The following is a 115,105-nucleotide window of genomic DNA, read 5'->3' as shown; positions in this document are numbered from 1 at the left end:
GCGGCAGAATACCGTGATAAAAAAGCCGTGACGCGCCCCCCCATACCACAACGTCACCATGCTCCAGCATGATACGTTGCAAAGGGTCTCCGCGCTGCAGGCCACCAAACTGAAATATGGCAGGCAAGCCAAGCGAAACCGAAACAATGGGCTGGCGCAAATTAGGCTCGTCTTTATCCTGATGAAGAGAGAGTTTGGTGCCTGCGGCAAAGCGGTTGATCAGGCAGGCATCGGGTTCAAAATCCAGATAACCCGCCGCGCGCGAGGCTCGGTGGCAAATGGACAGAAATACTTCCGGAATCAATGGCCAGCCCTGCCCGGTCAGAGGATCCTGTGGCGAATAGAGGTAACCATTCTGATTTGTGCTCCAGCCTAATGCGCCGCAGTTGGTCATAGCCACCGACATGGTGTAGCCGCCAGGCGTCACCATATGGCGGAAAGGCGACTGCTGAGAAACCTGCCCAACACCGGCCAGCAGCGCGGCGGCCTCTTCCCGGGCAAAGCGCCGCAGAATTGTCGCACCCTCGGCAAGCGGCTCTTCCCACGGAGATTCATCAGCAAACAAATCCAGCATTATTCTTTCTGCCTTCTCGTTTCGTTTTCCAGCAGCTGACGCTTGCGCTCCACGCCCCAGCGATAGCCGGACAAACCACCGTCGCTGCGGATCACCCTGTGGCAGGGAATGGCGACTGCAAGCGTATTAGCCGCGCAGGCTCCGGCCACCGCCCGCACGGCAGCAGGTTTACCGATACGTTCCGCCAGTTCGCTATAGCTAACGGTAGTTCCTGGCGGAACGGATCGTAACGCCTGCCATACCTGTTGCTGAAATGCCGTCCCGCGAATGTCCAGCGGCAGCGAAAACTCAGCCGTAGGCGATTCGATAAAACCAATGACCTGTGCCACGCGTGAAGCGAATGCCTCATCGCCCGGAGTAAGTTGTGACGAAGGAAATTCAGTTTCCAGCTCACCGATAAGCGTTTCGGCGTTCTCACCCAACAGGATTGCACAAATACCGCGCTCGCTTTCCGCCACCAGGAATTCCCCCAGTTGGCAGGTGCCAACTACAAATTGGACATGAGCACGGGCACCACCTTTACGATACTGGCTTGCCGTCATGCCCAACGCAGCATCCGCCTGATGGTAATACGCGCTCCCTGACTGAAAACCCGCATCAAAAATGGCGTTTGTCACCCCTTTCCCTTGTGCCAGGCCAGCACGTAAACGACGAGCGCGATGCGCTTTTTGCCATGCGTTTGGCGTCAGGCCCGTGACGCTTTTAAAGAGGCGGTGGAAATGAAAGCTGCTCATGGCGACCCGCCCGGCTAGCTCATCCAGGGTCAGCGGCACTTCGCTGGATTCAATAATCCGGCAAGCTTCTTCAATGCGCGCCACTCGCTGGCGCTCAGGGGCAAGCTTATCCGGCTGACAGCGCTTGCAGGCGCGAAACCCGGCCTCTAGCGCCGCTTCGGGTGTGGCGTAGAAAGCGGTATTTTCACGTAGCGGACGGCGAGCGCTGCAGGAAGGCCGGCAGAAAATACCGGTGGTTTTGACGGCAAAAACGAATTGCCCGTCGGCCTGCGTGTCGCGCTGTTCCACCGCCTGCCAGCGCTGCTGCTCTGTAATATACCCGTTTGTCTGCTTCATCATCGCGACCTCATGCTTAATTTAACGATACCATCATGGCAGCACAGGCCGGATGAAAAACTCGGGTTCTTGCTTTTTAATTTTTTTCGTCAAGCAAGAAGGTTTTGAACTGAGGCGACATCCAGCTCCGGAATCCGTCCCCTTCTTTGCTGATAAGGTAAACGGCCAGGCCTTCTTTCTCCGCAACCTGTTTGGCTTTTTCTTCCCCTAAGACCATCAACCCCGTGTCCCAGCCATCGGCTTCCATCGCCGTTGGTGCAATGACGGTAGCGGAAACTAATTTATGTTCAATAGGCCGCCCGGTCTGTGGGTTAATGATGTGGGAAATACGCTTACCGTCCAGCTCGTAATAGTTGCGGTAACTGCCTGAGGTACTGATCCCGTGGCCGTTGATATCCACCATTGCCTGCACGGCATTCTCCCGATCGGTCGGTTTCTGAATAGCCACCCGCCAGGCTTTTCCCGCCGGATTAGTGCCGCGGGTGGTGACCGCGCCTCCGACAGAAACAAGATAGCGGCTAATGCCATTTTGCTCCATCAGGCGGGCCAGATGGTCGGCGGCGTAACCCTCCCCGATGGTCGACAGATCGACATACAGGCCGGGAAGATCTTTTTGCAGCCATTGCTTACCGGCAGCATTCACCACCTTCAGATGCTGCAAACCGGTTAAGGCTTTGGCGGCATCGATTTGTGCCTGATTCGGCGTGTGCAGCGGCTGTTTATCGGGCCCGAAGCCCCACAGATTGACCAAAGGCCCGACTGTAATGTCCATCGCCCCATCGGTTTTCGCACCGATGCGCAGCGACATCGTGACAATATCACTCATCGCCTCACTCACCGGATACGGCTCAGTGCTGGCGGACTGGTTAAAAAGGGAAAGCGCCGAGTCTTTTTTCCAGGTCGACATCAGCCGATCGTCGGCATCCAGCTGATCCTGAATTTTTTTCTGCAGTGAGGCTTTCTGTGCATCATCAACGTCCGCCAGGCTCACGCGCCAGTAAGTTCCCATGGTTTTCCCCTCAAGTACCATGGCCTTTGTGGCGTCAGGCTGAGCGTTATCGCAGCCTGAGAGAGCAAAAAGAGCGACGGCAAGCCAGCCGTGACGAATAATGCGTAAATCCATGGTGTCAGTCTCCAGTTTCGGGAGCGTAAGGGTACTGCAAAAGCGGCCGGGAGAGGGAGCAAGCGGCGAGCCATTGAGGTTTGAGACATAAAAAAGGCGCCTTGCGGCGCCTTTATCTGCTTTAACAGAATTAGAACTGGTAAACCAGGCCTACACCCACAACGTCATCGGTACCGATGCCCGCATTCTGAGTGAAGGTATTTTTGTCCAACAGGTTGATTTTGTAGTCAACGTAGGTGGACATGTTTTTGTTGAAGTAGTAGGTCGCGCCCACATCAACATATTTCAGCAGGTCCTGGTCGCCGTAGCCGTTTTCCAGGTCTTTGCCTTTAGACTGCAGGTAAGCCACGGATGGACGCAGACCGAAGTCGAACTGGTACTGAGCAACCACTTCGAAGTTCTGTGCTTTGTTAGCAAAGCCCAGGCTGCCAGCGCGGGTTGCGTTGTAGGTCTGGGTGTACTGAGTAGCCAGGTAGATGTTGTTCGCGTCGTATTTCAGGCCACCGGTGTAGGTGGTTGCATCGTCACCGTGACCCAGTACGCCAGCAGCATTCTGAGCGGTAGTACGTTTAGAGCTGGAGATCGCTGAACCAACGCTGAAACCTTCACCCAGGGCGTAAGTTACAGAACCACCGAAGCCGTCACCATTCTGACGCTGGTAGTCACGACCGTTGTTGGTTTGACCTTCGCCGCTGGCGCTGCCGTTTTTACCCTGATACTGCAGAGCAAAGTTCAGGCCATCAACCAGACCGAAGAAGTCAGTGTTACGGTAGGTTGCCACGCCGTTAGCACGAGACTGCATGAAGTTATCAGAACCGTAGGTATCGCCACCGAATTCTGGCAGAACGTCGGTCCAGGAAGTGACATCGTAAACAACGCCGTAGTTACGACCGTAGTCGAAAGAACCTGCATCACCGAACTTCAGACCAGCAAAGCCCAGACGAGTCCAGGATTGGTTGCTGGAGTTTTCAGTGTTGTTCGCCTGAACGTTGTATTCCCACTGGCCGTAACCGGTCAGCTGGTCGTTGATCTGGGTTTCGCCCTTGAAGCCAAAGCGAACGTAGGTCTGGTCGCCATCAGCGGTTTTATCGTTGGAGAAATAGTGCAGACCATCAACTTTACCGTACAGGTCTAATTTATTGCCGTCTTTGTTGTAAATTTCGGCTGCATTTGCAGCGCCTGCTACCAGCAGAGCCGGTACCAGAAGGGACAGTGCTTTAACTTTCATCTTATTAACCCTCTGTTATATGCCTTATTTTATTTACCACTGCTTACTGATTAACCCTCTAATCAGTCGGCAAATTCATTGTCCAAAACAAATACTGAATAATCCAACGAGAATATGATACGAAAACTATATAGATGTTTCATTTATCAATATAGATGTATCTAAATGTAAATTAGAGGGAACTTTTTTTAGCACGAATAGCTAAAAATATAAGCATTAATAATCAAAAAATAATAACAAAACAATAAAATCAATGAGTTATATCTAAAATAAAAAAGTAGCACTCAATGATAATTTTTTTATTAACTTAGGCGATAGAATCATTATCGCTATCATCATTAACTTTATTTATTACCGTCATTCGAATCTGAATGTCCGTTTACCCCTATTAGTACCGGATGCTTGCATCCGGTTTTTTTTTACTCATCTTTACACAAATTTAATATCTGTGTGCTAGCTATGCAATTTGTAACGTCTGTTAATTAATCAGCCTGCTTTTTTTCTCCATATTTCATACAGAATGCGGATTTTTCTTAAACAATTCTATTTCCCACGCCCAACATACCCTCAGCGAATATTTGTACAAATCTCGCCTAGCTGTACAAATTACCAACAAGACTTAAGGTAAATTATTATTTAAGGATTTTTCCTAATAATCAGTCACCTGAAAAAAAACGGAGAACACCTTATACTGCGTCAGATTGCTGACGACACCGCCATATAAAGGTATTCTTAGCATCTGCAAGCGCTAAACCGCTAAGGCGAAACGGCTCACTCAAGCAGTTGGGCTACCTATCATCCAGGATTGGCGAGGCTTCGCCGGGTTGCATACATACAATGAGCCAGTCTGAAAATACGCCGCTAAATAAGTTTTCACTGTTCCCCGGCAACATTACCCGCTTCTTTTTGCTGCTGATCGTCGTTCTGCTCGTCTCGATGGGCGTCCTGGTGCAAAGCGCCGTTAATGCCTGGCTAAAGGACAAAAGCTACCAGATTGTCGATATCACCCATGCTCTGCATAAGCGTGTAGAAACCTACCGCTACGCCACATGGCAAATCTACGACAACATCGCGACGGCCCCGGCAGCCTCTGGCGAAAATCTCCAGGAAACCCGGCTGCGTCAGGACGTCTATTACCTCGATAAACCGCGAAGCAAAACCGAGGCGCTGATTTTTGGCTCCCATGACAGCTCCACGCTGGAAATGACGCAGCGAATATCCGGCTACCTGGACACGCTGTGGGGAGCGGAAAGCAGCCCCTGGTCGATGTACTACCTTAACGGCCAGGACAACAGCATGATTCTGGTCTCAACGCTGCCGCTCAAGGACCTGTCATCTGGTTTCAAAGACTCCGGCGTCGGCACCATCGTGGATTCACGCCGCGCGGAGATGCTGCAGCAGGCTAATGCCCTCGATGAGCGGGAAAGCTTCTCGCCTCTGCGCAAACTTAACTGGCAAAACGGCCATTATTTCACGCTGAGAACCACCTTTAACCAGCCTGGGCATCTGGCAACCGTGGTCGCATTCGATCTGCCGATTAACGATCTTATCCCGCCTACTATGTCCCTGGACAGCTTCCAGTTGGATCCTGACGAACGCCAGCGGACAGCCGCGACAACTTCAACGGATAAAGACGATCCGGACAGCGTCAGCATTAACTTTAATAGTGCACGAATTGAAATTACGGCTCCGGTAGCGACGACGCAGCTCCAGCTGGTGTGGCAAGTTCCGTTTGGGACGCTGATGATGGACACGCTGCAAAATATTCTTCTGCCGCTGTTGCTGAACATCGCGCTGCTCGGTCTGGCCGTTTTTGGCTTTGCAACCTTCCGCCAGCAGCCTCAGCGGCAGGCGGAAAGCAATTCGGGGAATGGCGAGCTGCAAATACTGCGTGCGCTAAATGAAGAGATCGTCGCGATCCTGCCCCTTGGCCTGCTGGTTCACGACCTCGACGCGAACCGTACCGTGATCAGCAATAAAATTGCCGATCACCTGCTCCCCCACCTGAATTTGCAAAATATTATTTCGATGGCGGACCAGCATCAGGGGGTCATTCAGGCCACGGTCAACAACGAGCTGTATGAGATTCGTCAGTTCCGTAGCCAGATAGCCCCGCGCACGCAGATTTTTGTGATCCGCGATCAGGATCGCGAAATTCTGGTGAACAAAAAACTCAAACAGGCCCAGCGTCTGTATGAGAAAAACCAGCAGGGCCGGGCCGCCTTCATGCAGCATATCGGCGAAGCCCTGCAGCTTCCGGTTAAGCAACTGGCGGAACATGCCGCAGAAATTAACGACAGCAAACATCTGCAGTTGGCAAATGATGCCCAGGTCATTGTCCGTCTGGTCGACGAGATCCAGCTCCTCAACATGCTGGAAGCCGACAGCTGGAAAACCAGCGTCAGCGAGTTTTCTATTCAGTCCCTGATTGATGAAGTTGCCCTGTCGATGCTGCCGATTATCAAGCGTAAAGGGCTGCAGCTACTCATCAACAATAACCTGCCGGCCGATGAAAAACGCCACGGCGACAAAGACGTGCTGCGCAAAATCCTTGAGCTGCTGCTGCACTATTCCGTGACCACTACGCAGATTGGCAAGATCACGCTTGATATTAGCGAGGAGGAAGCCGGGCCAGATCGCCTCTTGTTCCGCGTCCTGGATACCGGTAACGGTATCGGCGGCGGTGAAATTGATAACCTGCACTTCCCGTTCCTCAACGAAACCAGCGAAGACCGCTATGGGCAGGCCAACGGGCTGGCTTTCTACCTTTGCGATCGCCTTGCTCGTAAGCTCGGCGGGCATCTGAACATCAAAACGCGCCCGGACATCGGCACACGCTATAATTTACATATCAGGATGGCCGCAGAGTCACAGGCTGATTCTCGGGATGAGAGGCTGCTGGATGACGTTGTGGCGATGCTGGATATCACCTCCAACGAGGTCCGAACGATTGTGACCCGCATGCTGGAAAACTGGGGCGCGAACTGCATTTCCCCGGACGAAAGACTCGCGAGTCAAGACTTTGATATCTTCCTCACTGATAATCCGTCTAATCTTACTGCTTCGGGCTTGCTTTTAAGCGATGATGAAAACGGGATGCGGAAGATTGCACCTGGCCAGTTCCGGGTAAACTTTAATATCAGCAACGCGATGCAGGACGCCGTTCTGCAGCTGATTGAAAACCAACTGGCGGAGGAAGACACACCCGATTCGCCTCTGGGCGGCGACGAAAACGCTCAGCTGCACGCCAGCGGTTATTACGCGCTGTTTGTCGACACGGTACCGGAAGATGTCACCAGACTGTATACTGAATCTGCAGCGGGCGACTTTGCCGCTCTGGCGCAGACTGCGCACCGCCTGAAGGGCGTGTTTGCGATGCTGAATCTGGTGCCCGGCAAACAGTTATGTGAAACGTTGGAGCACCACATTCGTGAAAGTGATGCTTCAAACATACAAAAATATATCAGCGACATTGATGCTTACGTCAAAAGTCTGCTGTAGCAAGGTAGCCTATTACATGAACAACATGAACGTAATTATTGCTGACGACCATCCGATTGTTCTGTTCGGCATTCGCAAATCTCTTGAGCAGATCGAATGGGTGAATGTTGTCGGTGAATTCGAAGACTCCACGGCACTGATCAATAATTTACCAAAGCTTGAAGCCAACGTACTGATAACCGATCTGTCCATGCCAGGCGATAAATATGGCGATGGCATCACACTGATCAAATACATCAAGCGCCACTTCCCTAACCTGTCGATCATCGTGCTAACCATGAACAACAACCCGGCAATCCTCAGCGCGGTGTTGGATCTCGACATTGAGGGGATTGTGCTGAAACAGGGTGCGCCAACCGATCTGCCAAAAGCGCTCGCCGCGTTGCAGAAAGGCAAGAAATTCACCCCTGAGAGCGTTTCCCGCCTGCTGGAAAAAATCAGCGCAGGTGGCTATGGCGATAAGCGCCTGTCGCCGAAAGAAAGCGAAGTTCTGCGCCTGTTCGCCGAAGGTTTCCTGGTGACCGAGATAGCCCGTAAGCTGAACCGCAGCATCAAAACTATCAGTAGCCAAAAGAAATCAGCGATGATGAAGCTGGGCGTCGAGAACGACATTGCCCTGCTGAATTACCTTTCCTCAGTGAGCCTGACACCGGCGGACAAAGAGTAATCTCCGCCACGGCCACCAAGAAAAAGCCCCGCATTTTCATGCGGGGCTTTTTTATGAGCTTAGTTTACGAGGCATCGCGTGTACTTCGCACTCGGGCAGCATAAACCGCCAGCGTCTGTTTAATCACATCCAGCGTGACCGGTTTAGACAAGCAGCTGTCCATACCGGATTCCAGACAGCGCTGCTTCTCTTCCGCCAGCGCGTTTGCCGTCACGCCGATGACCGGCAGCGTCAGCCCCAGTTGGCGAATGCGCTGCGTCAGGCGATAGCCGTCCATGTTCGGCATGTTGACGTCACTGAGTACGATATCGATATGATTTTTGCTGAGCACGTTCAGCGCATCGATCCCGTCATTCGCCGTTTTGCACTGATAGCCGAGCGATCCGAGCTGATCGGCCAGCAAGCGACGGTTGATCGGATGGTCATCCACCACCAGGATCATCATGTCATCGTTTCGCTCGCTTATCTCACTGGCCGCCGTCAGCGCCGGAGAACTGCCAGGCACATCCACAGTAATGCTGTAAATCCGCCCCAGCAGCGGCAGCAACTCGTGCGGCGCTGCGACGCTGTGCACCCAACGGCCAGGTTCAAATTCAACGGGAATACCGATATGGCGGCGGCAGAAGACAATTGCCGCCCGGCCGCCCCACGGCGCCACCAGATTATCATCGGTAATCAGAATATCGTCGCTGCCCGGCGTTTCACCCGACCAGGACTGCGCCTGTAGCCCGTTTTTGATCAGCAAAGATTCCAGGTAGCTACTGAGATAATCATTGCGAATAGCCAGCCAGCAGCGCTTGTCCGCCAGCCCTTCAACATTATTCTTCGGCGCAAACTGCGCTTTATACAGCGGGATACGCACCGTAAACTGGCTGCCCATTCCCGACTCGGTATCCACCGAAATATCGCCATCCATCATGCTGATTAGCTTTTCGCAAATCGCCAGCCCCAGCCCGGTTCCCTGGAAATTACGCTGCACGCCGGTCCCCACCTGGAAGAACGGGTCAAAAAGCCGGGTCACTTCTTTGGTCGGGATCCCTACCCCGGTGTCGCGCACCCGGAAGCTCAGGTAATCGCCGTTGATAGAAACATGCAGGATAATACAGCCAATATCGGTGAACTTAATCGCATTACTCAGTAAGTTGGAGATAACCTGCTGCAAGCGCATAGGGTCACCCTGCAGCGTGAGCGGTACATCATCGTCGATAAAGCAGTACAGCCCCAGTTGCTTGCGAACCACCAGCGGCAGATAGTTGGCGGTAATGTGGCTCATCACCTCGCGCGGAGAAAACTCACGCGGCTCAATTTTCAACTGCTCTGACTCGATTTTCGAGAAGTCGAGAATGTCGCTGATGATTTTCAGCAGCAGGCTGGATGAGTTGTTCATCGCCGTGACCAGCCTGTCCACGCCCTTCGGCAGCTCTTTGGTCTGCAGGAGATCCAGGTTACCTATGATGCCGTACAGCGGCGTACGCAGTTCATGGCTGACAGTGGCGAGGAACATAGATTTAGACTGGCTCGCCTGCTCCGAGGCCTGAGCCATTTCCTGCAGGGACTCCTCCATCTTCACGCGGGCACTGACGTCAACCAACACGCAAATTGCCACGTTCTCATTGCGGTAGCGCGAATGCACAAAGCTGATCTGCAGATTGGTGTGGTTGCTGGTCATGACATCGACAAAGTTGACCTGCTGGCCACAAATAATCTGCGTCAGCCGCTGCCTGTCCTCGTGCGTCAGCATATTGAGGTAATTGTGCGCCAGTTCGTTACTCAGAATATTAGTGCCGTCCTGGGTGCGCAAAATACAGATACCCACGGGTGCAGACGCGACGATCTTCCGGTTGAACTGCTCGTGCTCCTCCAGCCGCTGGGCATCGCTCTCGGCCGGAATAAAGATCCGGCGCTCATACATTCGCGCCAGGGTAAACAGCACAATGCCTACCAGGACGTTGAGTAAAACCGCATTGAGGATAAGCATTCTGATGCTTTCCAGCACCAAATCGACAGGCACAGAGTAAATCACGCTCAGCGAGGACGGCGGCAGGTTTTTCTTTAGTACCAGCGCCTTAAAGCCAGAGGTATAGCCGAACCAGGAGCGATCCTGAATCCAGCGACTTTCCGGTTCAATGCGCGATTCCGGGCCGGTCAGCGATATCAGCGGGTGCCCGTTTTCATCCAGGATAGTGACGCCAATAGGCAGCGTGCCCGGCGTCAGGAAATTCTCCATACGCACCGTTTGCTCAATCCCCAGCAGCGCCTGGAGGCGGTTCGCCAGATAGACCGGCGTCAGCGTGTAGAAATAGCCAATGCCGGGGCGCGGCCCCTGCCCAATCCAGTAAATGCTGTTCGCCCGTTCATCCTGCGGCGCGGTACGATACTTCATGATGCGTTCATGCAGCGTTTTCAGCGCGTTTTCCCGTTCCAGCGGCATATCACGCAGCCCAAAATCTGCCATGCAGAGATTATCGCCGCCAATCAGGAACACCCGGTTGAGGTCGTACGCCGCGGAGAAGTTATCGCGCCAGTAGCGCAGGAACCAGGAGAGAGACTGCAGCGAGCTTCGCCAGGTCACGCTCACTGCCGAACAGTCAGAGTCCGGGAAAAGCGGCATAAACGTTGGCGCCTCGGTTTTATCCGCGCTTTGATCGAGCGGAGGAAGCACGCCATTGGGCGCCGTGAGACGGTTTTCAGCAATGTACTTCAGCTCTTTCACCACGTCCGAAGTGCGCTGGATGTAGCGCTGGGCCTGGTCAAAGCTGATGTTAAACTCCTGGCGAATCTCCGACTCTTTATCGTGCAGCGCGTTGACGATGTAAAACACGGAAAACAGCGCGATAAGCAGCCAGAGCAGAAGCGCCAGCGCCCTGAACAGGTAGCGCGAAATTTTAAGGGTGCTGCGAAAAGAGACGAAGTATTTCAAATTGGGCCTGAAAGTACGCGAGCGAGTGAACGGAGATGCGCTTAAGGTAGCCGCAAAACCTTTGTCCCGCAACGGCAAACAAAAAGGGCCGCCAAAGCGACCCTTTATTTACGACTATTCTGGATTATTCGTCCGCTTCATCGGCAACATCATCATCGGTATCCGCTTCAGGCGCGATATCATCGTCCCCTTCCGCCACGCTACCGTCGATGCTGTCCAGCTCTTCGTCATCCACAGGTTCGGCGACGCGCTGCAGGCCCACAACGCTTTCGTCTTCCGCAGTACGGATGAGAATAACGCCCTGGGTGTTACGCCCGACCACGCTGACTTCAGACACGCGGGTACGCACCAGCGTACCGGCATCGGTGATCATCATGATCTGGTCGGTATCTTCCACCTGCACCGCCCCAACGACGCTGCCGTTACGTTCGGTGACCTTGATAGAGATAACGCCCTGTGTTGCACGAGACTTGGTTGGATACTCGGCCGCCGCGGTGCGTTTACCGTAACCATTCTGGGTAACGGTCAGAATCGCGCCGTCACCGCGAGGAATGATCAGAGACACCACTTTGTCGTCACCGGCAAGCTTGATCCCGCGAACGCCCGTTGCGGTACGGCCCATGGTACGAACGGCGTCTTCTTTGAAGCGCACCACTTTACCTGCCGCCGAGAACAGCATGGCTTCGTCGCTACCGTTAGTTAAATCAACGCCAATCAGCTCGTCACCCTCGTTAAGGTTAACGGCGATGATGCCCGCTGAACGCGGACGGCTGAAGTCGGTCAGCGCAGTTTTCTTCACGGTACCGCTTGCGGTTGCCATGAACACGTTGATGCCTTCTGCGTACTCGCGCACCGGCAGAATCGCGGTAATACGCTCGTCCTGCTCAAGCGGCAGCAGGTTCACAATTGGACGGCCACGCGCGCCACGGCTCGCTTCCGGCAGCTGATAAACCTTCATCCAGTACAGGCGACCACGGCTGGAGAACAGCAGGATCGTGTCGTGGGTGTTGGCCACCAGCAGGCGGTCAATGAAGTCTTCTTCTTTAATACGGGCGGCCGACTTGCCTTTGCCACCGCGGCGCTGCGCTTCATAATCGGTCAGCGGCTGATACTTCACATAGCCCTGGTGAGACAGGGTGACCACCACATCTTCCTGGTTGATCAGATCTTCAATGTTGATATCTGCGGTGTTGGCGGTGATCTCGGTGCGACGGTTGTCGCCGAACTGATCGCGCATCGCTTCCAGCTCTTCGCGAATCACTTCCATCAGGCGCTCTGCGCTGCCCAGGATGTGCAGTAATTCAGCGATCTGCTCCAGCAGCTCTTTATACTCGTCGAGCAGTTTTTCGTGCTCAAGGCCGGTCAGTTTCTGCAGACGCAGATCCAGAATCGCCTGAGCCTGCTGCTCGGTGAGGAAATATTTACCGTCGCGGATGCCAAACTCTGGCTCCAGCCACTCAGGTCGCGCGGCATCGTCACCCGCACGCTCAAGCATTGCAGAAACGTTGCCCAGGTCCCAGGAACGGGCTACCAGGCTCGCTTTCGCTTCGGCAGCATTTGGCGAGTTACGGATAAGTTCAATGATCGGGTCGATATTCGCCAGGGCGATAGCCAACCCTTCAAGGATATGCGCGCGATCGCGGGCTTTGCGCAGTTCGAAGATGGTACGACGGGTCACCACTTCGCGGCGGTGGCGCACGAACGCAGACAGGATCTCTTTCAGGGTCATGATCTTCGGCTGACCATGGTGCAATGCCACCATGTTGATACCGAAGGAAACCTGCAGCTGAGTCTGGGAATACAGGTTATTGAGCACCACTTCGCCCACGGCGTCGCGTTTAATCTCAATAACAATACGCATACCGTCTTTATCAGACTCATCGCGCAGGGCGCTGATGCCTTCCACGCGTTTGTCTTTCACCAGCTCGGCGATTTTCTCGATCAGGCGAGCTTTGTTCACCTGATACGGAATTTCGTGAACGATGATGGTCTCGCGGCCGGTCTTCGCGTCCGCTTCTACTTCAGCACGGGCGCGAATATAAATTTTACCGCGGCCGGTGCGATACGCTTCTTCAATACCGCGGCGGCCGTTAATGATAGCGGCAGTCGGGAAATCCGGGCCTGGAATGTGTTCCATCAGCCCTTCAACGCTGATGTTCTCGTCTTCGATATAGGCGAGGCAGCCGTTGATCACTTCGGTAATGTTGTGCGGCGGAATGTTCGTCGCCATCCCGACTGCGATACCGGATGAACCGTTTACCAGCAGGTTAGGAATTTTGGTTGGCATGACGTCTGGAATTTTTTCGGTGCCGTCGTAGTTATCGACGAAATCAACCGTCTCTTTTTCCAGGTCTGCCATCAGCTCGTGGGCGATTTTCGACATACGGATTTCCGTATAACGCATCGCCGCGGCGGAGTCGCCGTCTACGGAACCGAAGTTACCCTGGCCGTCGACCAGCATGTAACGCAGGGAAAATGGCTGTGCCATACGGACGATGGTGTCATAAACCGCGGTATCACCATGAGGGTGATATTTACCGATAACGTCACCAACAACACGGGCGGATTTTTTGTATGCTTTGTTCCAGTCATTGCCCAATACGTTCATCGCGTAAAGCACGCGACGGTGTACCGGCTTAAGTCCATCGCGGACATCTGGCAGTGCGCGGCCGACAATAACCGACATCGCATAATCCAGATACGAGCTCTTTAGCTCTTCCTCAATGTTGACCGGCGTAATTTCTCTGGCAAGGTCGCTCATGTAACCGCTATCCCTCTACTGTTTTCCCGGATTCAAAGGTCGCAAATTATAACACATCCGGCCCTGTGTGGGGAAACCTCAACGCAATTGTCGGCGCTTTATTCACGCCGTTAGCCTGATATACTGCCAGCCTTAACATCTGCAAGGAGTCACCGCTGTAATGAATGCTGAAAACCAACCGGTTACGCAGAACGTCGACCACGAGGAAATCGCCAAATTTGAAGCTGTCGCTTCCCGCTGGTGGGATCTGGAAGGTGAATTTAAGCCGCTGCACCGCATCAACCCGCTGCGTTTAGGCTATATCAACCAGCGCGCCGGTGGGCTGTTCGGTAAAACCGTGCTCGACGTTGGCTGCGGCGGCGGCATTCTGGCGGAAAGCATGGCTCGTGAAGGCGCCAACGTCACCGGCCTGGATATGGGGTTTGAACCGCTGCAGGTGGCTCGCCTTCACGCACTGGAAAGCGGCGTTAAGGTGGACTATGTCCAGGAGACGGTCGAAGAACACGCGAGCAAACACGCCGGGCAGTACGACGTCGTAACCTGTATGGAAATGCTGGAGCACGTGCCTGACCCACAATCGGTGGTTCACGCCTGCGCGCGTTTAGTCAAACCCGGCGGCCACGTCTTCTTCTCTACCATTAACCGCAACGGCAAAGCCTGGCTGATGGCCGTCGTCGGCGCTGAGTATGTGATGCGCATGGTGCCGAAAGGCACGCACGATGTTAAAAAGTTTATCAAGCCCGCCGAACTCTTACGCTGGGTGGATGAAACCCCGCTGCGCGAGCGCCATATGACCGGATTACATTTCAACCCAATCACCAACGTATTCAAGCTGGGCCCAGGGGTAGATGTTAATTATATGCTGCATACTGAAGCATAAATCGGCATATCGTATAAGGATTGATTATCGATAATTGCGCCAGAACCGTTGCGCAATTATCGATGAAGTTTAAGAAATCAGCACCCGATCAAAATTTTCATTTTTTTTGCATCCCATTGACAATTCCCTCAAGCCTTATGTGACGTGGACTTACGAAAAAAGCGCTCCGCCGAACCTCATTTTATTGACGAAATCAATACTTGTACTGAACGGATTCCTTACTAGAATACTCACCATCTAGTGACCATTTTGTCACCCACCCCCTATATATAGTATTTATCCACAGAGTTAGTCACAGGCTGGCGGATGTGTATAAATCAGGGGAAAACTCATCTCACGGACAGGTAAAACTCACATGAATCAGAGTCTGCTGGTTACAAAACGCGATGGCAGCAAAGAGCGCATCAATCTGGATAAAATTCATCGGGTACTCGACTGGGCCGCTGAGGGTCTGAACAACGTCTCCGTTTCCCAGGTTGAACTGCGTTCCCATATCCAGTTTTACGACGGCATCAAGACCTCTGACATTCATGAAACCATCATCAAGGCCGCAGCTGACCTGATCTCCCGTGACGCACCGGATTATCAGTATCTCGCCGCTCGCCTGGCAATTTTCCACCTGCGTAAAAAAGCCTACGGTCAGTTTGAGCCGCCGAAGCTTTACGATCAGGTAGTGAAAATGGTTGAGATGGGTAAATACGATCGTCACCTGCTGGAAGACTACACGGAAGAAGAGTTCGAGCAGATGAACGATTTCATCGATCACTGGCGTGACATGAACTTCTCTTACGCGGCGGTGAAGCAGCTCGAAGGCAAATACCTCGTGCAGAATCGCGTTTCCGGTGAGATCTACGAAAGCGCGCAGTTCCTCTATATTCTGGTCGCCGCCTGCCTGTTCTCCGGCTACCCGCGTGAAACCCGCCTCAGCTACGTGAAACGTTTCTACGACGCGGTTTCCACCTTCAAGATTTCCCTGCCTACGCCAATCATGTCTGGCGTGCGCACCCCGACCCGTCAGTTCAGCTCCTGCGTACTGATCGAGTGCGGCGACAGCCTGGATTCCATCAACGCCACCTCCAGTGCGATCGTGAAATACGTTTCCCAGCGCGCAGGTATCGGCATCAACGCCGGCCGCATTCGTGCGCTGGGCAGCCCGATTCGCGGCGGTGAAGCGTTCCACACCGGCTGTATCCCGTTCTATAAGCACTTCCAGACGGCAGTGAAGTCCTGCTCCCAGGGCGGCGTGCGCGGCGGGGCTGCAACGCTGTTCTACCCGATGTGGCATCTGGAAGTGGAAAGCCTGCTGGTGCTAAAAAACAACCGTGGCGTGGAAGGTAACCGCGTGCGCCACATGGACTACGGCGTACAGATCAACAAGCTGATGTATACCCGCCTGCTGAAGGGCGAAGAGATCACCTTGTTCAGCCCGTCTGACGTGCCGGGGCTGTACGACGCTTTCTTCGCAGACCAGGACGAGTTTGAGCGCCTGTACACCAAATACGAGAAAGACGACAGCATCCGCAAACAGCGCGTCAAAGCGGTGGAACTGTTCTCCCTGATGATGCAGGAACGCGCCTCCACCGGCCGTATCTACATCCAGAACGTTGACCACTGCAACACCCACAGCCCGTTCGACCCGGCGATTGCCCCAGTGCGCCAGTCCAACCTGTGCCTGGAAATCGCCCTGCCGACCAAACCGCTGGACGACGTCAACGACGAGAACGGCGAAATCGCCCTGTGTACGCTGTCTGCGTTCAACCTTGGCGTGATTGAAAGCCTGGACGATCTGGAAGAGATGGCTGTGCTGGCTGTGCGCGCACTGGACGCTCTGCTCGACTACCAGGATTACCCAATTCTGGCGGCAAAACGCGGCGCGATGGGCCGTCGTACCCTCGGTATCGGCGTGATTAACTTTGCCTATTATCTGGCGAAGCACGGCGTGCGTTACTCCGACGGCAGCGCAAACAACCTGACGCACAAGACTTTTGAAGCCATTCAGTACTACCTGCTGAAAGCGTCAAACGAACTGGCGAAAGAGCAAGGTGCCTGCCCGTGGTTCAACGAAACCACCTACGCAAAAGGCATTCTGCCAATCGACACCTACAAGAAAGACCTGGATGCTATCAGCAACGAACCGCTGCATCTGGACTGGGAAGGTCTGCGTGAGTCCATCCAAACTCACGGCCTGCGCAACTCCACGCTTTCTGCCCTGATGCCGTCTGAGACCTCATCGCAGATCTCCAACGCCACCAACGGCATCGAGCCGCCGCGCGGCCACATCAGCATTAAAGCGTCGAAAGACGGGATCCTGCGTCAGGTTGTGCCGGATTATGAAGCGCTGAAAAACAACTACGAGCTGCTGTGGGAAATGCCGAGCAACGATGGCTATTTGCAGCTGGTTGGCCTGATGCAGAAGTTTATCGACCAGTCGATCTCTGCCAACACCAACTACGACCCAACGCGCTTCCCGTCAGGCAAAGTGCCGATGCAGCAGCTGCTGAAGGATCTGCTCACCGCCTATAAATTCGGCGTGAAGACCCTGTACTATCAAAACACCCGTGACGGCGCGGAAGACTCTCAGGATGACCTGGCGCCTTCCATCCAGGACGATGGCTGCGAAAGCGGCGCATGTAAGATTTAATGCTTAATCCCCTCTTACGAGGGGATTTTTCCGACGTATTACAGGATTTAACCTCATGGCTTACACTACTTTTTCACAGACGAAAAACGATCAGCTCGCCGAGCCTATGTTCTTTGGCCAGTCGGTTAACGTGGCGCGCTACGACCAGCAGAAATACGACATCTTCGAAAAGCTGATTGAAAAGCAGCTCTCCTTCTTCTGGCGCCCGGAAGAAGTGGACGTCTCCCGCGACCGCATCGACTTCCAGGCGCTGCCGGAGCATGAGAAACACATCTTCATCAGCAACCTGAAGTACCAGACGCTGCTGGACTCCATCCAGGGCCGCAGCCCGAACGTCGCGCTGTTGCCGCTGATCTCCATTCCTGAGCTGGAAACGTGGGTTGAAACCTGGGCGTTTAGCGAGACCATTCACTCTCGTTCTTACACCCACATCATCCGCAACATCGTGAACGATCCGGCGATCGTCTTTGACGACATCGTCACCAACCAGGAAATCCTCAAGCGCGCCAAAGACATCTCTGGCTACTATGACGACCTGATTGAGATGACCAGCTACTGGCACCTGTTGGGCGAAGGCACACACAACGTGAACGGCAAAACCGTCACCGTGAACCTGCGTGCGCTGAAGCGTCAGTTGTACCTCTGCCTGATGAGCGTTAACGCCCTGGAAGCGATTCGCTTCTATGTGAGCTTTGCCTGTTCCTTCGCCTTCGCCGAGCGCGAGCTGATGGAAGGTAACGCCAAAATCATCAAGCTGATCGCCCGTGACGAAGCCCTGCACCTGACCGGCACCCAGCATATGCTGAACCTGATGCGCAGCGGTGAAGACGATCCGGAAATGGCGGAAATCGCCGTTGAATGCCGCCAGGAATGCTACGACCTGTTCGTGCTGGCCGCCCAGCAGGAAAAAGAGTGGGCCGACTACCTGTTCCGCGACGGCTCGATGATTGGCCTGAACAAAGACATCCTTTGCCAGTATGTGGAGTACATCACCAACATCCGCATGCAGGCCGTGGGCCTTGACCTGCCGTTCCAGACTCGCTCCAACCCGATTCCATGGATCAACGCATGGCTGGTGTCCGACAACGTCCAGGTTGCGCCGCAGGAAGTGGAAGTCAGCTCCTACCTGGTGGGCCAGATTGACTCGGAAGTCGATACCGACGATCTGAGCAACTTCCAGCTGTAAACAATGGGCCGCATTACGCTCAGCATTACCGGCGCGCAGTTGATGAGCGAAGAAGAACACCCTTCGCTACTGGCGGCGCTGGAGTCACACAAAGTCTGCGTAGAGTATCAGTGCCGGGAAGGCTATTGCGGTTCATGCCGCACTAAGCTGCTGGCGGGGGAAGTTCAGTGGCTGACCGAGCCGCTGGCGTTTATCCAGCCCGGTGAAATTCTTCCCTGCTGCTGCAAAGCACGGGGAGATATCGAACTCGAGATGTAGTGATGTAAAAAAGGCCGCAAATGCGGCCTTTTTCATTAGCGATTACGGCTTATTAAGAAACCGTACGGCTTTGTCCGGGAAGTCGGTAAACAGCCCATCTACGCCCGCCTGGTTATACAGCACGTCGTACAGCTGATTCACATCGCTCACGTAGTCCGGCAACGCGTCCGCCCTCACCGTATAAGGATGCACGGTCAATTTGTTGGCGTGTGCTTCGGTCACCATATCGGTGAGCCTCACGTTCCCTTTGGTTGACGCCTTCTCCACCAGCATATGGTAGTCCGGGCCAATGCCGTCGGCATACTCAGCAATCTGCTTCATCGCGCCCGGCTTAAACATCCAGTCGTAACTGTAGTTCACCCACTTGCCGTCCGGCTGTTTTTCCTGAGTCTCATTCCAGTCGGTATAGGCGATAAGCTGCACCAGGTTAAGGTTCATGCCCATCTTCGGCTCAAGCTCGTTTTTAATGCGCTTCAGCTCGGCGGCGTCAAAGCACTGAAGATAGATCTTGTCCTGCTTGCCGGTGTAGCCGTACTGCTTCAGTACCTCAAGGGTTTTTGCCGCGATATCTTTGCCTTCCTGATGGTGGAACCACGGCGCTTTTATCTCAGGATAGATACCGATGTTTTTCCCGGTGGAATGATTCAGCCCCTGAACAAACTCGATCTCTTCTTCAAAGGTGTGCACCCGGAAGTCGGATTTGCCCATCGGAAAACGCCCCGGATAAGTTTGCACCTGCTTGCCGTTAACGATATCGAAGCCCTCGGTGAACTTCAGGGACTTAATTTCCGCCAGCGTAAAGTCGATGGCGTAGTAGCGCCCGTCTTTGCGCGCCCGATCCGGGAAACGCTTCGCGACGTCGGTCACCCTGTCCAGATAGTGGTCATGCAGCACCACCAGCCTGTCGTCTTTGGTCATCACCAGGTCTTGCTCAAGGTAATCCGCGCCCTGGGCATAGGCCATCGCTTTTGCCGGTAACGTATGCTCAGGCAGATAGCCGCTGGCGCCCCGGTGGGCAATCACGATTTTGTCCGTGGTCTGGGCGAAGACGCTGCTGGTCGCCACCAGCACCACGCCCGCCAGTAAAGATTTTGCCATCAGTTTCATGATGCTCTCCTTAGCCGTTTTTCAGCATTTTTTCATCGTGGTGTTTGCGCTCGCCAATCATCACCACAATCAGCAACAGCACGGCCAAAATACTGCCGCCAATCATCACGATAAAGCCGCCGTCCCAGCCGAAGAAGTCCACGGTGTAGCCGACAATCGCGCTGGCCGCGACCGAGCCGCCCAGGTAACCAAACAGGCCGGTAAAGCCCGCCGCCGTCCCTGCCGCTTTCTTAGGTGCAAGCTCAAGCGCATGCAGACCAATCAGCATTACCGGGCCGTAAATCAGGAAGCCGATAACAATCATACAGGCCATATCCACACCCGGATTACCCGGCGGGTTGAGCCAGTAAACCACGGTAGCAATCGTCACCAACACCATGAAGAACACGCCTGTCGCGCCGCGGTTACCTTTAAATACCTTGTCCGACATCCAGCCGCACAGCAGCGTGCCTGGAATACCCGCGTATTCATAAAGGAAGTAGGCCCACGAGGATTTATCCAGCGCGAAGTGTTTTACTTCTTTCAGGTAAGTTGGCGACCAGTCCAGGATGCCGTAACGCAGCAAATAGACAAACACGTTGGCAATGGCGATGTACCACAGCAGACGGTTGGGGAAGACGTACTTCATGAAGATCTGCTTAGCCGTCAGCTCTTCTTCCGCTTTCTCGCTGTAATCGTCCGGGTAGTCGTTTTTGTACTCTTCAATCGGCGGCAGGCCGCAGGATTGAGGCGTGTCGCGCATCAAGCCGAAGGCAATAATTGCCACAATAATGGCGGCGAAAGCGGGCATATACAGCGCCGCATGCCAGTCGTTAAACCACGCCATCCCCAGCAGGAACAGCAGCGGAGGAATACCACCGCCGACGTTATGGGCGCAGTTCCAGACGGAAACAATGCCTCCACGCTCCTTCTGCGACCACCAGTGCACCATGGTGCGCCCGCACGGCGGCCATCCCATGCCCTGGAACCAACCGCAGGCGAACAGCAGCACAAACATGACTGCGATGCTGGACGTTGCCCAGGGCACAAAGCCCATAAACAGCATCACGGCGGCGGCAAGAATCAGCCCGGCGGGTAGAAATACGCGCGGATTCGAGCGGTCAGAGACCGAGCCCATGATGAATTTCGAAAATCCGTAGGCGATCGAAATCCCTGAAAGCGCAAAACCGAGATCGCCTCGGGAGAAGCCCTGCTCCACCAGATACGGCATCGCAAGGGTAAAGTTTTTCCTTACCAGATAGTAAGCGGCATAACCGAAGAAGATACCCATGAAAATTTGCCAGCGCAGGCGGCGATAGGTCGGATCTATCTGCTCCTCTGGCAAACGCGTCTTATGCGCGGCGGGTTTGAAGATACTTAACATACGAGCCTCCGTGGCGTTGATGTTCAGCGGGAGCAAGCGGCTCCTGCCAAATGTTCTTTTGCGAGCGCATGGTAGTTATCCGGGCGCGTATTTACTGTGAAACATCGCACACAATGTTACATTTTTATTACAGAAAGGCGAAATGGTGCATATTTTCACTAATTATTTTCGTTTATTGCTCGAATTTGCTCGCAATCAAACATTCCACACTTTCTTTGTGGCTGAATAACGGTAAATAAAAAGGGGTAAAGGAGCACCATGTGAGCAGAGAAGCGGACGTGATTATCATCGGTGGAGGGGCAACCGGTGCCGGCATAGCGCGAGACTGCGCCCGCCGCGGGCTGAAAGTACTGCTGCTTGAGCGTCACGACATCGCAACCGGTGCCACAGGCCGCAATCACGGCCTGCTTCACAGCGGCTCACGCTATGCGGTCACCGACGGGGAATCCGCCAAAGAGTGCATCGAAGAAAACCGCATTCTGCGGCGTATTGCCCGCCACTGTATCGAGCCCACGGATGGCCTGTTTATCACCCTGCCGGAAGATGATCTGGCGTTTCAAAGCGGGTTTATCGCCGCCTGTCGCCAGGCCGGTATTCCTGCAGAAGCGTTGGATCCCCGAGAGGCATTACGGCTTGAGCCGTCCGCCAACCCATCGCTTCTCGGCGCGGTTCGTGTCCCGGATGGCACGGTCGACCCATTCCGCCTCACCGCCGCTAACATGCTTGATGCCAAAGAACACGGCGCAGAAGTGCTGACGGGCTGCGAGATCACCGGGCTGATTCGCGAAGGCTCACGCGTTTGCGGCGTGCGAGTCTTCAACCACCTTACCCGCCAGGCAGGCGAGTTTAGTGCACCAATGGTGGTAAACGCCGCAGGGATCTGGGGGCAGCACATCGCAGAATACGCCGATCTAAGCGTAAAAATGTTCCCGGCCAAAGGGGCGTTACTGATCCTCGGGCACCGCATCAACAACATGGTCATCAACCGCTGCCGTAAACCAGCAGACGCCGATATTCTGGTCCCCGGCGATACCATTTCGCTTATTGGCACCACCTCCACGCATATCGACTACGACCAAATCGACAATATGTGCGTCACACCGGATGAAGTGGACACGCTGATTCGTGAAGGGGAAAAGCTGGCTCCGGTGCTTGGCCGAACCCGTATTCTTCGGGCCTACGCTGGCGTCAGGCCTCTGGTTGCCAGCGACAACGATCCCACCGGGCGCAGCGTCAGCCGTGGAATTGTGCTGCTGGATCACGGGAAACGCGACGGCATGGACGGCTTCATCACCATTACCGGCGGCAAACTGATGACCTATCGTCTGATGGCGGAGTGGGCAACGGATCTGGTTTGCGAGCGTTTAGGGAATACCACCCCCTGCTCCACCGCCTCGGCGTCGCTGCCGGGCTCCGAACATACGGCAGAACAAACGCTGGGGAAAGTTATCTCCTTGCCACCGACAATTCGCGGTTCCGCCGTCTGGCGGCACGGCGACCGCGCAACGCGGCTGCTGAATAACAGCCGACTCAGCAGCAGCCTGGTGTGCGAATGCGAAGCCGTCACCACCGGCGAAGTGCGCTATGCCATTGATGCCCTCGGCGTAAAAAACCTGGGAGATTTGCGCCGCAGAACGCGCGTTGGCATGGGCACCTGTCAGGGCGAGCTGTGCGCCTGCCGGGCAGCCGGTCTCCTGCAACGCTTCCAGCTCACTACGCCTGCCCAATCGCTGGAGCAACTCTCTCACTTCCTCAACGAACGCTGGAAGGGCGTTCGCCCTGTCGCCTGGGGAAATGCATTGCGAGAAAGCGAATTTACCGCCTGGATTTATCAGGGACTATGCGGTCTGGACAACGGAGAACAGGGATGAAATTTGACACGATTATCATCGGCAGCGGCCTGGCCGGGCTGACAGCCGGCATAAAACTGGCGGAAAGCGGCCAGCGCTGCGCCATCGTCAGCCGCGGGCAAAGCGCGCTGCACTTCTCTTCTGGTTCGTTGGATTTGCTTTCAACGTTACCGGACGGCACTCCCGTTCACCAGCCAGAGACGGCGCTGGAAAACCTGGCGGAGCAAGCGCCTCAGCATCCTTACAGCCTGATGGGCAAAGAGCGCGTGCTGGCGCTCGCTGCAGAGAGTGAGCAACTGCTGGCCAGGGCTGGCATTCCGCTGGTGGGTCATCATCGCCAAAATCACCTCAGAATCACGCCGCTGGGCAAGCAAAGAGCCAGCTGGCTCAGCCCGCCGGAAGTGCCGCAGGCGCCGTTGCCCTGGCAAAAAGTGACGGTGATTAATATTGCTGGCTTCCTGGATTTTCAGGCAGAGCTGGTGGCGGGTTCACTGTCTGCCGCCGGCTGTAACGTGCACGTCGCCGAGCTCACCCTGCCCGTACTGGATGTCTTACGTAACAACCCAAGCGAGTTTCGCGCCGTGAACATCGCCCGGGTGCTGGATCTGCCGGAAAACCTTCCGGCGCTGGTGGATGAACTCAGGCTGCTGCTGGGCAGCGGCGAGGCTATGATTCTGCCCGCTTGCCTGAACCTGGAAGCACGAACGGTAGCCGCCGTTGAGCAAGCCCTCGGCGTGCCGGTAAAACTCCTGCCAACGCTACCGCCTTCGGTGCTTGGGATGAGGCTACACAATGCGCTCCGCCGCCGTTTTCAGACCCTGGGCGGGCTTATTATGCCCGGAGATACCGTAACCGGCGCTCAGCTTGAACAAGGGCGTATCAATGCCCTGTTCACCAAAAATCATCGTGAAGTGCCGCTGCGGACCCGGCATGTCATCCTGGCCAGCGGCAGCTTTTTCAGCGGCGGGCTGGAGGCTACCCGGCAACATGTCATCGAGCCCATTTTCGGGCTGGACGTGAACATCGAGGCCGAGCGAGCCGCCTGGAGCAAAACAGATTTCTTTACGCCGCAGCCCTGGCTGCAATTTGGGCTAACCGTGAATAACCACTTCCAGCCGTTCCATCACGGGGAATACACCAAAAATCTCTACGCTATTGGCTCGGTGCTGGGGGGTTTTGATCCTATTCATCAGGGATGCGGAGCCGGCGTATCGATGCTCACGGCGCTCTGTGTGGCCAATCAAATCCTTGTTGCCGCGGAGGCTTGCCATGAACCTGCTTGATGAAACCAGCTTTGAAAGCTGTATTAAATGCACGGTCTGCACCACGGCTTGCCCGGTAAGCCGCGTTCGCCCGGAATATCCGGGGCCAAAACAGGCCGGGCCCGACGGAGAAAGGTTGCGCCTGAAAGATCCCTCCCTGTACGACGACGCGCTGAAGTACTGCACCAACTGCAAGCGCTGCGAAGTCTCCTGCCCGTCCGAAGTCAACATTGGCGATATCATCCAGCGGGCGCGGGCCAGATATGGCGAACATAAACCTTCGCTGCGCGATGCTGTTCTCAGTCATACGGATTTACTCGGTACGCTCTCCACGCCTTTCGCCCCGCTGATCAACGCCACGACCGGTTTGAAGCCCGTGCGCAAGCTGCTGGATAAAACCCTCAAAATTGATTCCCACCGCGAGTTGCCCAAATATTCCTTCGGCACATTTCGCCAGTGGTATCGGCGCCAGGCCGCGCACCAGGCCAGCTTCCCGCAGCAGGTTGCTTTCTTCCACGGCTGCTTCGTGAACTACAACCATCCGCAGCTCGGCAAAGACATGGTCAAAGTGCTTAACGCGATGGGCATCGGCGTCCAGCTGTTGCAAAGAGAAAAATGCTGCGGCGTGCCGCTTATTGCCAACGGCTTTATCGAAAAGGCAAAGAAACAGGCAAGGGTAAACGCCAGCTCGCTGGAAGAGGCCGTCATACAGCGCGGGCTGCCGGTTATTGCGACCTCGTCAACCTGTACCTTCACGCTGCGCGATGAATATCCGCATATTCTTGGTATCGACACGGCCCCGGTTCGCGAGCAGATTGAACTCGCCACGCGTTATATCTGGAAACTGCTGGAAGAGGATGGCAGAACGCTGCCGTTAAAAAACACGCCGCTGCGTATCGCCTATCATACGCCTTGCCATATGGAGAAAATGGGCTGGACGCTCTATTCCATTGAGCTGTTGCGCCGCATTCCCAGCGTGGAACTGGTGATGCTGGACTCCCAGTGCTGCGGCATTGCCGGGACCTATGGGTTTAAAAAGGAAAATTACCCGACTTCCCAGCAAATTGGCGCCCCGCTGTTCCAGCAAATAGAAGAGAGTGGCGTAGACCTGGTGGTGACGGACTGCGAAACCTGTAAATGGCAGATAGAAATGTCGACCAGCAAACGCTGCGAGCACCCGATCACGCTACTTGCTCGGGCGCTCGCCTGAAGGTTAAAGGCTGACTGACTCTACGACCTTAATCCAGCCGTGTTCGCTTTCCAACGGCTGGCCGTTGAACCAGCGGCGCAGCACGTTCAGCGCCATCATGGCGCAAACTTCCTGGCGTATTGCCAGCGCGTGGCGGCTGGTGCCAAACTTCACGGCCAGGCCAAAAGTGCCGTCTGGCGTGGAGATCGCAAAATTTATCTGCTGATCTTCTTCGCCCGAAATCACCAGGGCCAGATCGCTCTGTTGATTCAGGCGCCATTCTGCGCTGGACGCTAATGCTTCAGCCAATGTTTCAGGTGCCTGCGGTAAAACGCGGCTCGCCCGGAGCACGGCCTGCGCCCGGTTTAACTGCAGCGTCAGCAGGCCTCCGGTGAACTGTTCGCTCACGGCCAGAGTCAGGGAGCGTTCGCCCAGGCGGCGCGCTATTTGTGCTGGAAGCCCTTCGGTGCCCTCAAAAATCAGACTCTCACCTGCCACGCGGCGGACTTCCGGCCAGACGGCCTCCATCGCTTCACGCTGGCTCGCCGGGCCGGTAAGTTTAAGCTCAATGATCGGCATCGATGAGCGATAGCCCATCACCACGCCCTTCGGCAGCGCCAGCGGATCAAGCGATTGCGCCAGCTCGCTCTCTGAGCGTCCAAAAGTCGTTAAACGCAGGCATATCGGCGGTTCAGGGAGGGTAAAACGTTCACGCAGCCGGGGCATGATTTGTTTGTCCACCATAGCCTTAAACTCTGACGGTACGCCGGGAGTGAAAAACATCAGGCAGCGGTCTAAGGTCAATGCAAAGCCGCAGGCGGTGCCGACGGGATTGTCGATCATTTCACTGTTAGCCGGGATTTGCGCCTGCTTGCGGTTACTCGGCGCCATCACACGCCCGCGCTCGGCAAAAAACTGCTCCATATAGGTTAACCATTCCGCGTGCTCGACCAGCTCAACGCCCGCCGCCGTCGCCGCCGCCAGCGCGCTTAAATCATCGCTGGTTGGTCCCAGGCCGCCGTTAACAATCAGCACATCCGCTTCGTGGCTGCGCTCTTTCAGCACGGCAACCAGGTCAGGCAGACTGTCGCCGACCGTATTGCGGCGCGACATGGGTAAACCCTGGTGAAAGAAATAGTCGGCAAGCCAGGCCGCATTGGTATCGGTAATTTGCCCGTACAGCACTTCGTCGCCGGTGGACAGCATTTCTACTTTTAACATCTTTTACTCCGCAGCAGGGGAACGCCCCACTATAGCGCAGGCACCAAAGAACGGCAGACATAAAAAACGCGGCTAAAAGCCGCGCTTAGACTACTGACCAACCTCTGGGCATAGAAAAAACGCCAAAGGATTCGTCAAAAAACGGAAAATCAATTCATTGATTTTCGGCTGATAACCGCAAAGAGGGAAAAACCACGCTTTTTTCCTCTTTGTCTGCAACATTAACGCGGCTAAAAGCCGCGTTAAGGGATTAGAAGCTGGCGCTCACGCCCACATACGGACCGTCGGCCACGGTGTCGGTACGATCGCCGTCTTTGCCGCCAAGGCTAATATAGCGGTAACCCACTTGCGCTGAAAACGGACGCATAAAGTTCCAGCTTGCACCGGCGCTGGCCTCTTTGTAGTCCTTCACGCTGCTGGACAGAGAGTCCGGGGAATAGTAGTAATCGCCAAAAATGGCAATGTCAGAAGTGATTGGCCATCTCAAACCGCCACCCGCCGCAAGCGCATAACCTTCTTTGCGATCTTTTGCGTGCAGGTAAACGCCACGACCGCCTACGGTTGCCATCATCGGCCCCAGAGGAATATTAAAACCGAGGCCAAGGCCTACGGTATCACCGTTGTCGTCGTTATGCGCATAGTTACCGGTTACCGCGATGCCGCTGCTTTCGGTGCCAAAACCCACGCCGAGGTTAGTGTATTCTTTGCCGACTTCAGCACTCACGCCAATTGCGCTGGCACCTGCGGAAACCAGCAGCAAACCCGCGCCGCCGGCTAAAAGTAATTTATTCATTCCTTGGTTCCTGAAAAAGAAAAAGGGCTGCCCTTAAAAATGCCATTGGATGGCGTGGCGCATTATCTTATTAACGCGCTGGAAAATGCCAATATTTCCTTGATTGTAAGAAAATGAAAAGACGCCTTTTTGTGTGACAAGATCAATGCAGCCGGGTAGCGCGAAATGACACATTGAGCAGGTGAATAATAAACACAGTAAAAAAGTGGATTTAAATAAACGCTTTTTTACTGTGAAACCTGGCTCCCAAGGAGGCATTAATGAGCAAGAAAGGACTAACAACCGGCGCAGGCGCTCCCGTTGTAAACAACAACAATGTTGCTACCGCAGGCCCGAGAGGCCCGATGCTACTTCAGGACGTCTGGTTCCTTGAAAAACTCGCCCACTTTGACCGCGAAGTAATCCCTGAGCGCCGCATGCACGCTAAAGGCTCCGGCGCGTTTGGTCATTTCACCGTGACGCATGACATCACCCGCTACACCCGGGCAAAATTATTCTCAGAAGTCGGCAAAAAAACTGAGCTGTTCCTGCGTTTTTCCACCGTGGCCGGTGAGCGCGGCGCGGCGGATGCCGAACGAGATATTCGCGGCTTTTCCATGAAATTCTATACCGAGGAGGGCAACTGGGACCTGGTGGGCAACAACACGCCGGTGTTCTATCTCCGTGACCCGCTGAAATTCCCCGACCTGAACCACGTCGTCAAACGCGATCCACGCACCAACCTGCGTAACCCTACGTATAAATGGGATTTCTTCTCGCACCTGCCGGAAGCCCTTCATCAGTTGACCATTGATTTCAGCGACCGTGGCTTACCGCGCTCTTATCGTCACATTCACGGTTTTGGCAGCCATACCTTCAGCTTTATCAATAGCGACAATCAGCGCTTCTGGGTGAAGTTCCACCTCAAATCCCAGCAGGGTATTGAGAACCTGATGGATGATGAAGCCAGCCGTCTGATTGCAGAGGACCGCGAAAGCTCCCAGCGCGATCTGTACGAATCCATTGAGGCCGGTGATTTCCCTCGCTGGACGTTGTTCGTGCAAATTATGCCGGAAGCCGAAGCGTCAAAAACGCCGTACAACCCGTTTGATCTGACCAAAGTCTGGCCACACGGCGACTATCCACTGATAGAAGTGGGCGTGCTGGAACTGAACCGCAATCCGGAAAACTACTTCTCTGACGTTGAACAGGTGGCGATGTCCCCGGCCAACGTCGTACCGGGCATTGGTTTCTCACCCGATCGCATGTTGCAGGGTCGCCTGTTCTCCTACGGTGACGCACACCGCTACCGCCTGGGCGTGAACCATCATCAAATTCCGGTGAACGCGCCAAAATGCCCGTTCCACAACTACCACCGCGACGGAGCCATGCGGGTGGACGGCAACAGCGGCAATGGCGCAACCTACGAGCCAAACAGCTTTAACGTTTTCCAGGAACAGCCAGATTTCAGCGAGCCGCCGTTGAGCCTGGAAGGCGCAGCCGACCACTGGAACCATCGCGAAGATAGCGACTACTTCAGCCAGCCGCGCGCGCTGTATAACCTGCTGAGCGATGAAGAGCATCAGCGTATGTTTGTGCGCATTGCGGGTGAGATGAAAGACGTCCCGGAAAGCATTCAGAACCGTCAGATTTGCCTGTTCAGCCAGGTACATCCTGAATACGGTGCCGGGGTAGCGAATGCACTTCAGGCACTGAAGAACAATAAGTAATACCTTGCAGGGGTTATGCCCCTGCAACCCACTCTATCAGCCTGCGGCGGGAGATTTTAATCCCGCCCTGTTTTAACTCCTGAGGCAGCGCCAGCCAGCGCACGGGCCGCTGAAAACGGGGCAGTTTTCCGTCAAGCCAGGCGGCAATATCGGTAAACTCACATCCTGCATTTATCTCAACCACGGCGACCGGTCGCTGGCCAAACTCAGCGTCGTCCACCGGTACAACAAACACCTGCTTAACTGAGGGATGCTCGGCGATAACCCGCTCAACCTCTTCCGGCTGGATGCCCTCCCCGCCGCTGAAAAACTGGTTATCAAGACGCCCGACAATCGTCAGGCGGCCCGAATGCAAAACGCCCCTATCGCGGGTAGCAAACCAGCCCTGTTCATTCACCAGAGGAATAAGTTGCCCGTCCCGCCAGTAGCCGCTGGCCAGGCTATTTGCCTGTATCCACACTTCTTCATCGACGATTTTTACCTTCCGGCCTGGCAATGGAGCCCCCACATCTGGCTGGCCGTCGGCGCGTTTGGCGCAAACCGTAGAGGCCAGCTCGGTGAGCCCATAACCACACCAGCAACGCACCCCACGCGCCTCCGCCTGCTGCGTCAGTTCAACGGGGATGGCTGCACCGCCAAGGAGCACTTCACGCAACGCCAGAGGTTCCTGTTTTTCCAGCAGCCGCCAAAGCTGCGTGGGCACTAATGAAGCGTGACTGCATCCACGCAACGCCTCGTTTACCGATTGCGCACTTGATATCGCCAACTGGCCGCCGGCATACAGCCAGCGCCAGAGGATCCCCTGCCCGGAAACGTGAAACAGCGGTAAAGATAAAAGCCAGCTATCGTCGGGGCCGTAATGCATCATAGCCAGGACACCCGCCGCGCTGGCAAGGTGGGCCGAGAATGTATGCACCGCTGCTTTGGGTAACCCGGTTGAACCAGAAGTCAGCGTCATGGAAGCCAGACGCATCGGCTGCCAGCTTTCGTGCCAGGCAAGTGCACTAGTCAGCGATAATGGAACCACATCCGGCAGAGGTTCGCTGTCGGTCAAAGTTAACCCGTAGCTCAGCGTCATCGACGGTAAAAGCTGCGCCAGCAAACTATCAGGCAACTGAGGATTTAACGGCAGAATGCGCGCCCCACACTGCCATAACGCCAGCCAGGCGAGCAGCGTTTGCGGGCCATTTTTCGCTTTAAGCGCAACGCCATCGCCTTCTTTTACTCCTTGCTGGCGAAAACCTCCCGCCAGCGTATCCACGCGCTGGCACAGCGTTTGCCAGGTTAATAGTTCATCGTCGAGACGGAGCGCAACACTTGTGCTCCTGGCATCGGCCCAGTGACGCCACGGCCAGTCGGGAAAGGTCATCGAATACGCTCGAGTCCGTCCACGGTAACACACGGCAGAGGACTGCCGGGCCAGCTGCGCTCAAGCTGAGACTGCATCAGGGATAAAGTATCCAGCCCAGGCAGGGTTCCCGGCGTGAGCCAGGCGGCGATGCGGGCCAGTTGAGTCAAACCGAGGCTGGACTCAATGGAGGAACTGATCACCGCTTTCAGCCCCAGACAATGTGCCGCCGCAACCTGCTCACGCACTTTGTTCAGGCTACCGGTAAGCGTCGGTTTGATCACCACTGCTGAAACGCCCGGCTCAGCGGTGAAAGTAAAATCAGACTCCCGCAGGCTTTCGTCCCAGGCAATTGCAATCCCCGTTTCGCGGCAGAACTCTCGGGACTGCTCGCGGGTTTTGCACGGTTCTTCGATAAAATCGATGCGCGAGCGGTGATCCGGGTTGACGTATTTAGCGAACTGCTGCGCTTTGAGCGGGGTCCAGCTGCGGTTAGCATCCAGACGCAGACGAAGTTCAGGCACGGCTTCAAGCAATAAATTAACCACCATGCCATCGCGAACGGCCTCGTACAGCCCCACTTTCACCTTCGCGATTTTTTCGCCCGACATTTCTGCCAGTGCCAGGATCAGCTCGTCGGGGTCGCCGGTGCACAGCGGGGCGGCGCGGTAGTCAGCGGCCTGTGGCAGCGTACCTTCAGCCTCAGCCAGCGCACAACTCAAGCCAAAAGCGACCGACGGCAACTCGGGTAACGGAGTCGATTCATCTGCCAGCCATTGTTCAAGCCAGCGGTCGACCTGCGCCTGAGCCTCCGCGAGTGTTTCCTGGCTAAATCCCGGCAGAGGGGAAATTTCGCCCCATCCGCTGCGTTCGCCCACTGTCAGGCGCACCAGAAGCCCATCTCTAAATTTGAGACGCTGGTCGCGAAGCACTACGCCAGCCTCCATCGGGATTTGAAAGCGCCACAGCGCCGCGCTGCGCATCACGGATTCCGTTTAAATTTGCTGAAGTCCGGCTGACGCTTCTGGTTAAACGCGTTGCGCCCTTCCTGGCCTTCTTCGGTCATGTAGAACAGCATCGTGGCGTTCCCGGCCAGTTCTTGCAGCCCCGCCTGACCGTCGCAGTCAGCATTCAGCGCCGCTTTCAGGCAACGCAGCGCCATCGGACTGTTCTGCAGCATTTCACGGCACCAGCGAACCGTCTCTTTTTCCAGATCGGCAATCGGTACAACGGTATTCACCAGGCCCATATCCAGCGCTTCTTTCGCATCGTACTGGCGGCACAGGAACCAAATTTCGCGAGCTTTTTTCTGGCCGACAATACGCGCCATGTAGGAAGCGCCCCAGCCGCCGTCGAAAGAACCAACTTTCGGGCCAGTCTGGCCAAATACGGCGTTTTCCGCCGCGATAGTCAGGTCACACATCATGTGCAGCACATGGCCGCCGCCGATGGAGAAACCCGCCACCATCGCCACAACTGGCTTAGGGCAGGTGCGAATTTGGCGCTGGAAGTCGAGCACGTTCAGGTGATGTACGCCGCTTGCGTCCTGGTAGCCGCCGTAGTCACCACGCACTTTTTGGTCACCGCCCGCACAGAAGGCTTTTTCTCCTTCGCCGGTCAGAATAATGGTGCCAATGTTGTCGTCATAGCGCGCATCGGCCAGGGCATTGATCATCTCTTTGACGGTCAGCGGACGAAACGCATTACGCACTTCCGGGCGGTTGATGGTGATTTTGGCGATACCGTCGCTGGATTTGTGGTAGCGAATATCGGTGTAACCTTCGGAGCAATCCAGCCATTCAATCGGGGCATAAAGCATTTGTTCATCAGGATAAATCATGAAAGATCCTTACAGGTCATATTGACGAAAGAGGGTTAACAGAGCGGAACTAAACGCGGCGGGGGCTTCACGGTGGGCGTTGTGTCCTGCCCCGGAAATAAGAGCCAGGGAACAGTTAAGCTCGGCGGCAACTGCGCGAAACTTTTCGTCTCGTTCACCGCAAATAAAATGAAACGGCACGGCTAGCTGGCCAAGTGGCTCACGTAAATCGGGCTGTCGGGAAAGCGACGTTGCCTCAAGCATCCGGGCTAGCGTCTCGGGATTGTTTTGCGCACGCAGGGCGACTAAGTCAGTGCGTTGCGCGCGGCTGAGGGAACGGAAAACAGGCTGCTGATACCAGTCGTTCAACACGGTCTGGATATCTTCGTGCATCAAACGCTGCGCCCAGCGGGCATCGTTCAGCGCTCTCGCCTCGCGATCTGCCCCACTTATCAGGCCAGGATGACTGCCTTCTACCACCAGGCCACGCAGCCCTTTCGACTCAGCCTGACTGGCGTGATACATCGCGATGCGCCCGCCCAGGGAGTAGCCCACGAGCCAATAGTGATTTATACCGTGATGCTTGAGGGTATTTCGTAACGCGTTATCAACCTCGGCAAAACTCTGCACGTGAAGATCGGTGGAACCACCGTGGCCGGGCAGGTCCACGCACAGCTGCGGCCAGTCGGAAAAGTGCGGCTTAATCGCCTGCCACTCATGATGGCTACCAAGAAAACCGTGCAGCCAGACTATGTGTGGCAGAGTTGAACGGTGGCCCGAATGCGGCGCGGCATGAAGGATCATGCCTGGCTAACCAGGGCCAGCAAATGCTGCAGCGTCTGAGCGCCGGCGGTTTCCGGCACGCTAATTTCAATCACCGTCGCGCCAGGGCGCAACCAGGCCCGACGAACGGCCTCTTCAAGCGCCTGCCAGTTTTCAGGGTTCTGATACCCCAACTCAAACATGGCGGCTGCGTGGGAGAAGTTCACGTTTTGCGGCATACAGTAAAAACGCTCACGCTCTTCGGCAGGCGTCGGCAAAAGTGAGAAGATCTGGCCACCGTTATTGTTGACCACCAGCAGCACAAACGGTGCCGAGGCGTGACGCAGCAGTGCAAGGGCATTAAGATCATAGAGCGCCGAAATGTCGCCGACTATCGCGAGCGTGGAGCGCGCCGTTGCCCGCTGAACGCCTGCGGCGGTTGACAGCAGGCCATCAATGCCGCTCGCCCCTCGATTGCTGTACACCGGATACCCCACGGGAAGCTGGGCAAAAGCATCTATCAAACGCACAATTAAACTGTTGCCAACAAACAGCTGACCGCCTTCCGGCAGCAGCTGTGACAGGCGCTGGGCAACCTGTGCCTCACCAAATTCTCGGGTTCCTTGCTCAACCTTTTCCAGCGTCTGCCAGGCCAGAGACGTTAGCGCTTCGGCCCAGGGCAGGCGTTTTTCTGCCGGATGTTTTTCCAGCCAGGCTTCAACGCTGGCAACCAGACGGCGGCCACGGTGGTTGGCAGGATCGAGACGCCCGGGCTGCTTGTCCACCAGCCAGTACTCTTCCGGCCTGCAGGCGGCCTGCCACTGAAGAACCCGTTTTCCGGTCAGACTGCCGCCAAACTGGATGACAATTTGCGCCTGTTCAAGACAAGTCACGGCCTGGCTATTGCTCAGCCACAGATCCGCACACGGCAGAGGCTGTCCGGTCTGTGAAAGCACATCGCCGATAAGCGGCCAGCCAAGCATTTGCGCCCAGGCCGCGACCTGCTCACCTTCGTTGGCAGAAAGCCGTCCGGCCACTACCACGCCGCGTTTTTGCCGCCAGAAGAACCAGTCTCTTTGCTTCGGCACGGCATTGTCGTGCACTTCACGCAGCCAGGGCGTGTTGCCTTCCCACCAGCCTTCAAGCTGGTTTTGCCAGTCGACGCCGGTATCGTCCGGCGCGCCATAAAGTGGCTCAGCAAAGGGGCAATTGATATGCAGTGCGCCCCCGTTGAGCTGGCCGACGGCGCTGTCAATGGCAGAGACCAGCCAGCTGGCGTGAATATCATGCGTTGGGCGAGGCAGATTGAGTGCAGCGGAAGGATGGGAGTTAAACAGTCCCGGCTGGCGAATCGCCTGGTTCGCACCACAGTCGATAAGTTCGGGCGGGCGATCTGCCGTCAGCAAAATCAGCTTTTCGCCGGTCAATCCGGCTTCTATCACGGCGGGATAAAGATTGGCCACGGCGGTGCCGGAGGTGACAATGATTGCCACCGGCTCGCCGCTGGCCTTTGCCAGCCCAAGCGCCAGATGGCCCAGGCCCCGTTCATCAAAGTGAGTATGGCAAATGAAACTGCGGTTTTCCGCCGCGCTGAGCGTCAGCGGCGTGGAGCGGGAGCCGGGCGCGATACACACATGCCGCACCCCATGTCGGGTTAATGCTTCGAGTATGACGCCCGCCCAGCGGCGGTTAAATGAGCTTATCGACATAATATTGTCCGCAGTCAATTTCGACTTTCGATTATAAATACTATGGCAAGGGTTAAATTGATTTGCGTCGTGAATAGCTTATTCAGTTACCACTGCCGATCAGTAACGTCTTCAAACCGGCCGCTTTGTTTTCAATTTCCTGCCACTCTTCTGCGGCAACCGAGCCGGCGACAATGCCCGCCCCGGCATAAAGGCGAACGCCGGTATGGCTCACTTTTGCCGAGCGCAGCGCCACACAAAACTCCGTTTGATGGCGGGACAGATAACCCGCCGAACCTGCGTACCATTCACGCGCAAAAGGCTCAGTCGCGGCAATAAATGCCCGAGCCAGCTCACGCGGTAACCCCGCCACGGCGGCGGTAGGCTGCAGCTGTTTAAGGCAAAGCGCATCGTCCTGACGCTTCAGCTGCGTCCAGATGCAGCGACGCAAATGCTGCACTTTGCGCAGCCGCATAACCTGCGGCGGCAACACATCCAGTGCACCAACCGCAGCCTGTAAGCGCTGGCAGATGTCTTCGACCACCAGCATATTTTCACGCTGGTTTTTGTCATCTTTCAGCAGCCACTGGCCTAGTGTAGCGGCCTGAGCATCGTCCGGGTGGTTAGCTACCGTTCCGGCCAGGGCCTCCGTTCGCAGCGCATCGTCGATTCTTCGCCACAGGCGTTCCGGGCTGGAGCCAAGAAAGGCATTTTTCGCATCAAACGCCATCAGGAAATGGTAGCAGTTCAGGTTCACCCGGCGGCTGGCGGCCATGAATCCTGCGGCAGAAACCGGGGAAGAAAACGCCAGATCGGTGGCCCGGGCGAGCACGACTTTATCCAGCGCTTTCTGGCTGATGGCGCTGACGGCCTGATCCACCAGGCGGTTCCATTCGGGCTGCTCCGGCAGATGGCTTTCACCCAGGCATTTGAGATTGAGCTGCGGGAGAAGTTTCGCCGGCAGAAGCTGCTCAATAAAAGCCGCAGCCGCCAACGCATCCTGCTTCAAGGAAGTTTCGCTGTACAGATGCAGCCAAAGAAACGCCTCCCCACCTACTCGCCGCCATTCCAGCCGCGAGAGAAAAAGAAAACCGTGAGACGGATCAAAGGCATTTAATCCCCAGACGCGCAGGAAAGGCTGTTCCGGGTGGGACTGCAGAAAAGCCTGGGCGTCTTCCAGCGCAGAAAAACTCAGCAATGCCCCCAGGGCAGCCACTTCTTCGTTACCGTTGCGCTGCTGCCAGTAAAATTGGGGATAACGTAACTGAGCCGTGAGCCAGGCGAGAGGATCGGAGGCGTCACTCAGCGTGACCGGCACGCACAGGCGCTGAAGGCCCGGCTTATCCGCAAATTCCCTTGCTAATTCCTGCTGCATTTGCTGCAGTGCGACGGCTACTGAATTCACGTTTACCTCACGCCCCGTAAAAACCCCTGATTATACGTGGTCGTTCCCACAAAAAAAAATCCTACCCAGGGGGTAAGATTTTTTATTTGCCATTTGCAGGCGCGGTCAAGATTATCGGCGGAGCAAAAGCCCAACCACCAACCCGACTGCAGCCCCGATGCCAATACCCTGCCAGGGCTTTTCATGCACGTAATCATCGGCGCGGTAGACTGCTTTTTTGGTGCGGTAATAGTAAGTGTCGGAAGCGTTGCTGATGCGTGCTTTGACGTCATTCAGCGCCTGCTCGGCCTTTTCCTTTAGCTCAATGTACTTCTGGTCAGCCGGGTCGCCGGAGGCGCGAAGCACTTCTTCAAGCGTGTCGCTTAAAAGTGCGAGGTCATCATCGAGACGAGATTCATACGGTTGCATCACTGTTCTCCGTGTTAAAAAATTCCTCGTCCGCTAACTATAGACAACCGGAGCTGATTTCGCCTGCGTTAGCCGTTGGCCATCCCGATATGCGGGATACCATCTTCGTCATACACTTCGGTGACCGGGTAGAAGCCGAACTGGGCATAAAACGCCTGTAAATGCGCCTGAGCGCCCAGGTAAATTACACGGTCAGGCCATTGGCGCTGGCAGGCGGCAAGCGCCTGAGTCATGAGCTGTTGCCCAAGCTTTTCGCCGCGCACCGACGCATCAACAATAACCCGGCCAATGACCACCGGCTCCAGCTCGTTGTCACTCTTTAGAATGCGGGCATAGGCAATCAGTTTGCCGTCCCGCCAGCCGAGGATATGGCGGTTCTCTCCCACCAAGTCTTCACCATCAACATCCAGATATGCACAACGCTGCTCAACAATAAAGACTTCGCAGCGCAGGGCCAAAAGGGCATAAAGGTCGGTGGCGCTCAGTTCAGAATGGTGTAAATCCTGCCAGTTAAGCATTGAAAAACTCCTTTTGATTCAGGCGCCACCTGACGGATTACTGGTGCCGCTCAAGCAACTGTTTTAGCACAGTTTCCAGAGGCGTGGCACCTTTCACCGTGTCGCCGGTGAAATCAATCCAGCCTTCGTTAAAGCCGTCCAGCATCTGCATGCGTGGGAGCGGGTTTTTCATGCCCTGAGCAAGGAAATCTGCCTCCCAGTTTTCCCGCGGCACGGCTTTTACCGTTACCGGCCGCCCCAAAACTTGAGAGAACGCTTCGGCTGCCAGCTGCGGGCTGTAGCGCTGCGGTCCTTCCAGTTCCACAATCCGGGTGCCTGATTCTGGCTGAGTCAATAATTCGGCGGCAAGCTGGCCGATATCGACTGTCGCAATCATTGGGATAACGCGCTCAAGCGGCTGCAGGTGGCTGTAGATAGTCCCGGTCTCTTTGGCACTTTCTACATCCCAGAGGAAGTTCTCCATAAACCAGCCCGCGCGGAGGAACGCGACGGAATCACAAACATCCGTCAGCTCTTTTTCCATCAGGCCCAGAGCATTCAGCAGGTTTGGCTGCGTTGCCTGCGCCCCGATGGTTGAAAGGCAGACCACGTGCTGCGGGCGCGCAGCCAGCAGTGCGTGCCTGATGGCCGAGATGTGGGATCTTGGTTCAGCCATATTCCCTGAAGGATCGAACACCGGCGGCAGCAGGATAAAGACCGCTTCGGCCCCGGTGAAGGCTTTTGCCAGCGCTTCGCCATCGTGCATTTCAGCCAGCGCAACCTCTGCGCCCTGCTGTGCCCATGGCTGTCCCTTAGCTTCAGAGCGGACGACGGCCCGAATCTCATGCCCTTGAGCAAGCAATGCTTCTGCCAGTGCACCGCCAACTTGTCCGGTAATACCTGTAATTGCGAACATAATGTTTCTCCAGTTTGAGATCCCCCGCAGGGTGTGGACGGCATTATGCGGATGCAGCTATGTTGTATCGATAGCACCTAAGACAATTCACTGATGACTGCGGAGCACTAATATGATTTTTAACGATCGGACCTTTGATGGTCTGTCCGTGTTTACCGCCGTAGTGGAAAGCGGCACATTTGCCGCCGCCGCGGAGGTGATCAATATGTCACCGCCGGGGGTCAGCCGGGCGATTGCCCGCCTGGAGAAACGCCTCGGCATCCGCCTTTTTGACCGCACCACCCGCGCAGTGGCATTGACCGTTGAAGGCAAAGCGTTTTATCGTCAGATCCTGCCGCTGCTGGCCGCGCTGGAGGACGTGACCAGCACCGCGTCGCTCTCCACTAAAGCCATTACCGGCAGACTTCGGGTCAACATCGATCCGTTCTTCTCTAGCCTGATCCTGGGGCCTCAACTGGAAACGTTTATGTCCCGCTATCCCGATCTTGAACTGGATCTGGTCACAAGCGATCGGCTGGGGGATATGATTGGTGATGGTTTCGATCTGGCTGTTCGTTTTGGCGTCCCTCGAAATAGCACGCTGGTGGCACGCAAGCTGCTGGAAACTCGCATCATGACGGTTGCTACCCCGGCCTATCTGGCGCGGCACGGCAGGCCTGAAACACCACAGGCGCTATTGGGGCATACCTGCATTCATTTCCGCGATCCGGAAACCGGCAGGCCGTTTGAATGGGAGTTTCATCGTAAAGGAGAAGTGATTAAAGTCCCGGTCAGCGGGCGCCTGACGCTGAACGACGCCCGCACTTTGCATGAGGCCTGCCTGAGCGGGCACGCGATTGCCCAGATGATGACGTTTGGCTCTGACGATCTTGTGAAACAGGGACTGTTGGTGGATTTATTTCCCGACTGGCCGGACGAGCGTTTTCCGCTTTATGCTTACTACCCTTCACGTATCAATCCCGCCGCACGCACCCGCTGTTTTCTGGATTTTATCCTCGAGCTAGCCAAAAACTAAGCCCATAAAAAAACCGCCAGCAAGTGGCGGTTTTGAACTGTCTTGTTAACCCGATTACATCAGCGGCTGCGCCAGCTGCACCAGGCTGATAAGCGGCTGCGGATAAATACCGAGCAACAGCACCAGCAGGGAGGAGATCAGCACCACCACGCCGCCCGCAGTCAACGCCCAGTTAGATGGGGTGTCGCGGTTAAGCTGCTGAGGTGCGCTCAGGTACAGACTCACGGTCACGCGCAGGTAGTAGTACAGGCCGATGGCGCTGCCCAGAACCACGGCGCCGGTCAGCCACCACAGGTGAGCCTGAACGCCCACGGCAATGATGTAGAACTTGCCGATGAAGCCCAGGGTCATTGGGATACCTGCCAGGGAAAGCATCATCACGGTCATCACCGCAGAAAGCACCGGCTTGTGCCAGAACAAACCGCGATAGGAGAACAGCGAGTCGGCATCCGGGCCACGGTACGGGCTGGACATCAGGCTAACCACGCCGAATGCACCCAGGCTGCTGAACAGGTAACCCGCCAGGTAAACGCCTACCGCTTCCATCGACATATTGCCGGTTTGCAGCGCAATCAGTGCCACTAACAGGTAACCAAGGTGCGCGATGGAAGAGTAGCCCAGCAGACGCTTAATGTTGGACTGGTTCAGCGCCATCAGGTTACCGAACAGGATTGACGCGAAGGCGATAATACCCAGCACGACGCGAACCGCTTCGCTGTTGCCCACTGGGGCGTACAGGAACAGACGCATCACCACGCCAAAGATGGCGATTTTGCTGGCGGTTGCCAGGAAGGTGGAAACCGGGGCAGGCGCGCCCTGGTATACGTCTGGGGTCCACAGGTGGAACGGCACCAAAGAAAGCTTGAAGCCAAGACCGACGATCATCAGACCCAGGCCCGCCAGCAGCAGAGGTTCGTGCAGCATGTTGTCCGCCAGGCTCTTGCCGAGGCTAACAAACGACAGGCTACCGGAATCAGCGTATACCAGCGCCATACCGAACAGCAGGAAGGACGATGCCGCCGCTGACAGAATGGTGTACTTGATGCTCGCTTCCAGAGAACGCTTCTGGCGGAAGGCGTAGCCAACCAGACCGAACAGCGGCAGAGAGATCAGCTCAATGCCGAGGAACAGCGCCGCGAGGTGGTTCGCATTAGCCAGCAGAATACCGCCCAGGGCAGCAATCAGGACCAGCAGATAGAACTCTTCGCGGTTGTCGGTGTAGCCCTGCAGCCACGGATAAGCAAAGGTACAGGTTGCCAGGCTCGCCAGCAGTACCAGCCCGGTGTAGAGCATGGCGTAGCCGTCAACGCGCATCAGCGGGGTGACATCCATCGCCCCTGCCTGACCGACAAACCACAGTGAAATCAGCGCGGCGTTAAGGCCGATAACCGACAGCGTAGCATTCAGAAAATGGTCGCGTCGCCACGCAATGGAGAGCATCACAACCACCACCGTCAATCCGACGATCAACAGCGGTAGCAGCGCGATCAAATGTTGAGGAGTTATTGTCATGGCGAATTACGGCCTTGTAGTAGAAAGTGAACTGGTAAACCACTGCTGAATATTGCTCATCGCAGAATGCGAGGTATCCAGAATCGGCTGCGGGAAGAAGCCCAGCAGAACTAACAGCACCACCAGCAACAGAATGATAAAGAACTCGCGCATGGACATGCCAGGCAGTTGTTTATCGCTGATTTCGCTCTTAGCTTTCCCGAAGTACGCGCGATGCAGCATCGCCAGAGAGTAAACAGAGGCAAAGACCAGACCGAAGGTTGAAATCACGGTGATAACCGGCACAACGTGGAAGCTGCCGAACAGGATCATGAATTCACCGACGAAGTTACCGGTCCCGGGCATACCCAGCGTGGCAACAGCGAAGAACATCGACAGACCCGGCAGCCATTTAATTTTGTTCCACAGGCCGCCCATCATGCGCATGTCACGCGTGTGCAGACGCTCGTAAAGCTGACCGCAGATGATGAACATACCCGCCGCGGACAGACCGTGAGCGATCATCTGAATTACCGCGCCCTGGTAAGCCAGCTGGTTGCCGGTGTAGATAGCAATCAGCACGAAGCCCATGTGGGAAACGGAGGTATAAGCTATCAGGCGTTTAATGTCGGTCTGGGCAAAGGCCATCCACGCGCCGTAGAAGATGCCGATGACACCCAGCCACATGGCGATTGGTGCAAATTCAGCAGACGCTTCAGGGAACAGCGGCAGAGAGAAACGCAGCAGGCCGTAAGCCGCAGTTTTGAGCAAGATACCTGCCAGGTCAACGGAACCCGCCGTGGGTGCCTGGGAGTGCGCATCCGGCAGCCAGCCGTGAAGAGGAACCACCGGCATTTTTACCGCAAAGGCGATAAAGAAGCCCAGCATCAGCAGCCACTGTACACCGTGGGACATCGGCGTTTTCAGCAGCAGCGCATAGTTAAAGGTCCACACGCCGGTCGCATTGTAGTGCACAAACACCAGACCCAGGATAGCAATCAGCATCACCAGGCCGCTCGCCTGGGTATAGATGAAGAACTTGGTCGCGGCGGTAATACGCGTCTTCCCGTCGGAGGCTTTGTGGCCCCACAGCGCAATCAGGAAGTACATCGGCACCAGCATCATTTCCCAGAAGAAGAAGAACAGGAACATGTCGATGGCAAGGAACACGCCGATAACGCCACCGAGGATCCACATCAGGTTTAGGTGGAAGAATCCCTGATATTTTTCGATTTCATTCCAGGAACAGAGCACTGCCAGCACGCCAAGCAGGCCGGTCAGCACCACCATCAGCAGCGACAGACCGTCGAGCGCCAGGTGAATATCAATGCCAAAACGTGGGATCCATTTCAGAATGTACTCTGACTGCCACTGCGGCAAACCCGCCGACTGCGTCAGAGAATAGCCACCCTGCAACCACAATTGCAGAGACAGTGCCAGTGTCAGCCCCATGGTGATCAGCGCAATCCAGCGAGGCACTTTCACGCCGAAGCGTTCGGTCTGCCAGCAGAAGAAGCCGCCGATAAAGGGGATTAGTATTAGCCAGGGTAATAGCATGGCGTTTGAGTCCCTAAGTCAAAATAATTCTTAAACATCGCTCACTTCCCAGCGCCAGAGGAGGTATTAAGCCCCACTCCGACCCTCTCTCAACAGAGAGAGGGGGATGGAAGAAATCCTGTTAACGCAGAACCAGCAGCAGGCCGAGAACTACAACGGCACCGATGCTCATGGACGCAACATACCAGCGCAGATAACCGTTCTCGCTCACCAGCAGGCCACGGCCAGCAAAGCGGGAGAGAACTGCCGGAATGTTCATCAAAGCATTCAGCGGGTCACGGCGCAGCAGCCACGCAATACCGAGGAATGGCTTGACGAAAATCATGTCGTATAGCCAGTCGAAGCCCCAGGCATTGAACCACCAGGTACCGAAGAAACGCCCCAGTGCGCTGTTCGCAAGCGACGTCACCAGAGTACGTTTACCCAGCCACAGGAAGGCGGCAATCAGGATACCGGCAATGGCGACGACGCCGGAGATGATCTCCAGGGTCAGCACGCTGCCGTGCGCAAGTTCAGTGGTTTCCGGCAGTACGCCGCGCAGCGGTGGCACAATCATTGCGCCAACGAAGGTGGACAGCACCAGCAGAACAACCAGCGGCAGGTGGTGGGTAATCCCCTTCCCTGCGTGAGCGTGAATTTTTTCTTCACCGTGGAACGTAATGAAAATCATGCGGAAGGTGTAGAGCGAGGTCATAAACGCCCCGACCAGGCCCGCAACCATCAGGTTGATGTGGCCATTCGCCATCGCACCGGCAAGAATTTCATCTTTACTGAAGAAGCCTGCGGTAATCAGCGGCAGAGCGGACAGCGCCGCGCCCCCAACCAGGAAGCAGACATACACCAGCGGAATAGACTTACGCAGACCCCCCATCTTGAAGATGTTTTGTTCGTGATGGCACGCCAGAATCACCGAACCGGATGACAGGAACAGCAACGCTTTAAAGAACGCGTGGGTCATCAGGTGGAAGATTGCCGCATCCCACGCCTGCACGCCCAGCGCCAGGAACATGTAGCCAATCTGGCTCATGGTGGAGTAAGCGAGTACGCGTTTGATGTCGGTCTGTACCAGCGCGGCAAAGCCTGCCAGCACCAGCGTGATCGCACCTACGATACCCACCAGATGCAGAATTTCCGGGGTCATCAGGAACAGGCCATGGGTACGGGCAATCAGGTAGACGCCCGCGGTAACCATGGTAGCCGCGTGAATCAGCGCAGAAACCGGGGTTGGGCCCGCCATCGCATCCGCAAGCCATGTTTGCAGCGGAAGCTGTGCAGACTTACCGACCGCACCGCCTAACAGCATAAGGGTTGCCCAGGTCAGCATTTGGTTGCCGGCAGCGAAGTGCTGCGGTGCCAGCTCAACCATTTCGCGGAAGTTCAGCGTGCCCAGCTCGTTGTAGAGGATGAACAGGCCGAAGGCCAGGAACACGTCCCCGACGCGAGTCACCACGAACGCTTTCATTGCCGCCGCGTTGTTCTTCGGATCGGTGTAGTAGAAACCGATCAGCAGGTAAGAACAGAGGCCCACGCCTTCCCAGCCGAGATACATCAGCAGCAGGTTGTCGGCAAGGACCAGAACCACCATGCTGGCGATGAACAGGTTGGTGTAGGCGAAGAATCGGGAATAACCCTCTTCACCGCGCATGTACCAGGAAGCGAACATGTGGATCAGGAAGCCGACACCGGTAACCACAGAAAGCATGGTCAGGGACAGGCCGTCCAGCACCAGGTTGAAGCCGATGTTAAAATCACCGACCGCCATCCAGGTCCACAGCGGCTGAGTGAACGCCTGCTGCCCGTTGTTAAAGAAATCAACCCCAGCAATGGCGGTGACTACCGCCGCCAGACCTACAGAGCCCATCCCGATGGTTGCGGACAGGTTTTCTGACCAGCGGCCGCGGGAAAATGCCAACAGTAAAAAGCCAATCAATGGCAGAACAATGGTTAACCAGAGAAGGTTCATCCACGCATCTCACTTACTGAATCGATATTCAGATTCTGGCGACGACGATGGAGCTGCAGTAACAGCGCGAGGCCAATACTGGCTTCGGCAGCAGCTAAGCTAATCGCGAGTATATACATCACCTGACCGTCAGCCTGGCCCCAGTAGCTGCCGGCAACCACGAAGGCCAGCGCGGCGGCGTTAATCATCACTTCCAGGCTGATCAGCATGAACAGCAGGTTGCGGCGGATGACCAGCCCGGTCAGTCCCAGCACGAACAGAATGGCGGCGAGGATCAGTCCATGTTGCAGCGGGATCATACGTTCTCCTCCGTTTTTCTTCTCACGGCCATGTCAGCAGGGCGATTGCTCAGCACCTCACCGGCACGGTCTTCACGACCCAGGTGGAACGCAACGACCAGACCCGCCAGCAGCAGCATGGAGGCCAGCTCCACCGCCAGTACGTAAGGCCCGAACAGCGCGATACCGACCTGCTTCGCATCGATGGACGTGCCATCAATACCCTGGTCGTTAACGGTGCGGATGGCGTAAATCAGAACCACCAGCAGGACTGCAGACAGGACGCCAGGCCCAATCCACAGCTGCGGTTTCAGCCACTCGCGTTCCTGCTGCTGAACCGCGTTACCGAGGTTAAGCATCATCACCACAAAGACGAACAGCACCATGATAGCCCCGGCGTACACGATGATCTCCAGCGCACCGGCGAAGTAAGCTCCGAGGGAGAAAAACACCCCGGAGATCGCCAGCAGCGAGATGATCAGGTACAGCAGCGCATGCACTGGATTGGTGTGAGTGATCGTCCGAAGGGTCGTCAGGACGGCCACAATGGCGCAGATATAAAAAGCGAATTCCATTCCTGACTCCTTAAGGTAACAGGCCTTTGACGTCGATAGGCTTAGCTTCATTTTCCGCTTCGCCCTTATCTTTGCCGTCGATTGCCATACCTGCCATCCGATAGAAGTTATATTCCGGGTATTTGCCCGGACCGGAGATCAGCAGATCCTCTTTCTCGTACACCAGATCCTGGCGCTTATACTCACCCAGCTCGAAGTCCGGGGTAAGCTGAATCGCGGTGGTTGGACAGGCTTCTTCGCACAGGCCACAGAAGATGCAGCGTGAGAAGTTGATGCGGAAGAACTCCGGATACCAACGACCGTCTTTCATCTCGGCTTTCTGCAGGGAAATACAGCCTACCGGGCAGGCTACCGCACACAGGTTACAGGCAACGCAGCGCTCTTCACCGTCCGGGTCGCGCGTCAGCACGATACGGCCACGGTAGCGCGGCGGCAGATACACTGGTTCTTCCGGATACATGCGGGTTTCGCGCTTGGCGAAAGCGTGCATGCCGATCATCCAGATACTGCGTACCTGGGTGCCGAAACCAACCACTAACTCTTTCAATGTCATGGTTTTTTCACCCCTTATGGTGCCTGGTAAAGAATGACCGCGGCGGTCACCAGCAAGTTGATTAGCGTCAGCGGCAGGCAAACTTTCCAGCCGAAGGACATCACCTGGTCATAACGTGGACGAGGCAGTGCGGCGCGAATCAAAATGAACATCATCATGAAGAACGCGGTTTTCAGCGCGAACCAGATGAACGGTGGTAACCACGGGCCATGCCAGCCACCAAAGAACAGCGTCACAATCAGCGCAGAAACGGTGACGATGCCGATGTATTCCCCGACGAAGAACAGACCGAACTTCATACCGGAATATTCGATGTGATAACCATCGGCCAGTTCCTGCTCGGCTTCCGGTTGGTCAAACGGGTGACGGTGGCAAACCGCAACGCCGGCAATCGCAAAGGTCACGAAGCCGAAGAACTGCGGGATGATGTTCCACAGATGTGCCTGGTTGTTGACGATGTCGGCCATATTAAAGGAACCGGCCTGCGCCACCACGCCCATCAGGGAAAGCCCCAGGAACACTTCATAACTCAGGGTCTGCGCGGAAGCACGCATCGCACCAAGCAGGGAGTATTTGTTGTTACTGGACCAGCCAGCGAACAGCACGGCGTACACCGCCAGGCCCGCCAGCATCAGGAAGAACAGGATCCCGATGTTCAAATCCGCCACCACCCAGCTTGGGCTGACCGGCACAATAGCAAAGGCCAGCAGCAGCGAGGTGAACGCGATCATGGGTGCAAGCGTAAAGATCACGCGGTCAGAAAACTTAGGGATCCAGTCCTCTTTAAAGAACATCTTGATCATGTCCGCAACCAGCTGGAGTGAACCACCCCAGCCTACGCGGTTCGGTCCGTAGCGGTTCTGGAACAGACCGAGCAGACGACGTTCGCCGAAACTCATGAATGCCCCACAGGTCACCACGACCAGTAGAATGACAACCGCTTTGAGGATGCTCAGCAGAATGTCGATAACTTCCGGTGTCAGCCAGCTCATTGCGCAGCCTCCTGCAGATTTTCAAGACGAGCACCGGCAAGCACTGGCGCAATCCCCGGCATCCCCATCGGCAAACCAACCTGCCCTGCAACCAGACCTTCGGACAGCTGCAGCGGCAGACTCAGCGTCTGGCCTTCGTAGCTGAAGGAGATCAGGCTTCCGGCGTTAACGCCAAGCTTCGCGGCATCGGCCGGGTTCAGCTTGATGTAAGGCTCAACCATACGCTTCTGGAACACAGGAGAACGCTGGGACAGCTCGTCGCTACCAAACAGGTGGTAGTACGGCGCGATTCGCCATTTGCCCTCTTCCGCGTGGAAGGTATCCGGCACGGAAGTGAAGTAGTCCAGGCCCGTTTCAGAGGCTTCGATCAGGCGCACGCCCGGATCGCCGTGGCGCAGATGACCGCCCACTTCGGCCTGGAATTTGTTCCATGCCTGCGGGGAGTTCCAGCCTGGAGCCCAGGCAAACGGAATCTGCTGACGGTCGGCCAGCGGGCTGTTGTTCCCTTCCATTGAGAAGGCAAACATCGTGTCTTTATCCTGCGGCTGACGCGGTTCGTGCACGCTGATATTGGCGCGCATAGCGGTGCGTCCGCTCGAACGGATAGGAGAACGGGACAGTTTCTGACCTTTGATACGGAAGGAAGCATCCGGCGCGGCATCTTTAATACCGGCTAACTGAGGCAATACCTTCACGCAGGCGTCAATCACATGGTCAAGCTGCGTCCAGTCAACGTCACGGCTCTGCACGGTGCTGTGCAGCGAGTGCAGCCAGCGCCAGCTTTCGAACATCGTCACGCTGGTGTCGTAGTAAGCCGGGTCATAAACCTGGAAGAAACGCTGGGCGCGACCTTCGTTGTTGATCACCGTCCCGTCGCTTTCTGCAAAGCTCGCCGCGGAAAGTACCAGGTGTGCTTTGTCCATGATGGCCGTACGCTGATGGTCAATAACCATTACCAGAGGGGCTTTACTCAGCGCCGCATCTACACGGGCAGCGGAAGCATGGCGATGGAGGTCGTTTTCCAGCACCACTACCGCATCGGCAGCGCCGCTTTCCAGCTCGCTCAGGGCCTCTTCCAAAGAGCCACCGCCGATCATGCCGAGGCCAACGCTGTTAACCGCGCGAGCAATCATGGTGACGCCGACGTCTGCACCGCGGCCCTTCAGCGCTTTAGCCACGTTGGCTGCCGCCTGAATCACCGCTTCGCTACCGGCGTTCGTCCCGGAAACAATCAAGGGCTTCTTCGCACCGGCCAACGCCTGCACGATAACGTCCACTTTGTTTTTCAGGTCACGATCCAGTTCAACCGCCGGAGAGTTGCTGTCCAGCGCATTGGCAATCGCAAAACCAAGGCGAGCCTGATCTTCAACCGGCGCACGGTAAGTCCATGCGGCGATATCATCCAGGCGAGTGCTATCCACGTTGGTGACAAACAGCGGATGCTTAGCGTTCTGACCGATGTTCAGGATTGCGGCGATCTGCCAGTCAGCCACTTTCTGAGCCGCTGCCATTTCACGCGCCTTACCTTTGACCGCCTGACGGATAGCCAGGGCAGCACGAGCGCCGGTCTGGGTAACGTCTTCGCCCAGGATCAGCACCGCATCGTATGATTCGATTTCACGCAGCGCGGGGGTGTGAATACCGCTGTCACGCAGCACTTTCAGCATCAGCTGCAGGCGAGCCTGCTCACCTGCCGCAATACCGGTGTAGAAGTTTTCAGCGCCAACCAGCTCGCGCAGAGCAAAGTTGCTTTCCACGCTTGCGCGCGGAGAACCGATGCCGATCACTTTCTTCGACTGACGCAGGATATCCGCCGCACCCTGCATTGCCTGTTCGGCGTTCAGGGTAATGAGGTCATCACCACGGCGCTGAATTGGCTGACGCGGACGGTCTTTCAGGTTCACATAGCCATAACCGAAACGGCCGCGGTCGCACAGGAAGTAGTGGTTCACGGTGCCGTTGTAGCGGTTTTCGATACGACGAAGTTCGCCGTAACGTTCACCCGGGCTGGTGTTACAGCCCAGCGAGCACTGCTGGCAGATGCTCGGTGCGAACTGCATATCCCACTTACGGTTGTAGCGTTCGGAATGCGTTTTGTCGGTGAATACGCCGGTCGGGCAAATTTCTACCAGGTTACCGGAGAACTCGCTTTCCAGTGTGCCGTCTTCCGGACGACCGAAGTAGACGTTGTCGTGCGCGCCGTAAACGCCCAGGTCTTTACCGTCTGCGTAGTCTTTGTAGTAACGCACGCAGCGGTAGCAGGCGATACAGCGGTTCATTTCATGAGAGATGAACGGACCGAGATCCTGATTGCGGTGAGTACGCTTGGTAAAGCGGTAGCGACGGAAGCTATGACCGGTCATCACGGTCATATCCTGCAGGTGGCAGTTGCCGCCCTCTTCACAGACCGGACAGTCGTGCGGGTGGTTAGTCATCAACCATTCCACAACGCTTTCACGGAACTGTTTCGCTTCGCCATCATCAATAGAGATGAAGGTCCCGTCGGAGGCCGGTGTCATACAGGACATCACCAGGCGACCGCGAGTGTCTTCCGCGTTCTGATATTGCTTCACCGCACACTGGCGGCAAGCACCGACGCTGCCCAGCGCCGGATGCCAGCAAAAATAAGGAATATCAAGACCGAGGGAGAGACAAGCTTCCAGCAAGTTGTCTGCTCCGTTGACCTCGTATTCTTTGCCGTCTACATGAATCGTAGCCATAGTCAGCATGCTTCCAGTTGGCCTGAATAACTTCAGGCGTTAATCAAAAATTCTTGTGCGAACCACCTTCGCCCTCACCCCGGCCCTCTCCCCCAGGAGAGGGAGAAAATCACCGGTCTATCCCCTCTCCCTCAGGGAGAGGGTTAGGGTGAGGGTGAAAAGCTGTCTATCACCAGCGCGTTTTTAACAGGTTCGGCTGAATACCATTAATGGCACGCAGATTTCCGTAATCCTGTTTGGCAATGCCTGCTTCGAATTCGTCGCGGAAATATTTAATCGCACTCTGCAATGGCTCAACGGCACCCGGCGCGTGGGCACAGAAGGTTTTACCTGGACCCAGATGGCGGCAAAGCTGCTCCAGGGTTTCGATATCCCCCGGCTGTCCTTCGCCGCGCTCAAGCGCGCGCAGGATTTTTACGCTCCACGGCAAACCATCACGGCACGGTGTACACCAGCCGCAGGATTCACGGGCAAAGAACTCTTCCAGGTTACGCACCAGCGGCACCATACCAATTTCATGGTCAACCGCCATTGCCAGCGCCGTACCGAGACGGCTGCCTGCTTTACCAATACTTTCAAATTCCATCGGCAGGTCGAGATGAGCTTCCGTCAGGAAGTCGGTCCCCGCCCCACCCGGCTGCCAGGCTTTAAACTTCAGGCCATCACGCATGCCGCCGGCGTATTCTTCCAGGATTTCGCGAGCGGTTGTGCCGAACGGCAATTCCCAGACGCCAGGGTTTTTCACGCGGCCAGAGAAGCCCATCAGCTTGGTGCCGGCATCTTTACTCATGCCGCCGCCAATGCCCTGATACCACTCCACGCCGTTAGCCAGAATAGCCGGGACGTTACACAGGGTTTCGACGTTGTTTACACAGGTCGGTTTACCCCAAACGCCGCTTGATGCCGGGAACGGTGGCTTAGAACGTGGGTTCGCACGACGGCCTTCCAGGGAGTTAATCAGCGCGGTTTCTTCCCCGCAGATATAACGCCCGGCTCCGGTGTGTACGAACAGTTCGAAATCGAAACCGGAACCCAGGATGTTCTTACCCAGCAGGCCCGCTTCGGTGGCTTCGGCAATCGCGCGACGCAGGTGGTCTGCCGCCTCGATGTACTCACCACGCAGGAAGATGTATCCACGGTATGCTTTCAGCGCAAAAGCGGAAATCAGCATGCCTTCCACCAGCAGGTGCGGCAGTTGCTCCATCAGCAGGCGGTCTTTATAGGTGCCTGGCTCCATTTCATCGGCGTTACACAGCAGGTAACGGATGTTCATGGACTCGTCTTTCGGCATCAGGCTCCACTTCAAACCGGTCGAAAAGCCCGCGCCGCCGCGCCCTTTCAGGCCAGCGTCTTTTACCGCAGTCACGATTTCATCTGGCGCCATGCCGGTCAGCGCTTTACGCGCGCCTTCATAGCCGTTTTTGCTACGGTATTCGTCAAGCCAGACCGGCTGTTTGTCATCGCGCAGACGCCAGGTCAGCGGATGGGTTTCGGCAGTACGAATAATCGTCTTCATTTATACTGCTCCAGCAAGTCAGGGATGGCTTCCGGCGTCAGATGGCTGTGAGTGTCCTCATCAATCATCATGGTCGGCCCCTTGTCGCAGTTCCCCAGGCAGCAGGTTGGCAACAGGGTAAAGCGGCCGTCAAACGTAGTCTGGCCCGGCTTGATGTTCAGTTTGGCTTCGATAGCCGACTGAATACCCTGGTAACCGGTGATATGGCAAACCACGCTGTCGCAGTAGCGAATCACGTGGCGGCCAACCGGCTGGCGGAATATTTGGCTATAGAAAGTGGCCACACCTTCTACATCGCTCGCCGGGATACCCAGCACGTCAGCAATCGCGTAGATGGCACCATCTGGCACCCAACCGCGATGTTTCTGAACGATTTTCAGCGCTTCGATAGAGGCCGCACGGGCATCTTCGTAATGGTGTTTCTCGTGCTCAATCGCCTCACGCTCTGCCGCACTCAGCTCAAAAGCTTCAGCCTGGTTTTGTTGGTTATCGTGCATAGTTAGCGATCCACATCAGACATTACAAAATCGATACTACCCAGATAGACAATCAGGTCAGAAACCAGGCTGCCGCGGATCGCCGCCGGAATTTGCTGCAGGTGCGCAAAGCTCGGGGTACGGATACGGGTACGATAGCTCATGGTGCTAGCGTCGCTGGTCAGGTAGTAACTGTTAATCCCTTTCGTTGCCTCAATCATCTGGAAGGATTCGTTGGCCGGCATGACCGGGCCCCAGGAAACCTGCAGGAAGTGAGTGATCAGGGTTTCGATATGCTGCAGCGTGCGCTCTTTCGGCGGCGGCGTAGTCAGCGGGTGATCCGCTTTGAACGGGCCGGCTGGCATATTTTTCAGACACTGCTCAAGGATGCGCAGACTCTGGCGCAGCTCTTCAACTTTCAGCATAACGCGGGTGTAGCAGTCGCTGATGCCACCGCCAACCGGGACTTCGAAATCGAAGTTCTGGTAGCCGGAGTAAGGACGAGCCTTACGCACGTCGAAGTCGATACCGGTGGCGCGCAGGCCAGCACCGGTGGTGCCCCACTCCAGCGCTTCTTTCGCGGTATAGGCTGCAACGCCCTGGGAACGGCCTTTCAGAATGGTGTTGCGCAGCGCGGCTTTCTCATAAGAATCCAGGCGCTTCGGCATCCACTCCAGGAACTCTTTCAGCAGGCGTTCCCAGCCCTTCGGCAGGTCGTGTGCAACGCCGCCAATACGGAACCAGGCCGGGTGCATACGGAAACCGGTAATCGCTTCCACCAGATCGTAGATTTTCTGACGATCGGTAAACGCGAAGAAGACCGGCGTCATGGCGCCCACGTCCTGAATAAAGGTGGAGATGTACAGTAGGTGGCTGTTGATACGGAACAGCTCAGAGAGCATAACGCGGATAACTTCAACGCGTTCCGGCACGACGATGCCAGCCAGCTTTTCAACCGCCAGCACGTAAGGCATTTCATTGACGCAACCGCCGAGGTACTCAATACGGTCGGTATACGGAATGTAGCTGTGCCAGGACTGACGCTCACCCATCTTCTCAGCACCACGATGGTGGTAGCCGATATCCGGCACGCAGTCGACGATCTCTTCGCCGTCCAGCTGCAGGATGATACGGAAAGCACCGTGCGCGGAGGGGTGGTTCGGCCCCAGGTTCAGGAACATGAAGTCTTCATGTTCGCTGCTGCGCTTCATGCCCCACTCTTCAGGCTTGAAGGTCAGCGCTTCCATTTCCAGATCTTCTTTCTGTTTAGTCAGGATAAACGGATCGAATTCGGTGGCGCGCGCCGGGTAGTCTTTACGCAGCGGGTGGCCTTCCCAGGTCGGCGGCATCATGATGCGCGTCAGGTGCGGGTGACCATTAAAGGTGATGCCAAACATCTCCCAGGTTTCACGCTCATACCAGTTGGCGTTCGGGAAGAGTTTGGTCAGCGTCGGCAGGTTGAGATCGTTTTCAGACAACGCCACCTTGAGCATGATATCGCGATTGCGTTCAATGGAAATCAGGTGGTAGAAAACGGAAAAATCCGCAGCCGGTAAACCGTTGCGGTGTGTGCGTAGACGCTCATCCATGCCATGCAGGTCGAACAGCATAACGTAGGGTTTTGGTGATTTCTTAAGGAAATCGACCACTTCCAGTAACTGTTCACGCTTAACCCAAACGACGGGCACCCCGGTGCGGGTTGGCTGAACGGTAAAGGCATCCGGCCCAAAACGGTTACGCAATTCGCCAATGACCGGATCATCCAGGTGATCCCTTGTCTGCCAGGCTGGCATAGCGGCGTCTTGCGCGGTTAAATCGGTCATAGTTCTCACCATTGCAAATGGTTCTGTGGTGACTGCGTTCAGTGTCTTTGTTTTTATATTATTGATATACAAAGACGCTCACTGACCGCAGGCGCTAATTAAATCTCGTCCGGCGTCCGCAGGTTGGTGACCGCGATGCGCTCGCCGCGCTTACGCTCACGCTCGGACTGCATGTTGGCGCGGTAAACGCCCTGATCGCCAACGACCCACGACAGCGGGCGGCGCTCTTTACCGATAGACTCCTGCAACAGCATCAACGCCTGCATGTAAGCCTCCGGACGCGGCGGGCAACCTGGGATGTACACATCAACCGGGATAAATTTATCGACACCTTGCACAACGGAATAAATGTCGTACATGCCGCCAGAGTTAGCGCAGGCGCCCATGGAAATGACCCATTTCGGCTCCAGCATCTGATCGTAAAGGCGCTGAATTACCGGAGCCATTTTGGTGAAGCAGGTACCGGCCACCACCATCAGGTCAGCCTGACGAGGAGAAGCACGTAAAACTTCTGCACCGAAACGCGCCACGTCATGTACAGCGGTAAACGAGGTCACCATCTCTACATAGCAGCAGGAAAGGCCAAAGTTGTATGGCCAGATTGAGTTTTTGCGACCCCAGTTCACCACATCGTGCATAGCATGCTCGAGCTTGCCCATGTAAACGCTGCGGTTAATCTCTTGTTCGAGGGGATCGGTTACGATCTCCTGCTTTTGCAGGGGGTAACGGTCATTCTCACCGTTGGGGTCTATGCGGGTGAGCGTATAGTCCATCTTATTGCCTCGCTATTACTGCGTATGACGGTTAGTGAGACTGTCTGTTTCCGGGTTGATTTTCTCACGACGCGAACGCGCAGGAGTCCAATCCAGAGCGCCAACGCGCACCAGATAAACCAGACCAGCCAGTAGCACTAAAATGAAAATTGCGGCCTCGACGAAGCCAATCCAGCCGCTTTCACGGATAGAAGTTGACCACGCGTAGAGATACAAGGCTTCCACGTCAAAAATAACGAAGAACATGGCGACCAGGTAAAACTTGGCGGAGAGACGTAGACGCGCCGTACCAACGGAGTCGATGCCCGACTCGAAGGGGGTGTTTTTGTGCCGTGCCTTAGCTCGTCCGCCAAGGAACCAGCCCCCGACAAGCATCAAACAACACAGGCCAACGGCGACAATAAGAAAGACAGCGAACGCCCAGTGATGAGCGATAACTTCAGTGGATGTTGACATACTCATTGCTTACTCATCAAAAGTGGCGCCAAAGTCTCTGCTCTTGTTGGCAGATGAACGCCACATCGATTCATGGGGAGGAACAATCAACCGTACAATAACTACCGGAAATAATACGTAGGCAGCCAATTGATGGGGTTTTTTACTCCTTTCTATAACCTTTTGTCAACTTTAACAAAAGTATCCACACATTAATTTACACCGACAGCAATTCATTAACATTTAATGCGTTAAAACTCATCAACACTCGCGTAAAGACCAGATTTAGATGAGGGTGAATCGTGTCCGTTCCGTGTGAAAAAATAAACAGCCCCTATATTTTGGCAGGAAATTACAACTATTCCTCCCCCCAAGAGGGAGTATTTTCTTGATCTGAGACACGCTTTTGTTAATCCACTTCAAAAAGAAGCAACATTGTTATGCGTTTTTTAACATTACCTGGCCTTTGCATGAAGTTTTTGCGCATAAAACGAGCGAAAATAAACATGCAACCAATATATTGAATTTGTTAGAAAAGATGAGCACCCATGTGATTTAATGAAAATCAGGTATAAAAAATGGGCCGTTGGCGTAAAAAAAACCACCAACGACCCATTTTGTATCTTTAATATTTTGTTACTAACTAGTCGACCTGCAGCTACTCAAAATCCCCTTCAACCAGCAGCGTGTCGTCCCCTTCACTTCCCACGGTGTTATAACGGTATGGGTTTTCCGGCGTCGCCAGCGCACTGAAGATCGCTTGCGCCAGCTCATTACCACTTTCGGGGTTTTTACACAGCAGATATTGGGTTTCAGGTAAAATAGGCAGTCCTTCTGACGCCCCCAGCACACGAAGTTCCGGACTCATCATTTCAACCGGCCTGGCCGTTACGCCTAATCCCGCTTTTACGGCGGCCCTGACCGCGGCAAGCGTAGAGGCGACATAAGAAATACGCCATGGCGTCTGGCTGGCATCAAGATGTTCCAGCATCATATCGCGGTACGGGCTTGGATCGTCCAGCATCACCAGCGGCAGCGCTTCCCCACTTTGAAAAACATAATCAGCGGCGCAGTACCACAGCGTAGGCGAGGTTCGCAGGACAATGGCATCAAAGTTAGAAGGGTTTGATGTCGTCACCACCAAATCGACCTCATGCTGATTAAGCATTTCGATCATAAAGGGGTTGCGTTTGACCCTGACATCCAGCGCAAGCTTGGGGTAAACCGAACTGATGCGGTTTAACAGGAACGGCAGGATGGTGTCCGCCGTTTCATCGGAGGCGCCAAGGGTAAGCGACCCTTGCAGGTTGTTAAACATCAGCGAAGAGCACGCTTCATCATTAAAGCGTAGGATTTTACGCGCATAGCCCAGCAGTTGAATGCCGTGCTCGGTGAGCAGTTTATTGCGGCCATGTCGGGCAAAAAGCTCTTTTCCAACTAATTGCTCGAGGCGCTGCATCTGTTGGCTTACAGCGGATTGAGTACGGCACACTGCCGCCGCCGCTGCCGCAAAGGTATTGAGATCGGCGACCGCAACGAATGTCCTCAGCAGATCGAGGTCGAGGTTCAGTATCGGACGATTTGCGTTAATCATAATTTATTCACTAATAGGTTGCTCTTTCGAGTCTGCCCTGGTTGTATTGCTATGATTTATCAAAGAGATAAAGCAATTCCTTTTACCGAATGTCTCCGGTAGTCTTGGCCGCATACGTTAGCGACGGTTCTGTTTGTTATTTTTGTATTCCCCGGCATGTCCCAATAATCTAAAACACACCCAAACGGGATATTAAGCAGGTCAGGATAAGAAAAAAACCACTAACTCATCGTACCAGTCGACTATTTTAAAACTGCGTTAGAAAGGTAAGTCAGCTTCAAAAAACGACTTTTAATAAGCTTTTATATGATTATTTAACGGGCTGGAGTGCAGCGGCAGGCTTAAACCGGCCAAAACACACAACCAGCTGAATAATAATGGAAATATTTTAATTTTCCGGCAAAGCCATGTCGTTGGCACAGCTACTGGCATCCAAAACCTACCATTTTTCGTAGTGTATCTTACAGTAAAACATGATGTTTTATAACACTTATTGCGAATTATCTGATCTTATTCTCTTTTTGTGGTTTCCACTCTGTTGATTATTTACAACGTTTTTTGAAGTCAGCCACACACTATAATAAAAGACACTTAATTATTGCCGAGGTATTTATCTATTACATTGACCAATCTTTTGATATACATCTCTTTAACTACCTTTTCATTAATCCCTTAATGTTTCAGGCATGAATATTAATTTTTACTTATGTTTAGCGACAACGCATTTACGTCGGCAGCACCTCTCCCTCCGCAGTGATCAAGAAGCAGTGAATACCATTGCATCACGGCGATATAATTAGCCAATAAAACCACAATAACTAAAATTCATGGTTTTTTTAACCATCAGTATTTTTAAATCGCGTTCCGTGCTTATACATTGTGCTGTAAAGATAAATTGCATTTCTTCAAGCCCCATCCTTCAAATCTCGCTTAAGCAGGAGTACATTGTGGCGGTGCGCTTCCACGGCAGGACGCGAAATTAACAACAAAGGTCGAAGCTTCATGTCCCCCATCGAAAAATCCAGCAAACTTGATAATGTCTGTTATGACATCCGTGGCCCGGTACTCAAAGAGGCAAAACGCCTTGAAGAAGAAGGCAACAAAGTGCTTAAGCTCAACATCGGCAACCCCGCGCCGTTCGGTTTCGAAGCGCCGGATGAAATCCTTGTTGATGTGATCCGTAATCTTCCAACCGCCCAGGGATATTGCGACTCCAAAGGGCTTTTCTCTGCCCGTAAAGCCATCATGCAGCATTATCAGGCTCGTGGGATGCGGGATGTCACTACGGAAGATATTTATATCGGGAACGGCGTTTCCGAACTGATCGTCCAGTCGATGCAGGCGCTGCTAAACAGCGGTGACGAAATGCTGGTTCCCGCGCCGGACTACCCGCTTTGGACAGCTGCCGTTTCTTTGTCCAGCGGCAAAGCCGTGCATTATCTGTGTGATGAGAGTTCTGACTGGTTCCCGGACCTCGACGATATCCGCGCTAAAATCACCCCACGCACGCGCGGCATTGTGATTATTAACCCAAACAACCCTACCGGCGCCGTTTACTCCAAAGAGTTGCTGTTAGAGATTGTCGAGATTGCACGCCAGCACAATCTGATCATCTTTGCCGATGAGATTTACGACAAAATCCTTTATGACGATGCCGAGCATCACTCGATCGCAGCCCTGGCACCGGATCTGTTAACCATTACCTTCAACGGCCTGTCAAAAACCTATCGCGTGGCCGGTTTCCGTCAGGGTTGGATGGTGCTCAACGGGCCGAAGAAACACGCTAAAGGCTATATTGAAGGTCTGGAGATGTTAGCCTCTATGCGCCTGTGCGCCAACGTCCCTGCCCAGCATGCTATCCAGACAGCGCTGGGAGGATACCAAAGCATTAGCGAGTTTATCGTGCCTGGTGGCCGCCTGTACGAACAGCGTAACCGTGCCTGGGAATTGATCAACGAGATCCCCGGCGTCTCCTGTGTTAAGCCTCGTGGGGCGCTGTACATGTTCCCGAAAATTGACGCAAAACGCTTCAATATTCATGACGACCAGAAAATGGTGCTGGACTTCCTGCTGCAGGAAAAGGTTCTGCTGGTTCAGGGTTCGGCATTTAACTGGCCGTGGCCGGATCACGTGCGTATTGTCACTCTGCCGCGCATTGATGATCTGGAAATGTCGATAGCTAAGCTGGGACGTTTCCTCGGACACTACCATCAGTAAGCCGTTCGGGGGCATTTGCAATGCCCCCTTTCTCCCCTCACAATGACGTCACCAAGTTGTTACCGCGAGAACGTCATGAGTCAGAGCCATTTCTTTGCCCACCTCTCCCGCCTGAAACTGATTAGCCGCTGGCCACTAATGCGGAATGTCCGCACCGAGAACGTGTCTGAACACAGCCTGCAGGTCGCCATGGTTGCCCACGCCCTTGCCGCTATCAAAAATCGCAAGTTTAACGGCAACGTAAATGCCGAACGTATTGCGCTGCTGGCGATGTATCACGACGCCAGCGAGGTGCTGACCGGGGATCTCCCCACGCCGGTAAAATACTTCAACTCGCAAATCGCACACGAATACAAAGCCATTGAAAAGATTGCGCAGCAGAAGCTGATCGAAATGGTGCCGGAAGAGCTTCGTGATATCTGGGCGCCGTTGATTGATGAGCACAGCTACAGTGAAGAAGAGAAAGCGCTGGTGAAGCAGGCCGATGCGCTATGCGCTTATCTGAAATGCCTGGAGGAGCTGTCGGCCGGGAACAACGAGTTTCTGCTGGCGAAAAGTCGCCTGGAAAAAACGCTGGCCGACCGCCACAGCCCGGAAATGGATTATTTTATGCGGGTATTTGTGCCAAGCTTCCAGCTTTCGCTGGATGAAATCAGCCAGGATTCGCCGCTTTAAACACGTCCATCTGCCGAAGCGAAATCAGGATAATGTTTTCCCCTTCTCCCTTACAGGGAGGAGGCCGGGATGAGGATAAATATCAGAACGGGAATAACATCGGTACCATCACCACGCTCACGATCATCACAATGACGGTAAACGGCACGCCGAGCTTCACGAAGTCGCTGAACTTATAGTTTCCTGGCCCCAGCACCAGCGTGTTCACTGGCGAAGAGACTGGCGTCATAAACGCCGCAGAAGCCGCCATCGCCACAATCATCGCAAACGGATACGGCGACACCCCCATTGATTTAGCCGCAGCCAACGCAATAGGCGCCATCAATACTGCCGTGGCGGTATTAGAAATAAATAACCCGATAGCCGCACACATCACAAACAGGCACACCAGCATGATATATGGGCCGTAGCCACCACCAAACTCCATCAGCCCATGAACGATCAGATCCACCCCGCCGGTTTTCTGCAGCGCTAAAGCGAAAGGCATCATCCCGACAATCAGAATAATGCTCGGCCAGTGAATCGCCTTATAGGCACTTTCCATATCAATACAGCGGAATTTGCCCATCAACAAACAGGCGATAATCGCGGCGATTGGATTGGGTATTTCGTCGGTCAGCATCAGCGCCACCATCAGCGCCAGGCAGAAAATCGCATGAGGTGCCTGGCTGTGGGCCGGGGAGGCATCCTGCTCTTCCACAGGCAGACTCAGCACCAGGAAATCACGATTCTGCTGTGAAAGCTGGTTGATCAGCTTCCAGTCACCAACCACCAGCATAATGTCGCCCAACTGGATAGGTTCATCCACCAGCAATCCTGCCATGGCTTCACCCGCCCGCCGCAGGCCAACAACGTTAAGGCCGTAGCGGGTTCGGAAAGCCATTTCTCGCAAAGTCTGCCCGGTAAGCCCTGACTCTGGCAGCAGAGAAACTTCTGCCATCCCCACATCCAGCGCCTGATCGGAAAAATACTCTCCCCGCAGGATCATTGGCTCCAGCATTTGCTCCCCGCAAAACTCTCGCAAATCAACCTCTGAGGCCGACATGTCAATCAGCAGTACATCGCGGGCGCGGAATTCCGTACCGCCGGTCACGTTGACAATAACGCGCCGAAAGCGGCGCCAGCGCTCCAGACCAATCACGTTCGCGCCGTAGCGTTCACGCAGCTTTAAATCGTCCAGACGATGGCCAACCATCGGTGAGCCAGGGCGAATAGCCAACCGGCGAGCCCGCCCGGTCAGGCGATATTCTTTTATCAGATCGCGAAATGAACGGCGCTTCCAGCTCTCTTTGCCTGCCTCTTCGCCCAGGCCTTTGAGCGCAAAACGCGCCACCAGCATATAAAGGATGCCCAGCACCAGCACCGCCAGGCCAATCGGCGTCACGCTAAAGAACTGGAACCCCTCCAGCCCTTCACGAAGCAGTTCGCTGTTGATCACCAGGTTAGGCGGCGTCGCAACCAGCGTCATCATGCCGCTTATCAGCCCGGCAAAACTGAGCGGCATCATCAGCCGGGAAGGTGAGATTTTCATGCGCATAGAAACGCTGAGCACCACCGGAATAAAAATCGCCACCACGCCGGTGGAGCTCATAAATGCCCCCAACCCGGCCACCGTCACCATCAGCAGGACCAGCATTTTGGTTTCGCTGCTGCCCGCCACGTCCACCAGCCAGCTTCCCATCTTGGTGGCTACACCGGTGCGCACCAGCCCGTCGCCAATAATGAACAGCGCGGCAATCAGAATCACGTTGGGATCGCTAAAGCCGGAAAATGCTTCGCTGAGGCTTAATGTTCCGCTGAGCACAAAAGCGACAATCACCAATAACGCCACCGCGTCCATACGCATTTTTCCTGTGGCGAACAGCAGAACGGCAACCGCCAGTAACGACAACACCCAAATGAGTTCCGAATTCAAAACGAGTCCCTGAATGGCTGAATATTGGTGAATTGAATGTAGACGAGAATGCCATAAAAAAACCCCGCAAATGCGGGGTTAAATCATGGGATTAGTGTTTTCTTAACACTTCGACGACTCCGTCCGGGGATTTCTGGACGAGCAGTTCGGTGAGGGACGTCAGAACGTAATCCACGTGCTCAAGCCGGGGTGTATCCGCCGGGGCATTAACGGCTATCACGTGGCAACCGGCAGCCAGCCCTGAAAGCACGCCTGCTGGCGCGTCTTCAACGACCACGCACTCTTCCGGCTCCAGGCCAAGCAGCTGCGCTCCCAGCAAATAGGCATCCGGCTCAGGCTTACCGCGTGCGACGCGTTCCGCCGTCACAAACACGTCCGGCTCTGGCAGCCCACCGGCCAGGCGACGAGCGGATGCCACCGGCACGGAACCTGAGGTGACTATGGCCCACGGAATACCCGCTTCGTTAAGATGAGCCAGCAGCTCCGCAGCTCCCGGCAGCGCGACAATGCCGTCGGTATCTTCAGACTCAAGCTTCTCCAGACGCAGGAACTCTTGCTGAATCTCTTCCTCAGAAGCACCGGCCATAAAGTGGCGCAGTGAAGTAATCGCCTGCTTGCCGTGGATGAAGCCTAATACTTCTTCCGGGGAAATATTAAAACGCTTTGCCCAGTTTACCCACGCGCGTTCAACGGCGGGAAGGGAGTCAACCAGCGTACCATCCAAATCAAACAAGAAACCTTTACACTTCACTCCGCGTCTCTCCTCAGGCGTTAATGATCTGCGCAATCTCGTTGGCGCTTAAGTGATACTGACGTGGGCAGGCGTGCCACACTTTCAGCATTCGTTGGTATTTGTCCCACATTGGGGTTTGGGCGTTGAAACCGTGGGTGCCGGCATCAAAATGGGTATAGCGGCCTTCAATATTCACCATAAAGCGAACATAGCCGAGGAAGCGGGCTTCGGTGGCGGCATCAAAGCCCATAAAGGTGACGCGGCGTTCATCGATTTCTTTGCCGTCTTTCAGGTTTGTCCAGGAGACATGCATCGCGTGATACATTTCCATGATGTCGATAACGATGCGGCATGTTTCTTCTTTTAGCTCGCCAAACTCGCGATCCAGCTCGCGCATTTGCAGGCCATAGCCGCGTTCGATGATGGTCTGCAGACGACGATAGCGTTCGGCGTTATCCGGGTCCATCATCGTCATCATCTTATACTGGTTAGATAAAATCAGACGTTGCGCGTGGGTCATTTCCATTTCCTGGCTCCTTTGGTACATGGAAAAATGCAGGTTACGACGAGGATAACCTGTAAGAAAGTGTGCCTTCCTTTATATGCGCAACCGTAGGGTAATTACAAATCATCCAGGAAAGTTTTATCCAACTGCTTAAACGCGCGCTTCAGCACGTCCGCCAGCGCCTGATAGTCTGGCTTACCTTCCACCGGTGCCAGCGCCTGCCCGGCTTCCTGAAGCTTCATGCGAACGTCATAAAACCACTGTAACGTCGACGGCGGTAATGGCGTGACCGAGCGCTTACCCAGCCACCACAGCCCCTGCATCGGCAGGCTACAGGCAAAGAGTGCCGTCGCCACCGCCGGGCCAAGCTGGCCACCCAACGCGATTTGCCACGTCAGGGTAAATACCGCCAGCGGCGGCATAAAGCGGATGGCATAGCGGGTGGCGCGTATCACGCGGTTTTCGATAAATACCGGCGCCAGACGCTTATCCAGCGGCCAGGTCTTCGAGTAGTGTTGCCCACGTCCGAACAGGCTAAACCAGCTTACATGGCTATTCTGGGGTGTCGACATGGCTCATACCTCAACTCTACGTATAAAAAATAAAATAATACTGTAACTCAACAACTCTAAATGACATCGTTCAAAAAATTTTGTCTTTCCGAGCCGCTATCTGCTACCCTGTGCCGGCCTTTGATGGCCATAGTTGGGAAACCACAAGCTGTCAAACATTCTTTTACATCGCCGTGACCTGCAGCTTCAGGAATATGGCGTAAACTCTGAGTAATTTTATTCGCCATGCCGAAAAACGCTTCCGGCATGACGTTAATCATAAATGTCCGCGTCATCATGCGCTACGCTGATAGACTCACTGACGTTTTTTTAGCCACGTATCAAAAATAGGTACTTCCATGTCGAGTAAGCTAGTACTGGTTCTGAACTGCGGTAGCTCATCCCTGAAATTCGCAATTATCGATGCTGTAAACGGTGAAGAGTACCTTTCTGGTTTAGCAGAGTGTTTCCACCTTCCTGAAGCCCGTATCAAGTGGAAGCTGGACGGCGCTAAACAAGAAGCGGCTCTGGGTGCAGGTGCCGCTCACAGCGAAGCTCTTAACTTCATCGTTAATAAAATTCTGGCAGAAAAACCAGAATTGTCCGCTCAGCTGACCGCAATTGGTCACCGTATCGTACACGGCGGTGAAAAATACACCAGTTCCGTAGTTATCGATGATTCCGTGATTCAGGGTATCAAAGATTCAGCCTCTTTTGCACCGCTGCATAACCCGGCTCACCTGATCGGTATCGCTGAAGCCCTGAAATCCTTCCCTAACCTGGCTGATAAAAACGTTGCCGTGTTCGACACCGCGTTCCATCAGACCATGCCGGAAGAATCTTTCCTCTACGCTCTGCCGTACAAACTGTACAAAGAGCACGGCGTTCGTCGCTACGGCGCACACGGCACCAGCCACTTCTACGTGACTCAGGAAGCCGCAAAAATGCTGAACAAGCCGGTTGATGAACTGAACATCATCACCTGCCACCTGGGCAACGGCGGTTCCGTTTCTGCAATCCGTAACGGCAAATGCGTTGATACCTCCATGGGTCTGACCCCGCTGGAAGGTCTGGTGATGGGTACCCGCTCCGGCGACATCGACCCGGCTATCATCTTCCACCTGCACGATGCCCTGGGCATGAGCGTAGAAGACATCAACAAAATGCTGACCAAAGAGTCTGGCCTGCTGGGTCTGACCGAAGTGACCAGCGACTGCCGCTACGTTGAAGACAACTACGCAACTAAAGAAGACGCTAAACGCGCAATGGACGTTTACTGCCACCGTCTGGCGAAATACATCGGTTCCTACACCGCGCTGATGGACGGTCGTCTGGACGCCGTTGTCTTCACCGGCGGTATCGGTGAAAACGCCGCGATGGTGCGCGAACTGTCCCTGGGCAAACTGGGCGTACTGGGCTTCGATGTTGATCACGAGCGCAACCTGGCTGCACGTTTCGGCAAGTCTGGCTTCATCAACAAGGAAGGCACCCGCCCTGCGGTGGTTATCACCACCAACGAAGAGCTGGTCATCGCTCAGGATGCATCCCGCCTGACCGCCTGATTCCCTCACCGCCAGCCTTAGCTGGCGGTGTTGTTTTCTGAGTCGAGTGAGCATATCTGCTCGCGAAAACGAAAGAGGTTATACCGTGTCCCGTACTATTATGCTGATCCCTACCGGAACCAGCGTCGGCCTTACCAGCGTAAGCCTTGGCGTTATCCGTGCTATGGAACAAAAAGGCGTTCGCCTGAGCGTGTTCAAACCTATCGCCCAGCCGCGTACCGGTGGCGATACGCCGGACCAGACCACCAGCATCATCCGTGCTAACTCCACCATCCCGGCCGCTGAGCCGCTGCACATGAGCCACGTTGAGTCTCTGCTGTCCAGCAACCAGCAGGACGTGCTGATGGAAGAGATCATCGCCAACTACCACAACAGCAGCAAAGATGCTGAAGTTGTACTGGTTGAAGGCCTGGTCCCAACCCGCAAACACCAGTTTGCGCAGGCGCTGAACTATGAAATCGCCAAAACCCTGAACGCAGAAATCGTCTTCGTGATGTCTCTGGGCAATGATTCTCCGGAGCAGTTGAAAGAGCGTATCGAACTGACCCGCAGCAGCTTCGGCGGCAGCAAGAACACCAACATCACCGGCGTCATCATCAACAAGCTGAACGCCCCGGTTGATGAGCAAGGCCGCACCCGTCCCGACCTGTCTGAAATTTTCGACGACTCCAGCAAAGCAAGCATCGCTAACATCGATCCTAAGCTGCTGTTTGCCGACAGCCCACTGCCGGTTCTGGGCTGCGTGCCGTGGAGCTTCGAGCTGATTGCCACCCGCGCAATCGACATGGCTCGCCACCTGAACGCAACCATCGTTAACCAAGGCGACATCAACACCCGCCGCGTGAAGTCCGTTACCTTCTGTGCGCGCAGCATTCCGCACATGCTGGAACACTTCCGCCCTGGCTCTCTGCTGGTTACCTCCGCAGATCGCCCGGACGTGCTGGTTGCTGCCTGCCTGGCCGCCATGAATGGCGTGGAAATCGGCGCTATCCTGCTGACCGGTGGTTACGAAATGGACCCACGCATCAGCAAGCTGTGCGAACGTGCTTTTGCTACCGGCCTGCCGCTGTTCATGGTTGAAACCAACACCTGGCAGACCTCTCTGAGCCTGCAGAGCTTCAACCTGGAAGTCCCAACCGACGACCATCAGCGTATCGAAAAAGTGCAGGAATATGTGGCCAGCCACATCGATGCTAACTGGATCGAATCCCTGACCGCGACCTCCGAGCGCAGCCGTCGTCTGTCTCCTCCAGCTTTCCGTTACCAGCTGACCGAACTGGCTCGCAAAGCCGGTAAACGCGTCGTGCTGCCGGAAGGCGACGAACCGCGTACCGTTAAAGCGGCAGCCATCTGTGCTGAGCGCGGTATCGCTACCTGTGTTCTGTTGGGTAACCCGGATGAAATCACCCGTGTTGCTGCGGCGCAGGGCGTTGAGCTGGGTGCAGGCATCGAAATCGTTGATCCAGAAGTGGTTCGCGAAAGCTACGTTGCCCGCCTGGTTGAGCTGCGTAAGAGCAAAGGCATGACCGAAGCCGTTGCCCGCGAACAGCTGGAAGACAACGTTGTGCTGGGCACCCTGATGCTCGAGCAGGACGAAGTTGACGGCCTGGTTTCCGGCGCGGTTCACACCACCGCCAACACCATCCGTCCACCGCTGCAGCTGATCAAAACCGCACCGGGCAGTTCTCTGGTCTCTTCCGTGTTCTTCATGCTGCTGCCTGAACAGGTTTACGTTTACGGCGACTGCGCGATCAACCCGGATCCAACCGCAGAACAGCTGGCAGAAATCGCGATTCAGTCCGCTGACTCCGCAGCCGCCTTCGGTATCGACCCACGCGTCGCAATGCTCTCCTACTCCACCGGTAACTCCGGCGCGGGTAGCGACGTTGAGAAAGTGCGTGAAGCCACCCGTATCGCTCAGGAAAAACGCCCTGATCTGGTCATCGACGGTCCACTGCAGTACGACGCTGCGGTTATGGCTGACGTGGCTAAGTCTAAGGCACCAAACTCTCCTGTTGCGGGCCGTGCGACCGTGTTCATCTTCCCTGACCTGAACACCGGGAACACCACCTACAAAGCGGTACAGCGTTCTGCAGACCTGATCTCCATCGGGCCAATGCTGCAGGGTATGCGCAAGCCGGTTAACGATCTGTCCCGTGGCGCGCTGGTGGACGATATCGTCTACACCATCGCGCTGACCGCGATTCAGTCCGCTCAGCAAGCGTAAGATCACTGAGACGCAAAAAAGGCAGCCATCTGGCTGCCTTTTCTTTTTCTGTCACCTTTAACCGCTACAGCAGCTCTTTCGCCGCCTGCACGATATCTGCCGCCGTCAGGCCATACTCCTGCTGCAGGAAGTCCTGAGTCCCGACCTGGCCGTAACGCTCCTTCACGCCCACTCTGCGCATCGGCACCGGGCAGGTTTCCACCAGCACTTCCGCCACCGCTGAGCCCAGCCCGTTGTGAATACTGTGGTTTTCACAGGTCACAATTCGGCCGGTTTTTTCGGCGTAGTTCTTCACCAGCATGCGGTCGATAGGCTTGAGGGTAAACATATCGATGACCGCCGCGCTAACCCCTTCCTGCTCCAGCTGCTGAGCCGCTTTCAGCGCTTCCGCAACCATAATTCCGTTGGCAATTAGCGTGATATCCGTTCCCTCACGCAGCACATTACCTTTGCCGATGGTGAAGGTTGAACCTGCCTCATAAACCGTCGCCGCCTGCTTGCGAATAGTCCGCACCCAGTAGAAGCCTTCCAGCTCGATCAACTGACGCAGAATGTCTTTAAACATCACCGCATCAGTCACTTCCAGCACAACAGAATACGCCAGCCCGCGAACAATGCCCATATCTTCAAACGACATATGGGTTCCACCGTTATGGCAGGCCGTTACCCCGGCGTCGGAAGCAATGACCTTGACGTTATTCCGCTGGTAATCCAGCGACATAAACAGCTGGTCAAAGCAGCGGCGGCTGGCGAAGGCGGTAAAGGTGTGGACGAACGGTTTGCGGCCGGTCAGCGACAGCCCGGCCGCAACGCCAATCACGTTGGCTTCCATGATGCCGCAGTTAATCACATGCTGCGGGTTATCTCGCTGCACGCCATCCATCGCCATCGAACTCATCAGGTCAGCTTCCAGCGCGATAATCCCGCTGTCTTCGCCAATCTGCTGCTGAACAAACCCGGCGTAGACTTTACGCATTTCAACGGCGTCCTGGCCGCCGCTCTGACTTACCTTAATCATGTGCCGCCTCCAGTTGCGCGATGGCCTGCTCCAGCGCCTGTTTTGACTGCTCCGTCAGGCGGAGATGGTGGGAGTTCCCCAGTTGCTCAAGGTACGGCACCCCCTGCCCTTTAATGCTGTCGAGGATCACCAGCAAAGGGCGCTGTTCGCCGCTGCGAACGGGTTTCACCGCCGCCAGCAAACCGGGAATGTCATCGCCTTTCACCTGCACCACGTCAAACCCGAAGGCGCTAAACTTCTCTGCCAGATCGAAAGCACAGATGATTTCGTCCAGCTCGCCGTCCAGCTGCTGTTTGTTCCAGTCCACAAACACCGTCAGATTGTTAAGACGGTGATGAGCAATAAACTGGAAAGCCTCCCAGCACTGCCCCTCGTTCAACTCGCCGTCGCCGACAATGCTGAAGACCCGGTTGCGACGCTGCGCCAGTTTATGGGAAAGCGCCATGCCGGCAGCAATCGAAATCCCTTGCCCTAACGAACCTGTGGTCGCATCCACACCGCGCGTTTTCAGCCGATCGGGGTGGCTGGGCAGGCTGGTACCGTTATGGTTTAGCGTGGCCAACTGCTCCACAGGAAAATACCCTTTCAGCGCCAGCGTGCTGTACAGCGCCGGGCCAGCATGCCCCTTCGACAGCACAAAGTAGTCGCGTTCAGCCCAGTCAGGGTCGCCCGGATCGATATTCATCACGTCGCCGTACAGCACCGCCAGCGTCTCGACCACCGACATGCTGCCGCCGTAATGGCCAAACCCCAGTTGGGTGAGCGCTTTCAGCGTCTCTACCCGGATGTCGCGCGCAAACCGCGTGACGTCAGCCAGTTCATTCATTATTTAGCCCCCGTCTTGTCTTCAGTATGTACGGCAGGAGTGCCTTTTCCTTTGCCCAGATAGTTGAACCCGACCAGTACCGCAAACACGGCGACCACTACTGCGGTAATCGCCGCAGGTGACAGGAAGCGTGCAAGGTTGCCGAGGATAATCCCCACCACGCCAAAATCGGCGTCGGAGAAGGTTGTGTTGGCGAAGCCCAGCGCGCCCAGAACAGGCAGCAGCAAGACCGGCAGGAAGGTGATCAGCAGCCCGTTGGCAAAAGCCCCCACCATCGCGCCGCGACGGCCGCCGGTAGCGTTACCAAACACGCCCGCTGTCGCCCCGGTAAAGAAGTGAGGCACCACGCCCGGCAAAATCAGCACCAGCTTCATCTGCCCTAAAAGGAACAAGCCCACCAGCCCGCCGAGGAAGCTGAACAGAAAGCCCACCAGCACGGCATTCGGCGCATAAGGGTAAACCACCGGGCAGTCCAGCGCCGGACGTGCATTAGGTACCAGCTTCTCAGAGAAACCGGTAAACGCCGGGACGATTTCCGCCAGAATCAAGCGCACGCCCTGCAGGATGATGAACACCCCGGCCGCAAAGGTAATCGCCTGAATAATGGAGTAAACCAGGAAGTTCTGGCCGCCGCTGAGTTTCTCTTCTACATAAGCCTGGCCTGCACAAATCGCGAGGATCATGTAGATGACAATCATGGTCAGGGAGATGGAGATTGAACTGTCACGCAGGAAGCTGAGGTTCTTCGGCAGGTTCATCTCTTCCGTTGAGCGCGAACCTTTCCCGCACTTGCTGCCGATCCAGCCGGACAGGACGTAACCCAGCGTACCGAAGTGGCCAAAGCCGATATCATCGGTGCCGGTGATGCGGCGCATATAGCGCTGCGCAATGGCCGGGAAGAACGCCATTATCAGCCCGAGGATCAGCGACCCGGTGAACACCAGCGCCACGCCTTCAAAGCCCGCCACGGTCAGGATGACGCTTATCATGCACGCCATGTAGAATGTGTGGTGCCCGGTCAGGAAGATGTACTTCAGGCGGGTAAAGCGAGCCACAATGATGTTCGCCACCATCCCGAAGGCCATGATCAGCGCCGTGGATGCCCCGTATTTCTCCAGTGCGATAGAAACAATCGCTTCATTATTCGGAATAATACCCTGGATATTAAAGGCGTGCTCAAACATACCGCCCAGTGGATTCAAAGACCCCACTAATACGGTGGCACCGCCGCCCAAAACAATAAAACCTAATACGGTTTTAATTGAGCCTTTCACCACATCAGAAAATGACTTCTTTTGCGCTACCAGACCAATTAAGGCTATCAGCCCGACGAGAATGGCCGGGACCTTCAGAATATCAACAATAAAATTCAGCGTGCCAAGGATAAACATATCCGCCTCCGCTTATTATTATGATTAACGACCGGCGAAATAAGCGCTCAGCTTATTTTCCAGCTCATTGATATCGATGATGTTGTTGATCACCACCAGTTGGCTATCCGGCAGGCGCGCGCTGGCGGCAATATCTTTCGCCATCACAAACACATCCGCCGCGTCCGGCGTGGCGGAAGATAAATCCGAGTGTTCAACCTCTGCCTCAATATTGAGTTTTTTAAGCACCTTTTTAATATTCATCTCGACCATAAAACTACTGCCGAGGCCGGAACCGCAGATTGCCATTATCTTCATTTTGTGTACCTTATATTTTTAGTAGAGTAAGAGCGCATCGCATTTTTCAATGCAACGTAAAAACCTATGGTGTTAAATTAAAAAATTAGAATCGATTAATGATTTTTTGTATTTCCTCCAGGTTATTGGCCTGATGCAGTAACGCCATGTCCTCGTCGCTGGAAAATAGCTCAGCGAGCGCAGAAATCATTTCAATATGGCTATGGCTGTCCGGGGCCGCCAGCATAATAATGACGTCCACCGGGTCGTTCCCCTCAGAATGAAAGCTCACGCCCCGCTTCAGCTTCAGCAGCGACAGGCCAAGCCCGGTCGCGCCCTCTTCCGGACGCGCATGCGGCATCGCCAGGCCCGGTGCCAGCACATAGTACGGCCCAAGCTTTTGGTGCTGCTGCATAATGGCCGTCAGGTAATGGGGCGCAATAATCCCCGCGTCCAGCAGCGGCCGGGCGCTAATCTCCAGCGCCTGCTGCCAGTTTGCGACCTCGTCCTGAAGCTGAATAGTCTGCGGATGCAGCCATTGGTTGAGCACGATAACCTCTCGAAATCGACATTGATGATGGGCAAACTTTATTCAACGGCCCTGGGTTTAACTGTGATTGATATCACAAAGATAGCGCTACCAATAACTATCACTCGATTTTGTGATAGCGCTATCAAATTGCAATCATTGTGTTAAATCGCATTTAGGCGCACGATTTCAGGCGTATACTTGAGCGATATTTCCCCTTCGTTTTCAGGGGCCAACGTCAGCCTGGCGTTTTTCAGGTCGAGAATCAGGAATCACAATGTCCATAACCCGAAAGCGGCGAAGTACCGGTAAGGTGACGCTTGCAGATGTGGCTCAGCTCGCCGGAGTCGGTACTATGACCGTTTCGCGAGCGCTAAGAACCCCGGAGCAGGTTTCCGACAAATTACGCGAAAAAATCGAAGCGGCGGTTTCCGAGCTGGGTTATATGCCCAACCTTGCGGCAAGCGCGCTGGCCTCCGCCTCCTCGTACACCATTGCAATGGTGGTCCCAAGCCTGGCAGAATCCGGCTGCAGTGAAATGTTTGCCGGCCTGCAGCAGGTGCTGCAGCCTGCGGGGTATCAGATAGTCCTGGCAGAATCCCAGCACCGGCTGGAGCAGGAAGAGAAGCTGCTGGAAACCCTACTGGCGTCCAATATCGCCGCGGCGATCCTACTGAGCGTGGAACACAGCGACACGGTGCGAGGCTGGCTGAAACACGCCAGCATTCCTGTGCTCGAAATCGGTGCCACCCGCGCCGATCCGCTGGACATGAACATCGGCATTGATAACGTCGCCGCCATGTTTGAACTGACGGAAATGCTCATCCACCGAGGCTATCAGAATATCGGGCTACTGTGCGCGAACCAGGAACAGTGGATTTTCCAGCAGCACCTTCAAGGCTGGTACAAAGCGATGCTGCGCCACCATATGTCGCCCAACAGGGTGATCAACGCTGCCGCGCCGCCGAATTTCTCCACCGGGGCCGCACAGCTACCCGAGTTTTTGCTGGCCTGGCCGGAGCTGGATGCGCTGGTTTGCGTGTCGGATGAGCTGGCCTGCGGCGCGCTGTACGAATGCCAGCGCAGGCGCATCAAAGTGCCTGACGACTTAGCCATCGTCGGGTTTGGCGACAGCGACGTGAGCCGCGTGTGCCAGCCAGCGCTGACCACCATTGCGGTACCGCATCGTAAGATTGGGATTGAAGCCGGGCGAGCGCTGTTGGCAAGAATTAACGAAGAAGAATGGGACAGAAGCCCGACTATCGCGTCATCGCTGTGTATGCGGGAGAGCTGCTGATTTTCCCTCACCCAGGTCCCCTTCTTGCTGGAAAAGGATCGGGGTGAGGGCCAACAATTACTCGCTTTCTTCGCTTTGTGACTCGTTTTTGGCGTTGCGGGTCATCCACAGCGCCAGCGCCTTCAGCGAATCAGGGGTAAATTCGTCACAGCGCGCGGTGATCTCTTCCGGGGACATCCAGCTCACTTCGCTGACTTCTTCTTCCTGCAGCGCGAAAGGCCCGTGGGACACGCAGCTAAAAAGCCCGCCCCAAACGCGGCAGCTATCGTCTTCGAAGTAGAACTGCCCGTGTTCCGCGAACGGCACGCCGGCAATACCCAGCTCTTCTTCCGCCTCGCGGCGAGCTGACTCGAGCATTTGTTCATCCGCCTGTACTACGCCGCCTGCGGTAGCATCCAGCATGCCCGGCATGAAGTCTTTAATTTCGGTGCGACGCTGCACCAGAATTTTGCCCATGCCATCGTGAACAACAATATAGGTCGCGCGATGACGCAGCCGCTGCGCACGCATTTGCTCGCGGCTTGCCTGCGCGATGACCTCATTGTCCTCATTAACAATATCTACCCATTCCGTGCCGACAAAATGACTCTGTTCCACCATCAGGGAAACCTTATTCAGGGGCGCTCTTACGGCGCGTTATTGGATTAACCTGTCAACGTTACGGGGTAATACGCACCTGTGCAATAACCCCATCACTCTCCAGCGTGCGAACGGTCAGAACACCATCATCCAGCATCCCGTAACTGGCCTCAAAACCGCCCTTCGGTATGCTGACAGAGCCTGGATTAAACAAATAGATCTGTTCGTGCTTTTCTGCAACCGGAAGATGCGTATGGCCGAAAATCAGAACATCGCCAGCGGACAGCGGCGGCAAATGCCCAGGATGATAAAGATGCCCGTGGGTCAGAAAAAGCCGCTGCTCCGCCAGCAAAACCTGCTGCCAGGGCGCGGTAATCGGAAACTGGAGCAGCATCTGGTCCACTTCGCTGTCGCAGTTTCCGCGCACCGCGATAATCTTATCGGCAACGCTATTCAGGCACTGCGCCACCGCCGAAGGATTATAGCCTTCGGGCAACGCGTTCCGAGGACCGTGATTCAGTAAGTCGCCCAGAATAACCAGCCATTTCGCGCCGCTGTGTGCAAAACGTTCCAGGACTTTTTTCGTAGCGGGTAGCGAACCGTGAAGGTCCGAAGCAAACATCAGTTTCATTTATCCCTGGCTCCAGTAATGACAATCCGCCAATGATAACGAATTCCCCGCCCGCTATCAGCCTGCGTTTTTGGCCGACTGTGCCAGCCAAAGCTGCACCGACGCGCGCTGCCACTGAAAGCTCGCATACTCTTTCAGCCGCTCAGGCACTTCATCCCCATTCAGGATCAGACGGTTGAGCATCAGCGCCAGGTCGGTGTCGGCGATAGACCATTCACCAAACAAATTCTGCTGCCCTTGCGGGAGCAAATGCTCTGCGGTAGCGATTAACTTCTCTGCAGCCTGTTGGCCCGCCGGGCTTAGCGCCGGTTTTTTCTCACCGGCAAAGACCACGGCCGTGGAGCGCTCTTCCCGAATGGGCATTAAGTCGCTGCGCAGCCACGCCTGCACCTGCCGCGCCCGGGCGCGTTTTTCAATGTCATGAGGATAAATGCGTTCCCACGTCGGCGGCGCAAAACGCTCTTCCAGATATTCATCAATGGCGGAGGATTCGCTGAGCACAAAATCGCCAACCGCCAGCACCGGCACGCGGCGAGTCAGATCAAACCCCTTCCAGCCAGGCTTTAAATTCTGGCCACTGGCGAGGTCGATGGTTTGCAGCGCAAAGGCGAGTCCTTTCTCTTTCAGCGCAACAAAAACGGAAAGCACATAGGGGCTGAAACACTGGCTATCGGTCCACAACGTAATGGCAGGCTGGCTCATCATATCCTCACTTATTCGCGCGACAGGTTATTGAACATAGAGCGAAAAAAGCGTTTTGTCATCCGCTTAAAACGCACCATTGCGGTGCAGAAATAGCAATAACTTCTATACTCGAAACATTTGCCAAAATGGACTAACCCCTGGAGTGACCATGATCGAACTTTATTATGCGCCTACCCCAAACGGCCATAAAATTACCCTGTTTCTGGAAGAGGCCGGCCTGGAGTACAAAATCCACCGGGTCGATATCGGCAAAGGCGAACAGTTTCGCCCGGATTTTTTGGCTATCTCGCCGAATAACAAAATTCCTGCCATCGTGGATAACAAACCGGCCGACGGCGGCGAGCCTTTAAGTCTCTTTGAGTCCGGCGAAATTTTGCTTTATCTGGCGGATAAAACCGGGTTACTCCTCAGCAAAGAACTGCGCGCCCGCCATGCCACGCTGCAGTGGCTTTTCTGGCAGGTCGGCGGCTTCGGCCCGATGCTGGGCCAGAATCACCATTTCAACCACTTTGCTCCGCAGCCCGTCCCTTATGCTATCGAGCGCTACCAGGTTGAAACCCAGCGTCTTTACGGCGTACTCAATAAACAGCTGGAGAAAGCCCCGTGGCTTGGCGGCCACGATTACAGCATTGCGGACATCGCGACTTATCCCTGGGTGGTGTCCCATGAGCGCCAGCGCGTTGACCTCGCCAATTTCCCGGCGGTAAGGAACTGGTTTGAGCGGATCCGCACCCGGCCTGCCACCGTGAAGGCTTATCAGCGGGCAGATAAGGGATAATCCCCGGTTCAGGTTTTTTCCCGCGCTGGTGTATCCTGTGGCGGGAAAAGACTAATAAGGAACCTGCAATGTCATCCATGCAACCAGACGCCATTATTCGCATTAAAAACCTGCGCCTGCGGACTTTTATTGGTATCAAAGAAGAAGAGATCGCCAACCGGCAGGATGTCGTGATTAACGTCGCTCTCCACTACCCAGCGGGCAAAGCCAGGGAGAGTGAAGACATCAACGACGCGCTGAACTACCGCACCGTGACCAAAGACATCATCCAGTTGGTTGAGAATAACCGCTTCTCCCTGCTGGAAAAATTAACTCAGGATGTGCTGAACATCGCATGCGCCCACCCGTGGGTGACATATGCTGAAGTAGAGATCGATAAACTTCACGCGCTCCGCTACGCCGACTCGGTATCCATGACCCTGAGCTGGCGGCGATAAGCGCGTCCAGGTGGGAGGAAAGTATGGAGATCCTGATTACCGGCGGCAGCGGGCTGATTGGCCGCCACCTGACAGCTCGCCTGCTCGAGCTGGGCCATACTGTTTCGGTCGTCACACGTGAGCCGGAAAAGGCCCGCAAGCGGCTGAATAATCGCGTCGTACTGCTCAAAGGGCTCGACGGCTTACAGAATCTCGACGCCTTTGACGCGGTCATCAACCTGGCCGGGGAGCCGATCGCCGATAAGCGCTGGAGCGAGGAGCAAAAGCAGCGCCTGTGCCAGAGCCGCTGGCAAATCACCGAGCGGCTGGTCGAGCTGTTTAAAGCCAGCCAGCAGCCGCCCAAAGTCTTCATTTCCGGGTCAGCCACCGGCTATTACGGCGACCTTGGCGAAGTGGTCGTTACCGAAGACGAACCTCCCCACAACGAATTTACCCACAAGCTTTGCGCCCGCTGGGAGCAAATCGCCTGTGGTGCGCAAAGTGAAAAGACGCGAGTTTGCCTGTTACGTACCGGCGTTGTTTTAGCCCCCAAAGGCGGAATTCTGGCCAAAATGCTGCCGCTGTTCCGGCTGGGGCTCGGTGGCCCCATCGGCAATGGCAGGCAGTATCTGGCGTGGATCCACGTCGACGATATGGTAAACGGCATTCTCTGGCTGCTGGATAACGACCTGCGCGGGCCGTTTAATCTGGTTTCCCCTTACCCGGTTCGTAACGAACAGTTTTCCCATGCTCTCGGCCATGCCCTCAAGCGCCCGGCGATACTTCGCGCCCCGGCCACGGCCATTCGTCTTCTGATGGGGGAATCTTCGGTGTTAGTGCTCGGCGGGCAGCGGGCGCTGCCTAAACGCCTTGAGGAATCCGGCTTTGGCTTCCGCTGGTTTGATTTAGATGAAGCTCTGGCGGATGTGATTCGCTAACGGCAAAAAGCCGGGTTTATCCCCGGCTTTTTCATTTTACTGCTCTACAGGGCTCATTTTCCCCGCGTCAGCTTTATCCTTCACCCTTTTCGGCTGCGGAACTTTGATGATAAACGTCAGCACGCCCGCGAACAGATACAGCCCGGTGTACGCCCAAACTACGCCCACAATGTCAAAAAACGGCAGGATCAGTGACGCAATAGCCGGTGCCACAAAGTTGCTCATCCCCGCCGACAGATTATAGATGGAAATGGCCGCCCCGCGATGATGCGGCTCCAGGGTTGGAAACACCGCCGTCATCGGCACAAACGCCGCGACAAAAGTGCCGAGCATGACCGCCGGGATCAGCGCCACCCAGAAGTTATGCCCCACCCACACCGGCAGGTAATAAAACGTCAGGCTGGAGATCGCCATACCTAAACAGCCGAACCAGCGAACCTGGCGGATCCAGCCGATGTACTCCCCCATGATTCCCCAAAAGATATTGGTGAAAATGGTGACGAAGAAGAACACCGCCCAGATTTGCAGCCATTCTGAAATCGTAAAACCGAGACGGTCAACAAACAACAGCGGCATCACTATCGCAAAGCCAAACAGCGACAGCGTGTTAATAATGCGGATAAGACAGGCGTAAAACACGTCACGGTTGCTGAACAGAATGGTCACGGCCCGCGACATCTCCGTCATTTTCTCTTTCAGCGGCAAATTAACCCGCGAACGGTCAACCGGCACATTACGCAGGCTGAAGAAGGCGATAAGCCCCCCGCCCGTGACCCAGGCAATAGCCATCCACAGCGTCCCCGTTTCGCCAAATGCCGGGATAGTCAGGCTGGGCAGATAGCTCCCTACCACGCCGATGCCGATAGAGTACATCGCCCAGAACCAGCCCGTTGCCGCCGCCAGCCTCTCACGCGGTACCACCTGCACCAACATCAGCATGAAGGAGTAGATAAACAGCGGATAAGCCAGGCCGCGAATGCCGTAGAACAGAAGCATCAGCGGGTAGTTACGCATCCCGAGGCCAAGCGTCATAAACAATGCATGCATCACGACCCAGGTCACAAAACCAATCAGCATTGCTTTTTGCGGGGTGATAAGCTCAGCGACTACGCCGGAAGCCCAGGCCGCCAGACCTGCCACAAGGCCATACAGAGTAAACACCATCGCCGATTCCGCGGGCGTAAAGCCCATGTCGGTAATGTGTTTAGACAAAAACGCCATCTCGAAACCATCGCCGCTCATAAAAATAGCAATGGCGACAAATCCCCACAGCAGATGTTTAGGTAAACCAAACCAGTAGTGTTTAGATTGCATCACACTCTTCCTCGTTCACGGGTACAGGGGTTTCCGGCGGCAGAGAGGCCGCCGGAAGGGCCGTCAGGGCAGCAGCTTACGAGCGGCTTTTTGTTGTTGGTAAAGCAGATGGAACACGGACAACCGCTGCTGCAGCACACTTTGCAGTTTTTTACGCGGCGTGAAGCGCTGTTGAACAGGAGGCTTGCGGCAAACAACTTCTTCTACGCCGCCGTCGGCCAACCAGCCAAGGCGAGCAGCACCGAGCGCTCCGGAGGAACTCGCCGGATGGGTCACAATCGGCACATCCAGCACGTCGGCAATCAGCTGCGCCCAGATAGCGCTACGCGCCCCTCCGCCGGTCAGGCTGCATTGGGTAATCTGGCTGCGGGACGTCTCCAGCACCGCCATGCCGTCCGCCAGGCCAAAAGTCACGCCCTCAATCACCGAATACCCCAGTAAGGCACGGCTGGTTTCATGGTTGAGTGCGAAGAAACTCCCCATGGCGTGAGCATCGTTATGCGGCGTGCGCTCCCCAGACAGATAAGGCAGGAAAACTGGCGCATGCTTTTTCTGCTCGTCGCTCAGATCTGCCATTTCCTCCATAAGCTGGCTTTCGGTGACCGACAGCAGATTGCACACCCAGCGCAGGCAACTGGCGGCGCTGAGCATTACGCTCATCTGGTGCCAGCGCTGAGGTAGAGCGTGGCAAAAAGCATGCACGCCGGATTCAGGGCGGGTTTGCAGCTCGTCGTTTACCACGAAGATAACGCCAGACGTGCCGAGCGAAATAAACGCATCGCCGCTGTTCACCGCGCCAACGCCCACTGCAGAGGTAGCATTATCGCCACCGCCACCGGCGATGTTGACGCCGGAGCTAAGCCCCCACTCGGTCGCCAGGGCGGAACGTAAAACGGCGCTGACTTCGCTGCCCTCTACCAGGCGCGGCATCTGGCTGCGGGTTAGTCCGGTCGCCGCCAGCAGTTTGTCTGACCAGTCACGTTTTGCCACGTCCAGCCACAGCGTTCCGGCGGCGTCCGACGGGTCAGAAACGAACGCGCCGCTCAGCCGCCAGCGCAGGTAGTCTTTCGGCAACAGCACCTTATCCACGCGGGAAAAGATTTCCGGCTCGTGCTCCGCCACCCAGCGTAGCTTCGGGGCGGTAAAACCGGGCATCACCAGGTTGCCGCTGATGGTCAGAAATTCAGGGTGTTCTGCCGTGAGCCGAGCGCATTGTTCGGCGCTGCGCGTGTCGTTCCACAGAATGCAGGGACGCAGCACTTTTCCCTGGTCGTCCAGCAGCACCGCGCCGTGCATCTGCCCGGACAAGCCAATAGCGCGAATTTTCGCCCAGGCATCAGGTATTTGCTGGCGCAGCGTAGAGACCACCTGCTGCGTCGCCTGCCACCAGGCCTCAGGATCCTGCTCCGCCCAGTGCGGATGCGGGCGCTGAACGGTTAATGCCGCGTGAGCAGAGCCTAAAATTTCACCCTGCCCGTCAATCAGCAAAGCCTTTAGTTCAGAGGTGCCGATATCGATACCAAGATACATAGCGCCTCCTTAAGCTGCTGCCAAAGGCGATTGAGGAGACTTGATCCACGCCTCAAGGCGAGTGACCGTCCGCGCCATCAGCTCATGGAAAGCGGAGGAATGCGCGAGTTCAGCAAACAAAGTTTCGTCGCTGACAAAGGCTTTGAGCGGCTCAGGAGCGGCGAACAAGGCCCGAATCGCGTCGTCCTGCATGACGCCATCCTGGTACTCATAAGGCAGTTGACCTTGCACCCAGCGCTGCAGGAAGAGGAAGAACAGTGCGGGCAGAACCGCCGTGGCCGCAGGCTCCTCACCTCGCTGATAGCACTCCATCAGCGTCGGGGTAATAAAGCCAGGGATCTTGGACAGGCCGTCGGCCGCTACGCGCTGGTTGGTGTCTTTGATATAGGGATTACTAAAGCGGGCCAGCACCACATCCCGATACTCAGCCAGATCCAACGGGCTTGGCGACAGTGAAGGAATAACATCCTCCGTGACGTAGTCCCATGCCATCTGCCTAATCGGCTGCTGCACGGTACTTTCATCAATGTAGTTCAGCCCGGTCAGCGTCCCCGCCCAGGCTATGCAGCTGTGGCTGGCGTTCAGAATGCGAATTTTTGCCTCTTCATACGGCAGCACTGATTTCACCATTTCGACGCCAACGTTCTCAAGCGGCGGGCGACCGTTGATAAAGTCGTCCTCGATAACCCACTGAATAAAAGACTCCCCCATCACCGGCACCTTATCGTCGAACCCCGTCGCCGCTTTCACCCGTGGAGCAATGTCTGCCGTAGGGCGAGGGGTAATACGGTCAACCATGGTGTTAGGCGACACGGTGTGGGTGCTCACCCAGTCAAACAGCGCGTGGTCACCCTTCGCCTTCAGGAACGACAGAAAGCCGTGGCGGAAGCGTTCGCCGTTGTGGCGCAGGTTATCGCAGTTGAGCAGCGTTACCGGCTCACCGCCGTTGCTCATACGCCGATGCAGAATGCGGCTGAGCGCGCCGTAAAGCGTGGTCATGCCCCCGGCAAGATCGGCTTTGACATCCGGCTGATGAACGTCCAGCTCGTGCTGCGGCGTGAGATAATACCCGGCTTCGGTGACGGTGAAGGCGATCACGCGGGTCGACGCTCTGGCCCCCTCTTCAACCAGGGCTGTAATCTCTTTATCCCACGGCAGCACTTTTCGGATAGAGGCAATCTTTTCGTAGGCTCGGACACCTTCCGGCGTAACAGTTTCCAGCACGTATTCGCCGTGCTGCGCCGCCAGTTGACTCAGCAACTCGCCGGCATCATCGCGGATGTTGCCCAGCGAAATACTCCAGCCGTCATCGCCCTGCTCGCGCAGCTGATTGAGATACCACGCCTGATGGGCACGGTGGAAAGAACCTGCGCCAATATGCATCCATACCGATTTCGTCGTCATGATTCACCTCAGAATTAAGCATTTGTCATTTTAATGGGCATTTGCCCGATTGTTATAGTCTAGTTGCGGCAGGTGCCGTCTTTCTGAGATCAAACTCACACAGACAACATTTGCCCATAAAAATGACTTTTGCCCAATTACCAACGAAACGCGCGCGGAGTAGAATGTGTTTCAAAGAGTCATAAGGTGTCGCCATGAGCAGAGAAGAGAAAAAACAAGAGCAAGCCGCACGCGTTGCCTGGATGTATTACGTGGCAGGTATGACGCAGCAGGATATTGCCCGCGAACTGGGCATTTCCCGTCAGGTCGCTCAGCGGCTGGTTTCTTCCGCACGCGAGCAGGGTATGGTAACGGTGAAAATTGCCCATCCGGTCGCCCGCTGCCTGAAGCTGGCGCAGCAAGTCCAGGCGCGTTTCGGCCTGGAAATCTGCCGCGTGGTGCCTTCGGAAGGGCTGGATGACGAAGCTATCCAGCAGATGCTGGCGGTGGAAGGTGCCGAAGTGATGTCACAGTTTATCGCTGACGAGCAGCCGCAGGTTTTCGGCATCGGCTCCGGGAAAACGCTGCGCTCAATCATCGACGTGCTGCCGTGGATCGAACGCCCGCAGCACCACTGCGTCTCAATGATTGGGGCGATTGCGCGCGATGACTCGGGTACGCGCTATGACATGCCGCTAAAAATGGCGGAAAAAATGCAGGGCAAATATTATTTCATCCCCGCCCCTCTGTACGCCGACAGCGAAGAAGACAGAGACATGTGGTGCCGGCATAAAGTGTACCAGCGAGTAACAGACCGGGCGCTGGCGGCCAATGTCGCGTTCCTCGGTGTTGGCGAGGTGGACATCGGCTGCCCGCTGAACGCCGAGGGTTTTATTACCGACGAGCAGGTCAACATGCTGCACCGCCAGGGCGTTGCCGGTGAAATGCTGGGGCATTTCTTTGACCACGGTGGCCAGCGCGTTTACAGCGAGCTGGATGCTCTGCTGACCAGCGTGCCGCTGCAAAGCGATAACCCACGTAAGATCATCGCTTTTTCCGGTGGAGCGCGAAAATTTGCCGCCATCAAAGCAGCATTGACCGGTCGCTGGATGTCAGGCCTGGTAACGGATGAGAGTACGGCGGTAAGGTTGTTGGCTGAGAGGTGAGGCGTTATTCACCCTCACCCCGGCCCTCTCCCAAAGGGAGAGGGGGAAAATAATGAATACCCACTCCGATTGGGAAGGGAGAAAACCATAAGTCCCCTCTCCCTTTGGGAGAGGGTGAGGGATTACTTCAACGAACCAGAAAGGAACTGCTGCAGGCGAGCGCTCTTAGGGCTGCCAAACAGCTCGGCTGGCGGGCCTTCTTCTTCAATGCGCCCTTGATGCAGGAAGATAACGTGGCTGGAAACATGCCGGGCAAAGTCCATCTCGTGGGTGACCACGACCATGGTTTTCCCCTCCTCCGCCAGCTTCTGCATAATGCGCAGGACTTCGCCCACCAGCTCCGGGTCAAGCGCCGAAGTAGGCTCGTCAAACAGCAGCACTTCCGGCTCCATCGCCAGCGCACGGGCAATGGAAACGCGCTGCTGCTGGCCACCGGACAGATGCACCGGGTATTTAACGTACTGACGCTCGTCGATGCCGACTTTGGCCAGGTACTTAATCGCCCGTTCTTTTGATTCCTGCTTGCTCAGCCCAAGCACCTGAATAGGCGCTTCCATCACGTTTTCCAGCACCGTCATGTGGCTCCACAGGTTGAAGTGCTGGAACACCATCGTCAGGCGAGTGCGCAGCAGGCGCAGCTGGTTTTTGTCGGCGACTTTGAGCTGACCGTCTTTATCCCGCACCAGATTGATGTTCTGGTTGCTGACCACAATCGTGCCTTCACTTGGTTTTTCAAGGAAATTAATGCAGCGCAAAAAGGTACTTTTGCCCGAGCCAGACGAACCGATGATGCTGATCACGTCCCCGGCGTTAGCCTTCAGAGACACTCCTTTGAGCACTTCATGTTCGCCGTAGCGTTTGTGCAGATCCGTTACGTTTAATTTAATTTCAGCCATCAGAAGTCACTCAGTGCGAAGCGGGTTTAACGTGCTGCAGCCAGCGTTTTTCCGCTTTGCGGAACAGGCTTATCAGCACATAAGAGATAATCAAATACAGCACGGCCGCGATGCCAAACGCGGTAAACGGCTGGTAGGTTGCGGAGTTGATATCACGGGCAATCTTGAGCAGATCCGGCACCGTGGCGGTAAACGCCAGCGCCGTAGAGTGCAGCATCAGGATCACTTCGTTGCTGTAGGCCGGCAGCGCAATACGCAGCGCGGAAGGCAGAATAATACAGCGGTACATTTTCACTTTTGAGAAGCCGTAAGCGCGCGCCGCTTCAATATCACCGTGCGGAACCGAGCGAATAGCACCGGCGAAAATCTCCGTGGTGTAGGCGCAGGTGTTGAGCGTCAGCGCCAGTACGGTACAGTTCAGGCCGCTGCGGAAGAACGCGTTCAGCAGCTCCGTCCCTTTGACTATCTCCAGCGTGTACATCCCGGAATAGAACACCAGCAACTGCACGTAGAGCGGCGTGCCGCGAAATACGTAGGTAAAGAGCCAGATGGGGAACGAAATAAATTTGTTGCTGGACACGCGCCCAATGGCGAGGAACAGCGCCAGAATCCCGCCCATCACCACCGACGTAATCAACAGCCACAGCGTAATGGCGACGCCCGTAAAGCGGTAACCGTCCGTCCACAGCAGCGACTGCCAGTAATCGTGAATAATATCGATCATAGCTCGGCCCTCTTGACGCCAACGGAATAGCGGCGTTCAAGCCAGAGCAGCACTCCGTTTGAAACCGTGGTAAAGACCAGGTAGATAATCCCGGCGACAATCGCAAAGTAGAACGGCTGCCAGGTGCTTTTCCCGGCGAGCTGCGTGGCTTTCACCACGTCTTCCAGGCCAAGCAGAGAAACCAGCGCGGTGGCTTTGAGGATCACCTGCCAGTTGTTACCTATCCCCGGCAGCGCGTAGCGCATCATGGCCGGGAACAGAATACGGCGGAAAGTTTGTGACCCGGTAAAGCCAAAGGCGGTGGCCGCCTCAATATGGCCCTTCGGCACGGCAAGATAGGCCCCACGGAAGGTTTCGGTGAAATAAGCCCCGTAGATAAAACCGAGCGTGATGATCCCGGCGATCATTGGGTCGATATCAAACTGCGCCATTCCCAGCGCATCTGTAATGCTGTTGAGCAGCATCTGCAGCCCGTAGAAAATTAACAGCATCAGCACCAGATCAGGCACGCCGCGAATCAGCGTGGTGTAGCCTTCAAATAGCAAAGCGAGTGGGCGATTTTTGGACAGTTTTGCACCAGCACCGGCAAGCCCAATCAGCACGGAAAGGACAACCGAGGCGAGCGCCAGCTCAAGCGTAACCAGAGCCCCTTTGAAAATTACTTCGGAAAAGCCATACAACATGGTGCGTATCCTGTCGTCAGTGTTTGCTGCTTATTGGGCCCCGTCTGACGCGGGGCCTTTGTCACCGGTAAGGCTTATTCACCATACACATTAAAATCAAAGTACGGCTTCGCTAACTTGTCGTAAGTGCCGTCTTTACGCATCTCCGCGAACGCCTTGTTCAGCGCCTCACGCAGTTCGTTATCTTCTTTACGCAGGCCCATGCCGGTGCCTACGCCAAACAGCTTGTCGTCTTTGATGGACGGGCCACCGAACTGATAGTTTTTGCCCACCGGCTGCTTCAGGAAGCCTTCGCTGGCGGCGACTTCATCCTGGAAGGCGGCGTCAATACGTCCGGCAGCCAGGTCGGCGTAAATGGAATCTTGTCCCTGATAGGAGACAATTTCGATGCCTTTTGGCGCCCAGTGTTCATTGCCGTAGGTTTCCTGCGTGGTGCCCTGCAGCACGCCGACGCGCTTGCCTTTCAGCGACTCAAGGGTCGGCTGAATCGGGGAACCTTTGGCCACCACCAGACGAGAATCTGCCGCGTACAGCTTGTCGGTAAAGGCGATTTCCTGCTGGCGTTTTTCGGTGATGGACAACGAAGACATGATGGCGTCGATCTTCTTCGCTTTCAGCGACGGGATCAGCGCATCCAATGGGTTTTCAACGAAGGTACATTGGGTGTTAATGCGCTTGCAGAGTTCTTTCGCCAAATCGATATCAAAGCCGATCAGCTGGCCCTGAGCATTTTTGGATTCAAATGGCGCATAGGTTGGGTCCGTGCCAATCCGCAGGGTTTTCGGAATGGCAGCGAATGCTGTGGTCACGCTGGAAAACGCCAGCACCAGAGAAAGAGACAAAACCAGCTTTTTCATAATTATCCTCAATAGACTGTCCGTTACTTAAGGCTCACACCCACTACAAACAGGGAAAACTTACGCAACACGTTGCGAACAAACCGTTTTCGCACCATAACGGTGCAGCCGGAACGGGACTGCACCACTGCATAGTTATCCTGCCCGGTTAAGAATATATTCAAAACCGGGCTACAGACTAAGGGATAAACTTATTCGCCGTAAACATTAAAGTCGAAGTACTTTTTCGCCAGTTTGTCGTAAGTCCCGTCTTTACGCATTTCAGCCAGCGCTTTGTCGAACGCGGCCTTCAGCTCGGTGTCATCTTTACGCAGGCCGATCCCGGTGCCATCGCCGAAGTATTTTTTGTCCTTCACGGACGGACCGGCAAAGGCATAGTCTTTCCCGGCAGGCTGTTTCAGGAAGCCTTCGCTCCCGGCAACTTCGTCCTGGAATGCCGCATCCAGGCGCCCTGCAGCGAGGTCAGAGTAAATCAAATCCTGGTTGGCGTAGGCCACCACATCAACGCCTTTCGGGCGCCATTCAGCGTTGCCGTAGGTCTCCTGAATGGAGCCCTGCAGCACCCCAACGTGCTTGCCTTTCAGCGATTCGAGCGTCGGCTGAATCGGGGAACCTTTGGCCGCGATCAGGCGGGAATCCGCCGCGTACAGTTTGTTGGAGAAAAGGATCTCCTGCTGGCGTTTTTCGGTGATCGACAGAGACGAGATAATGGCGTCAATTTTCTTCGCTTTCAGCGACGGGATCAGGGAATCAAAGTCGCTGCCAACCCAGGTACATTTGGTCTGAATGCGCTTGCAAAGTTCGTTACCCAGATCGATATCAAACCCAACAAAATCGCCTTTCGCGTCTTTCGAAGAGAATGGCGCGTAGGTCGCGTCGGTACCAATGCGGACGTTTTGCGGAATCGCTGCAAACACGCTGGCTGCGCTGGACAGGCCGAGCAGTAAAGACAGTGCAAGAACCGACTTCTTCATACGATACCCTCAAGTTTGGCTTTCTTATTTGTGATGTCTTGTTGTGTGGTAATGCCTTTGCATACGGAGAGTTGCAGTTCTCATGCCACTTTTCCCTGCGTGGAAAAAAGCCGCTGATTTATGTTAATAAAACGTTGCAACTTCGCGCTAGTTTGAAAGATAGCAGGTCTGGGAAGCGGGACTAGAGGGGAAGGCGGTTTTCGAGGATTAAATCTTCTAAAAGCGATCGGCGTTGCAGAATTGCCCCATAATGAGGCAATCATTTTGTGATGCACCGCAGCAGTGCATTACTTGTGTTCACCCCAGCGAACGAACAGATCTTCGGGCAGCTCAAGGTCAAACTGATCCAGCACCCGGTTGACCGTCTGGTCGACAATATCCTGCAGCGTTTGCGGGCGATGATAAAAAGCCGGCACTGGCGGCATGATCACCGCGCCCAGCTCGGACGCCTGGGTCATCAGGCGCAGGTGCCCGAGGTGCAACGGCGTTTCGCGAATGCAAAGCACCAGCGGGCGACGCTCTTTCAGCACTACGTCCGCCGCACGGGTCAGCAGCCCATCCGTATAGCTGTGCACGATGCCGGACAGCGTTTTAATCGAGCACGGCAGCACCGCCATTCCCATGGTCTTAAACGAACCAGAGGAGATACTGGCGGCGATATCCCGTGAGTCGTGCACAACATCCGCCAGGACCTGCACATCACGCAGCGAGTAATCGGTTTCCAGCGCCAGCGTCTGGCGCGCCGCATTGCTCATCACCAGGTGGCTTTCCACCTCCGGCAGCTGCTGGAGGATCTGCAGTAAACGCACCCCGTAAATGGCGCCGCTTGCGCCGGAAATACCGACAATCAGTCGTTTCATTCATCACCTTTTCTCACCCTTTCAGGATGACCATTTCGACTCAACTCGCAACCCGGCCGCCTGCCAGCCAGGAAAACCATCATCCACGCGCTGCACCATAAAGTCTTTCTGGCGCAGAAACGCCACTGCCTGTCTGGAAAGTACGCAGAAACGCCCACCGCAGTAGGCCAGAATATCCCTGTCGCGAGGTAAATCAGACAGGTGCTGCTCCAGCTTCTCCAGCGGAATATTCAGCGCACCGGGAATATGGCCGGCGGAATAATCTTCCGCGGAGCGAACATCCAGCAACAACGCGCCCTGCTCCAGCCTGGCCAGCAGCGCTTCAATGGAAACCCCCTCCAGCCGCTGCGGGTTGTAGAGACTCTCCGTCGCAACGCGCTGCATTTCGCTGTGCTGCCAGGTATTAAAATTGTGCAGAGCAGAAAGCACGTTTGCCACCGGCCCTTCGCCTTCGCGGTAAAAAACCTGCTTCCCGACGCGCCGCGACTGTACGAACCCGGCCCGCCTGAGCTGCTGTAAATGCTGGGAGGTATTGGTCACGGAAAGGCCGGTTGTCTCTGCCAGTTGCTCAACTGAACTTTCGTGCTGAAAAACGGCCTCCAGCAAGGCAAGACGATGGGGATGCGCCATCGCGCGAGCAAGACCTGCCAGTATTTCTAGTTGGCCCTGCGGGCTCCCCATCACTTTTTTCATCCACGCTGCCCGTTATCCGCTAAACGCCGCCGATGTTAGCATTGCCGCCCCTAAAGTGACAGATATCACCTGGCCTGCCGACTCAGACGTATTGCTAAAAGCGTCGCACCGGCCGGCGCCAAAGCGAAGGCGCCAAACAACGCCATACTGGCCGCGCTGGCCCCTTCAACCCCTCCGGGTGAGGTGATGCCGGCCCCGTTAGTAATAACCCCGGCCAGGGCGGCGGCGAGCGCCGTCGCGTAAAGCTGCACGGTGGTAATGGAGGCCGACGCCAGCGTTTCTTCCCCGGGCGATGCCGCCTGAAATACCTTCGTTAAAAGATGAGGCCAGGCAAGACCAATCCCGAACCCAACGCCCGCCAGCGCCGTACCGCAGGCAACCACGCCCGCCGGGCCGTTAAAAGGTGTCGGCATAATAATGGACAGCGTGACCAACGACACAAGCACCACCAGCGGCCCGACGCAGATTATCCGCTGCGACATTTTTGAACTGACTGAAGCGCTACAAAGCGCCGCCAGCGTCCAGCCACCGGCCATCATTGCCGTCAAATAACCGGCAGACAACGGGCTGAATAGATGGATGAGCTGCAGAAAGTATGGCACGTAAATTTCCGTCGTCAGGCCAATGACCAGCAGCGCCATCATCGCATAAAGCAGGCCAATACCGCGCGTCGGGGAATAAGCGCCGCGAGGCAGCAATTTTGCCGCGTCCGGCCTGCTGTCCAGGCGAGCGATGAGCCACCCTAGCCCCAGACCAACAGCTATTCCGGAGATATTCAGGGCCAAAGAACCGCCCAGCCCGGCGAGGGAAATGGCTAGCACAGACAGGACCAACAGCGAGATGGTGAGTACGGGCAATCGTGCCTCACCGGCTTCAGGCTTCGACATGCTTCTAAATTGCACCATCACAATCAGGGCAAGCACGGCGGCTATCGGCAGCAACGCCCAAAACGCAAGGCGCCATTCGCCGATCTCCGCGAAAACACCGCCGATCGCCGGGCCGCATAGGGTTGCGATGCCCCACATGCCGGAAACCAGCGCCATAGCCCGGGACCATAGCGGAGCCTCAAAGGCGACGCGGATCAGCGCGTAGCTCAGCGCAAACAACACACCACCTCCGAGTCCCTGCACCACTCTCCCCAGGAGCATGACCGGCATGGAGGGTGCCAGCGCGCAGATTACCGCCCCGCAGGAAAACAGCAGCAGGGCCGACAGGTAGGCCATCGCCGCGCCCTGCCGCGCAATCAGCTTCGCAGAGATGGCGGAGCCTACAATCGACGCGGCGACAAAGAGCGTGGTGTTCCACGCATACCAGGCCAGGCCGCCAATCTCCTGAATGACGGTCGGCAAAATCGTGGTGACGATATAAATATTAATGGCATGCAGCGCCACACCGCCGGCGAGGGCCAGGGATCGCAGCCCGTTATGGCCGCTAAGCAGCGTGGCCCAGGAGGCATTTTGACTCGTAATGTCTGACATTCACTCTTCCATCTATCATTCCATAAAGTAATGGAATGATAGAATGAAAAACCAACCACAATTTGTCTCTCTGTGCATCGGGCATAAAAAAGCCCACGGGGTAAACCGTGGGCCTGTAAACGAGGGCGGCTTAGCTTAGCCTTCGTTGTGCATCTCTAAGTTTTCCACTTCGTTCTGACGCGCCAGCGCTTTGGAGTCGTCGTTACGCAAGGATTCGAGATACTGCAGGTATTTGTGGTCAACGTCTTTCGTCACGTAGATGCCGTTAAAGACGGAGCATTCGAACTGGGTGATGTCCGGGTTTTCCACGCGTACCGCCTCGATCAGATCGTCCAGATCCTGGAAAATCAGGCCGTCGGCGCCGATGATCTGGCGAATTTCATCCACTTCGCGGCCGTGAGCAATCAGCTCGTTGGCGCTCGGCATATCAATGCCGTACACGTTAGGGAAGCGAATTTCCGGCGCAGCGGATGCCAGGTAAACCTTTTTGGCACCGGCTTCACGTGCCATCTCGATAATCTGCTCAGAGGTGGTGCCACGCACGATGGAGTCATCCACCAGCAGCACGTTCTTGTCGCGGAATTCAGCGCGGTTGGCGTTCAGCTTACGGCGCACGGATTTACGGCGCAGCTGCTGGCCTGGCATGATAAACGTGCGGCCCACGTAGCGGTTTTTCACAAACCCCTGGCGGTACGGCTTCTCAAGAATGCGGGCGATTTCCAGCGCGATGTCGCAGGAGGTTTCTGGAATCGGAATGACCACGTCGATATCCAGGTCTTCCCATTCACGGGCAATTTTTTCGCCAAGCTTTTTCCCCATCTCAACGCGCGCGCTGTAGACGGAAATCTTGTCGATGAAGGAGTCCGGGCGAGCAAAGTACACGTACTCGAACAGGCAAGGATTGCTGACCGGGTTGTCGGCGCACTGGCGGGTGAACAGCTGGCCTTTCTCAGTAATGTAAACTGCTTCGCCCGGCGCGATATCACGCAGGAATTCAAAGCCCAGAGTGTCCAGCGCCACGCTCTCGGAGGCCACCATGTATTCGGTGCGGCCATCGCCCAGATCGCGTTTGCCGATCACCAGCGGGCGGATGCCGTTCGGGTCGCGGAAGGCAACCATGCCGTGGCCGATAATCATCGCCACGCAGGCGTAAGCGCCGCGAATCTGGCGGTTAGTGGCGGCGATAGCAGCAAAAATGTTGTCTGCTTCCAGCGGATAATGGCGGAAGTTATCCAGCTCGCTGGCAAAGATATTGAGCAGGATTTCAGAATCAGAAGTGGTGTTAATGTGGCGGCGCTTTTCTTCGAACAGTTTTTTGCGCAGCTCGTGGGCATTGGTCAGATTACCGTTATGCGCCAGCGTAATCCCGTAAGGCGAGTTGACGTAGAAAGGCTGAGCTTCAGAAGCGCTGGAACTGCCGGCTGTGGGGTAACGCACGTGGCCAATACCCATATTCCCCTGCAGACGCTGCATGTGACGGGCTTCAAACACATCGCTCACCAGGCCATTCGCTTTACGCAGACGGAAGCAATTTAACGCGTCGATGGTGACGATGCCTGCGGCATCCTGGCCACGGTGCTGAAGCACCGTTAACGCATCATAAATCGACTGGTTTACCGGCATGAAACCGGCGATACCGACAATACCGCACATGTTGTCTTTTCCTCATTAAGCCACATCCCCACTACGATTAGCGGGGCAAGAAACTTGACGAGCTTTGCAGATAGTCAAAGAACCATCTGATGATGAAACTGAATTGTGGGATAAGCTGCGACTTTTGCCAGTCATCGCTTTTCGAAAAACCGGTAAAGGTATCCAGGAAGAACAGAATGGCGGAGACGATCAGTACGCCACGCAAGGCGCCAAAACAGATCCCCAACACCCTGTCTGTACCCGACAGGCCGGTTTTTTGCACCAGCGCGCTAATCACATAATTGACTATCGCACCAACAATCAGCGTCGCGATAAACAGCACCGCGATAGCTATCCCATTACGTACCAGTTCGTCTTCAAAGCCAGTGAACCAGACTGACAGATAAGTGTAGTAATGACTGGCGACAAAGAAAGCACATCCCCAGGTCACAAGCGATAACGCTTCCTTCACAAACCCACGTATTACGCTTACCAGACAAGAAAAACCGATAACCGCAATGATGGCGTAATCTATCCAGATCATGAAAAAATCTCGTGATAAATTGCCCTGACGTCCAGTTCGGGGCGAATTCTAACAGAAAAAGAAAACGTTTGCGTAGGGATTTCCTTCCCCCGCGTAAATAAATAATGGCGTTGAAAAAAGCATCAACGCCATTAAAAAAGTGCCTGTTTTGCCTTCACTCCGTTGGGGGGAAGCGACGATGTACCGTCGTTTTTCCCCTCACCCTAACCCTCTCCCCAAAGGGGCGAGGGAACAGTATGGTGCGATATTTTTCCCCCTCTCCCTTCCAGGGAGAGGGCCGGGGTGAGGGTCACCGGCGACTACCTTGGCGAATAATTCATCACCACGCCGTTCAGACCAGAAAGCGAATTCAGTTCGCCCAGCGAAGACTTCAGCTTATCTTTCGAGGCATCCGGCCCGACCAGAATACGGGTAATTTTCCCCTGCACAGGCGTGGTCGGCGAGGTGTAAACCTTGAACCCGGCCCCGCGCAGTTTACCAACAATTTCATTCACTTTGTCCGCATTTTTCAATGCGCCAAGCTGCACCACATAGGCTTGCCCGGTCGGGGCTTCGTCGGCAGTTTTTTCCGCCTTCGACGGCTGTTCGGAGGCCATCGCAAGCTGCTGACCAGTGTTATCATCAGCGGCAGGTTTAGGCTGCGGTTTTTCCACCGGCTTAGGCTTTGGTTTTTCCTGCACGGGCTGCGGCTTAGGCTGTTCGCGCGCGACAGGCACTTCGTCAACGCCCGCAGAGCCTTCGTTCGGGATAGCCCCGCTGTTCAGCCCCGGCGGTACGGAAGCGCCCGCCCTTACCTCTTCCGCCGCGCCTTCCGGCGGCTGCGCTGGCAAAGCCTGAGTAGCCGCCGGCAGCATATCGGGCTCGTCGCTGTCTCCAGGTTTTGGCACCAAAGGAATGGCCGCGAACTCATCCTGATAATGTTTTTTCTGCCCGTCCAGCAGACCCGGCAGCACAATCACGCCCAGTGCGACCAGAATAATGGTTCCGACTAATCGGTTTTGAAACTTACTCGCCACCTGCTCTCCCCGCGTCCAGTACTTCCATTACATGGGCCACCGTGTGGAACGAACCACACACCAGCACGGTATCTTCGGCCGTTGCTTCCGCCATGGCGGCATGCCATGCGTCCGCCACGGTTGCAAATGCTTTGCCGTGACCAAGATGGGCCATAAGCTGCTCTGCGCTTGCGCCTCGTGGCCCCTCCAGCGGAGCACAATACCAGCTATCGACCTGAGGCGACAAACAGGCAAGCGTTCCGGCTATGTCTTTATCGTGTAGCATGCCAATCACCGCCAGCACACGACCCTGTTTTGGTAGCGCCGCCAGGCGACCCGCAAGGTAAGCCGCCGCGTGAGGGTTATGGGCAACATCAAGAATCACGCGCGGTGCCTGAGACACAATCTGGAAACGCCCCGGCAGCGTGGCATGTTCGATGCCATAGCGTATCGCGTTTTCACTCACGTTCAGTTTGCTGGCACGTAAAGCGGCCAGCGCCGTGGCGGCATTGGGCTGTGGAACCAGCGGCAGCGGCAGATCTTTAAGCTCGCCGTTAGCGTCCCGGAACGTCCAGCCTGTGCCTTTAACTTCATAATCCCAGTCAACGCCGCGGCGCAGTAATTGCGCGCCCTTCTCCTGCGCCACATCGGCAATCGTCTGCGGCATATCTGGCTCGCCCACAACCGCAGGGTTATCTCTGCGGAAGACGCCGGCTTTTTCACGGCCAATGCTCTCACGGTCCGGGCCAAGCCAGTCGGTGTGATCGAGCGCAATGCTGGTGACCACAGCCACATCGGAATCCACAATATTGGTGGCATCCAGACGCCCGCCAAGGCCAACCTCAAGAATCACCACGTCTACCGCCTGCTGCTTAAACAATAGCAAGGCCGAGAGCGTTCCGTATTCAAAATAGGTTAAGGAAATATCTCCGCGAGCGGCCTCAATTTCGGCAAACGAGGCGGTATGCAGGGCTTCAGGCAACTCTTCACCCTGAATGCGCACGCGCTCGGTGTAACGCACCAGATGCGGAGAGCTATAAACCCCTACTCGATAGCCGTCGGCCATCAGCGCGGTTTCAAGCGTACGGCAGGTGGTGCCTTTCCCGTTCGTGCCGGCCACGGTAAAAACCGTTGGCGCAGGTTTCAGCACATCGAGCTTGCGCGCAACGTTGCTGATGCGCTCAAGGCCCATATCGATAGTGGTGGAATGAAGGTTTTCAAGATAGCAAAGCCACGTGGCCAGGGGCGACGTGGCTTGAGGAATAAGGTCTTTGTCCATGATGCCCACTTAACATGCACATAAAGAAAAGGGCAGAACCTGCTGGCCTGCCCTTAGTTGCGAATCAGGCCTCTTGACCCTGTTCCGGTGCTGGCGGAACCACGATGGGCTCACGCGGGGCTTCCGGGTTTGGCGCTGGCAGATTCATGAACTTCGCCAGGATGCTCGCCAGTTTCAGGCGCATTTCCGGACGACGAACGATCATGTCGATAGCGCCTTTTTCGATCAGGAACTCACTGCGCTGGAAGCCCGGCGGCAGTTTTTCACGAACGGTCTGCTCGATAACGCGTGGACCGGCAAAGCCAATCAGCGCTTTCGGCTCGGCAATGTTCAGGTCACCCAGCATCGCGAAGCTTGCGGAAACGCCGCCCATGGTTGGGTCAGTCAGCACGGAGATGTACGGCAGACCGCGTTCCTGCATTTTTGCCAGCGCAGCGCTGGTTTTCGCCATCTGCATCAGCGACATCAGCGCTTCCTGCATACGCGCCCCGCCGGAAGCGGAGAAGCACACCATTGGGCAGTTGTCTTCCAGCGCCTGCTCAACGGCACGAACAAAACGCGCGCCAACTACGGAGCCCATTGAGCCGCCCATAAAGGCGAACTCGAAGGCCGCAGCCACAACAGGCATACCGTGCAGGGTGCCTTTCATGACAACCAGCGCGTCTTTCTCGCCGGTCTCTTTCTGCGCGCTAACCAGACGATCTTTGTACTTCTTGGAGTCACGGAACTTCAGCAAATCTTTTGGCTCAAGCTCGCTCCCCAATTCCACCATTGTGCCTTCATCTAACAGGCTATGCAGGCGATCGCGGGCCGACATACGCATGTGGTGATCGCACTTAGGGCAGACACCAAGATTGCGTTCCAGCTCGGCGCGGTACAGGACCTGGCCGCAGCTGTCGCACTTGGTCCACACCCCTTCAGGGATGCTCGCCTTGCGGGTGGGAGTAATATTGCTCTTATTGAGAATTCGTTCAATCCAGCTCATTGATGACCTTTCTGCTTGAACCTGGTCGATACCAGCTTTTCTGCGGCAGTTTTCCCTGCCCCAGACCATAAATGGTGCTCATTAAAACACAACGGCCCGCTACTTTGGATAAAAAAGTGGTCGAACCGCTGCCACGTATTATTTTGACTGCCGCGACGCCGCGCGTTTGTGGCGAATAACTTCCACCACGCCAGGCAAAATCGACACCACGATAATTGCCACAATCAGCAGCTTCAGGTTTTCCTGTACCACCGGCAGGTTACCGAACAGGTAGCCCGCGTAGGTGAACAGCAAGACCCACAGCAGTGCGCCGACGACGTTATAGAACGCAAAATGGCGATAGGACATGTGCCCCATCCCGGCGACAAACGGTGCGAAGGTTCGCACAATCGGCACGAAGCGCGCGAGGATAATCGTTTTTCCGCCGTGACGCTCGTAAAAAGCGTGAGTTTTATCGAGATAACTGCGGCGGAAGATTTTTGAATTCGGATTACTGAACAACTTCTCACCAAACAGCCGCCCGATAGTGTAGTTCACCGCATCGCCGATGATGGCGGCAATCACCATCAAAATGACCATGTAATGCACGTTCAGGTCGTTGGTTTCCAGCGACGCCAGCGCGCCCGCCACAAACAGCAGTGAATCACCCGGTAAAAACGGCGTAACTACCAGCCCGGTTTCGCAGAACAAAATCAGGAACAGAATAGCGTAAACCCAGACACCGTATTGTGCCACTAGCTCGGCCAGATGCACGTCGATATGCAAAATGAAGTCGATGATAAAACGGATGAAATCCATCAAAGTATCCTTTCTTAAGCAGCAATCAATCGGCTAAAAAAAGCGGCCCCATCGGCAGACGCGGCAGCGCAAAGTGGTCGGGGTAATCCACCGACACCAGGTACAGCCCTTCCGCCTTCGCGGTGGCAGCGGCCTTAGTGCGGTCCTTCATTGCCAGCAGATCGGCCATCCAGGTTTCAGCCTGGTTGCCGCAGCCGACTTCCATCAGGCTACCGACGATGTTGCGCACCATGTGGTGCACAAAAGCGTTGGCCTTAATGTCCACCACGATGTAAGCGCCGTAGCGGTTTACCGTAATGTGCATCATATTGCGCCATGGGGTGCGGGACTGGCACTGCACCGCACGGAACGAGGTAAAGTCATTTTCCCCCAGCAGGCTCTGCGCGGCGCGGTGCATTTTATCCGCATCCAGAGGCAGATGAAAATGGGTTACGCCCTGCTGCAGAATGGCCGGACGCAGGCGGTGATTATAAATCACGTAGCGATAGCGGCGAGCCGTGGCGCTAAAGCGGGCATGGAACTCAGACGGCACATCTTTTACCCAGCGCACGGCGATGTCACCAGGCAAATTCGTATTGACGCCCATCGTCCAGGCCGCATCTTTGCGCACCGCGCTGGTTTCAAAATGCACTACCTGGCCCGTGGCGTGAACGCCCGCATCGGTACGCCCTGCGCAAAACACGTTAATCGGCTCATTGGCCACCTGAGACAGCGCTTTTTCCAGTTTTTCCTGCACGCTGCGCACTTCGTTTTGGCGCTGCCAGCCGTAATATTTACTGCCGTCGTACTCAATGCCGAGCGCGATTTTATGAAGCGGAATTTCGCTTAGCACTTCGGACATCAGTACATATACTCCTGCACCAGTTTCTCAGCGGTTTTTATCGCCATCAGCGCGCCGCCAAAGCGAACGTTATCGGCGACTGACCAGAACTGGATTTGCTCCGGCATACCGTAATCGTTGTGTACGCAGCCAATAGAAAGATGGCCGCTACCGGACGCATCCGCCACCTGAGTCGGGAATTCTCCCTCTTCAGACAGCTCAATATCTTCTGCCTGAGCAAACGCATCGCGGGCTTCTTCTGCCGCCAGCGGGCGCAGCGCTTCAAAGTTGACGATTTGGGCATGGCCATAGAACACCGGCGACTGCACAAGGCTGGCGGAGATCATTAAGCCATCGTCCTGCAGCACTTTACGCACTTCATTCACCAGGCGACGCTCTTCCCGCACGCTGCCTTCGGCGTCCGGCACCAGCGGCAGCATGTTGAACGCCAGCTGGCGGCCAAACAGGTCTTCTTCATCAATAGGAATGCCGTTCAGCAGACGGGCGCTTTGCCCGGCCAGCGCGTCTACGGCCACTTTGCCGCGCGCAGAAGCAGACAGCAGACTGGTCACCTGAATACGTGACAGGCCACCCTGCTCAATCAACGGTTTCAAAGCGCTCAGCAGTTGGCTGGTCAGGCTGTCCGCCACGGCCACCAGATTACGGTTACGGTAATCACTCAGCACGAACGGGTTCACATCCGGCACAACCAGCGGCACGTCCGGCTCCAACGAGAAAAGACCGCTTGAGTCAATCACCAGACAGCCCGCGTTGGTCGCTTCTTCCACATAGCGAGCGGAGGCTTCAACGCCCGCGACGAAGAACGCCAGCTGAGCCTGCGTCCAGTCAAACTCTGCCGCGTCCTGCACCAGGATAGTTTTGCCTTCATAACGCAGATTTTCACCGGCGCTCTCGCCGCGCGCCAGGGCATACAATTCACCAACCGGGAACTGACGTTCAGCAAGCAGTTCAAGCAAAGCTGAGCCTACGGCACCGGTGGCGCCTAAAATGGCAATATTCCAGCCTTCGGACATGTTGGTTTACTCCAGAAAATAGAACAGATGCTCCCCGGGACGTCGCCCCAGGGAGCCAGAAGATATTGCTTAGCGAAGCGGGTGATGTGCCGCGCTAAAGCCAAGTTTTTGCAGCATGCCTGCCGCGTCGGCATCGTCACACTGCACATACAGCGATGACCACTCGCGGCGCTCCAGGTAGTTCTTACGCAGCTTGTCGAATTCACCAGGCTGACCGGCTACCTTTCGCAGCGGCGCGTTGTCGCGGCGCACATCATACACCAGATGCACCAGTCTTTTGAGCGTGGGCTGATCGAGCGGGCCTGCCAGCGTGATGCGGCCAAACTCCGGCGGAGGCAGAAGTGAATCCAGCGCCACTTTTTGAGAATGGCCGATAAAATCGCTAAAGGCTTCAAAGACCTGAGTAGTACCGCGAGCCTTACCTTCAAGCGTATAGCCCGCAATGTGCGCCGTGCCAATATCGACCTTGTCGAGCAACTCGACGTTGAGATCCGGCTCCGGCTCCCAGACGTCCAGCACAACGCTGAGATTCTGCCCTGCTTTTAAGCATTTCAGCAATGCGTTGTTGTCCACTACCGGGCCACGACAGGCATTAATCAGAATAGCGCCAGGCTTCAGGCGGCTAATCAGCGCCTCGTCCGCCAGATGCAGCGTTTTATACTCGCCGGATTTAAACAGTGGCGTATGGAAGGTGATGACGTCGGCTTCCTGCACCAGCGTTTCCAGCGAAACGAAATCGCCTTCATCACCGCGATTGGCTCGCGGCGGGTCGCACAGTAAGGTACGCACGCCCCAGGCTTCCAGACGCGCCTGAAGACGGGCACCAACGTTACCCACGCCGACGATGCCGACTGTCCGGTTTTTCAGCTCAAAACCATCACGTTCGGCCAGCATCAATAAGGAGGAGAACACATACTCAACCACGGCAATCGCGTTGCATCCAGGAGCGGCAGAGAAAGCCACCCCGGCACTTTGCAAATACGCTTCATCAACGTGATCGGTTCCGGCCGTGGCCGTCCCGACAAATTTGATCCCTTTACCGTCCAGCAGTTCGGCATTCACTTTGGTGACCGAACGAACCATCAACGCGTCAGCATCCGTTAACGCATCCACCGGAATCGGACGTCCCGGCACGGCAGTCACCTCGCCCAGGCGGCTGAAAAGTTCGCGGGCATAGGGCATATTTTCATCAACGAGGATTTTCACCTGAGTACCTGTCTGTTAATCGTCGAGATAAGGCCGGATAGTGTGCCATAATCTGACGTCCGGGCATAACGAACTACTTGCGAATGTTTTGTCGCACTTAAGGATCATTTAATAATGCAACCCATTCAGGGCGCCACGCCGCGTCCTCCGGGGGAACCTCCCTCCGCACCGTCTGCCGCCGGCGAACAGCCGCTTTCCACCCAGCAACGTACCGTGCTGGAGCGCCTGATCACCCGGATCATTGCGCTTAGCCAACAGCAGAGCGCTGAAGTGTGGGCGGGCCTTAAGCACGATCTGGGACTCAAAAGCGAGACGCCGCTGCTGTCTCGGCATTTCCCCGCCGCTGAGCAGAACCTGAATCAGCGCCTGACCAGTGCGCAAACCACGCTGGCAACGCGTCAGATCATTCAGCAACTGAGCGATTTGCTGCCCCAGGGCAATAACCGCCAGGCGGTGAGCGACTTTATCCGCCAGCAGTTTGGCCAGACGGCGCTGAGCCAGCTCACGCCGGACCAGCTCAAAACCGTGCTGACGCTGCTGCAAAACAACCAGCTCGCCATCCCTCAGCCGCAGCAGCGCCCGGCCACCGACCGCCCGCTGCTCCCCGCCGAGCACAACAGCCTGAACCAGCTTGTCACCAAACTCGCCGCGGCAACGGGCGAGTCCGGGAAACAAATCTGGCAGTCAATGCTGGAGCTGTCCGGCGTGAAAACCGGTGAACTCATTCCGGCTAAGCACTTTGCTTTGTTGACAACCTGGCTCCAGGCAAGGCAAACGCTGAGCCAGCAGTCTGCGCCTACTTTGCACAGCGTGCAGGCGGCCCTAAAGCAGCCGCTTGAGCCGCAGGAGTGGAAAGAGATGGTGGATTACAGCCAGCAGCGCTTCCAGGCCACGCCGCAAACGATACTGACGACCGCGCAGGTACAGGACATTCTCAATCAGGTGTTTTTAAAACGCGCCGAGCGACAGCCAGCTACGATTGAAGTGCGTGATATTCAGCCGATCTACAACCCGATGTTTAGCGCAATTATCGAGCCGATAAAGGCGCTGAGCGCGAGGCCTGGTCTGGCGTTGATCGCGCTGGTCGTGGTGGTGATTTTGCTCTGGCTGGTGATCTAGTTCCTCACCCCAACCCTCTCCCAAAAGGAGAGGGAAAAAACGGGCAACAAGCAAACCTACTTCCTGAACGCCACCAGCGTCACGGCAATCCCCAGCACCGCAGAAACGGCCCCGGCCATAAACACCGACGAATAGCCCATAGACGTTGCCAGAATTCCGGTCAGCGGCCCGGTGACACCGTATGAAATATCCTGGAAAGCAGCATAGCCGCCCAGCGCCGTGCCGCGCACCTGAGGCGGAACACGCTTAACCACTTCAACGCCAAGCGCGGGGAATATAAGGGAACAACCGGAGCCGGTCAGCGCCGCACCCAGCAGCGCGGTCCAGGCTCCAGGCGCGTGCCAGAGCAGCAGCAAGCCCACGGTTTCAACCGCAAGGGAAAACAGCGCCACGCGCACGCCGCCGTAGCGATCGGGCATCCAGCCAAACAGCACGCGCACCAGTACGAAAGCGCCGCCAAAAGCCGTCAACGTGAAGCCTGCATGGGCCCAGCCGTTTGCGGCAAAATAGAGCGAAACAAAGGTGCCGATAACCGCAAAGCCGACGCCCTGCAGCGCGAGACCCAGCCCCGGCTGCCAGATAAGTCCGATCACAGTCAATAACGAAGGCCGCTCGCCTTTATGGGCCGGGACAGGTTTCACGGTGCCGTTAAACAGCAGCCCAATCAGCGGCAAAGCAATGGTTGTCACGCCCAGCGCCACAAAACCCCACTGGCTGTTAAGCATCAACCCCAGCGGTGCACCGGCAGCCAGCGCGCCATAAATCGCCATCCCATTCCAGGACATCACCTTACCCGAACGCCCAGGGCCAACCAGCCCCAGTCCCCAGGTCAGGTTGCCGGTCAGCAGCTGGCTTTCGCCGAAGCCAAGAATCAACCGCCCAACGATCAGCAAGGCAAACTTCACCGCTGGCTCTACCGGCAATAGCGCGGCGAGCAGGTAGGCAGCGCCCGCCAGTCCGCAGGCAAACATCCCTTGCAGGACGGAGCGTTTAGCGCCCATCTGGTCGGCGAGTCGCCCCGCGTAACCCCGGGTCAATACGGTGGCGAGAAACTGAATGCCCACCGCCACGCCAACCATCATGTTGCCGTAGCCCAACTGCTGGTGAACAAAAAGCGGGATAACGGGCAGCGGCAGGCCCACCGTCATATAGGTCAGAAAGACCGCAAAGGTAATTCTGAAAAGCGACGTATTTGCCGATTTCGACGTTTTAAGAGTGGAATCAGGTACTGCAGACATACTGCTTACTCCATAAATTCAGAGCAAGGCGCAAGTTACCCCGCGCCCTTTCCTCTGAGTGTTCAGATGACAGGGTGCGTTGGTTAACGTTAAACGCTTACGCATTATCAATAATGATAATGGAGGGGAATGCATAGTGCCTTTCGGTTAACCGACTGTCAATGCTGAACAATGGGCAAAAAAATGGGGCCCCCGCAGGTGCCCCATTCCGAATGATTATGGCGATTAAGCGTTCAGCTTACGCATCACCAGCGTGGCGTTAGTGCCGCCGAAGCCGAAGCTGTTGGACATCACGGTGGTCAGCGCTGCATCCGTCGCTTTAGTGACGATGTTCAGGCCAGCAGCCTGTTCGTCCAGCTCTTCCACGTTAATGCTTGGCGCGATGAAGCCGTGTTCAAGCATCAGCAGAGAATAGATGGCTTCCTGTACGCCCGCGGCGCCCAGAGAGTGGCCGGTCATGGCTTTGGTCGCAGAGATCGCCGGGCTGCGATCGGCGAACACTTCACGAATCGCACCCAGCTCTTTCACGTCGCCTACCGGAGTAGAAGTACCGTGGGAGTTCAGGTAGTCGATTGGGGTATCAACGCCGTGCATCGCCATCTTCATGCAGCGCACCGCGCCTTCACCGGATGGGGCAACCATGTCCGCGCCGTCAGACGTTGCGCCGTAGCCAACGATTTCAGCGTAGATGTGTGCGCCACGAGCCAGCGCGTGCTCCAGTTCTTCAACCACAACCATACCGCCGCCGCCTGCAATGACGAAGCCGTCGCGGTGCGCGTCATAGGTACGGGAAGCTTTTTCTGGCGTTTCGTTGTACTTGGTGGACAGCGCGCCCATCGCATCAAACTCACACGCCATTTCCCAGCCCAGCTCTTCGCCGCCGCCGGCAAAGACGATGTCTTGTTTACCGAGCTGAATCTGCTCTACCGCGTTACCGATACAGTGGGCGGAAGTTGCACAGGCGGAGCTGATGGAGTAGTTCACCCCATGAATTTTGAACGGCGTTGCCAGGCAAGCGGAAACCGCAGAGCCCATGGCTTTGGTCACCACGTAAGGACCCACGGCTTTCAGGCCACGCGGGCTACGCATGGCGTCAGCACCAAAGACCTGCGCTTTAGAAGAGCCGCCGGAACCGGCAATCAGACCAACGCGTGGGTTGTTCTGGTAAACCTCTTCGCTCAGGCCTGCATCGGCAATCGCTTCACGCATGGAGAGATAGGCATAGATAGAGGCATCGTTCATGAAACGAACCACTTTACGGTCAATCAAACCAGTGGTATCCAGCTTGACGTTACCCCAGATGTGGCTACGCATTCCCGCGTCTTTAAACTCTTCCGAGAAAGTGATCCCTGAGCGTCCTTCTCGCAGAGATGCCAGGACTTCCTGCTGGTTATTACCAATGCTGGAAACAATGCCCAGGCCAGTAATCACTGCACGTTTCATTCAAATACCTCGTTCACTGCACTATGTAGGATTTCGTGTCGCACAATAGCGTACAGTTGTAAGCCGAACAAGTCCGATCAGCCAAATTGTGCGGAAATTTGCGCCGCTCCGCTCACGCCGTTATGATCGTGCCACTGCCTGTCAGACGAGCAACTTACGTGAAACATTCCCCTATACAATCCGCCAACCTCGGTTTTAACGAAGAAGGTACACCTGTATCCCGAGATTTTGACGACGTTTACTTCTCTAACGATAACGGACTGGAAGAGACGCGATACGTCTTCCTCGGCGGAAACCATCTCCCTGAACGCTTTGCAACCCACGAAAGACCGCTTTTTGTGGTCGCAGAAAGTGGGTTTGGTACCGGCCTTAACTTTTTGACTTTATGGCAGGCGTTCGATGAATTTTGTGTGAAACGTGAAGATGCCTGCTTAAAACGGCTGCATTTTATCAGTTTTGAAAAATTTCCCCTGACCGCCGCCGATCTGGCGCTGGCCCATCAGCACTGGCCAGAGCTCAGTCGCTTCGCCACCGAGCTTCAGCAACAATGGCCGCTGCCGATTCCCGGCTGCCACCGCCTGCTGCTGGACAATGGCCGCATCACGCTTGACCTGTGGTTTGGCGATATTAACGAGCTGATATCTCAGTTAGATGACACCCTTAATCAGCAGGTCGATGCCTGGTTCCTGGATGGCTTCGCGCCCTCCAAAAACCCGGATATGTGGACGCAGCAGCTCTTCCAGGCCATGGTTCGCATGGCTCGCCCTGGGGGCACGCTGGCGACCTTTACTTCCGCAGGCTTTGTACGCCGTGGCTTAATTGAAGCGGGCTTCACCGTGACACGCAGCAAAGGGTTTGGCCGCAAACGCGAAATGCTAGTTGGATCTCTACAACAGCCCGTGGATACTTCTGCCCGCACCCCCTGGTACGCTCGCCCTGGCACAAGTGAACGTGAAACCGCGATTATTGGCGGCGGCATTGCCAGCGCCCTGCTCGCCCTGGCGCTGCTGCGTCGAGGCTGGAAGGTCACCCTGTATTGCGAGGATGAAGCCCCAGCCCAGGGCGCATCCGGCAACCGTCAGGGCGCACTTTACCCGCTGCTAACCGCGCATGATGCGGCGCTAACCACCTTTTTCCCGGCGGCCTTCACCTTCGCGCGCCGACTGTACGATGCCCTTCCGGTAACTTTTGATCATGCCTGGTGCGGCGTAACCCAGCTCGCCTGGGATGAAAAAAGCGCCCATAAAATCGAACAGATGCTCGGCCTGAACCTGCCAGACTTACTGGCGAAGGCGGTGGATGCTGAAACGGTGGCGGAAACCTGTGGCGTTGACACGCAGTGCGGTGGCATCAGCTATCCGCTGGGCGGCTGGCTCTACCCGGCACAGCTTACCGCCGGCGCTCTTGCACTAGCCGAACAGCAAGGATTAAAGATTCATTATGGATACCGGGTGACCGACTTAACGGCCGCGAATGGCGGCTGGAAGATAGATTTTGCTCAGCAGGAGACCGCCCAGCATGCCGCCGTCGTGCTGGCCAACGGACATCAAATAAGTCAGTTTTCTCAAACTCAGAACCTGCCTGTTTACTCGGTCGGCGGCCAGGTTAGCCATATTCCTACCACGCCGGGATTAAGCCAGCTCCGCCAGGTGCTGTGCTACGACGGCTATCTGACGCCGGTCAACCCGCACAACCAGCAGCATTGTATTGGCGCCAGCTATCACCGTGGCCAGGATGAAATGACCTGGAATGCAGAAGATCAGCAGCATAATCGCCAGCGCCTGCTCGACTGTCTGCCGAATGCAGAATGGGCAAAAGAAGTGGACGTTTCAGCCAACGAAGCCCGCTGCGGCGTGCGCTGCGCTTCACGCGACCACCTTCCAATGGTGGGCAGTGTGCCAGATTATGACGCCACGCTTGAGCAATATATCGGGCTGGCCGAGGATCGTGCAAACGCAGAGCCTGCACCGGTTTACGGCAATCTTTATATGCTGGGTGCATTGGGCTCACGCGGGCTGTGTAGCGCGCCGCTGGCTTCTGAGATTCTGGCAGCGCAGATGAGTGAAGAACCTATTCCGCTGGATGCAGTCACGCTCGCGGCGCTGAACCCGAATCGGCTTTGGGTAAGGAAGCTATTGAAAGGAAAAGCGGTGAAGTGATGTTCCCCTCATCAGCTTCTCTGTAACGCTTTTATCCCCTCTCCCTTTTAGGGAGAGGGTTAGGGTGAGGGTTAAAACTTCGCCTTCTCGAAAAGCGTTTCCCACATGCCCAACACCAGCGCCTGGTCGCGCGGGGAAAGCTCACCGGCCTGAATCGCCTTTTGCAGGCTATCGCTCACCACCACATGCAGCGCGTCTGGCGTATGGTCGTCGCCGTTTTCCAGTTCGGCTACCGCCAGAGTCAGGTGCCCACGCAGATAACCGCTGGCAAACAGGTCGTCGTCACTGGCGTGCTCCACCATCTCATCAATCAACGCCAAAATACGTGACTCAAATTCCGCGATCATCATACATCCTCTTCATACAGGTGATTTTTAGTTTAGGTCTTCTGGCCAGGCAAACTGCCCGGCTTCGAGCGCAGGGGTGCCATAATACGCCCTTAGCGCGTCAATCAAACGAGCCGGGCGCTCGGGGATCCCGTCTTTCAGATAAGTCATAACCTGGGCATGAACCCGGCGCTGAAACGCAATGCGGTCAGGCTCAAAATCGCCGCTCAGGTTGTCGCAGCTGACGTTAAACGGGAAGCCCGCGGCGGTGCTGAGCATCCACTCCAGCGCCTGCGGCTTCACTTCCACATCTTCGAACTTGCCCTGGGTTTCGGCGTCTCGCCCGTCCGGGCAATACCAGTAACCGAAGTCCACCAGCTTGCGGCGCTCTGCGCCCGCCACGCACCAGTGAGAAATCTCATGCATTCCGCTGGCGTAATAGCCGTGCGCGAAGACGATGCGGTTATACGGCAATTCGTCATCCGCAGGCAGATAAATAGGCTCGTCATCGCCCTTGATCAAGCGGGTATTAAACTCTGCCAGGAAGCAGCTATCGAACACGTCAATCAGTTCCTGGTAATGGTGTTGTTTGCTCATAGTGACATCATTCATTTCAGGCTATCCCTAACCAATGGAGAATTTCCGGTCCGTGGCTGTCATACAGCAGCTTGGCGCTCATTACCGCCGAAACAACGACAATCATTGGGCGAATCAGCTGCTGCCCTTTACTTAAGACGAGGCGCGAACCCGCCCTCGCCCCTAAAAATTGCCCGGCCATCATCACAAAGCCGGTGCCCCAAATCACCTTGCCGCCGATGATAAACAGCAGCAGCCCGCCAAGATTGGAGGTGGCGTTCAGGACTTTCGCGTGGGCGGTGGATTTGGCGAGGTTGAAGCCGCAAAGCGTCACAAAGGCCAGCGCGTAAAACGACCCGGCGCCGGGGCCAAAGAAGCCATCATAAAAACCGACGCAGCCCCCGGCAATTAACGCGAACGGCAAACCGTGCAGGCGGCGCTGCCGGTCTTCTTCTCCGAGCTTTGGCATCAGCAGGAAATAGAGCCCGATGCCGATAATCAGCAGCGGCAGGAGCTGGCGCAAAATATCGGACTTCACGTGCTGCACCAGCAATGCGCCGCACGTAGAGCCGATAAAGGTCATCAGAATATTGAGCTTCTGATCGGCAAGGCTGACCACCTTGCGGCGAATGAAATAGAGAGAGGCTGAAACCGAGCCGCCGCAGGCCTGTAGCTTGTTGGTTGCCAGGGCCTGAGCCGGAGACATGCCTACCGCCAGCAAAGCAGGGACCGTCAGTAACCCGCCGCCGCCCGCAAGGGCATCAATAAACCCGGCCAGCATGGCGACAAAAAACAGCGCCAGCAGCAGCAGCGGGGAAACCATAAACCATTCCATTTACAGAGCGTGCTCATCCAGTAATGCCTGACAGGAGGCGGGTAGCGGCGGTGGCGTTGTCTTTTTCGGCGGCGTGCTGCCCGGTGCAGGCGGCGCGAACCAGCTTTGCAGCTCGGCCCCGCAGCCGTCTCCCGGAGGAGGCAGAGGCTGATCCTCACACTCAAGGCTGTTAGCCGGGCAGCGCAGGCGAACGTGCATGTGGGCGCGGTGGGCAAACCACGGGCGCACCTTACGCAGCCAGTCGCGGTCAGCGCCCGCATCTTCGCAAAGCCGCTGCTTAATAGCCGGGTTCACGAAGATGCGCGTCACCTCGTTATCTTTAGCCGCGAGCTTAATCAGGCTGTCGATTTCCGGTTTCCACAGCGAAGGCACCACGCGCTTGCCGTCGGCAGCAACCAAATCCAAAGCCTGAGGGCGCAGCAATTGCGCCGACGTCCAGCGAGTTTTTGGCAGTTGCAGGAAAATGTCGACATCAAGCCCGGTCTGATGGCTGGCGTGGCCGGAGCTAAAACGCCCGCCTGCCGCCATGCCCATGTCACCAATCAACACTGTCCCCAGGCCGAGCTGATTTACCTGATTACTCAGGCGCTGAATAAACATCACCAGATCGGGATGACCAAAGTAGCGACGCTGATCCGGGCGCATCACCTGGTAGCGGGCGTCCTCAAGCGGCAACGCGTGAGCCCCGACGATGCAGCCGTTGGAAAACGCGCCAATAGACTGCGCGCTACCGGCAATCGGGTGGTCGATTTTTTGCCACGGCGTCGCCGCTAGAGCCTGGGCGCTGGCGGCCAGCGCCAGCATCCCGATCAGGAGTTTGTTCATCGTCTTACCAGCGAGGCAGCGGGGAAGAAACGTCAGCGTTCTGAGCGCGCTGGCGCAGCAGGTGATCCATCAGCACGATAGCCAGCATTGCTTCTGCGATCGGCACAGCGCGGATCCCCACGCAAGGATCGTGACGCCCGCGGGTGATCATCTCCACTTCTTCGCCTTCGCGATTAATGGTTTTGCCCGGCACGGTAATGCTGGAAGTTGGTTTCAGGGCCATGTTAGCCACGATCTGCTGACCGCTGCTGATGCCGCCCAGAATGCCGCCCGCGTGGTTGCTCTGGAAGCCTTGCTGGGTGATTTCATCCCGGTTCTGGCTGCCGCGCAGGTTCACCACGCCGAAGCCTTCGCCAATTTCCACGCCTTTCACCGCGTTGATACTCATCAGCGCGTGGGCAATGTCTGCGTCCAGGCGGTCAAAGACCGGCTCACCGAGGCCCGGCGGCACGTTGTCAGCCACAACGGTCACTTTCGCGCCGATGGAGTCGCCCTCTTTTTTCAGGCCTCGCATCAGCTCGTCCAGCGCGTCGATTTTATCCGGGTCCGGGCAGAAGAACGGGTTCTGCTCAACCTGATCCCAGTCTTTGATTTCCAGCGGAATATCGCCCATCTGCGTCAGGCAGCCGCGAATTTTAATGCCGAATTTCTGCTCAAGGTATTTCTTGGCAATGGCGCCCGCTGCAACGCGCATGGCGGTTTCACGGGCAGAAGAACGGCCGCCGCCGCGGTAGTCGCGCAGGCCGTATTTTTGTTCGTAGGTGTAATCCGCGTGTCCCGGACGGAACACGTCTTTGATGGCGCTGTAATCCTGGGAACGCTGATCGGTATTTTCAATCAGCAGGCCAATGCTCGTGCCGGTCGTCACGCCTTCAAACACGCCGGAGAGAATTTTGACCTGGTCAGGCTCACGGCGTTGAGTGGTGTAGCGCGAGGTGCCCGGACGACGGCGATCGAGATCGTGCTGCAGGTCGGCCTCCGTCAGCGGGATGCCCGGCGGGACGCCGTCAACAATGCAGCCCAGCGCGATGCCGTGAGATTCACCAAATGTCGTTACGCGAAAAACCTGTCCAATACTGTTACCAGCCATCACGGCTCCTTAATCACCGTTCTAGTTATTGTGTTGTGCGCGGGAAGTAAAACGAGCCCGAAGGCTCGTCTACGTTCGGCAATTAATCTTTGTAGATACTGAAGTACTCGCGAGCGTCAATCAGCTGCGCTTTAGTCAGCATAAATACGCCGTCGCCGCCGTTGTCGAACTCAAGCCAGGTGAACGGCACCTCCGGGTACTGTTCCATCAGGTGTACCATGCTGTTCCCCACTTCACAAATCAGGATCCCGCCGTCGGCCAGGTAATCCGGCGCGCAGCCAAGAATACGACGAGCCAGCTTCAGACCATCGCTGCCGGCCGCCAGGCCCAGCTCAGGTTCGAAGTGGTATTCGCCCGGCAGATCCGCCATGTCTTCTTCATCAACATACGGCGGGTTCGTCACAATCACGTCGTACTGCACTTTAGGCAGGTCGCGGAACAGGTCAGAGCGAATCGGCGTGACGTTGTGGTCCAGGCCGTGCTCGGCAATGTTCTGCTCGGCCACGGCGATAGCGTCAGGGGAAATATCAACAATATCCACTTCCGCATTCGGGAATTCATAGGCGCAGGCAATCCCGATGCAGCCGCTGCCGGTGCACATATCCAGAATGTGCTGCGGCTCGTGGTCGATCATCCCGGCAAAGCGGTTGTTAATCAGCTCTCCAATCGGCGAGCGCGGCACCAGTACACGTTCGTCCACGTAGAACTCGTGGCCGCAGAACCAGGCTTTATTGGTCAGGTAGGCAACCGGAATACGTTCGTTGACGCGGCGAATCACGCGTTCGACGATGCGGTGACGCTCGCTTGGGGTCAGACGCGCGGTGCGCATGTCTTCAGGAATATCCAGCGGCAGGTACAGACTTGGCAGAACCAGCTGAACGGCTTCATCCCATGGATTGTCGGTGCCGTGCCCATACCAGATGTTGGCGGCGCTAAAGCGGCTGACCGACCAGCGCAGCATGTCCTGAATGGTATGCAGCTCGTTTACTGCCTCATCGACGAAAATTTTATCCACGTGCCCTCCGCAGGCGACTCACGCTAGTTCAATAATAATCGGCTAGTTTGCCATGAAGGAGGCGACAAATCAGCATTCATCGACGCCGGGAAGCCGCGAAAGTTGCGTTTTCTTTATTGCTGCCGGGTAAAGCAGGTAAACTGACCGCAAAGCGAATGCGAGATGAGAGAAACATGAAAAAAAAATCACCGCTCAGTTCCGAAGATGAGGCGCTGTTTCGCGGCCTGATGGGCGGCACGAAAAAACTGGCTCAGGACACGATTGTCCACCGCCCGGTGCGCAAGAAAATAACGGAAGTGCCCGTGAAGCGTCTGCTGCAGGAGCAGGCTGATGCCAGCCACTATTTTTCCGATGAGTTTCAGCCACGCCTGGCGACCGAAGGGCCAATGCGCTACGTGCGCGAAGGCGTGAGTCATTTTGAACTGAAGAAACTGCGTCGCGGGGATTATTCTCCGGAGCTATTTCTTGATTTGCACGGTCTGACCCAGCTTCAGGCCAAACAGGAGCTGGGCGCGCTGATAGCCGCCTGCCGCCGCGAGCATGTTTTTTGTGCCTGCGTGATGCACGGCCACGGTAAACACGTCCTAAAGCAGCAAACGCCGCTCTGGCTGGCGCAGCATCCGCATATTGTGGCGTTTCATCAGGCACCGAAAGAGTACGGCGGCGATGCCGCGCTGCTGGTGCTGATTGAGATTGAGGAGTGGCAGCCGCCGGAGCTGCCATAAGCTCAGCGCAAGGGATTCCCCTCACCCCGGCCCTCTCCCATAGGGGGAGGGGGAAAACGATCGGGAGCAGTCCCCTCGCCCCTTTGGGGAGAGGGTTAGGGTGAGGGGGAAAATCCTGAGCACCTTAAAAGCAAAAAGAGCCGCGTTCGCGACTCTTTTTTTCATGCTCACAGCAATCAGATAGCCTTAGCCACCTTGAAGTTGCAGGGGCTCATCTGCCAGTTAAACACACCTTTACCGGAATCCGGGTCCAGCGTGACGTTGGCAATGGCCGAAGTCGTAAACATCGGCGGAGCCTCTTCCGGGCAAAGCTCGGAAACCAGATAACCCACGAGCGGCAGGTGGGAAACCACCAGCGCAGATTCAACACCTTGACTTGCCAGCGCCAGCAGGTAATCCCCCACCAGGCCTACATCACCGCAGGGCCGCAGCTCTGGCAGGATGTCTTCTTTTTCCGGGAGGTTCAGCGCTTCCCGCACCACGTCCAGGGTCTGTTCAGCTCGCAGGTAAGGGCTCACCAGAACACGTTCGATACTTGCCACTTGACCCGTTAACCAGGTCGCCATCAGACGGGATTCATCACACCCACATTGGGTTAAGGGACGAACCGAGTCGCTGGCAGCATCGAGTGCTGCGTCGCCGTGACGCATGATAAAAACTTGCATATTGCACCGCTTTTGTTAACCAGGAACGCCTGAACCCGCACGCTGAAAAAGTGGGGTTCACGGCAGCCGGGCATTGTGCCTTATCCGTACATCGAATGAAACGCTGTCTTTTACCTCAATGCTGCAAGTATAGTCAATATCTGTTTACAAAATGACCTTGCAGCGTACATTTACCGGTTTTAGCTCAGCGCTTCGTCAAGCTCGGTCACCGGCTGCGACGTCAACGCGGGCCAGAAACTAAGGTGTTGTTCAGCCATAATAATCAGCCTTTCACAGGGGCTGAACCGCTCCCCGTACTGGCTCGCTAAACGCTGTAATTTTGCCACCACATCGGCGGCCCCCAGGCTGTCCATATACCTGAACGGCCCGCCTAAAAACGGCGGAAAACCAATGCCGAAAACGCCGCCAATATCGCCATCACGTGCGCTTCTGACCACACCTTCATCGAGGCAGCGAGCGGCCTCGTTGAGCATCATCATGACGCAGCGCTCGGCGATGTGTTCCGGGGTCTGACGCCCGTTCGGCGTCACGCCTAATAGCGTGTAAATCGCTGTGTCAGGCTGTTTCTTGCTTTTACGCCCTTTTGCAGGATAAAGATAGAAACCGCGACCATTTTTTCTTCCTTTGCGATCGTCCTTCAAGATTGCATCCACGGTATCAGGCGCGGCAAAGCGATCGCCGAAAGCCTGCTGCAGAATCGGGATAATCTTCGTGCCGACGTCTATCCCAACCTCATCCAGCAATTGTACCGGCCCCACCGGGAAACCGAACTTCACCAGCGCATCGTCAATGCGCTCGATCGGCTCACCTTCCGTGAGGCAGCGCAGCGCTTCATTAACATAAGGCGCAAGAATGCGATTGACGTAAAACCCGGCGCTGTCGCCTACCACAATCGGCGTTTTGCCCTGTTTTTTCGCCAGCTGCACGGTCGTGGAAATGGTTTCCGCGCTAGTCCCTGCATGAGGAATCACTTCGACCAGCGGCATTTTGTCTACAGGGCTGAAGAAATGCAGGCCAATAACCTGCTGCGGGCGCGCTGCCTGAGCGGCAATATCGGCAATCGGCAGCGAAGAAGTATTCGAGGCAAAAACGGTGTGCGGTGCGGCATACTGTTCAACCTCAGCCACCATTTTTTGCTTCAGCGCCAGATCTTCAAACACGGCTTCCACCACAATATCTCTCTGGCTAAAGCCGTGGTAATCGGTTCCACCGGAGATACGTGCCAGTTCGCGCTGGCGCTCAGCAGGCTTCATATGGCGACGACGAACTTTCTTCTCCAGCAGATCCCAGCTGTATTTCAGCGCGTGGTTAATGCCTTCGTTGTTAATGTCCTTAATGCGCACCGGAAGCTTGCCTTTGGTGGCCGTCACATAGGCGATCCCGCCGCCCATTAATCCCCCCCCCAGCACGCCGACAGAATTTAGTTTGCCGGGCTTTGCTTCACCGCCATACTCTTTTTTCAGCTCCGTACTGGCAAAGAACAGGCCGCGCAAAGCGGCAGATTCGGGAGACATGGCCAGCTCACCAAACGCTTTGGCTTCGGCCTCATAGCCGCTTTTGCTCCCTTGCTCCAACCCGGTGCGGATAACCTGGATAATGCGGCCCGTTGCCGGGTAATTGCCCTGCGTCTTCTCTTCGGTCTTCTTGCTGACCATGCTGAACAAGAGCGAGCGCCCCAGCGGCCCGGCGAGTATGCGTTCTTTTACCGGCAGTTCACGCGAAGGTTTCCGCCCTTTAAGCGCCAGCTCAACAGCGGCCTCAAGCAAAATAGATTCGGGCACCACGTCATCCACCAGCCCCAGCTTCAGGGCCTGACGCGGGCGCAGCTGCTTGCCGGTCAAAATCATGTCCAGCGCATTGCTGACGCCTATCAGGCGAGGTAAACGCTGAGTGCCGCCCGAGCCCGGCAGCAGGCCCAGTTGCACTTCCGGCAGGCCAAGCAGCGTTTTAGGTGAATCGGTACAGATGCGGACATGGCAGGCAAGCGCCATCTCCAGGCCGCCGCCCAGGCAGGCGCCGTGAATCGCGGCCACCACCGGGATCGGCAGCGCGGCGATTTCTGCCATGATCTGCTGCCCCTGCCTCGCCAGCTCTTGCGCTTCTTCAGCCGTTTTGCAGCCGCCTATCATGTTGATGTCGGCCCCGGCGATAAAGTTGTCCGGCTTGCCGGAGATAAATACCAGCCCCTGCACGCTCGGGTTGTCGCGCAGCTTTTTAATAATGCTGTGTACCTGCGCCCCAAATTCGGCCTTCAGGGTATTCATTTTTTCGCCCGGAACGTCGATGGTCACTACGGCAACGTTATCCAGTCGGATGTGTAAATCGAATGCGCCTTGCTGTGCCATCACTCCACCTCCAGAACCATTGCCGCACCAAGCCCACCGGCCGCACACGCGGTAACGAGGCCAAAGCCTCCCCCGCGGCGACGCAGTTCATGCAGCGTCTGGGTAATCATCCTTGCGCCCGTCGCCGCAAACGGATGCCCGTAGGCGATCGACCCTCCCAGCACGTTAAATTTCGCGTCATCGACTTCGCCCGTGGCGTGAGCCCGGCCCAGCACATTGCGGGCAAAGTTTTCACTGGAAAGCATTTTCAGGTTGGCTAACGTCTGCGCGGCAAAGGCTTCGTGCATATCAAACAGGGTCAAATCATTCAGCGTAATGCCCGCGCGCTCAAGCGCCAGCGGCGTCGCCCACGCCGGGCCAAGCAGCATATCCTGCCAGACATCAATGGCGGTGAACGCGTAGCTGCGCAGGAAACCGAGCGGCTTGAGGCCAAGCTCTTTTGCCCGGGATTCGGTCATCAGGATCACGGCCGCAGCGCCGTCCGTCAGCGGCGTACTGTTAGCCGCGGTCACGGTGCCGTGCTTGCGGTCAAACGCCGGACGGAGTTTTGCATAATCGGCGAGGCTGGAGCCTTTACGCACGTTGTTATCTTCAGCGAACGGCTGACGATAGGGAGGAATAAACGCCGTCATCACTTCATCGGCCAGCTTTCCTTCCTGCCAGGCCTGGGCGGCACGCTCGTGGGAACGATGTGCCAGCGCGTCCTGCTGTTCGCGAGTGATGCCGTGAGTTTTCGCCATCTGCTCAGCGGTATCCCCCATACGCAGACCGGTAGAATATTCAGCCACGGCGGGAGGAACTGGCAAAAGATCGCGAGGACGTAATTTGGAAAACAGTTTCAGCCGCTGCCCAAGCGTGCGCGCTTTGTTCACGTCCACCAGCGTACGGCCCAGCTTTTTGCTGACGCCAATAGGCAGCACGGAAGAAGAATCTGCGCCACCTGCAATCCCGGCGCGAATGGTGCCGGCCATCAAACTTTCGGCTACGTTTGCAACGGCCTGGAAACTTGTGGCGCAGGCACGGCTGACGCTGTAGGCATCGGTATGGACGCTCATGCCGGTCGCCAGCACGATTTCACGGGCAATGTTTGGCGCTTCCGGCATTTGTACCACCTGGCCAAAGACCAGTTGCTCAATCGCCTCGGGCGGCACTTCGCTGCGGGCCATCAGCTCGCTCACCACCATATTGCCGAGATCGACGGCGGGAATACCATGAAAAGCCGTGGCCTGACGGGCAAACGGCGTGCGTAAACCACTGACAATGGCAATACGATCGCCCTGGCGGGTAATCAACGGCAGTGCCTGACTCATAACGCTCCCCTGCTAAAAAAAGTGAATACAGACAAAAAGTGGTCTGACCTGATCACAGTCTTAACTAAAAATTCACATCCAGCCAACCAGCGGGCGAGAAAAATGGGAGAAGCGACACGAATTATTACATAACGAAATGAACGCCCCCGCTTTACACGGGGGAATTAGAGAGCGGGAATTTAACGCAGGCCGAGCTGGAAAATCATCGTTTCAGCCTGGCAGCTAAACTGGAAATCGATATCCAGCTGCACGCCGTCGGCGACTTCGGTGTAGCGCGGTGTAATCTGGCAAGGTTCAGACTCAACGTCACGGGCTTTAGCCGTTAACGCAGCCAGCACTTCATCGGCTTCTGTTTTGCTAGTAAATACACGGCTGTAGGAGGCGATGCAATCTGTGTTGTCGATAATAGAACCGACATCAATGCAGCAGCAAACCGGGGTTTCATCGGCGGTATTTTTACTCATCACGCTTTCCTCTGTAATGCGGCTTAAAATAGGAGAATGGTTAAAATAATTGTGGCTATTTTACGCCCGCCGTTGCATCTGCTCCAGTTGATAATCCTCACAAAACCGACAAGTGACGGAAATCACACTTAAAAATGATCTAAAACAAATAACATCCCCGCTTTGATGAGAAGTTCCCCCCAATTTTGCCACTCAGATCCCGTTTTCAAGATCAAACATGAAAAACTTTAGAAACAAACTTGCAACATCCTCGCTGGTCAGACCTATACTCTCGCCACTGGTCTGATTTCTCTGTACCCGATCAGTCCCTACTATTCGCGCTCCTGTTACGGTATGTAACATTGTTTGCATAAAAATAAATCAATGAGGTTTTGGTCATGAGCCAGAAAAACCTGTTTACAAAGTCAGCCCTCGCGGTTGCAGTGGCAATAGTCTCCTCCCAGGCGTACGCCGCCGGCTTTCAATTAAACGAGTTCTCTTCCTCTGGCCTTGGCCGAGCGTATTCGGGGGAAGGTGCAGTTGCGGATAATGCGGGTTCAGCAAGCCGCAACCCCGCTACCATCATGATGTTCGATCGCCCTTCTTTCTCCGCTGGTGCTATCTTCGTTGACCCGGACGTTGATATCTCTGGCCGTTCGCCGTCAGGCAAAAGCCTGGATGCGAAAAACATCGCGCCAACCGCATGGGTCCCTAACCTGCACTTTGTGGCGCCGATCAACGACCAGTTTGGCTGGGGTGCGTCCGTCACCTCCAACTACGGCCTGGCCACCGAGTATAATGACAGCTACGCAGCGGGCTCGATGGGCGGTACCACCGACCTGACGACCCTGAACATGAACCTGAGCGGCGCCTACCGCCTGAACAGCAACTGGAGCTTCGGCCTCGGTTTCGACGCGGTGTATGCTAAAGCGAAGATTGAGCGCTATGCGGGCGATCTGCCACAAATTCTGGCGGCAAATCCAAAAGTTCCAGCAGCTTATAAAGGTCTGCTCGGATCTATCCCTGCAGATACCCAAATCGCCCATCTGAAGGGTGACAAATGGGGCTTCGGCTGGAACGCTGGGATCCTGTATGAAATTGATAAAGACAACCGCTACGGCTTCACCTACCGCTCTGAAGTGAAAATTGACTTCGACGGCGACTATAAGAGCAGCCTGCCACCATCAAGTGCTTTGCCACCGGCACTCTCCGGTATCCTGTCCGCAAACAACATTCCTGTCGGCACGGGCGGCGCGACTATTCCAGGCTCTCTGAACCTGTATCTGCCTGAGATGTGGGAACTGTCCGGTTATAACAAAGTGGCGCCTAAATGGGCCATCCACTATAGCCTGACCTACACCAGCTGGAGCCAGTTCCAGGAGCTGAAAGCGAAAGACAGCAACGGCCAGAAGCTGTTCTATAAAGATGAAGGCTTCCGGGATGCTTACCGCATCGCGCTGGGTA

The 115,105-nt window shown here is 55.8% G+C and carries 101 protein-coding genes and 1 pseudogene (2 of these 102 running past the window's edge); 24 read left to right on the top strand and 78 right to left on the bottom strand.

Annotated elements, in window-relative coordinates:
- From alkB to F3J26_RS02120, 4 genes are all read right to left on the bottom strand, one after another.
- On the bottom strand, nt 1-574 hold the 5' portion of the coding sequence (gene alkB, locus F3J26_RS02135) for a DNA oxidative demethylase AlkB (RefSeq protein WP_166990999.1). It extends 68 nt beyond the left edge of the window; 574 of the gene's 642 nt are visible here — the first part of the coding sequence; it begins with the start codon at nt 572-574; the stop codon falls past the left edge of the window.
- Complete coding sequence (gene ada, locus F3J26_RS02130) at nt 574-1,647, bottom strand: bifunctional DNA-binding transcriptional regulator/O6-methylguanine-DNA methyltransferase Ada (protein ID WP_008459853.1); 1,074 nt, start codon at nt 1,645-1,647, stop codon at nt 574-576. The genes alkB and ada overlap by 1 nt, the downstream gene beginning before the upstream one ends.
- Before the next feature lie 73 nt (nt 1,648-1,720).
- Entirely contained in the window at nt 1,721-2,767 is a 1,047-nt protein-coding gene (apbE, locus tag F3J26_RS02125; protein WP_166990996.1) for an FAD:protein FMN transferase ApbE, read from the bottom strand.
- Nucleotides 2,768-2,897: 130 nt separating this feature from the next.
- On the bottom strand, nt 2,898-3,995 hold the full coding sequence (locus F3J26_RS02120) for a porin OmpC (protein WP_166990993.1): 1,098 nt from the start codon (nt 3,993-3,995) through the stop codon (nt 2,898-2,900).
- 837 nt (nt 3,996-4,832) lie between these two features.
- Here F3J26_RS02120 and rcsD point away from each other — a divergent pair.
- The gene (rcsD, locus tag F3J26_RS02115) at nt 4,833-7,496 is read left to right on the top strand and encodes a phosphotransferase RcsD (RefSeq protein WP_166990990.1); all 2,664 of its coding nucleotides are present in this window, start codon (nt 4,833-4,835) and stop codon (nt 7,494-7,496) included.
- A 16-nt stretch (nt 7,497-7,512) separates the two neighbouring features.
- Nucleotides 7,513-8,163: a response regulator transcription factor RcsB gene (rcsB, locus tag F3J26_RS02110; protein WP_008459849.1), complete on the top strand. Its 651-nt coding sequence runs from the start codon at nt 7,513-7,515 to the stop codon at nt 8,161-8,163.
- A 64-nt stretch (nt 8,164-8,227) separates the two neighbouring features.
- Here rcsB and rcsC read toward each other — a convergent pair whose 3' ends face one another.
- Both rcsC and gyrA read right to left on the bottom strand, forming a co-directional pair.
- A complete protein-coding gene (rcsC, locus tag F3J26_RS02105; protein WP_008459848.1) occupies nt 8,228-11,083 on the bottom strand; it encodes a two-component system sensor histidine kinase RcsC in 2,856 nt (951 codons plus the stop codon).
- Nucleotides 11,084-11,207: 124 nt separating this feature from the next.
- Nucleotides 11,208-13,844 (bottom strand): DNA topoisomerase (ATP-hydrolyzing) subunit A, encoded by a 2,637-nt coding sequence (gene gyrA / locus F3J26_RS02100; protein ID WP_008459847.1) that lies wholly within the window; start codon nt 13,842-13,844, stop codon nt 11,208-11,210.
- 160 nt (nt 13,845-14,004) lie between these two features.
- On the opposite strand from gyrA, the gene ubiG reads away from it, so the two are divergent.
- The 4 genes from ubiG (at nt 14,005) to yfaE (ending at nt 18,809) form a co-directional block, all read left to right on the top strand.
- The gene (gene ubiG / locus F3J26_RS02095; RefSeq protein ID WP_166872251.1) at nt 14,005-14,724 is read left to right on the top strand and encodes a bifunctional 2-polyprenyl-6-hydroxyphenol methylase/3-demethylubiquinol 3-O-methyltransferase UbiG; all 720 of its coding nucleotides are present in this window, start codon (nt 14,005-14,007) and stop codon (nt 14,722-14,724) included.
- A gap of 355 nt (nt 14,725-15,079) precedes the next feature.
- Nucleotides 15,080-17,365: a class 1a ribonucleoside-diphosphate reductase subunit alpha gene (nrdA, locus tag F3J26_RS02090; RefSeq protein ID WP_166990987.1), complete on the top strand. Its 2,286-nt coding sequence runs from the start codon at nt 15,080-15,082 to the stop codon at nt 17,363-17,365.
- Nucleotides 17,366-17,420: 55 nt separating this feature from the next.
- Complete coding sequence (nrdB, locus tag F3J26_RS02085; RefSeq protein ID WP_008459840.1) at nt 17,421-18,551, top strand: class Ia ribonucleoside-diphosphate reductase subunit beta; 1,131 nt, start codon at nt 17,421-17,423, stop codon at nt 18,549-18,551.
- Between the two features lie 3 nt (nt 18,552-18,554).
- Complete coding sequence (gene yfaE / locus F3J26_RS02080) at nt 18,555-18,809, top strand: class I ribonucleotide reductase maintenance protein YfaE (protein WP_008459838.1); 255 nt, start codon at nt 18,555-18,557, stop codon at nt 18,807-18,809.
- A gap of 42 nt (nt 18,810-18,851) precedes the next feature.
- Here yfaE and glpQ read toward each other — a convergent pair whose 3' ends face one another.
- Nucleotides 18,852-19,916, bottom strand: a complete 1,065-nt coding sequence (glpQ, locus tag F3J26_RS02075; protein WP_166990984.1) for a glycerophosphodiester phosphodiesterase — start codon at nt 19,914-19,916, stop codon at nt 18,852-18,854.
- A gap of 10 nt (nt 19,917-19,926) precedes the next feature.
- Complete coding sequence (glpT, locus tag F3J26_RS02070) at nt 19,927-21,279, bottom strand: glycerol-3-phosphate transporter (protein WP_166990981.1); 1,353 nt, start codon at nt 21,277-21,279, stop codon at nt 19,927-19,929.
- A 260-nt stretch (nt 21,280-21,539) separates the two neighbouring features.
- Between glpT and glpA the strand changes: the two are divergent.
- From glpA to glpC, 3 genes and pseudogenes are all read left to right on the top strand, one after another.
- Nucleotides 21,540-23,157, top strand: a pseudogene (gene glpA, locus F3J26_RS02065) (anaerobic glycerol-3-phosphate dehydrogenase subunit A).
- The gene (gene glpB / locus F3J26_RS02060) at nt 23,147-24,412 is read left to right on the top strand and encodes a glycerol-3-phosphate dehydrogenase subunit GlpB (RefSeq protein ID WP_166990975.1); all 1,266 of its coding nucleotides are present in this window, start codon (nt 23,147-23,149) and stop codon (nt 24,410-24,412) included. Before glpA ends, glpB begins: the two are co-directional and overlap by 11 nt.
- Nucleotides 24,399-25,601: an anaerobic glycerol-3-phosphate dehydrogenase subunit GlpC gene (gene glpC / locus F3J26_RS02055; protein WP_166990972.1), complete on the top strand. Its 1,203-nt coding sequence runs from the start codon at nt 24,399-24,401 to the stop codon at nt 25,599-25,601. Before glpB ends, glpC begins: the two co-directional genes overlap by 14 nt.
- A gap of 3 nt (nt 25,602-25,604) precedes the next feature.
- Here glpC and F3J26_RS02050 read toward each other — a convergent pair whose 3' ends face one another.
- Together F3J26_RS02050 and F3J26_RS02045 are read right to left on the bottom strand one after the other, a co-directional pair.
- Complete coding sequence (locus F3J26_RS02050) at nt 25,605-26,801, bottom strand: nicotinamide mononucleotide deamidase-related protein YfaY (RefSeq protein ID WP_166990969.1); 1,197 nt, start codon at nt 26,799-26,801, stop codon at nt 25,605-25,607.
- A 250-nt stretch (nt 26,802-27,051) separates the two neighbouring features.
- Nucleotides 27,052-27,594: a YfaZ family outer membrane protein gene (locus F3J26_RS02045; RefSeq protein ID WP_008459823.1), complete on the bottom strand. Its 543-nt coding sequence runs from the start codon at nt 27,592-27,594 to the stop codon at nt 27,052-27,054.
- A gap of 260 nt (nt 27,595-27,854) precedes the next feature.
- On the opposite strand from F3J26_RS02045, the gene katA reads away from it, so the two are divergent.
- Complete coding sequence (gene katA / locus F3J26_RS02040) at nt 27,855-29,303, top strand: catalase KatA (RefSeq protein WP_166990966.1); 1,449 nt, start codon at nt 27,855-27,857, stop codon at nt 29,301-29,303.
- Nucleotides 29,304-29,316: 13 nt separating this feature from the next.
- On the opposite strand, the gene menE is transcribed toward katA, so the two are convergent.
- The 9 genes from menE to F3J26_RS01995 form a co-directional block, all read right to left on the bottom strand.
- Complete coding sequence (menE, locus tag F3J26_RS02035; RefSeq protein ID WP_166990963.1) at nt 29,317-30,672, bottom strand: o-succinylbenzoate--CoA ligase; 1,356 nt, start codon at nt 30,670-30,672, stop codon at nt 29,317-29,319.
- Nucleotides 30,669-31,634, bottom strand: coding sequence for an o-succinylbenzoate synthase (gene menC / locus F3J26_RS02030; RefSeq protein ID WP_166990960.1), 966 nt, complete (start codon nt 31,632-31,634; stop codon nt 30,669-30,671). Before menC ends, menE begins: the two co-directional genes overlap by 4 nt.
- On the bottom strand, nt 31,634-32,491 hold the full coding sequence (gene menB, locus F3J26_RS02025; RefSeq protein ID WP_008459804.1) for a 1,4-dihydroxy-2-naphthoyl-CoA synthase: 858 nt from the start codon (nt 32,489-32,491) through the stop codon (nt 31,634-31,636). The genes menC and menB overlap by 1 nt, the downstream gene beginning before the upstream one ends.
- Before the next feature lie 9 nt (nt 32,492-32,500).
- The gene (gene menH / locus F3J26_RS02020; RefSeq protein ID WP_166990957.1) at nt 32,501-33,274 is read right to left on the bottom strand and encodes a 2-succinyl-6-hydroxy-2,4-cyclohexadiene-1-carboxylate synthase; all 774 of its coding nucleotides are present in this window, start codon (nt 33,272-33,274) and stop codon (nt 32,501-32,503) included.
- Complete coding sequence (gene menD / locus F3J26_RS02015) at nt 33,271-34,941, bottom strand: 2-succinyl-5-enolpyruvyl-6-hydroxy-3-cyclohexene-1-carboxylic-acid synthase (RefSeq protein WP_166990954.1); 1,671 nt, start codon at nt 34,939-34,941, stop codon at nt 33,271-33,273. Before menD ends, menH begins: the two co-directional genes overlap by 4 nt.
- Before the next feature lie 82 nt (nt 34,942-35,023).
- Nucleotides 35,024-36,325 carry an isochorismate synthase MenF gene (gene menF / locus F3J26_RS02010; protein ID WP_166990949.1) on the bottom strand — a complete coding sequence of 434 codons (1,302 nt, stop codon included), beginning with the start codon at nt 36,323-36,325 and terminating at the stop codon, nt 35,024-35,026.
- A gap of 111 nt (nt 36,326-36,436) precedes the next feature.
- On the bottom strand, nt 36,437-36,733 hold the full coding sequence (gene elaB, locus F3J26_RS02005) for a stress response protein ElaB (RefSeq protein WP_166872207.1): 297 nt from the start codon (nt 36,731-36,733) through the stop codon (nt 36,437-36,439).
- Between the two features lie 68 nt (nt 36,734-36,801).
- Entirely contained in the window at nt 36,802-37,251 is a 450-nt protein-coding gene (locus F3J26_RS02000; RefSeq protein ID WP_166990946.1) for a GNAT family N-acetyltransferase, read from the bottom strand.
- A 37-nt stretch (nt 37,252-37,288) separates the two neighbouring features.
- On the bottom strand, nt 37,289-38,146 hold the full coding sequence (locus F3J26_RS01995) for an NmrA family NAD(P)-binding protein (RefSeq protein ID WP_166990943.1): 858 nt from the start codon (nt 38,144-38,146) through the stop codon (nt 37,289-37,291).
- 112 nt (nt 38,147-38,258) lie between these two features.
- On the opposite strand from F3J26_RS01995, the gene F3J26_RS01990 reads away from it, so the two are divergent.
- Entirely contained in the window at nt 38,259-39,161 is a 903-nt protein-coding gene (locus tag F3J26_RS01990; protein ID WP_166990940.1) for a LysR substrate-binding domain-containing protein, read from the top strand.
- A gap of 54 nt (nt 39,162-39,215) precedes the next feature.
- Here the strand turns inward: F3J26_RS01990 and nuoN are convergent, their stop codons facing one another.
- From nuoN to lrhA, 14 genes are all read right to left on the bottom strand, one after another.
- Complete coding sequence (gene nuoN / locus F3J26_RS01985) at nt 39,216-40,673, bottom strand: NADH-quinone oxidoreductase subunit NuoN (RefSeq protein WP_166990937.1); 1,458 nt, start codon at nt 40,671-40,673, stop codon at nt 39,216-39,218.
- A 6-nt stretch (nt 40,674-40,679) separates the two neighbouring features.
- Nucleotides 40,680-42,209, bottom strand: coding sequence for an NADH-quinone oxidoreductase subunit M (gene nuoM / locus F3J26_RS01980; RefSeq protein WP_166872195.1), 1,530 nt, complete (start codon nt 42,207-42,209; stop codon nt 40,680-40,682).
- 121 nt (nt 42,210-42,330) lie between these two features.
- Nucleotides 42,331-44,172: an NADH-quinone oxidoreductase subunit L gene (gene nuoL / locus F3J26_RS01975; RefSeq protein ID WP_008459786.1), complete on the bottom strand. Its 1,842-nt coding sequence runs from the start codon at nt 44,170-44,172 to the stop codon at nt 42,331-42,333.
- Nucleotides 44,169-44,471 carry an NADH-quinone oxidoreductase subunit NuoK gene (gene nuoK, locus F3J26_RS01970; protein WP_008459783.1) on the bottom strand — a complete coding sequence of 101 codons (303 nt, stop codon included), beginning with the start codon at nt 44,469-44,471 and terminating at the stop codon, nt 44,169-44,171. Before nuoK ends, nuoL begins: the two co-directional genes overlap by 4 nt.
- Nucleotides 44,468-45,025 carry an NADH-quinone oxidoreductase subunit J gene (gene nuoJ, locus F3J26_RS01965; RefSeq protein WP_008459782.1) on the bottom strand — a complete coding sequence of 186 codons (558 nt, stop codon included), beginning with the start codon at nt 45,023-45,025 and terminating at the stop codon, nt 44,468-44,470. The genes nuoK and nuoJ overlap by 4 nt, the downstream gene beginning before the upstream one ends.
- A gap of 10 nt (nt 45,026-45,035) precedes the next feature.
- Nucleotides 45,036-45,578, bottom strand: coding sequence for an NADH-quinone oxidoreductase subunit NuoI (nuoI, locus tag F3J26_RS01960; RefSeq protein WP_008459780.1), 543 nt, complete (start codon nt 45,576-45,578; stop codon nt 45,036-45,038).
- A gap of 14 nt (nt 45,579-45,592) precedes the next feature.
- Complete coding sequence (nuoH, locus tag F3J26_RS01955; protein WP_008459779.1) at nt 45,593-46,570, bottom strand: NADH-quinone oxidoreductase subunit NuoH; 978 nt, start codon at nt 46,568-46,570, stop codon at nt 45,593-45,595.
- Entirely contained in the window at nt 46,567-49,290 is a 2,724-nt protein-coding gene (gene nuoG / locus F3J26_RS01950) for an NADH-quinone oxidoreductase subunit NuoG (protein WP_166990934.1), read from the bottom strand. Before nuoG ends, nuoH begins: the two co-directional genes overlap by 4 nt.
- A gap of 169 nt (nt 49,291-49,459) precedes the next feature.
- The gene (gene nuoF, locus F3J26_RS01945) at nt 49,460-50,806 is read right to left on the bottom strand and encodes an NADH-quinone oxidoreductase subunit NuoF (RefSeq protein ID WP_039305072.1); all 1,347 of its coding nucleotides are present in this window, start codon (nt 50,804-50,806) and stop codon (nt 49,460-49,462) included.
- A complete protein-coding gene (gene nuoE / locus F3J26_RS01940) occupies nt 50,803-51,303 on the bottom strand; it encodes an NADH-quinone oxidoreductase subunit NuoE (protein ID WP_166990931.1) in 501 nt (166 codons plus the stop codon). The genes nuoF and nuoE overlap by 4 nt, the downstream gene beginning before the upstream one ends.
- Nucleotides 51,304-51,305: 2 nt before the next feature.
- A complete protein-coding gene (gene nuoC / locus F3J26_RS01935) occupies nt 51,306-53,117 on the bottom strand; it encodes an NADH-quinone oxidoreductase subunit C/D (RefSeq protein ID WP_008459775.1) in 1,812 nt (603 codons plus the stop codon).
- Between the two features lie 86 nt (nt 53,118-53,203).
- The gene (nuoB, locus tag F3J26_RS01930) at nt 53,204-53,878 is read right to left on the bottom strand and encodes an NADH-quinone oxidoreductase subunit NuoB (protein WP_008459774.1); all 675 of its coding nucleotides are present in this window, start codon (nt 53,876-53,878) and stop codon (nt 53,204-53,206) included.
- Nucleotides 53,879-53,893: 15 nt separating this feature from the next.
- The gene (nuoA, locus tag F3J26_RS01925) at nt 53,894-54,340 is read right to left on the bottom strand and encodes an NADH-quinone oxidoreductase subunit NuoA (protein WP_008459773.1); all 447 of its coding nucleotides are present in this window, start codon (nt 54,338-54,340) and stop codon (nt 53,894-53,896) included.
- Between the two features lie 631 nt (nt 54,341-54,971).
- A complete protein-coding gene (lrhA, locus tag F3J26_RS01920; protein ID WP_008459771.1) occupies nt 54,972-55,907 on the bottom strand; it encodes a transcriptional regulator LrhA in 936 nt (311 codons plus the stop codon).
- 1,002 nt (nt 55,908-56,909) lie between these two features.
- On the opposite strand from lrhA, the gene alaA reads away from it, so the two are divergent.
- Together alaA and yfbR are read left to right on the top strand one after the other, a co-directional pair.
- The gene (alaA, locus tag F3J26_RS01915; RefSeq protein ID WP_166990928.1) at nt 56,910-58,124 is read left to right on the top strand and encodes an alanine transaminase AlaA; all 1,215 of its coding nucleotides are present in this window, start codon (nt 56,910-56,912) and stop codon (nt 58,122-58,124) included.
- A gap of 75 nt (nt 58,125-58,199) precedes the next feature.
- Nucleotides 58,200-58,799 (top strand): 5'-deoxynucleotidase, encoded by a 600-nt coding sequence (yfbR, locus tag F3J26_RS01910; RefSeq protein ID WP_166990925.1) that lies wholly within the window; start codon nt 58,200-58,202, stop codon nt 58,797-58,799.
- Nucleotides 58,800-58,881: 82 nt separating this feature from the next.
- Here the strand turns inward: yfbR and F3J26_RS01905 are convergent, their stop codons facing one another.
- The 5 genes from F3J26_RS01905 to F3J26_RS01885 form a co-directional block, all read right to left on the bottom strand.
- Complete coding sequence (locus F3J26_RS01905) at nt 58,882-60,714, bottom strand: SLC13 family permease (RefSeq protein WP_166990922.1); 1,833 nt, start codon at nt 60,712-60,714, stop codon at nt 58,882-58,884.
- Between the two features lie 91 nt (nt 60,715-60,805).
- Nucleotides 60,806-61,501 carry a sugar phosphatase gene (locus F3J26_RS01900; RefSeq protein ID WP_205246337.1) on the bottom strand — a complete coding sequence of 232 codons (696 nt, stop codon included), beginning with the start codon at nt 61,499-61,501 and terminating at the stop codon, nt 60,806-60,808.
- On the bottom strand, nt 61,479-61,973 hold the full coding sequence (locus F3J26_RS01895) for a YfbU family protein (protein ID WP_166990919.1): 495 nt from the start codon (nt 61,971-61,973) through the stop codon (nt 61,479-61,481). The genes F3J26_RS01900 and F3J26_RS01895 overlap by 23 nt, the downstream gene beginning before the upstream one ends.
- Nucleotides 61,974-62,068: 95 nt before the next feature.
- Nucleotides 62,069-62,524 carry a terminus macrodomain insulation protein YfbV gene (gene yfbV / locus F3J26_RS01890; RefSeq protein ID WP_008459760.1) on the bottom strand — a complete coding sequence of 152 codons (456 nt, stop codon included), beginning with the start codon at nt 62,522-62,524 and terminating at the stop codon, nt 62,069-62,071.
- A gap of 56 nt (nt 62,525-62,580) precedes the next feature.
- A complete protein-coding gene (locus F3J26_RS01885; RefSeq protein ID WP_166990916.1) occupies nt 62,581-62,784 on the bottom strand; it encodes a hypothetical protein in 204 nt (67 codons plus the stop codon).
- 78 nt (nt 62,785-62,862) lie between these two features.
- Here F3J26_RS01885 and ackA point away from each other — a divergent pair, with 78 nt between their 5' ends.
- Nucleotides 62,863-64,065 carry an acetate kinase gene (gene ackA / locus F3J26_RS01880; RefSeq protein WP_008459758.1) on the top strand — a complete coding sequence of 401 codons (1,203 nt, stop codon included), beginning with the start codon at nt 62,863-62,865 and terminating at the stop codon, nt 64,063-64,065.
- Between the two features lie 85 nt (nt 64,066-64,150).
- Complete coding sequence (gene pta, locus F3J26_RS01875; protein ID WP_166872182.1) at nt 64,151-66,292, top strand: phosphate acetyltransferase; 2,142 nt, start codon at nt 64,151-64,153, stop codon at nt 66,290-66,292.
- Between the two features lie 64 nt (nt 66,293-66,356).
- Here pta and F3J26_RS01870 read toward each other — a convergent pair whose 3' ends face one another.
- The 5 genes from F3J26_RS01870 to F3J26_RS01850 all read right to left on the bottom strand — a co-directional run bounded on the left by F3J26_RS01870 (nt 66,357) and on the right by F3J26_RS01850 (nt 70,353).
- Nucleotides 66,357-67,310: a transketolase family protein gene (locus F3J26_RS01870; RefSeq protein WP_166990913.1), complete on the bottom strand. Its 954-nt coding sequence runs from the start codon at nt 67,308-67,310 to the stop codon at nt 66,357-66,359.
- A complete protein-coding gene (locus tag F3J26_RS01865; RefSeq protein ID WP_166990910.1) occupies nt 67,303-68,136 on the bottom strand; it encodes a transketolase in 834 nt (277 codons plus the stop codon). Before F3J26_RS01865 ends, F3J26_RS01870 begins: the two co-directional genes overlap by 8 nt.
- Nucleotides 68,136-69,527 carry a PTS ascorbate transporter subunit IIC gene (locus tag F3J26_RS01860; RefSeq protein ID WP_008459752.1) on the bottom strand — a complete coding sequence of 464 codons (1,392 nt, stop codon included), beginning with the start codon at nt 69,525-69,527 and terminating at the stop codon, nt 68,136-68,138. The genes F3J26_RS01865 and F3J26_RS01860 overlap by 1 nt, the downstream gene beginning before the upstream one ends.
- Nucleotides 69,528-69,551: 24 nt before the next feature.
- Entirely contained in the window at nt 69,552-69,824 is a 273-nt protein-coding gene (locus F3J26_RS01855) for a PTS sugar transporter subunit IIB (RefSeq protein ID WP_008459751.1), read from the bottom strand.
- Nucleotides 69,825-69,909: 85 nt separating this feature from the next.
- Nucleotides 69,910-70,353 (bottom strand): PTS sugar transporter subunit IIA, encoded by a 444-nt coding sequence (locus F3J26_RS01850; protein WP_008459750.1) that lies wholly within the window; start codon nt 70,351-70,353, stop codon nt 69,910-69,912.
- A gap of 256 nt (nt 70,354-70,609) precedes the next feature.
- Here F3J26_RS01850 and F3J26_RS01845 point away from each other — a divergent pair, with 256 nt between their 5' ends.
- Nucleotides 70,610-71,629 carry a LacI family DNA-binding transcriptional regulator gene (locus tag F3J26_RS01845; protein ID WP_008459749.1) on the top strand — a complete coding sequence of 340 codons (1,020 nt, stop codon included), beginning with the start codon at nt 70,610-70,612 and terminating at the stop codon, nt 71,627-71,629.
- Nucleotides 71,630-71,686: 57 nt separating this feature from the next.
- On the opposite strand, the gene yfcD is transcribed toward F3J26_RS01845, so the two are convergent.
- From yfcD to yfcF, 3 genes are read right to left on the bottom strand one after another with little or no spacing between them, the layout of a single operon-like run.
- On the bottom strand, nt 71,687-72,229 hold the full coding sequence (yfcD, locus tag F3J26_RS01840) for an NUDIX hydrolase YfcD (RefSeq protein WP_039305105.1): 543 nt from the start codon (nt 72,227-72,229) through the stop codon (nt 71,687-71,689).
- 58 nt (nt 72,230-72,287) lie between these two features.
- Nucleotides 72,288-72,839 carry a phosphodiesterase gene (gene yfcE / locus F3J26_RS01835; protein ID WP_166990907.1) on the bottom strand — a complete coding sequence of 184 codons (552 nt, stop codon included), beginning with the start codon at nt 72,837-72,839 and terminating at the stop codon, nt 72,288-72,290.
- A gap of 57 nt (nt 72,840-72,896) precedes the next feature.
- Nucleotides 72,897-73,541 carry a glutathione transferase gene (gene yfcF, locus F3J26_RS01830; RefSeq protein WP_166992878.1) on the bottom strand — a complete coding sequence of 215 codons (645 nt, stop codon included), beginning with the start codon at nt 73,539-73,541 and terminating at the stop codon, nt 72,897-72,899.
- A gap of 151 nt (nt 73,542-73,692) precedes the next feature.
- On the opposite strand from yfcF, the gene yfcG reads away from it, so the two are divergent.
- The 3 genes from yfcG (at nt 73,693) to F3J26_RS01815 (ending at nt 75,676) form a co-directional block, all read left to right on the top strand.
- On the top strand, nt 73,693-74,322 hold the full coding sequence (yfcG, locus tag F3J26_RS01825; protein ID WP_166990904.1) for a GSH-dependent disulfide bond oxidoreductase: 630 nt from the start codon (nt 73,693-73,695) through the stop codon (nt 74,320-74,322).
- Nucleotides 74,323-74,399: 77 nt separating this feature from the next.
- A complete protein-coding gene (gene folX / locus F3J26_RS01820; RefSeq protein WP_192810979.1) occupies nt 74,400-74,759 on the top strand; it encodes a dihydroneopterin triphosphate 2'-epimerase in 360 nt (119 codons plus the stop codon).
- A 23-nt stretch (nt 74,760-74,782) separates the two neighbouring features.
- Nucleotides 74,783-75,676 carry a TIGR01777 family oxidoreductase gene (locus tag F3J26_RS01815; protein WP_166990901.1) on the top strand — a complete coding sequence of 298 codons (894 nt, stop codon included), beginning with the start codon at nt 74,783-74,785 and terminating at the stop codon, nt 75,674-75,676.
- Between the two features lie 36 nt (nt 75,677-75,712).
- Here the strand turns inward: F3J26_RS01815 and F3J26_RS01810 are convergent, their stop codons facing one another.
- The 3 genes from F3J26_RS01810 to dalD form a co-directional block, all read right to left on the bottom strand.
- Nucleotides 75,713-76,990 (bottom strand): MFS transporter, encoded by a 1,278-nt coding sequence (locus tag F3J26_RS01810; protein ID WP_166990898.1) that lies wholly within the window; start codon nt 76,988-76,990, stop codon nt 75,713-75,715.
- A gap of 63 nt (nt 76,991-77,053) precedes the next feature.
- Nucleotides 77,054-78,520 (bottom strand): xylulokinase, encoded by a 1,467-nt coding sequence (gene xylB, locus F3J26_RS01805; RefSeq protein ID WP_166990895.1) that lies wholly within the window; start codon nt 78,518-78,520, stop codon nt 77,054-77,056.
- 9 nt (nt 78,521-78,529) lie between these two features.
- Complete coding sequence (dalD, locus tag F3J26_RS01800; RefSeq protein WP_166990892.1) at nt 78,530-79,924, bottom strand: D-arabinitol 4-dehydrogenase; 1,395 nt, start codon at nt 79,922-79,924, stop codon at nt 78,530-78,532.
- Nucleotides 79,925-80,118: 194 nt separating this feature from the next.
- Between dalD and F3J26_RS01795 the strand changes: the two genes are divergently transcribed.
- Complete coding sequence (locus F3J26_RS01795) at nt 80,119-81,069, top strand: sugar-binding domain-containing protein (protein ID WP_166990889.1); 951 nt, start codon at nt 80,119-80,121, stop codon at nt 81,067-81,069.
- Between the two features lie 122 nt (nt 81,070-81,191).
- On the opposite strand, the gene hisP is transcribed toward F3J26_RS01795, so the two are convergent.
- From hisP to pdxB, 17 genes are all read right to left on the bottom strand, one after another.
- Nucleotides 81,192-81,965: a histidine ABC transporter ATP-binding protein HisP gene (gene hisP / locus F3J26_RS01790; protein ID WP_008459737.1), complete on the bottom strand. Its 774-nt coding sequence runs from the start codon at nt 81,963-81,965 to the stop codon at nt 81,192-81,194.
- Nucleotides 81,966-81,975: 10 nt separating this feature from the next.
- Nucleotides 81,976-82,689, bottom strand: a complete 714-nt coding sequence (locus F3J26_RS01785) for an ABC transporter permease (RefSeq protein ID WP_039305135.1) — start codon at nt 82,687-82,689, stop codon at nt 81,976-81,978.
- A complete protein-coding gene (locus F3J26_RS01780) occupies nt 82,686-83,372 on the bottom strand; it encodes a histidine ABC transporter permease HisQ (protein WP_008459735.1) in 687 nt (228 codons plus the stop codon). The genes F3J26_RS01785 and F3J26_RS01780 overlap by 4 nt, the downstream gene beginning before the upstream one ends.
- Before the next feature lie 74 nt (nt 83,373-83,446).
- The gene (hisJ, locus tag F3J26_RS01775) at nt 83,447-84,229 is read right to left on the bottom strand and encodes a histidine ABC transporter substrate-binding protein HisJ (RefSeq protein WP_008459733.1); all 783 of its coding nucleotides are present in this window, start codon (nt 84,227-84,229) and stop codon (nt 83,447-83,449) included.
- Nucleotides 84,230-84,420: 191 nt separating this feature from the next.
- Entirely contained in the window at nt 84,421-85,203 is a 783-nt protein-coding gene (gene argT / locus F3J26_RS01770; protein WP_039295568.1) for a lysine/arginine/ornithine ABC transporter substrate-binding protein ArgT, read from the bottom strand.
- A 287-nt stretch (nt 85,204-85,490) separates the two neighbouring features.
- Nucleotides 85,491-86,063, bottom strand: coding sequence for a UbiX family flavin prenyltransferase (locus tag F3J26_RS01765; protein ID WP_166990886.1), 573 nt, complete (start codon nt 86,061-86,063; stop codon nt 85,491-85,493).
- Between the two features lie 21 nt (nt 86,064-86,084).
- Complete coding sequence (locus tag F3J26_RS01760; protein ID WP_166862568.1) at nt 86,085-86,756, bottom strand: ArsR/SmtB family transcription factor; 672 nt, start codon at nt 86,754-86,756, stop codon at nt 86,085-86,087.
- A gap of 65 nt (nt 86,757-86,821) precedes the next feature.
- On the bottom strand, nt 86,822-88,234 hold the full coding sequence (locus tag F3J26_RS01755; protein WP_166990883.1) for an MFS transporter: 1,413 nt from the start codon (nt 88,232-88,234) through the stop codon (nt 86,822-86,824).
- Nucleotides 88,235-88,369: 135 nt separating this feature from the next.
- Nucleotides 88,370-89,887: an amidophosphoribosyltransferase gene (purF, locus tag F3J26_RS01750; protein WP_008459723.1), complete on the bottom strand. Its 1,518-nt coding sequence runs from the start codon at nt 89,885-89,887 to the stop codon at nt 88,370-88,372.
- A 37-nt stretch (nt 89,888-89,924) separates the two neighbouring features.
- Complete coding sequence (cvpA, locus tag F3J26_RS01745) at nt 89,925-90,410, bottom strand: colicin V production protein (RefSeq protein WP_008459721.1); 486 nt, start codon at nt 90,408-90,410, stop codon at nt 89,925-89,927.
- 299 nt (nt 90,411-90,709) lie between these two features.
- Nucleotides 90,710-91,426: a cell division protein DedD gene (gene dedD, locus F3J26_RS01740; protein WP_166990880.1), complete on the bottom strand. Its 717-nt coding sequence runs from the start codon at nt 91,424-91,426 to the stop codon at nt 90,710-90,712.
- Nucleotides 91,416-92,684: a bifunctional tetrahydrofolate synthase/dihydrofolate synthase gene (gene folC / locus F3J26_RS01735; protein WP_166990877.1), complete on the bottom strand. Its 1,269-nt coding sequence runs from the start codon at nt 92,682-92,684 to the stop codon at nt 91,416-91,418. The genes dedD and folC overlap by 11 nt, the downstream gene beginning before the upstream one ends.
- A 64-nt stretch (nt 92,685-92,748) precedes the next feature.
- Entirely contained in the window at nt 92,749-93,669 is a 921-nt protein-coding gene (gene accD, locus F3J26_RS01730; RefSeq protein WP_008459714.1) for an acetyl-CoA carboxylase, carboxyltransferase subunit beta, read from the bottom strand.
- Nucleotides 93,670-93,807: 138 nt separating this feature from the next.
- On the bottom strand, nt 93,808-94,467 hold the full coding sequence (locus F3J26_RS01725) for a DedA family protein (RefSeq protein WP_008459711.1): 660 nt from the start codon (nt 94,465-94,467) through the stop codon (nt 93,808-93,810).
- Between the two features lie 25 nt (nt 94,468-94,492).
- The gene (truA, locus tag F3J26_RS01720) at nt 94,493-95,308 is read right to left on the bottom strand and encodes a tRNA pseudouridine(38-40) synthase TruA (protein ID WP_008459710.1); all 816 of its coding nucleotides are present in this window, start codon (nt 95,306-95,308) and stop codon (nt 94,493-94,495) included.
- Nucleotides 95,308-96,321, bottom strand: coding sequence for an aspartate-semialdehyde dehydrogenase (locus F3J26_RS01715; protein WP_039305160.1), 1,014 nt, complete (start codon nt 96,319-96,321; stop codon nt 95,308-95,310). Before F3J26_RS01715 ends, truA begins: the two co-directional genes overlap by 1 nt.
- A gap of 69 nt (nt 96,322-96,390) precedes the next feature.
- Complete coding sequence (pdxB, locus tag F3J26_RS01710) at nt 96,391-97,527, bottom strand: 4-phosphoerythronate dehydrogenase PdxB (protein ID WP_166990874.1); 1,137 nt, start codon at nt 97,525-97,527, stop codon at nt 96,391-96,393.
- Nucleotides 97,528-97,641: 114 nt separating this feature from the next.
- Here pdxB and flk point away from each other — a divergent pair, with 114 nt between their 5' ends.
- Nucleotides 97,642-98,646, top strand: coding sequence for a flagella biosynthesis regulator Flk (gene flk / locus F3J26_RS01705; RefSeq protein ID WP_166990871.1), 1,005 nt, complete (start codon nt 97,642-97,644; stop codon nt 98,644-98,646).
- Between the two features lie 56 nt (nt 98,647-98,702).
- Here flk and F3J26_RS01700 read toward each other — a convergent pair whose 3' ends face one another.
- Both F3J26_RS01700 and fabB read right to left on the bottom strand, forming a co-directional pair.
- Nucleotides 98,703-99,884 (bottom strand): MFS transporter, encoded by a 1,182-nt coding sequence (locus tag F3J26_RS01700; RefSeq protein ID WP_166990867.1) that lies wholly within the window; start codon nt 99,882-99,884, stop codon nt 98,703-98,705.
- Between the two features lie 225 nt (nt 99,885-100,109).
- The gene (gene fabB, locus F3J26_RS01695; protein ID WP_008459695.1) at nt 100,110-101,327 is read right to left on the bottom strand and encodes a beta-ketoacyl-ACP synthase I; all 1,218 of its coding nucleotides are present in this window, start codon (nt 101,325-101,327) and stop codon (nt 100,110-100,112) included.
- A gap of 158 nt (nt 101,328-101,485) precedes the next feature.
- On the opposite strand from fabB, the gene mnmC reads away from it, so the two are divergent.
- Nucleotides 101,486-103,486 carry a bifunctional tRNA (5-methylaminomethyl-2-thiouridine)(34)-methyltransferase MnmC2/FAD-dependent 5-carboxymethylaminomethyl-2-thiouridine(34) oxidoreductase MnmC1 gene (gene mnmC / locus F3J26_RS01690; RefSeq protein WP_353621172.1) on the top strand — a complete coding sequence of 667 codons (2,001 nt, stop codon included), beginning with the start codon at nt 101,486-101,488 and terminating at the stop codon, nt 103,484-103,486.
- A gap of 71 nt (nt 103,487-103,557) precedes the next feature.
- Here mnmC and F3J26_RS01685 read toward each other — a convergent pair whose 3' ends face one another.
- From F3J26_RS01685 to prmB, 6 genes are all read right to left on the bottom strand, one after another.
- The gene (locus tag F3J26_RS01685; protein ID WP_008459691.1) at nt 103,558-103,833 is read right to left on the bottom strand and encodes a YfcL family protein; all 276 of its coding nucleotides are present in this window, start codon (nt 103,831-103,833) and stop codon (nt 103,558-103,560) included.
- Nucleotides 103,834-103,860: 27 nt separating this feature from the next.
- Nucleotides 103,861-104,409 (bottom strand): elongation factor P hydroxylase, encoded by a 549-nt coding sequence (locus tag F3J26_RS01680; protein WP_008459689.1) that lies wholly within the window; start codon nt 104,407-104,409, stop codon nt 103,861-103,863.
- 16 nt (nt 104,410-104,425) lie between these two features.
- On the bottom strand, nt 104,426-105,223 hold the full coding sequence (locus tag F3J26_RS01675; protein WP_166990862.1) for a sulfite exporter TauE/SafE family protein: 798 nt from the start codon (nt 105,221-105,223) through the stop codon (nt 104,426-104,428).
- Nucleotides 105,224-106,048 carry a penicillin-insensitive murein endopeptidase gene (mepA, locus tag F3J26_RS01670; protein ID WP_008459685.1) on the bottom strand — a complete coding sequence of 275 codons (825 nt, stop codon included), beginning with the start codon at nt 106,046-106,048 and terminating at the stop codon, nt 105,224-105,226.
- Between the two features lie 4 nt (nt 106,049-106,052).
- Entirely contained in the window at nt 106,053-107,138 is a 1,086-nt protein-coding gene (gene aroC, locus F3J26_RS01665) for a chorismate synthase (protein WP_008459684.1), read from the bottom strand.
- A gap of 82 nt (nt 107,139-107,220) precedes the next feature.
- The gene (prmB, locus tag F3J26_RS01660) at nt 107,221-108,153 is read right to left on the bottom strand and encodes a 50S ribosomal protein L3 N(5)-glutamine methyltransferase (protein WP_008459683.1); all 933 of its coding nucleotides are present in this window, start codon (nt 108,151-108,153) and stop codon (nt 107,221-107,223) included.
- Nucleotides 108,154-108,326: 173 nt separating this feature from the next.
- Between prmB and smrB the strand changes: the two genes are divergently transcribed.
- On the top strand, nt 108,327-108,878 hold the full coding sequence (gene smrB / locus F3J26_RS01655) for an endonuclease SmrB (protein ID WP_008459682.1): 552 nt from the start codon (nt 108,327-108,329) through the stop codon (nt 108,876-108,878).
- A gap of 176 nt (nt 108,879-109,054) precedes the next feature.
- On the opposite strand, the gene sixA is transcribed toward smrB, so the two are convergent.
- The 4 genes from sixA to F3J26_RS01635 all read right to left on the bottom strand — a co-directional run bounded on the left by sixA (nt 109,055) and on the right by F3J26_RS01635 (nt 113,662).
- Nucleotides 109,055-109,543, bottom strand: coding sequence for a phosphohistidine phosphatase SixA (sixA, locus tag F3J26_RS01650; protein ID WP_008459681.1), 489 nt, complete (start codon nt 109,541-109,543; stop codon nt 109,055-109,057).
- Between the two features lie 179 nt (nt 109,544-109,722).
- Entirely contained in the window at nt 109,723-111,888 is a 2,166-nt protein-coding gene (gene fadJ, locus F3J26_RS01645; RefSeq protein ID WP_166990859.1) for a fatty acid oxidation complex subunit alpha FadJ, read from the bottom strand.
- Nucleotides 111,888-113,198 (bottom strand): acetyl-CoA C-acyltransferase FadI, encoded by a 1,311-nt coding sequence (gene fadI, locus F3J26_RS01640; RefSeq protein WP_008459679.1) that lies wholly within the window; start codon nt 113,196-113,198, stop codon nt 111,888-111,890. Before fadI ends, fadJ begins: the two co-directional genes overlap by 1 nt.
- 179 nt (nt 113,199-113,377) lie before the next feature.
- Nucleotides 113,378-113,662 (bottom strand): YfcZ/YiiS family protein, encoded by a 285-nt coding sequence (locus F3J26_RS01635; protein WP_008459678.1) that lies wholly within the window; start codon nt 113,660-113,662, stop codon nt 113,378-113,380.
- A gap of 377 nt (nt 113,663-114,039) precedes the next feature.
- Here F3J26_RS01635 and fadL point away from each other — a divergent pair, with 377 nt between their 5' ends.
- Nucleotides 114,040-115,105: the 5' portion of a long-chain fatty acid transporter FadL gene (gene fadL, locus F3J26_RS01630; protein WP_166990856.1), read on the top strand. Its footprint extends 275 nt past the window's final position; 1,066 of the gene's 1,341 nt are visible here — the first part of the coding sequence; the start codon lies at nt 114,040-114,042; its stop codon lies off the right edge, out of view.

It is taken from the genome of Enterobacter sp. Ap-867, assembly GCF_011752855.1.
In the GTDB taxonomy this organism is placed as follows: domain Bacteria; phylum Pseudomonadota; class Gammaproteobacteria; order Enterobacterales; family Enterobacteriaceae; genus Cedecea.
Note: the sequence above shows the minus strand (reverse complement) of the source record. Positions and strands in the feature narration are given on the sequence as shown.

What these genes read in the sequence shown, in the direction of transcription:
- F3J26_RS01995 (WP_166990943.1), bottom strand. Translation starts at nt 38,146, where the DNA reads ATGTTCGCAATTACAGGTATTACCGGACAAGTTGGCGGTGCACTGGCA.
- yfcE (WP_166990907.1), bottom strand. Translation starts at nt 72,839, where the DNA reads ATGAAACTGATGTTTGCTTCGGACCTTCACGGTTCGCTACCCGCTACG.
- elaB (WP_166872207.1), bottom strand. Translation starts at nt 36,733, where the DNA reads ATGCAACCGTATGAATCTCGTCTCGATGATGACCTCGCACTTTTAAGC.
- accD (WP_008459714.1), bottom strand. Translation starts at nt 93,669, where the DNA reads ATGAGCTGGATTGAACGAATTCTCAATAAGAGCAATATTACTCCCACC.
- xylB (WP_166990895.1), bottom strand. Translation starts at nt 78,520, where the DNA reads ATGTATCTTGGTATCGATATCGGCACCTCTGAACTAAAGGCTTTGCTG.
- nuoK (WP_008459783.1), bottom strand. Translation starts at nt 44,471, where the DNA reads ATGATCCCGCTGCAACATGGACTGATCCTCGCCGCCATTCTGTTCGTG.
- F3J26_RS01685 (WP_008459691.1), bottom strand. Translation starts at nt 103,833, where the DNA reads ATGATCGCGGAATTTGAGTCACGTATTTTGGCGTTGATTGATGAGATG.
- F3J26_RS01855 (WP_008459751.1), bottom strand. Translation starts at nt 69,824, where the DNA reads ATGAAGATAATGGCAATCTGCGGTTCCGGCCTCGGCAGTAGTTTTATG.
- F3J26_RS01755 (WP_166990883.1), bottom strand. Translation starts at nt 88,234, where the DNA reads ATGTCAGACATTACGAGTCAAAATGCCTCCTGGGCCACGCTGCTTAGC.
- menB (WP_008459804.1), bottom strand. Translation starts at nt 32,491, where the DNA reads ATGATTTATCCTGATGAACAAATGCTTTATGCCCCGATTGAATGGCTG.
- F3J26_RS02000 (WP_166990946.1), bottom strand. Translation starts at nt 37,251, where the DNA reads ATGCTTAACTGGCAGGATTTACACCATTCTGAACTGAGCGCCACCGAC.
- menH (WP_166990957.1), bottom strand. Translation starts at nt 33,274, where the DNA reads ATGATCCTTCATGCCGCGCCGCATTCGGGCCACCGTTCAACTCTGCCA.
- nuoJ (WP_008459782.1), bottom strand. Translation starts at nt 45,025, where the DNA reads ATGGAATTCGCTTTTTATATCTGCGCCATTGTGGCCGTCCTGACGACC.
- glpC (WP_166990972.1), top strand. Translation starts at nt 24,399, where the DNA reads ATGAACCTGCTTGATGAAACCAGCTTTGAAAGCTGTATTAAATGCACG.
- katA (WP_166990966.1), top strand. Translation starts at nt 27,855, where the DNA reads ATGAGCAAGAAAGGACTAACAACCGGCGCAGGCGCTCCCGTTGTAAAC.
- fabB (WP_008459695.1), bottom strand. Translation starts at nt 101,327, where the DNA reads ATGAAACGTGCAGTGATTACTGGCCTGGGCATTGTTTCCAGCATTGGT.
- fadI (WP_008459679.1), bottom strand. Translation starts at nt 113,198, where the DNA reads ATGAGTCAGGCACTGCCGTTGATTACCCGCCAGGGCGATCGTATTGCC.
- F3J26_RS01815 (WP_166990901.1), top strand. Translation starts at nt 74,783, where the DNA reads ATGGAGATCCTGATTACCGGCGGCAGCGGGCTGATTGGCCGCCACCTG.
- nuoM (WP_166872195.1), bottom strand. Translation starts at nt 42,209, where the DNA reads ATGCTATTACCCTGGCTAATACTAATCCCCTTTATCGGCGGCTTCTTC.
- truA (WP_008459710.1), bottom strand. Translation starts at nt 95,308, where the DNA reads ATGTCCGAAGTGCTAAGCGAAATTCCGCTTCATAAAATCGCGCTCGGC.
- nuoH (WP_008459779.1), bottom strand. Translation starts at nt 46,570, where the DNA reads ATGAGCTGGCTGACACCGGAAGTTATCGACATTCTGCTGAGCATCCTC.
- menE (WP_166990963.1), bottom strand. Translation starts at nt 30,672, where the DNA reads ATGACCTTTCCCGACTGGCCGTGGCGTCACTGGGCCGATGCCAGGAGC.
- rcsB (WP_008459849.1), top strand. Translation starts at nt 7,513, where the DNA reads ATGAACAACATGAACGTAATTATTGCTGACGACCATCCGATTGTTCTG.
- nrdB (WP_008459840.1), top strand. Translation starts at nt 17,421, where the DNA reads ATGGCTTACACTACTTTTTCACAGACGAAAAACGATCAGCTCGCCGAG.
- F3J26_RS01860 (WP_008459752.1), bottom strand. Translation starts at nt 69,527, where the DNA reads ATGTTTATCCTTGGCACGCTGAATTTTATTGTTGATATTCTGAAGGTC.
- F3J26_RS02120 (WP_166990993.1), bottom strand. Translation starts at nt 3,995, where the DNA reads ATGAAAGTTAAAGCACTGTCCCTTCTGGTACCGGCTCTGCTGGTAGCA.
- glpT (WP_166990981.1), bottom strand. Translation starts at nt 21,279, where the DNA reads ATGTTAAGTATCTTCAAACCCGCCGCGCATAAGACGCGTTTGCCAGAG.
- nuoL (WP_008459786.1), bottom strand. Translation starts at nt 44,172, where the DNA reads ATGAACCTTCTCTGGTTAACCATTGTTCTGCCATTGATTGGCTTTTTA.
- F3J26_RS01810 (WP_166990898.1), bottom strand. Translation starts at nt 76,990, where the DNA reads ATGCAATCTAAACACTACTGGTTTGGTTTACCTAAACATCTGCTGTGG.
- yfbR (WP_166990925.1), top strand. Translation starts at nt 58,200, where the DNA reads ATGAGTCAGAGCCATTTCTTTGCCCACCTCTCCCGCCTGAAACTGATT.
- alaA (WP_166990928.1), top strand. Translation starts at nt 56,910, where the DNA reads ATGTCCCCCATCGAAAAATCCAGCAAACTTGATAATGTCTGTTATGAC.
- F3J26_RS01700 (WP_166990867.1), bottom strand. Translation starts at nt 99,884, where the DNA reads ATGTCTGCAGTACCTGATTCCACTCTTAAAACGTCGAAATCGGCAAAT.
- lrhA (WP_008459771.1), bottom strand. Translation starts at nt 55,907, where the DNA reads ATGATTAACGCAAATCGTCCGATACTGAACCTCGACCTCGATCTGCTG.
- yfcF (WP_166992878.1), bottom strand. Translation starts at nt 73,541, where the DNA reads ATGAGCCAGCCTGCCATTACGTTGTGGACCGATAGCCAGTGTTTCAGC.
- yfcG (WP_166990904.1), top strand. Translation starts at nt 73,693, where the DNA reads ATGATCGAACTTTATTATGCGCCTACCCCAAACGGCCATAAAATTACC.
- glpB (WP_166990975.1), top strand. Translation starts at nt 23,147, where the DNA reads ATGAAATTTGACACGATTATCATCGGCAGCGGCCTGGCCGGGCTGACA.
- ada (WP_008459853.1), bottom strand. Translation starts at nt 1,647, where the DNA reads ATGATGAAGCAGACAAACGGGTATATTACAGAGCAGCAGCGCTGGCAG.
- folC (WP_166990877.1), bottom strand. Translation starts at nt 92,684, where the DNA reads ATGGACAAAGACCTTATTCCTCAAGCCACGTCGCCCCTGGCCACGTGG.
- F3J26_RS01765 (WP_166990886.1), bottom strand. Translation starts at nt 86,063, where the DNA reads ATGAAACGACTGATTGTCGGTATTTCCGGCGCAAGCGGCGCCATTTAC.
- F3J26_RS01845 (WP_008459749.1), top strand. Translation starts at nt 70,610, where the DNA reads ATGTCCATAACCCGAAAGCGGCGAAGTACCGGTAAGGTGACGCTTGCA.
- smrB (WP_008459682.1), top strand. Translation starts at nt 108,327, where the DNA reads ATGAAAAAAAAATCACCGCTCAGTTCCGAAGATGAGGCGCTGTTTCGC.
- apbE (WP_166990996.1), bottom strand. Translation starts at nt 2,767, where the DNA reads ATGGATTTACGCATTATTCGTCACGGCTGGCTTGCCGTCGCTCTTTTT.
- F3J26_RS01760 (WP_166862568.1), bottom strand. Translation starts at nt 86,756, where the DNA reads ATGAAAAAAGTGATGGGGAGCCCGCAGGGCCAACTAGAAATACTGGCA.
- rcsD (WP_166990990.1), top strand. Translation starts at nt 4,833, where the DNA reads ATGAGCCAGTCTGAAAATACGCCGCTAAATAAGTTTTCACTGTTCCCC.
- F3J26_RS01680 (WP_008459689.1), bottom strand. Translation starts at nt 104,409, where the DNA reads ATGAGCAAACAACACCATTACCAGGAACTGATTGACGTGTTCGATAGC.
- F3J26_RS01870 (WP_166990913.1), bottom strand. Translation starts at nt 67,310, where the DNA reads ATGATTAAGGTAAGTCAGAGCGGCGGCCAGGACGCCGTTGAAATGCGT.
- menC (WP_166990960.1), bottom strand. Translation starts at nt 31,634, where the DNA reads ATGCGCAGCGCGGCGCTGTGGCGCTTTCAAATCCCGATGGAGGCTGGC.
- F3J26_RS01885 (WP_166990916.1), bottom strand. Translation starts at nt 62,784, where the DNA reads ATGATTAACGTCATGCCGGAAGCGTTTTTCGGCATGGCGAATAAAATT.
- yfbV (WP_008459760.1), bottom strand. Translation starts at nt 62,524, where the DNA reads ATGTCGACACCCCAGAATAGCCATGTAAGCTGGTTTAGCCTGTTCGGA.
- nuoC (WP_008459775.1), bottom strand. Translation starts at nt 53,117, where the DNA reads ATGGTGAGAACTATGACCGATTTAACCGCGCAAGACGCCGCTATGCCA.
- F3J26_RS01725 (WP_008459711.1), bottom strand. Translation starts at nt 94,467, where the DNA reads ATGGATTTCATCCGTTTTATCATCGACTTCATTTTGCATATCGACGTG.
- nuoI (WP_008459780.1), bottom strand. Translation starts at nt 45,578, where the DNA reads ATGACATTGAAAGAGTTAGTGGTTGGTTTCGGCACCCAGGTACGCAGT.
- aroC (WP_008459684.1), bottom strand. Translation starts at nt 107,138, where the DNA reads ATGGCTGGTAACAGTATTGGACAGGTTTTTCGCGTAACGACATTTGGT.
- mepA (WP_008459685.1), bottom strand. Translation starts at nt 106,048, where the DNA reads ATGAACAAACTCCTGATCGGGATGCTGGCGCTGGCCGCCAGCGCCCAG.
- yfaE (WP_008459838.1), top strand. Translation starts at nt 18,555, where the DNA reads ATGGGCCGCATTACGCTCAGCATTACCGGCGCGCAGTTGATGAGCGAA.
- ackA (WP_008459758.1), top strand. Translation starts at nt 62,863, where the DNA reads ATGTCGAGTAAGCTAGTACTGGTTCTGAACTGCGGTAGCTCATCCCTG.
- F3J26_RS01990 (WP_166990940.1), top strand. Translation starts at nt 38,259, where the DNA reads ATGATTTTTAACGATCGGACCTTTGATGGTCTGTCCGTGTTTACCGCC.
- gyrA (WP_008459847.1), bottom strand. Translation starts at nt 13,844, where the DNA reads ATGAGCGACCTTGCCAGAGAAATTACGCCGGTCAACATTGAGGAAGAG.
- ubiG (WP_166872251.1), top strand. Translation starts at nt 14,005, where the DNA reads ATGAATGCTGAAAACCAACCGGTTACGCAGAACGTCGACCACGAGGAA.
- nuoB (WP_008459774.1), bottom strand. Translation starts at nt 53,878, where the DNA reads ATGGACTATACGCTCACCCGCATAGACCCCAACGGTGAGAATGACCGT.
- hisJ (WP_008459733.1), bottom strand. Translation starts at nt 84,229, where the DNA reads ATGAAAAAGCTGGTTTTGTCTCTTTCTCTGGTGCTGGCGTTTTCCAGC.
- folX (WP_192810979.1), top strand. Translation starts at nt 74,400, where the DNA reads ATGCAACCAGACGCCATTATTCGCATTAAAAACCTGCGCCTGCGGACT.
- purF (WP_008459723.1), bottom strand. Translation starts at nt 89,887, where the DNA reads ATGTGCGGTATTGTCGGTATCGCCGGTTTCATGCCGGTAAACCAGTCG.
- F3J26_RS01675 (WP_166990862.1), bottom strand. Translation starts at nt 105,223, where the DNA reads ATGGAATGGTTTATGGTTTCCCCGCTGCTGCTGCTGGCGCTGTTTTTT.
- glpQ (WP_166990984.1), bottom strand. Translation starts at nt 19,916, where the DNA reads ATGAAACTGATGGCAAAATCTTTACTGGCGGGCGTGGTGCTGGTGGCG.
- nuoE (WP_166990931.1), bottom strand. Translation starts at nt 51,303, where the DNA reads ATGCACGATAACCAACAAAACCAGGCTGAAGCTTTTGAGCTGAGTGCG.
- F3J26_RS01865 (WP_166990910.1), bottom strand. Translation starts at nt 68,136, where the DNA reads ATGAATGAACTGGCTGACGTCACGCGGTTTGCGCGCGACATCCGGGTA.
- hisP (WP_008459737.1), bottom strand. Translation starts at nt 81,965, where the DNA reads ATGGCTGAAATTAAATTAAACGTAACGGATCTGCACAAACGCTACGGC.
- nrdA (WP_166990987.1), top strand. Translation starts at nt 15,080, where the DNA reads ATGAATCAGAGTCTGCTGGTTACAAAACGCGATGGCAGCAAAGAGCGC.
- F3J26_RS01780 (WP_008459735.1), bottom strand. Translation starts at nt 83,372, where the DNA reads ATGTTGTATGGCTTTTCCGAAGTAATTTTCAAAGGGGCTCTGGTTACG.
- dalD (WP_166990892.1), bottom strand. Translation starts at nt 79,924, where the DNA reads ATGACGACGAAATCGGTATGGATGCATATTGGCGCAGGTTCTTTCCAC.
- F3J26_RS01785 (WP_039305135.1), bottom strand. Translation starts at nt 82,689, where the DNA reads ATGATCGATATTATTCACGATTACTGGCAGTCGCTGCTGTGGACGGAC.
- nuoA (WP_008459773.1), bottom strand. Translation starts at nt 54,340, where the DNA reads ATGAGTATGTCAACATCCACTGAAGTTATCGCTCATCACTGGGCGTTC.
- F3J26_RS02045 (WP_008459823.1), bottom strand. Translation starts at nt 27,594, where the DNA reads ATGAATAAATTACTTTTAGCCGGCGGCGCGGGTTTGCTGCTGGTTTCC.
- nuoN (WP_166990937.1), bottom strand. Translation starts at nt 40,673, where the DNA reads ATGACAATAACTCCTCAACATTTGATCGCGCTGCTACCGCTGTTGATC.
- cvpA (WP_008459721.1), bottom strand. Translation starts at nt 90,410, where the DNA reads ATGATCTGGATAGATTACGCCATCATTGCGGTTATCGGTTTTTCTTGT.
- F3J26_RS02050 (WP_166990969.1), bottom strand. Translation starts at nt 26,801, where the DNA reads ATGTTAAAAGTAGAAATGCTGTCCACCGGCGACGAAGTGCTGTACGGG.
- nuoF (WP_039305072.1), bottom strand. Translation starts at nt 50,806, where the DNA reads ATGAAGACGATTATTCGTACTGCCGAAACCCATCCGCTGACCTGGCGT.
- F3J26_RS01635 (WP_008459678.1), bottom strand. Translation starts at nt 113,662, where the DNA reads ATGAGTAAAAATACCGCCGATGAAACCCCGGTTTGCTGCTGCATTGAT.
- menD (WP_166990954.1), bottom strand. Translation starts at nt 34,941, where the DNA reads ATGTCGATAAGCTCATTTAACCGCCGCTGGGCGGGCGTCATACTCGAA.
- yfcD (WP_039305105.1), bottom strand. Translation starts at nt 72,229, where the DNA reads ATGGTGGAACAGAGTCATTTTGTCGGCACGGAATGGGTAGATATTGTT.
- nuoG (WP_166990934.1), bottom strand. Translation starts at nt 49,290, where the DNA reads ATGGCTACGATTCATGTAGACGGCAAAGAATACGAGGTCAACGGAGCA.
- F3J26_RS01895 (WP_166990919.1), bottom strand. Translation starts at nt 61,973, where the DNA reads ATGGAAATGACCCACGCGCAACGTCTGATTTTATCTAACCAGTATAAG.
- argT (WP_039295568.1), bottom strand. Translation starts at nt 85,203, where the DNA reads ATGAAGAAGTCGGTTCTTGCACTGTCTTTACTGCTCGGCCTGTCCAGC.
- flk (WP_166990871.1), top strand. Translation starts at nt 97,642, where the DNA reads ATGCAACCCATTCAGGGCGCCACGCCGCGTCCTCCGGGGGAACCTCCC.
- sixA (WP_008459681.1), bottom strand. Translation starts at nt 109,543, where the DNA reads ATGCAAGTTTTTATCATGCGTCACGGCGACGCAGCACTCGATGCTGCC.
- F3J26_RS01795 (WP_166990889.1), top strand. Translation starts at nt 80,119, where the DNA reads ATGAGCAGAGAAGAGAAAAAACAAGAGCAAGCCGCACGCGTTGCCTGG.
- F3J26_RS01715 (WP_039305160.1), bottom strand. Translation starts at nt 96,321, where the DNA reads ATGTCCGAAGGCTGGAATATTGCCATTTTAGGCGCCACCGGTGCCGTA.
- fadJ (WP_166990859.1), bottom strand. Translation starts at nt 111,888, where the DNA reads ATGGCACAGCAAGGCGCATTCGATTTACACATCCGACTGGATAACGTT.